At 68.4% G+C, this 112,230-nt stretch carries 103 protein-coding genes, 2 tRNA genes, 1 pseudogene and 2 riboswitches (2 of these 108 cut by a window edge); of the genes and pseudogenes, 48 read left to right on the forward strand and 58 right to left on the reverse strand.

Annotated features, from left to right (window positions below):
* Positions 1-152 carry the end of a universal stress protein gene (locus DER72_RS01580; RefSeq protein WP_110068252.1) on the forward strand. Its footprint begins 292 nt before the window's first position, so 152 of the gene's 444 nt are visible here — the last part of the coding sequence; the start codon falls outside the window, past its left edge; its stop codon occupies positions 150-152.
* 171 nt (positions 153-323) lie between these two features.
* Positions 324-2,264 carry an exoribonuclease II gene (locus DER72_RS01585; protein ID WP_110068365.1) on the forward strand — a complete coding sequence of 647 codons (1,941 nt, stop codon included), beginning with the start codon at positions 324-326 and terminating at the stop codon, positions 2,262-2,264.
* Positions 2,265-2,409: 145 nt separating this feature from the next.
* Here DER72_RS01585 and sucD read toward each other — a convergent pair whose 3' ends face one another.
* The 9 genes from sucD to sdhC form a co-directional block, all read right to left on the reverse strand.
* On the reverse strand, positions 2,410-3,282 hold the full coding sequence (gene sucD / locus DER72_RS01590) for a succinate--CoA ligase subunit alpha (RefSeq protein ID WP_110068253.1): 873 nt from the start codon (positions 3,280-3,282) through the stop codon (positions 2,410-2,412).
* Positions 3,282-4,448: an ADP-forming succinate--CoA ligase subunit beta gene (gene sucC / locus DER72_RS01595; protein WP_110068254.1), complete on the reverse strand. Its 1,167-nt coding sequence runs from the start codon at positions 4,446-4,448 to the stop codon at positions 3,282-3,284. Before sucC ends, sucD begins: the two co-directional genes overlap by 1 nt.
* Positions 4,449-4,586: 138 nt before the next feature.
* A complete protein-coding gene (gene lpdA / locus DER72_RS01600) occupies positions 4,587-6,026 on the reverse strand; it encodes a dihydrolipoyl dehydrogenase (protein ID WP_110068255.1) in 1,440 nt (479 codons plus the stop codon).
* A 64-nt stretch (positions 6,027-6,090) separates the two neighbouring features.
* Positions 6,091-7,617 carry a 2-oxoglutarate dehydrogenase complex dihydrolipoyllysine-residue succinyltransferase gene (odhB, locus tag DER72_RS01605; RefSeq protein ID WP_110068256.1) on the reverse strand — a complete coding sequence of 509 codons (1,527 nt, stop codon included), beginning with the start codon at positions 7,615-7,617 and terminating at the stop codon, positions 6,091-6,093.
* A gap of 40 nt (positions 7,618-7,657) precedes the next feature.
* Positions 7,658-10,492: a 2-oxoglutarate dehydrogenase E1 component gene (locus tag DER72_RS01610; RefSeq protein WP_110068257.1), complete on the reverse strand. Its 2,835-nt coding sequence runs from the start codon at positions 10,490-10,492 to the stop codon at positions 7,658-7,660.
* A 255-nt stretch (positions 10,493-10,747) separates the two neighbouring features.
* Positions 10,748-11,452: a succinate dehydrogenase iron-sulfur subunit gene (locus tag DER72_RS01615; RefSeq protein ID WP_110068258.1), complete on the reverse strand. Its 705-nt coding sequence runs from the start codon at positions 11,450-11,452 to the stop codon at positions 10,748-10,750.
* An 11-nt stretch (positions 11,453-11,463) separates the two neighbouring features.
* Positions 11,464-13,236, reverse strand: a complete 1,773-nt coding sequence (gene sdhA / locus DER72_RS01620; protein ID WP_110068259.1) for a succinate dehydrogenase flavoprotein subunit — start codon at positions 13,234-13,236, stop codon at positions 11,464-11,466.
* A gap of 3 nt (positions 13,237-13,239) precedes the next feature.
* Positions 13,240-13,587, reverse strand: coding sequence for a succinate dehydrogenase, hydrophobic membrane anchor protein (sdhD, locus tag DER72_RS01625; protein ID WP_110068260.1), 348 nt, complete (start codon positions 13,585-13,587; stop codon positions 13,240-13,242).
* A complete protein-coding gene (gene sdhC / locus DER72_RS01630; protein ID WP_110068261.1) occupies positions 13,581-13,958 on the reverse strand; it encodes a succinate dehydrogenase, cytochrome b556 subunit in 378 nt (125 codons plus the stop codon). The genes sdhD and sdhC overlap by 7 nt, the downstream gene beginning before the upstream one ends.
* Positions 13,959-14,410: 452 nt before the next feature.
* On the opposite strand from sdhC, the gene gltA reads away from it, so the two are divergent.
* On the forward strand, positions 14,411-15,694 hold the full coding sequence (gene gltA, locus DER72_RS01635) for a citrate synthase (RefSeq protein ID WP_110068262.1): 1,284 nt from the start codon (positions 14,411-14,413) through the stop codon (positions 15,692-15,694).
* Between the two features lie 110 nt (positions 15,695-15,804).
* Positions 15,805-16,695: an NAD(P)-dependent oxidoreductase gene (locus DER72_RS01640; RefSeq protein ID WP_110068263.1), complete on the forward strand. Its 891-nt coding sequence runs from the start codon at positions 15,805-15,807 to the stop codon at positions 16,693-16,695.
* 449 nt (positions 16,696-17,144) lie between these two features.
* Here DER72_RS01640 and DER72_RS01645 read toward each other — a convergent pair.
* The 3 genes from DER72_RS01645 to gltX all read right to left on the reverse strand — a co-directional run bounded on the left by DER72_RS01645 (position 17,145) and on the right by gltX (position 18,998).
* Positions 17,145-17,220 (reverse strand) — tRNA-Glu (locus DER72_RS01645).
* A 20-nt stretch (positions 17,221-17,240) separates the two neighbouring features.
* Positions 17,241-17,316 (reverse strand) — tRNA-Ala (locus DER72_RS01650).
* 203 nt (positions 17,317-17,519) lie between these two features.
* On the reverse strand, positions 17,520-18,998 hold the full coding sequence (gltX, locus tag DER72_RS01655; RefSeq protein WP_110068264.1) for a glutamate--tRNA ligase: 1,479 nt from the start codon (positions 18,996-18,998) through the stop codon (positions 17,520-17,522).
* A 211-nt stretch (positions 18,999-19,209) separates the two neighbouring features.
* Between gltX and DER72_RS01660 the strand changes: the two genes are divergently transcribed.
* Positions 19,210-19,800: a helix-turn-helix domain-containing protein gene (locus tag DER72_RS01660; protein WP_162899889.1), complete on the forward strand. Its 591-nt coding sequence runs from the start codon at positions 19,210-19,212 to the stop codon at positions 19,798-19,800.
* A 19-nt stretch (positions 19,801-19,819) separates the two neighbouring features.
* Here the strand turns inward: DER72_RS01660 and DER72_RS01665 are convergent, their stop codons facing one another.
* Both DER72_RS01665 and DER72_RS01670 read right to left on the reverse strand, forming a co-directional pair.
* Positions 19,820-20,422: a hypothetical protein gene (locus DER72_RS01665; RefSeq protein ID WP_110068266.1), complete on the reverse strand. Its 603-nt coding sequence runs from the start codon at positions 20,420-20,422 to the stop codon at positions 19,820-19,822.
* Positions 20,423-20,493: 71 nt separating this feature from the next.
* Positions 20,494-20,808 (reverse strand): TraR/DksA C4-type zinc finger protein, encoded by a 315-nt coding sequence (locus DER72_RS01670; RefSeq protein WP_110068267.1) that lies wholly within the window; start codon positions 20,806-20,808, stop codon positions 20,494-20,496.
* A 136-nt stretch (positions 20,809-20,944) separates the two neighbouring features.
* Here DER72_RS01670 and DER72_RS01675 point away from each other — a divergent pair, with 136 nt between their 5' ends.
* The 4 genes from DER72_RS01675 to dusA all read left to right on the forward strand — a co-directional run bounded on the left by DER72_RS01675 (position 20,945) and on the right by dusA (position 23,765).
* Positions 20,945-21,772 (forward strand): sulfite exporter TauE/SafE family protein, encoded by an 828-nt coding sequence (locus DER72_RS01675; RefSeq protein ID WP_169957795.1) that lies wholly within the window; start codon positions 20,945-20,947, stop codon positions 21,770-21,772.
* A 277-nt stretch (positions 21,773-22,049) separates the two neighbouring features.
* On the forward strand, positions 22,050-22,307 hold the full coding sequence (locus DER72_RS01680; RefSeq protein ID WP_110068268.1) for a type II toxin-antitoxin system HicA family toxin: 258 nt from the start codon (positions 22,050-22,052) through the stop codon (positions 22,305-22,307).
* Positions 22,304-22,660, forward strand: a complete 357-nt coding sequence (locus DER72_RS01685) for a type II toxin-antitoxin system HicB family antitoxin (protein ID WP_110068269.1) — start codon at positions 22,304-22,306, stop codon at positions 22,658-22,660. The genes DER72_RS01680 and DER72_RS01685 overlap by 4 nt, the downstream gene beginning before the upstream one ends.
* Positions 22,661-22,757: 97 nt before the next feature.
* Positions 22,758-23,765: a tRNA dihydrouridine(20/20a) synthase DusA gene (gene dusA / locus DER72_RS01690; RefSeq protein ID WP_110068270.1), complete on the forward strand. Its 1,008-nt coding sequence runs from the start codon at positions 22,758-22,760 to the stop codon at positions 23,763-23,765.
* 91 nt (positions 23,766-23,856) lie between these two features.
* On the opposite strand, the gene DER72_RS16235 is transcribed toward dusA, so the two are convergent.
* Genes DER72_RS16235 through DER72_RS01700 form a run of 4 tightly spaced genes read right to left on the reverse strand, consistent with a single transcriptional unit; the run spans position 23,857 to position 26,516 of the window.
* Complete coding sequence (locus DER72_RS16235; RefSeq protein WP_219983216.1) at positions 23,857-23,991, reverse strand: DUF5304 domain-containing protein; 135 nt, start codon at positions 23,989-23,991, stop codon at positions 23,857-23,859.
* Positions 23,984-24,118 carry a DUF5304 domain-containing protein gene (locus DER72_RS16325; protein WP_258306140.1) on the reverse strand — a complete coding sequence of 45 codons (135 nt, stop codon included), beginning with the start codon at positions 24,116-24,118 and terminating at the stop codon, positions 23,984-23,986. The genes DER72_RS16235 and DER72_RS16325 overlap by 8 nt, the downstream gene beginning before the upstream one ends.
* On the reverse strand, positions 24,111-25,448 hold the full coding sequence (locus tag DER72_RS01695) for an aminotransferase class III-fold pyridoxal phosphate-dependent enzyme (RefSeq protein WP_219983218.1): 1,338 nt from the start codon (positions 25,446-25,448) through the stop codon (positions 24,111-24,113). Before DER72_RS01695 ends, DER72_RS16325 begins: the two co-directional genes overlap by 8 nt.
* A gap of 36 nt (positions 25,449-25,484) precedes the next feature.
* Positions 25,485-26,516: a succinylglutamate desuccinylase/aspartoacylase family protein gene (locus DER72_RS01700; RefSeq protein ID WP_110068272.1), complete on the reverse strand. Its 1,032-nt coding sequence runs from the start codon at positions 26,514-26,516 to the stop codon at positions 25,485-25,487.
* A 161-nt stretch (positions 26,517-26,677) separates the two neighbouring features.
* Between DER72_RS01700 and DER72_RS01705 the strand changes: the two genes are divergently transcribed.
* Positions 26,678-27,295: a TetR family transcriptional regulator gene (locus tag DER72_RS01705; protein ID WP_110068273.1), complete on the forward strand. Its 618-nt coding sequence runs from the start codon at positions 26,678-26,680 to the stop codon at positions 27,293-27,295.
* Between the two features lie 31 nt (positions 27,296-27,326).
* On the opposite strand, the gene DER72_RS01710 is transcribed toward DER72_RS01705, so the two are convergent.
* The 5 genes and pseudogenes from DER72_RS01710 to DER72_RS16645 form a co-directional block, all read right to left on the reverse strand.
* On the reverse strand, positions 27,327-28,082 hold the full coding sequence (locus tag DER72_RS01710) for an enoyl-CoA hydratase-related protein (RefSeq protein WP_110068274.1): 756 nt from the start codon (positions 28,080-28,082) through the stop codon (positions 27,327-27,329).
* A gap of 73 nt (positions 28,083-28,155) precedes the next feature.
* Positions 28,156-29,568: an efflux transporter outer membrane subunit gene (locus tag DER72_RS01715; RefSeq protein ID WP_110068275.1), complete on the reverse strand. Its 1,413-nt coding sequence runs from the start codon at positions 29,566-29,568 to the stop codon at positions 28,156-28,158.
* Entirely contained in the window at positions 29,561-32,704 is a 3,144-nt protein-coding gene (locus DER72_RS01720) for an efflux RND transporter permease subunit (RefSeq protein WP_110068276.1), read from the reverse strand. The genes DER72_RS01715 and DER72_RS01720 overlap by 8 nt, the downstream gene beginning before the upstream one ends.
* Positions 32,704-33,939, reverse strand: coding sequence for an efflux RND transporter periplasmic adaptor subunit (locus DER72_RS01725; RefSeq protein WP_110068277.1), 1,236 nt, complete (start codon positions 33,937-33,939; stop codon positions 32,704-32,706). The genes DER72_RS01720 and DER72_RS01725 overlap by 1 nt, the downstream gene beginning before the upstream one ends.
* A gap of 297 nt (positions 33,940-34,236) precedes the next feature.
* Positions 34,237-36,152, reverse strand: a pseudogene (locus tag DER72_RS16645) (sigma 54-interacting transcriptional regulator).
* 276 nt (positions 36,153-36,428) lie between these two features.
* Here DER72_RS16645 and DER72_RS01740 point away from each other — a divergent pair.
* The 4 genes from DER72_RS01740 to cynS are packed head-to-tail and all read left to right on the forward strand — an operon-like array spanning position 36,429 to position 40,148.
* A complete protein-coding gene (locus DER72_RS01740) occupies positions 36,429-37,871 on the forward strand; it encodes a CmpA/NrtA family ABC transporter substrate-binding protein (protein ID WP_110068278.1) in 1,443 nt (480 codons plus the stop codon).
* A gap of 3 nt (positions 37,872-37,874) precedes the next feature.
* A complete protein-coding gene (ntrB, locus tag DER72_RS01745; RefSeq protein WP_110068279.1) occupies positions 37,875-38,735 on the forward strand; it encodes a nitrate ABC transporter permease in 861 nt (286 codons plus the stop codon).
* A gap of 32 nt (positions 38,736-38,767) precedes the next feature.
* Positions 38,768-39,715 (forward strand): ABC transporter ATP-binding protein, encoded by a 948-nt coding sequence (locus DER72_RS01750; protein WP_110068280.1) that lies wholly within the window; start codon positions 38,768-38,770, stop codon positions 39,713-39,715.
* A complete protein-coding gene (gene cynS / locus DER72_RS01755) occupies positions 39,708-40,148 on the forward strand; it encodes a cyanase (protein WP_110068281.1) in 441 nt (146 codons plus the stop codon). The genes DER72_RS01750 and cynS overlap by 8 nt, the downstream gene beginning before the upstream one ends.
* A 221-nt stretch (positions 40,149-40,369) precedes the next feature.
* Here cynS and DER72_RS01760 read toward each other — a convergent pair whose 3' ends face one another.
* Both DER72_RS01760 and DER72_RS01765 read right to left on the reverse strand, forming a co-directional pair.
* Positions 40,370-41,305, reverse strand: a complete 936-nt coding sequence (locus DER72_RS01760) for a lipid A deacylase LpxR family protein (RefSeq protein WP_181395581.1) — start codon at positions 41,303-41,305, stop codon at positions 40,370-40,372.
* Between the two features lie 161 nt (positions 41,306-41,466).
* Positions 41,467-42,300, reverse strand: coding sequence for a fructosamine kinase family protein (locus DER72_RS01765; protein ID WP_110068283.1), 834 nt, complete (start codon positions 42,298-42,300; stop codon positions 41,467-41,469).
* 58 nt (positions 42,301-42,358) lie between these two features.
* On the opposite strand from DER72_RS01765, the gene DER72_RS01770 reads away from it, so the two are divergent.
* The gene (locus DER72_RS01770) at positions 42,359-42,673 is read left to right on the forward strand and encodes a YqfO family protein (protein ID WP_110068284.1); all 315 of its coding nucleotides are present in this window, start codon (positions 42,359-42,361) and stop codon (positions 42,671-42,673) included.
* Positions 42,674-42,722: 49 nt separating this feature from the next.
* Here the strand turns inward: DER72_RS01770 and DER72_RS01775 are convergent, their stop codons facing one another.
* On the reverse strand, positions 42,723-43,250 hold the full coding sequence (locus tag DER72_RS01775) for an NUDIX hydrolase (RefSeq protein WP_110068285.1): 528 nt from the start codon (positions 43,248-43,250) through the stop codon (positions 42,723-42,725).
* A 78-nt stretch (positions 43,251-43,328) separates the two neighbouring features.
* Between DER72_RS01775 and DER72_RS01780 the strand changes: the two genes are divergently transcribed.
* From DER72_RS01780 to DER72_RS01795, 4 genes are read left to right on the forward strand one after another with little or no spacing between them, the layout of a single operon-like run.
* Positions 43,329-43,964, forward strand: a complete 636-nt coding sequence (locus DER72_RS01780; protein WP_110068286.1) for a CoA pyrophosphatase — start codon at positions 43,329-43,331, stop codon at positions 43,962-43,964.
* Positions 43,965-43,996: 32 nt separating this feature from the next.
* Entirely contained in the window at positions 43,997-44,662 is a 666-nt protein-coding gene (locus DER72_RS01785) for a 2OG-Fe(II) oxygenase (RefSeq protein ID WP_110068287.1), read from the forward strand.
* Positions 44,662-46,245 (forward strand): ATP-binding protein, encoded by a 1,584-nt coding sequence (locus DER72_RS01790; RefSeq protein WP_110068288.1) that lies wholly within the window; start codon positions 44,662-44,664, stop codon positions 46,243-46,245. The genes DER72_RS01785 and DER72_RS01790 overlap by 1 nt, the downstream gene beginning before the upstream one ends.
* Positions 46,242-46,892: a response regulator transcription factor gene (locus DER72_RS01795; RefSeq protein ID WP_110068289.1), complete on the forward strand. Its 651-nt coding sequence runs from the start codon at positions 46,242-46,244 to the stop codon at positions 46,890-46,892. Before DER72_RS01790 ends, DER72_RS01795 begins: the two co-directional genes overlap by 4 nt.
* 167 nt (positions 46,893-47,059) lie before the next feature.
* Here DER72_RS01795 and DER72_RS01800 read toward each other — a convergent pair whose 3' ends face one another.
* From DER72_RS01800 to DER72_RS01825, 6 genes are all read right to left on the reverse strand, one after another.
* Positions 47,060-48,115 carry a L,D-transpeptidase family protein gene (locus tag DER72_RS01800; RefSeq protein ID WP_258306144.1) on the reverse strand — a complete coding sequence of 352 codons (1,056 nt, stop codon included), beginning with the start codon at positions 48,113-48,115 and terminating at the stop codon, positions 47,060-47,062.
* Between the two features lie 162 nt (positions 48,116-48,277).
* Entirely contained in the window at positions 48,278-49,360 is a 1,083-nt protein-coding gene (locus DER72_RS01805) for a phospholipase D-like domain-containing protein (protein WP_110068291.1), read from the reverse strand.
* Positions 49,357-50,151, reverse strand: a complete 795-nt coding sequence (gene lgt, locus DER72_RS01810) for a prolipoprotein diacylglyceryl transferase (RefSeq protein ID WP_110068292.1) — start codon at positions 50,149-50,151, stop codon at positions 49,357-49,359. The genes DER72_RS01805 and lgt overlap by 4 nt, the downstream gene beginning before the upstream one ends.
* Positions 50,152-50,166: 15 nt before the next feature.
* Positions 50,167-51,030, reverse strand: a complete 864-nt coding sequence (locus DER72_RS01815) for a F510_1955 family glycosylhydrolase (protein WP_110068293.1) — start codon at positions 51,028-51,030, stop codon at positions 50,167-50,169.
* An 83-nt stretch (positions 51,031-51,113) separates the two neighbouring features.
* A complete protein-coding gene (locus DER72_RS01820) occupies positions 51,114-52,754 on the reverse strand; it encodes a multicopper oxidase family protein (RefSeq protein ID WP_110068294.1) in 1,641 nt (546 codons plus the stop codon).
* Between the two features lie 72 nt (positions 52,755-52,826).
* Entirely contained in the window at positions 52,827-53,180 is a 354-nt protein-coding gene (locus tag DER72_RS01825; RefSeq protein WP_110068295.1) for a hypothetical protein, read from the reverse strand.
* 180 nt (positions 53,181-53,360) lie between these two features.
* Between DER72_RS01825 and DER72_RS01830 the strand changes: the two genes are divergently transcribed.
* The 7 genes from DER72_RS01830 (at position 53,361) to DER72_RS01855 (ending at position 58,421) form a co-directional block, all read left to right on the forward strand.
* Positions 53,361-53,792: a hypothetical protein gene (locus DER72_RS01830; RefSeq protein ID WP_146209027.1), complete on the forward strand. Its 432-nt coding sequence runs from the start codon at positions 53,361-53,363 to the stop codon at positions 53,790-53,792.
* A gap of 123 nt (positions 53,793-53,915) precedes the next feature.
* Complete coding sequence (locus DER72_RS01835; RefSeq protein WP_110068297.1) at positions 53,916-54,554, forward strand: Spy/CpxP family protein refolding chaperone; 639 nt, start codon at positions 53,916-53,918, stop codon at positions 54,552-54,554.
* Positions 54,555-54,635: 81 nt separating this feature from the next.
* The gene (locus DER72_RS01840) at positions 54,636-57,140 is read left to right on the forward strand and encodes a heavy metal translocating P-type ATPase (protein WP_110068298.1); all 2,505 of its coding nucleotides are present in this window, start codon (positions 54,636-54,638) and stop codon (positions 57,138-57,140) included.
* Complete coding sequence (locus DER72_RS01845) at positions 57,137-57,316, forward strand: hypothetical protein (protein ID WP_110068299.1); 180 nt, start codon at positions 57,137-57,139, stop codon at positions 57,314-57,316. The genes DER72_RS01840 and DER72_RS01845 overlap by 4 nt, the downstream gene beginning before the upstream one ends.
* A gap of 107 nt (positions 57,317-57,423) precedes the next feature.
* Positions 57,424-57,741, forward strand: a complete 318-nt coding sequence (locus DER72_RS01850; protein WP_110068300.1) for a hypothetical protein — start codon at positions 57,424-57,426, stop codon at positions 57,739-57,741.
* Between the two features lie 81 nt (positions 57,742-57,822).
* Positions 57,823-57,984 (forward strand): hypothetical protein, encoded by a 162-nt coding sequence (locus tag DER72_RS16110; RefSeq protein ID WP_181395584.1) that lies wholly within the window; start codon positions 57,823-57,825, stop codon positions 57,982-57,984.
* Positions 57,981-58,421, forward strand: a complete 441-nt coding sequence (locus DER72_RS01855; RefSeq protein WP_110068301.1) for a DUF411 domain-containing protein — start codon at positions 57,981-57,983, stop codon at positions 58,419-58,421. Before DER72_RS16110 ends, DER72_RS01855 begins: the two co-directional genes overlap by 4 nt.
* Before the next feature lie 82 nt (positions 58,422-58,503).
* Here the strand turns inward: DER72_RS01855 and DER72_RS01860 are convergent, their stop codons facing one another.
* The 5 genes from DER72_RS01860 to DER72_RS01880 all read right to left on the reverse strand — a co-directional run bounded on the left by DER72_RS01860 (position 58,504) and on the right by DER72_RS01880 (position 63,103).
* Complete coding sequence (locus DER72_RS01860) at positions 58,504-59,970, reverse strand: triacylglycerol lipase (RefSeq protein WP_110068302.1); 1,467 nt, start codon at positions 59,968-59,970, stop codon at positions 58,504-58,506.
* A 216-nt stretch (positions 59,971-60,186) separates the two neighbouring features.
* Positions 60,187-60,627 carry a YtoQ family protein gene (locus tag DER72_RS01865; protein ID WP_110068303.1) on the reverse strand — a complete coding sequence of 147 codons (441 nt, stop codon included), beginning with the start codon at positions 60,625-60,627 and terminating at the stop codon, positions 60,187-60,189.
* Between the two features lie 93 nt (positions 60,628-60,720).
* Positions 60,721-61,566 carry an MOSC domain-containing protein gene (locus tag DER72_RS01870; RefSeq protein ID WP_110068304.1) on the reverse strand — a complete coding sequence of 282 codons (846 nt, stop codon included), beginning with the start codon at positions 61,564-61,566 and terminating at the stop codon, positions 60,721-60,723.
* Positions 61,567-61,617: 51 nt separating this feature from the next.
* Positions 61,618-61,962: a hypothetical protein gene (locus DER72_RS01875; RefSeq protein WP_110068305.1), complete on the reverse strand. Its 345-nt coding sequence runs from the start codon at positions 61,960-61,962 to the stop codon at positions 61,618-61,620.
* A gap of 61 nt (positions 61,963-62,023) precedes the next feature.
* Entirely contained in the window at positions 62,024-63,103 is a 1,080-nt protein-coding gene (locus DER72_RS01880) for an NAD(P)-dependent alcohol dehydrogenase (RefSeq protein ID WP_110068306.1), read from the reverse strand.
* A gap of 270 nt (positions 63,104-63,373) precedes the next feature.
* Between DER72_RS01880 and DER72_RS01885 the strand changes: the two genes are divergently transcribed.
* Positions 63,374-63,799 (forward strand): VOC family protein, encoded by a 426-nt coding sequence (locus DER72_RS01885; RefSeq protein ID WP_110068307.1) that lies wholly within the window; start codon positions 63,374-63,376, stop codon positions 63,797-63,799.
* An 85-nt stretch (positions 63,800-63,884) separates the two neighbouring features.
* Here DER72_RS01885 and DER72_RS01890 read toward each other — a convergent pair whose 3' ends face one another.
* From DER72_RS01890 to DER72_RS01915, 6 genes are all read right to left on the reverse strand, one after another.
* On the reverse strand, positions 63,885-64,658 hold the full coding sequence (locus DER72_RS01890) for an enoyl-CoA hydratase-related protein (RefSeq protein WP_110068308.1): 774 nt from the start codon (positions 64,656-64,658) through the stop codon (positions 63,885-63,887).
* Positions 64,659-64,747: 89 nt separating this feature from the next.
* On the reverse strand, positions 64,748-65,596 hold the full coding sequence (locus DER72_RS01895) for a 3-hydroxybutyryl-CoA dehydrogenase (RefSeq protein ID WP_110068309.1): 849 nt from the start codon (positions 65,594-65,596) through the stop codon (positions 64,748-64,750).
* 36 nt (positions 65,597-65,632) lie between these two features.
* Complete coding sequence (locus DER72_RS01900; protein WP_110068310.1) at positions 65,633-67,264, reverse strand: acyl-CoA synthetase; 1,632 nt, start codon at positions 67,262-67,264, stop codon at positions 65,633-65,635.
* Positions 67,265-67,344: 80 nt separating this feature from the next.
* Positions 67,345-69,138, reverse strand: a complete 1,794-nt coding sequence (locus DER72_RS01905) for an acyl-CoA dehydrogenase (protein WP_110068311.1) — start codon at positions 69,136-69,138, stop codon at positions 67,345-67,347.
* A gap of 97 nt (positions 69,139-69,235) precedes the next feature.
* Positions 69,236-70,657, reverse strand: coding sequence for an MFS transporter (locus DER72_RS01910; RefSeq protein WP_110068312.1), 1,422 nt, complete (start codon positions 70,655-70,657; stop codon positions 69,236-69,238).
* Between the two features lie 243 nt (positions 70,658-70,900).
* Positions 70,901-71,536: a class I SAM-dependent methyltransferase gene (locus tag DER72_RS01915; RefSeq protein WP_110068313.1), complete on the reverse strand. Its 636-nt coding sequence runs from the start codon at positions 71,534-71,536 to the stop codon at positions 70,901-70,903.
* Between the two features lie 60 nt (positions 71,537-71,596).
* On the opposite strand from DER72_RS01915, the gene DER72_RS01920 reads away from it, so the two are divergent.
* The 6 genes from DER72_RS01920 (at position 71,597) to DER72_RS01945 (ending at position 78,423) form a co-directional block, all read left to right on the forward strand.
* Positions 71,597-72,004, forward strand: coding sequence for a VOC family protein (locus tag DER72_RS01920; protein ID WP_110068314.1), 408 nt, complete (start codon positions 71,597-71,599; stop codon positions 72,002-72,004).
* An 82-nt stretch (positions 72,005-72,086) separates the two neighbouring features.
* Positions 72,087-72,491: a DUF4870 domain-containing protein gene (locus tag DER72_RS01925; protein ID WP_110068315.1), complete on the forward strand. Its 405-nt coding sequence runs from the start codon at positions 72,087-72,089 to the stop codon at positions 72,489-72,491.
* Between the two features lie 11 nt (positions 72,492-72,502).
* Entirely contained in the window at positions 72,503-73,432 is a 930-nt protein-coding gene (locus DER72_RS01930) for a lysophospholipid acyltransferase family protein (RefSeq protein WP_110068316.1), read from the forward strand.
* A 29-nt stretch (positions 73,433-73,461) separates the two neighbouring features.
* Positions 73,462-73,597: riboswitch (TPP riboswitch) on the forward strand.
* Between the two features lie 88 nt (positions 73,598-73,685).
* A complete protein-coding gene (gene tenA / locus DER72_RS01935) occupies positions 73,686-74,354 on the forward strand; it encodes a thiaminase II (protein ID WP_110068317.1) in 669 nt (222 codons plus the stop codon).
* Positions 74,355-74,439: 85 nt separating this feature from the next.
* Positions 74,440-74,549, forward strand: a riboswitch (TPP riboswitch).
* An 81-nt stretch (positions 74,550-74,630) separates the two neighbouring features.
* Positions 74,631-76,520 carry a phosphomethylpyrimidine synthase ThiC gene (gene thiC / locus DER72_RS01940; RefSeq protein ID WP_110068318.1) on the forward strand — a complete coding sequence of 630 codons (1,890 nt, stop codon included), beginning with the start codon at positions 74,631-74,633 and terminating at the stop codon, positions 76,518-76,520.
* A gap of 127 nt (positions 76,521-76,647) precedes the next feature.
* The gene (locus tag DER72_RS01945; RefSeq protein ID WP_110068319.1) at positions 76,648-78,423 is read left to right on the forward strand and encodes a sugar phosphorylase; all 1,776 of its coding nucleotides are present in this window, start codon (positions 76,648-76,650) and stop codon (positions 78,421-78,423) included.
* A 75-nt stretch (positions 78,424-78,498) separates the two neighbouring features.
* Here the strand turns inward: DER72_RS01945 and DER72_RS01950 are convergent, their stop codons facing one another.
* From DER72_RS01950 to DER72_RS01960, 3 genes are all read right to left on the reverse strand, one after another.
* Positions 78,499-79,719, reverse strand: a complete 1,221-nt coding sequence (locus tag DER72_RS01950; protein WP_110068320.1) for a glycosyl transferase — start codon at positions 79,717-79,719, stop codon at positions 78,499-78,501.
* Positions 79,716-80,651 carry a mannosyl-3-phosphoglycerate phosphatase gene (locus tag DER72_RS01955; RefSeq protein WP_110068321.1) on the reverse strand — a complete coding sequence of 312 codons (936 nt, stop codon included), beginning with the start codon at positions 80,649-80,651 and terminating at the stop codon, positions 79,716-79,718. The genes DER72_RS01950 and DER72_RS01955 overlap by 4 nt, the downstream gene beginning before the upstream one ends.
* A gap of 181 nt (positions 80,652-80,832) precedes the next feature.
* Positions 80,833-81,330: a porin family protein gene (locus DER72_RS01960; RefSeq protein ID WP_110068322.1), complete on the reverse strand. Its 498-nt coding sequence runs from the start codon at positions 81,328-81,330 to the stop codon at positions 80,833-80,835.
* A gap of 177 nt (positions 81,331-81,507) precedes the next feature.
* On the opposite strand from DER72_RS01960, the gene DER72_RS01965 reads away from it, so the two are divergent.
* Positions 81,508-82,377, forward strand: coding sequence for a diacylglycerol kinase family protein (locus tag DER72_RS01965; protein ID WP_181395582.1), 870 nt, complete (start codon positions 81,508-81,510; stop codon positions 82,375-82,377).
* A 15-nt stretch (positions 82,378-82,392) separates the two neighbouring features.
* Here DER72_RS01965 and DER72_RS01970 read toward each other — a convergent pair whose 3' ends face one another.
* Positions 82,393-83,325, reverse strand: a complete 933-nt coding sequence (locus tag DER72_RS01970; RefSeq protein ID WP_110068324.1) for an EamA family transporter — start codon at positions 83,323-83,325, stop codon at positions 82,393-82,395.
* Positions 83,326-83,466: 141 nt separating this feature from the next.
* Between DER72_RS01970 and DER72_RS01975 the strand changes: the two genes are divergently transcribed.
* The 3 genes from DER72_RS01975 to DER72_RS01985 all read left to right on the forward strand — a co-directional run bounded on the left by DER72_RS01975 (position 83,467) and on the right by DER72_RS01985 (position 88,085).
* The gene (locus tag DER72_RS01975; protein ID WP_110068325.1) at positions 83,467-84,651 is read left to right on the forward strand and encodes an acetate/propionate family kinase; all 1,185 of its coding nucleotides are present in this window, start codon (positions 83,467-83,469) and stop codon (positions 84,649-84,651) included.
* On the forward strand, positions 84,648-86,822 hold the full coding sequence (pta, locus tag DER72_RS01980) for a phosphate acetyltransferase (protein WP_110068326.1): 2,175 nt from the start codon (positions 84,648-84,650) through the stop codon (positions 86,820-86,822). Before DER72_RS01975 ends, pta begins: the two co-directional genes overlap by 4 nt.
* A 108-nt stretch (positions 86,823-86,930) precedes the next feature.
* Entirely contained in the window at positions 86,931-88,085 is a 1,155-nt protein-coding gene (locus tag DER72_RS01985; RefSeq protein WP_110068327.1) for an aminotransferase class V-fold PLP-dependent enzyme, read from the forward strand.
* A gap of 144 nt (positions 88,086-88,229) precedes the next feature.
* Here the strand turns inward: DER72_RS01985 and DER72_RS01990 are convergent, their stop codons facing one another.
* From DER72_RS01990 to DER72_RS02000, 3 genes are all read right to left on the reverse strand, one after another.
* Positions 88,230-88,913: a CBS domain-containing protein gene (locus DER72_RS01990; protein ID WP_110068328.1), complete on the reverse strand. Its 684-nt coding sequence runs from the start codon at positions 88,911-88,913 to the stop codon at positions 88,230-88,232.
* 112 nt (positions 88,914-89,025) lie between these two features.
* Positions 89,026-90,591, reverse strand: coding sequence for a hypothetical protein (locus tag DER72_RS01995; protein ID WP_110068329.1), 1,566 nt, complete (start codon positions 90,589-90,591; stop codon positions 89,026-89,028).
* A complete protein-coding gene (locus tag DER72_RS02000) occupies positions 90,588-92,930 on the reverse strand; it encodes a mechanosensitive ion channel domain-containing protein (RefSeq protein WP_110068330.1) in 2,343 nt (780 codons plus the stop codon). Before DER72_RS02000 ends, DER72_RS01995 begins: the two co-directional genes overlap by 4 nt.
* 84 nt (positions 92,931-93,014) lie before the next feature.
* Between DER72_RS02000 and DER72_RS02005 the strand changes: the two genes are divergently transcribed.
* Positions 93,015-94,022 (forward strand): amidoligase family protein, encoded by a 1,008-nt coding sequence (locus DER72_RS02005; protein WP_110068331.1) that lies wholly within the window; start codon positions 93,015-93,017, stop codon positions 94,020-94,022.
* A complete protein-coding gene (locus DER72_RS02010) occupies positions 94,019-94,711 on the forward strand; it encodes a gamma-glutamyl-gamma-aminobutyrate hydrolase family protein (protein ID WP_110068367.1) in 693 nt (230 codons plus the stop codon). The genes DER72_RS02005 and DER72_RS02010 overlap by 4 nt, the downstream gene beginning before the upstream one ends.
* Before the next feature lie 64 nt (positions 94,712-94,775).
* Here the strand turns inward: DER72_RS02010 and tpx are convergent, their stop codons facing one another.
* Both tpx and DER72_RS02020 read right to left on the reverse strand, forming a co-directional pair.
* Entirely contained in the window at positions 94,776-95,276 is a 501-nt protein-coding gene (gene tpx / locus DER72_RS02015; RefSeq protein WP_110068332.1) for a thiol peroxidase, read from the reverse strand.
* 70 nt (positions 95,277-95,346) lie between these two features.
* Complete coding sequence (locus tag DER72_RS02020; RefSeq protein WP_110068333.1) at positions 95,347-95,922, reverse strand: DUF1415 domain-containing protein; 576 nt, start codon at positions 95,920-95,922, stop codon at positions 95,347-95,349.
* An 85-nt stretch (positions 95,923-96,007) separates the two neighbouring features.
* Here DER72_RS02020 and DER72_RS02025 point away from each other — a divergent pair, with 85 nt between their 5' ends.
* Positions 96,008-96,904: an aldo/keto reductase gene (locus DER72_RS02025; RefSeq protein WP_110068334.1), complete on the forward strand. Its 897-nt coding sequence runs from the start codon at positions 96,008-96,010 to the stop codon at positions 96,902-96,904.
* Positions 96,905-96,908: 4 nt separating this feature from the next.
* On the opposite strand, the gene nfi is transcribed toward DER72_RS02025, so the two are convergent.
* A complete protein-coding gene (gene nfi, locus DER72_RS02030; protein ID WP_110068335.1) occupies positions 96,909-97,601 on the reverse strand; it encodes a deoxyribonuclease V in 693 nt (230 codons plus the stop codon).
* A gap of 227 nt (positions 97,602-97,828) precedes the next feature.
* Here nfi and DER72_RS02035 point away from each other — a divergent pair, with 227 nt between their 5' ends.
* Positions 97,829-99,124, forward strand: a complete 1,296-nt coding sequence (locus DER72_RS02035; RefSeq protein ID WP_110068336.1) for an exonuclease SbcCD subunit D C-terminal domain-containing protein — start codon at positions 97,829-97,831, stop codon at positions 99,122-99,124.
* On the forward strand, positions 99,121-102,441 hold the full coding sequence (locus tag DER72_RS02040) for an AAA family ATPase (protein ID WP_110068337.1): 3,321 nt from the start codon (positions 99,121-99,123) through the stop codon (positions 102,439-102,441). The genes DER72_RS02035 and DER72_RS02040 overlap by 4 nt, the downstream gene beginning before the upstream one ends.
* A 35-nt stretch (positions 102,442-102,476) precedes the next feature.
* On the opposite strand, the gene DER72_RS02045 is transcribed toward DER72_RS02040, so the two are convergent.
* From DER72_RS02045 to DER72_RS02055, 3 genes are all read right to left on the reverse strand, one after another.
* Positions 102,477-103,421, reverse strand: a complete 945-nt coding sequence (locus DER72_RS02045) for a pirin family protein (RefSeq protein WP_110068338.1) — start codon at positions 103,419-103,421, stop codon at positions 102,477-102,479.
* Positions 103,422-103,500: 79 nt separating this feature from the next.
* Positions 103,501-104,448 carry a glutathione S-transferase family protein gene (locus DER72_RS02050; protein ID WP_110068339.1) on the reverse strand — a complete coding sequence of 316 codons (948 nt, stop codon included), beginning with the start codon at positions 104,446-104,448 and terminating at the stop codon, positions 103,501-103,503.
* A gap of 72 nt (positions 104,449-104,520) precedes the next feature.
* Positions 104,521-104,964: a DoxX family protein gene (locus DER72_RS02055; RefSeq protein WP_110068340.1), complete on the reverse strand. Its 444-nt coding sequence runs from the start codon at positions 104,962-104,964 to the stop codon at positions 104,521-104,523.
* 164 nt (positions 104,965-105,128) lie between these two features.
* On the opposite strand from DER72_RS02055, the gene DER72_RS02060 reads away from it, so the two are divergent.
* The 4 genes from DER72_RS02060 (at position 105,129) to DER72_RS02075 (ending at position 108,815) form a co-directional block, all read left to right on the forward strand.
* A complete protein-coding gene (locus tag DER72_RS02060; RefSeq protein ID WP_110068341.1) occupies positions 105,129-106,037 on the forward strand; it encodes a LysR family transcriptional regulator in 909 nt (302 codons plus the stop codon).
* Between the two features lie 152 nt (positions 106,038-106,189).
* A complete protein-coding gene (locus DER72_RS02065; RefSeq protein ID WP_110068342.1) occupies positions 106,190-106,930 on the forward strand; it encodes a dienelactone hydrolase family protein in 741 nt (246 codons plus the stop codon).
* Between the two features lie 27 nt (positions 106,931-106,957).
* Positions 106,958-107,716, forward strand: a complete 759-nt coding sequence (locus DER72_RS02070) for a class I SAM-dependent methyltransferase (protein ID WP_110068343.1) — start codon at positions 106,958-106,960, stop codon at positions 107,714-107,716.
* A gap of 202 nt (positions 107,717-107,918) precedes the next feature.
* On the forward strand, positions 107,919-108,815 hold the full coding sequence (locus tag DER72_RS02075) for a hypothetical protein (RefSeq protein WP_110068344.1): 897 nt from the start codon (positions 107,919-107,921) through the stop codon (positions 108,813-108,815).
* Between the two features lie 104 nt (positions 108,816-108,919).
* Here the strand turns inward: DER72_RS02075 and DER72_RS02080 are convergent, their stop codons facing one another.
* A complete protein-coding gene (locus DER72_RS02080; RefSeq protein WP_110068345.1) occupies positions 108,920-109,507 on the reverse strand; it encodes a recombinase family protein in 588 nt (195 codons plus the stop codon).
* 312 nt (positions 109,508-109,819) lie between these two features.
* On the opposite strand from DER72_RS02080, the gene DER72_RS02085 reads away from it, so the two are divergent.
* Positions 109,820-110,710 carry a PhzF family phenazine biosynthesis protein gene (locus DER72_RS02085; RefSeq protein ID WP_110068346.1) on the forward strand — a complete coding sequence of 297 codons (891 nt, stop codon included), beginning with the start codon at positions 109,820-109,822 and terminating at the stop codon, positions 110,708-110,710.
* A gap of 215 nt (positions 110,711-110,925) precedes the next feature.
* Positions 110,926-111,519 (forward strand): LysE family translocator, encoded by a 594-nt coding sequence (locus tag DER72_RS02090; protein ID WP_110068347.1) that lies wholly within the window; start codon positions 110,926-110,928, stop codon positions 111,517-111,519.
* Here DER72_RS02090 and DER72_RS02095 read toward each other — a convergent pair.
* Positions 111,478-112,230: the 3' portion of an AraC family transcriptional regulator gene (locus tag DER72_RS02095; RefSeq protein ID WP_309064148.1), read on the reverse strand. 66 nt of this gene lie beyond the right edge of the window; the window shows 753 of its 819 coding nt (coding positions 67-819); the start codon falls outside the window, past its right edge; it ends in the stop codon at positions 111,478-111,480. The genes DER72_RS02090 and DER72_RS02095 overlap by 42 nt on opposite strands.

Consider the following 112,230-nt stretch of genomic DNA (forward strand, 5'->3'; position numbering starts at 1 on the left):
CCCGTACCATCCTCAGCGAAGCGCGCCGTCGCGGCGTCGACGCCATCGTCATGGGCAGCCGCGGCCTGAGCAACCTGCAAGGCTTCGTGGTCGGCAGCGTCTCCCACAAGGTGGCCCATACCGCCGACTGCACCGTCATCACCGTGCGCTGAGCCCGCGGCCAACCGCAACGACGACGGCGCCTGAGGGCGCCGTCTGCGTTCCCGCCGGGAGGCGGGCGCCGGCTCAAGTGACTGATTCCCCTCGCCCGGGCTGTCCCGCGTTTGGCGCGCGCCCCGGGAGTCCGTATAGTGGCCCCCTACCCCCGCCACACGTTCGTGATCATGCTGCAGAACAACGCCCTGCTTGCCCAGCTCAAGCAACAGATTCGCTCCAGCACCCCCCGGGTCGAGGGAGTGATCAAGGCCACCCAGAAGGGCTTCGGCTTCCTCGAGACCGACGAGGGCGAGTCCTACTTCGTGCCGCCCCCCGCCATGAAGCTGGTCCTCCACGGCGATCGGGTCGGCGCCGTGCTGCATGAGGAAGGCGACAAGAAGCGCGTCGAACCCGACACCCTGATCGAACAGGGACTCGACCGCTTCATCGCCCGGGTCCAGAAGGCCGAGGGCCGCCTGGCCGTGGTGCCCGACCACCCCTCCATCAACAACGCCCTCAAGGCGCGCATCAAGCGCAGCCTGGACGAAGCCACCATCGGCGACGCCGACTGGGTCGTCGCCCGTCTGGTCCGTCACCCCCTCAAGGCCGACGACCGCGGCTTCTTTGCGCAGATCGACGAACTGGTCGCCAAGGCCGACGACCCCGCCGTGCCCTGGCGCGTCACCCTGGCCCGCCACGCGTTGGAGCAGGAGTGCCCGGACGCCGGCGACGACTGGCCGCTGCGCGACGAGGGCCTCGAGCGCGAGGACCTCACCGCCGAGCCCTTCTTCACCATCGACGGCGAGAAGACCCGGGACATGGACGACGCCCTGCGCATCGTGCCCCGCGAGGAGGGCGGCTGGGCGCTGACCGTGGCCATCGCCGACCCCACTGCCTATGTGGAAGAGGGTCACGCGGCGGACCTGGAGGCGCGCACCCGCGCCTTCACCGTCTACCTGCCGGGCCAGAACGTCACCATGCTCCCCGAGCAGTTGGCCGACGATCTCTGCTCGCTGTGGGAGGGCAAGGAGCGCCCGGTACTGGCCTGCACCCTGAACGTGGAGGCCGACGGCAGCCTGGGCGACTATCGCTTCTTCGCCGCCACCGCCACCTCGCGAGCCAAGCTGGTCTATGACCGCGTCTCCGACTGGCTGGAGGGCCAGGGGGACTGGGCCCCGGCAGACGAGATCGCCGAGCAGCTCAAGGCCCTGCGCGACCTCACCGAGGCCCGCAGCGCCTGGCGCGCCGCCCATGCCCTGGTGTTCAAGGATCGTCCCGACTACGTCTTCGACCTGGACGAGGCCGGCAACGTGCTGGACGTGCGCACCGAGGAGCGCCGCATCGCCAACCGCATGATCGAGGAGTCGATGATCGCGGCCAACGCCTGCTGCGCGCACCTGCTGGCCGAGCACGTGGGCCACGGCATCTTCAACGTCCACCGCGCCTTCGAGGACGACAAGGCCGAGGCGGCCCGCGACTTCCTGGCCAGCCAGGAGATCGAGGTGGCGCTCGAGGCCCTCACCGAACTGCCCCGCTACCGGGAGCTCAAGCGCGAACTGGAGGGCCGCGACGACGCCTGGCTCGACGCGCGCCTGCGCCGCTTCCAGGGCTTCACCAGCATGTCGGCGAAGCCCGGCCCGCACTTCGGCCTGGGGCTTGCCGCCTACGCCACCTGGACCTCACCGATCCGCAAGTATGGCGACATGGTCAACCACCGCCTGATCAAGCGGGTGCTCAAGGGCGAGCAGGCCCCGGCCGAGGCGAGCCTCGCGCTCACCGAGCAGCTCACCGAGCGCCGCCGGCTCAACCGCATGGCGGAGCGCGACGTCAAGGACTGGCTCTATGTGCGCTACCTGACCCCGGCCGCCGAGGCCCAGGAGAGCTTCGACGCCGAGATCATCGCCATCAACCGCGGCGGCATGCGCGTGCGTCTCACCGCCAATGGCGCCACCGCCTTCGTGCCGGCACCGATGATCCACAGCGATCGCGACAAGGTGGCCATCGACGACAAGGAGGGGCGTATCCAGGTGGAGAGCGAGGAGCGCTTCAAGCTGGGCGACCACATCCGCGTGGCCCTGCTGGAGGCCCGCGAGGAGACCCGCTCGCTGGTGGCGCGTCCCGCCGACTGAGACCCAGGCCCTCGCGGCCCAGCAGCAGTGAACAGCACGGCGGCCAACTGGCCGCCGTGTGGCTGTCCGGACCCGGTAGCGCACATCTTCCCACACAAAAGGGCGCCCGAAGGCGCCCTTTTGATCTTCCCGAGGAAAGCGTGGCTTACCAGCCGGTCACTTCCTTCAGGGCATCGCCGATCTGCGCCAGGGAGCGCACGGTCTTGACGCCGGCGTCCTCGAGAGCGGCGAACTTCTCGTCCGCGGTGCCCTTGCCGCCGGAGATGATCGCACCGGCGTGGCCCATGCGCTTGCCCGGAGGGGCGGTCACACCGGCGATGTAGGAAACCACCGGCTTGGTGACGTTGGCCTTGATGTAGGCCGCCGCCTCTTCCTCGGCGGTGCCGCCGATCTCGCCGATCATCACGATCGCCTCGGTGGCCGGATCCTTCTCGAACATCTCGAGGATGTCGATGAAGTTGGAGCCCGGGATCGGGTCGCCACCGATGCCCACGCAGGTGGACTGGCCGAAGCCGTAGTCGGTGGTCTGCTTGACGGCTTCATAGGTCAGGGTGCCGGAGCGCGACACGATACCGACCTTGCCCGGCTTGTGGATGTGACCCGGCATGATGCCGATCTTGGACTCGCCGGGAGTGATCACGCCCGGGCAGTTCGGGCCGATCAGGCGCACGCCCAACTCGTCGCACTTCACCTTGACGTCGAGCATGTCGAGGGTGGGGATGCCCTCAGTGATGCAGACGATCAGCTTGATGCCGGCGTTGGCGGCCTCGAGGATGGAGTCCTTGCAGAACGGGGCCGGCACGTAGATCACGCTGGCCTCGGCGCCGGTCTTCTCCACGGCTTCCTTGACGGTGTTGAACACCGGCAGGCCCAGGTGCTCCTGGCCACCCTTGCCCGGGGTCACGCCGCCGACCATCTGGGTACCGTAGGCAATCGCCTGCTCGGAGTGGAAGGTCCCCTGGCCGCCGGTGAAGCCCTGGCAGATGACCTTGGTGTTCTTGTCGATCAGGATACTCATTACTTGCCCTCCGCTGCCTTGACGACCTGCTCTGCCGCATCGGTCAGGCTGGTAGCAGCGATGATGTTCAGACCACTGGAGGCCAGCTTCTCGGCGCCCAGCTCGGCGTTGGTGCCTTCCAGGCGCACCACGACCGGCACGTTGACGCCGACCTGCTCGACGGCACCGATGATGCCCTCGGCGATCATGTCGCAGCGCACGATACCGCCGAAGATGTTGACCAGCACGGCCTTCACATTATCGTCGGAGAGGATCAGCTTGAACGCTTCGGCCACGCGCTCCTTGGTGGCACCGCCGCCCACGTCCAGGAAGTTGGCCGGGGAGCCGCCGTGCAGGTTGACGATGTCCATGGTGCCCATGGCCAGGCCGGCGCCGTTCACCATGCAGCCGATGTTGCCATCCAGCGCCACATAGTTGAGTTCCCATGCGGCCGCCTCGGCCTCGCGAGCGTCCTCCTGAGAGGGGTCGCGCATCGCCTGCAGGTCCGGATGACGGTAGAGGGCGTTGCTGTCCAGATTGAGCTTGGCGTCGAGGCAGTGGAGGTTGCCTTCGTCAGTGATCACCAGGGGGTTGATCTCCAGCAGCGCCAGATCCTTGTCGTGGAACAGCTTGGAGAGGCCCAGGAAGATCTTGGTGAACTGCTTCACCTGGTCCCCCTTGAGGCCCAGGGCGAAGGCCAGCTCGCGCGCCTGGTAGGGCTGAGCGCCCACCAGCGGATCGATCTCGGCCTTGAGGATCTTCTCGGGGGTCTCCTCGGCGACCTTCTCGATCTCGACGCCGCCCTCGGTGGAGGCCATGAAGACCACGCGACGGGTGGCACGATCGACCACGGCGCCCAGGTAGAGCTCCTCGGCGATGTCGGTGCAGTTCTCGACCAGGATCTTGGCCACCGGCTGACCGTTGGCGTCGGTCTGGTAGGTCACCAGGTTCTTGCCCAGCCACTGCTCGGCGAAGGCCTTGGCCTCCTCCGGGCTCTTGATCAGCTTGACGCCGCCCGCCTTGCCGCGGCCACCGGCGTGGACCTGGGCCTTGACGACCCACATGTCGCCGCCGATCTTCTTGCAGGCTTCTGCGGCTTCTTCGGGGGTGTCGACGGCGAAGCCCTTGGACACCGGCAGACCGTAGTCGGCAAACAGCTGTTTGCCCTGATACTCGTGAAGGTTCATCGATTCATGCCATTGGTTGCATGTGACTCGAACGGTGGCCCGGCCTCGCCTCGGGCGGACGTCCCGGACCACCACCGTCCCTACCGATACATGGTCGGAAGGGGCGCGCCGCCCGGTGGGCGGCGCTCGTTGTGCGGTTTACTTGCGCTTCTTGCGGTTGGCCATGTGGATGGCGTGGCCATCCACCGCCAGGGCGGCCTCGTGCACGGCTTCCGACATGGTCGGGTGCGCGTAGCAGGTCAGTGCCAGGTCCTCGGCGCTGGAGCCGAACTCCAGGGCGATGACGCCCTGGGCGATCATCTCGCCGGCGTGCTGGCCGACGATGTGCATACCCAGCACCCGGTCGGTCTCGGCGTCGGCGACGATCTTGGCCTGACCCTCGGTGGCGTTGTTGGCCATGGCGCGGCCACTGGCGGCAAACGGGAAGCTGCCGACCTTGACCTCGATGCCCTTGGCCTTGGCCTCCTGCTCGGTCAGGCCGACCCAGGCCACCTCGGGGAAGGTGTAGATGACGTTGGGAATGGCGTCGTAGTTCATCTCGGCCTTGTGGCCGGCGATGATGTCCGCGACCATCACACCCTCTTCGGAGGCCTTGTGGGCCAGCATCGGGCCGCGCACGCAGTCGCCGATGGCGTAGACGCCCGGCACGCTGGTGCGGCACTGGTCGTCCACGTGGATGAAGCCGCGCTCGTCCAGGTCGATGCCCAGGCCGTCGGCGATCACGCCCTTGGTGTAGGGCTTGCGGCCCACGCAGACGATCAGCTTGTCGAAGGTCATCTCCTGGTCGCCGTCCCCGTCGGTGTACTTGACGATGACTTCCTGGCCCTTGACCTCGGAGCCGGTGACCCGGGCGCCCAGCTTGATGTCCAGGCCCTGCTTCTTGAGCAGCTTCTGGGTCTCCTTGGCGATGGCGGCGTCCACCATCGGCAGGAAGCTGTCCATGGCCTCGAGCACGGTGACCTCGGAGCCCAGGCGGTTCCACACGCTGCCCAGCTCCAGGCCGATGACGCCGGCGCCGATCACGCCGAGGCGCTTGGGCGCCTCGGTGAACTCGAGCGCGCCGGTGGAATCGACGATGATGTCGTCGGTGAGCGGGGTCGGCGGGATCTCCACCGGCACGGAGCCCGCGGCGATGATGATGTTCTCCGCCTCATAGGTGGTCGCCTTGCCATCGAGGCCGGTGACCTCGACCTTCTTCGCGCCCACCACCTTGCCGGTGCCCTCGATGCCGGTCACGCCGTTGGCCTTGAACAGGCCCGCGATGCCACCGGTGAGGTTCTTCACGATGGTGTCCTTGCGGGCGATCATCTTCTTGACGTCCATCTGGACGTCACCGGTCTGGATCCCCATGCCGGCGAAGTCGTGCTTGGCCTCGATGAACTTGTGGGAGGCCTCGAGCAGCGCCTTGGAGGGGATGCAGCCCACGTTGAGACAGGTACCACCGAACACCACCTTGCCTTCCTTGCCGATCCACTTCTCGACGCAGGCGGTCTTCAGGCCCATCTGGGCAGCGCGGATGGCGGCCACGTAGCCGCCGGGGCCCGCACCGATCACGATCACATCAAACTTGTCAGCCATGTTGGCTCCCCTTGCGTGTCTTGGGATGGAGTGCCGCCGGGGATCACCCGGCGCCACATTCCGCTCAGATGTCCAGCAGCAGGCGCGCCGGATCTTCCAGCAGCTCCTTGATGGTGACCAGGAACTGCACCGCGTCCTTGCCGTCGATCATGCGGTGATCGTAGGAGAGCGCCAGGTACATCATCGGGCGGATCTCCACCTTGCCGTTCACCGCCATGGGCCGCTCCTGGATCTTGTGCATGCCCAGGATGGCGGTCTGCGGCGGGTTGAGGATCGGCGTGGACATCAGCGAGCCGAAGGTACCGCCGTTGGTGATGGTGAAGGTCCCGCCCTGCATCTCGTCGATGCCCAGCTTGCCGTCACGAGCACGCTTGCCGAAGTCGCCGATGCCCTTCTCGACGTCGGCGATCTTCATGCTGTCGGTGTCACGCAGCACCGGCACCACCAGCCCGCGGTCGGTGGAGACCGCCACGCCGATGTCCTGGTAGCCGTGGTAGACGATATCGGTACCGTCGATGGAGGCGTTGACGTCCGGGAAGCGCTTGAGCGCCTCGGAGGCCGCCTTGACGAAGAAGCCCATGAAGCCGAGCTTGACGTCGTGGGTCTTGGCAAAGCTGTCCTTGTACTGGGCACGCAGCGCCATCACCGCACTCATGTCCACCTCGTTGTAGGTGGTGAGCATGGCGGCGGTCTGCTGGGCCTGGACCAGGCGCTTGGCGATGGTCTGGCGCAGACGGCTCATCGGCACGCGCTTCTCGGGGCGCTCGCCCTCGAAGGCGGGGGCCGCGGCGGCGGCAGGCTTGGGCGCGGCCGGCTTGGCGGCCTTCTTCGCGGTGCCCTCCTTCACGGCCTTCTGCACGTCCTCCTTGAGGATCCGGCCACCCTTGCCGGTGCCCTGGATCGCGCTGACGTCGAGGTCGTGCTCGGCGACGAGCTTGCGAGCGGCGGGGGCGAGGATCTTGTCGCCCACCTTCTCGTCGCTGGCGCCGTCATCGGCGGAGGCCGCCGGGGTCTCGTCGGCGGCGGTCGCGGCACCGCCGGCGCCCTCGGTGAAGATCGCCAGCACGGCCTCGGACTCGACCTGGCTGCCCTCCTCGGCCTTGATCTCGGTGAGTGCGCCGTCGCCCGGCGCCACCACCTCGAGCACCACCTTGTCGGTCTCGATCTCGGCCAGCACCTCGTCGCGCTTGACGCTCTCGCCGACCTGCTTGTTCCAGCGGGCGACGGTGCCTTCCTGGATGGACTCGGGGAAGGTCGGCGCCTTCACCTGGTGCTGCTTGCCACCGCTGGCGGCAGGCGCGTCGGCCTTGGCGTCGCTCTTCGGCTCGGCCTTGGCCGCTGCCGGCTTGGCCTTGCCCTCGCCGATGCGGCCCAGCACCTGCTCGGACTCGACGGTGTCGCCCTCCTCGGCGAGCACCTCGGTGAGGGTGCCGGCCTCGGGAGCCAGCACCTCGAGCACCACCTTGTCGGTCTCGATCTCGACGATCAGCTCGTCGCGCTCGACGCTGTCACCGGCCTTCTTGTGCCAGGCAGCCACGCTGCCTTCGGCAACGGATTCCGGAAAGGTTGGGGCCTTGATATCGGTAGCCATGTCGTTTCCCTTGTCTGTTCTCTCGTCCCGGTGGCGTGCCTTACAGATTGAAGGCGTCTTCCACCAGCTGGCGCTGCTGTTCGATATGGACGGACATGTAGCCCGCGGCGGGTGCGGCAGAGGCCGGGCGCCCGGCGAACTTGAGCGCGCCGCCCAGGTTGCTCTTGAGCATGTCGGCCACGGCCCGCATGTGGTGCTGGCTCGAGTACCAGGCGCCCTGGTTGAGCGGCTCCTCCTGACACCACACCACGTCCCTGACGTTGACGTAGGCCTTGAGCGCCTCGAACAGCTCCTCCTTGGGGAAGGGGTAGAGCTGCTCGACCCGCACGATGGCGACATCCTGGCGGTCATTCTCCTCGCGCCAGGTGGCCAGGTCGTAGTAGACCTTGCCGGCGCACAGGATGATGCGCTCGACCTGCTTGGGATCGCGCTCGCCCTGGTCGGGCAGCACCATCTGGAACTGGCCGGTGGCCAGCTCGTCGAGGCTGGAGATCGCCTCCTTGTGGCGCAGCAGGCTCTTGGGCGACATCACCACCAGCGGCTTGCGCAGCGGGCGGATTACCTGGCGGCGCAGCAGGTGGAAGATCTGCGCCGGGGTGGTGGGCACGCAGACCTGCATGTTGTACTCGGCGCACAGCTGCAGGAAGCGCTCGAGGCGGGCCGAGGAGTGCTCGGGACCCTGCCCCTCGTAGCCATGGGGCAGCAGCATGGTCAGGCCGCACAGCCGTCCCCACTTGGTCTCGCCGGAGGAGATGAACTGGTCCACCACCACCTGGGCACCGTTGAAGAAGTCGCCGAACTGCGCTTCCCAGATCACCAGGTCGTTGGGCGCCGTGGTGGCATAGCCATACTCGAACGCCAGCACCGCCTCCTCGGAGAGGAAGGAGTCGTGGATGGTGAAGGCCGGCTGGCCATCCGCCATGTGCTGGAGCGGCACGTAGCTGGTGCCATCCTTCTGGTTGTGCACCACCGCGTGGCGGTGGGAGAAGGTGCCGCGGCCCACGTCCTGGCCGGTGATGCGCACCGGATGCCCCTCGTCGAGCAGGGTGGCGTAGGCCAGGGTCTCGGCGAAACCCCAGTTCAGCGCCATGCCGCCGGCCTGCATCTTGCGGCGGTCCTCGTAGATCTTGGCGACCTGACGCTGCACCTCGACCCCGTCCGGAATCTCGCACATGCGGGCGGCCAGGCGCTGCAGCCGCTTCATCTCCACGGCGGTGTCGGCATAGCCGGTCCACTCGTGGCCGAGGTAGGGCTTCCAGTCGACGAACAGCGAGGTGTTGGGCTCCTGCACCAGGGCGTTGGCCACGTGGTTGCCGGCCAGCAGGTCCTCGCGGTAGGTCTCGATCATCGCCTTGGCGTCCTCCTCGGAGAGCACGCCTTCTGCCACCAGGCGCTTGGCGTAGATCTCACGGGAAGAGGGATGGTCCTTGATCTTCTTGTACATCAGCGGCTGGGTGCCACTCGGCTCGTCGGCCTCGTTGTGACCGCGGCGACGATAGCAGACGAGGTCGATCACCACGTCCTTCTTGAACTGCTGACGGAAGTCGAGCGCCACCTGGGTGGCGTGCAGCACCGCGTCGGGGTCGTCGCCGTTGACGTGGAAGATCGGCGCCTGGACCATCTTGGCGATGTCGGTGCAGTACTCGGTGGAGCGGGTGTCCAGCGGGTTCGAGGTGGTGAAGCCGACCTGGTTGTTGATCACGATATGGATCGTGCCGCCGGTCTTGTAGGCGCGGGTCTGGGACATCTGGAATGTCTCCATGACCACGCCCTGACCGGCGAAGGCCGCATCGCCGTGGACGTTGATCGGCAGCACCTTGCTGCCGTCGCTGTCGTCGCGGCGGTCCTGGCGGGCGCGCACCGAGCCCTCGACCACCGGAGAGACGATCTCCAGGTGGGAGGGGTTGAAGGCCAGCGCCAGGTGTACCTCGCCGCCCGGGCTCATCACGTTGGAGCTGAAGCCCTGGTGGTACTTGACGTCGCCGGAGCCGCGCTCGATGACCTTCTTGCCGTCGAACTCGTCGATCAGGTCGCCGGGGTTCTTGCCGAGGATGTTGACCAGCAGGTTGAGACGGCCGCGGTGGGCCATGCCGATCACCATCTCCTTGATGCCGTAGCCGCCGCCGCGCTGGATCAGCTCGTCCATCATCGGAATGAAGGACTCGCCGCCCTCCAGACCGAAGCGCTTGGTGCCGGGGTACTTGGAGGCCAGGTAGTTCTCCAGGCCCTCGGCCGCGGTCAGCCGCTCGAGCACATGCTGACGCACCTCGTTGCTGAACTTGGGCGCGCTGCGCACCGACTCGAAGCGCTGCTGCAGCCAGCGCTTCTCCTCGGTGTCGACGATGTGCATGATCTCGCAGCCGATGGAGCGGCAGTAGGTCTGCTCCAGCGCCTCGACGATATCCTTGAGCGGCGCGCGATCCAGGCCCAGGAAGAAGGAGCCGGTCTGGAACTCGGTGTCCATGTCGCTCTTGGAGAGCTGATGGAAGGAGAGGTCGAGGTCGGGCACCGGTGTCGGGCTGCGCAGGCCGAGCGGATCAATATTGGCCTTCTGGTGACCGCGGAAGCGGTAGGCGTTGATCAGCTGGAGAACCTTGACCTGCTTGCGGCTCTCTTCGCCGTCGGCGGCGGCAGGAGCCAGGGCGGTGCGGCGGGCACGACCCAGCTGGTAGAACTGGTCGCGGACCGGGGCGAGGGGGACATCCTGGGGGGCACTGCCTTCGGGGGCCGGCAACTGGTCGAAGTAGTTGCGCCACTCTTCCGGGACAGCGGCGGGATCGTCGAGGTACTGTTCGTAGAGCGCTTCCACATAGTGGGCATTGCCGCCACTGACGTGGGAAGAGCGCCACATCAACTCCATTATGCCTTGTTGCATCTCTCGGTCACCCTGCACTGATGGGGTGGTATCGGCGTCCCCGCACGCTGGGCGCGGCGACATCGGTGGTGCCCTGCCGGCGGGGCCATTCTCGTTCCGGCGCCGCCGACACGCGGTCGACAGCCTTGAATTCCATGCTCAGGAGCCGGTGCCCAAGGCACCGGCTCCTGATGCTGCTGAACCGACCGGCTCCGGCTGCGACACCTGGTCGCAGCGGGAGACGGGGGCCCATGATAGCAAGCTAGGCGCCACGATTTAAGTGGCGTTGGCCAGCAGCATCTCGCGGATCTTGCCGATCGCGCGAGTGGGGTTGAGCCCCTTCGGGCAGACCGCGACGCAGTTCATGATGCCGCGGCAGCGGAACACGGAGAAGGGATCCTCAAGCTCTGCCAGACGCTCGCGGGTCGCCTCGTCGCGGGAGTCGGCGAGGAAGCGGTAGGACTGCAGCAGGCCGGCCGGACCCACGAACTTGTCCGGGTTCCACCAGAACGACGGGCAGGAGGTGGAGCAGCAGGCGCACAGGATGCACTCGTACAGCCCGTCCAGCTTGTCGCGGTCTTCCGGCGACTGCAGACGCTCGATGGCCGGCGCCGGGGTGTTGTTCTGCAGGTACGGCTGGATGCGCTCGTACTGCTTGTAGAACAGCCCCATGTCGACCACCAGGTCGCGGATGACCGGCAGGCCCGGCAGCGGGCGCAGGACCAGCTTGCCGTTCTTCACCACCTCGGAGAGCGGGGTGATGCAGGCCAGGCCGTTCTTGCCGTTCATGTTCATGCCGTCGGAGCCACACACGCCCTCGCGGCAGCTGCGGCGATAGGCCAGGCCGTTGTCCTGCTCCTTCATCAGGTGCAGGACGTCCAGCACCATGACATCACGGCCCTGGGTGTCGACCTGGAACTCCTGCATGTAGGGCGCGGAGTCGGTTTCCGGGTTGTAGCGGTAGATGGATACCTGAAGCATCGTGACTCCCCTCAGTAGGTGCGGACTTTCGGCTCGAACGTATCGACGGTCTTCGGCGTGAAGTTGACGTCACGCTTGCCGAGCTTCTTCTCTGCCGGGAAGTAGAGCGAGTGCTTCAGCCAGTTGACGTCGTCGCGATCCGGATAGTCGTAGCGGGAATGGGCGCCACGGCTCTCCTTGCGCTCGAGAGCGGCGATGGCGGTCGCTTCGGCGACTTCCATCAGGTTGTCCAGCTCCAGGGCCTCGACGCGCGCGGTGTTGAAGGCGTTGGACTTGTCCGGCAGGTAGGCATTGGCGATGCGCTCGCGCAGTGCGGCCAGCTGCTTGACGCCCTCGACCATGTTCTTCTCCTCGCGGAACACGCCGAAGGAGTTCTGCATGATGTTCTGCAGCTCGCGCTTGAGCTCCGGGACGGTCTCGCCGCCAGTGGACTCGTTCCAGCGGTTCATGCGCTTCATGGCCGACTCGATGTCGGACTCGGAGGCGTCGAGGTAGTCGATACCCTCGTTGAGCGCCCCCTCGATGAACATGCCGGCCGCGCGGCCGAAGACCACCAGGTCCAGCAGCGAGTTGCCGCCCAGGCGGTTGGCGCCGTGCACCGACACACAGGCCGCCTCGCCGCAGGCGAACAGACCGTTGATGATCTGGTCGTTGCCGTCGGCGTCCTGCATGATCGCCTGGCCGTGGATGTTGGTCGGCACGCCGCCCATCATGTAGTGGCAGGTCGGCACCACCGGGATCGGCTCCTTGGCCGGGTCCACGTGGGCGAAGGTCTTGGAGAGTTCGACGATGCCGGGCAGACGCTTGCCGAGCACTTCCTCGCCCAGGTGGTCGAGCTTCAGGAAGACGTGGTCGCCGTGCTCGCCGCAGCCGCGGCCCTCGAGGATCTCCATCACCATGGAGCGGGCGACCACGTCGCGGCCGGCCAGGTCCTTGGCGTTGGGGGCGTAACGCTCCATGAAGCGCTCGCCATCCTTGTTGACCAGGTAGCCACCCTCACCGCGGCAGCCTTCGGTCACCAGGGTACCCGCACCGTAGATGCCGGTCGGGTGGAACTGCCACATCTCCATGTCCTGCATCGGGAAGCCGGCGCGCAGCGCCATGCCGATGCCGTCGCCGGTGTTGATCAGGGCGTTGGTGGTGGAGGCGTAGATGCGACCGGCGCCGCCGGTGGCCAGCACGGTGGCCTTGGACTTGACGTGGACCACTTCACCGGTCTCGATATCCATGGCGATGCAGCCTACCACGTCGCCGTTGGCGTTCTTGACCAGGTCAACCGCGTACCACTCGTTGAGGAAGGTGGTATTGTTTTTCAGGTTGTTCTGATAAAGGGTGTGCAGCAGGGCGTGGCCGGTACGGTCGGCCGCGGCACAGGTACGCGCTGCCTGGCCGCCGGCACCAAAGTCCTTGGACTGACCACCGAACGGACGCTGATAGATGCGGCCGTTGTCGAAACGGGAAAACGGCAGGCCCATGTGCTCGAGCTCGAAGACCGCCTTGGGGCCCTCGGAACACATGTACTCGGCGGCGTCCTGGTCGGCGATGTAGTCGCCGCCCTTGACGGTGTCATACATGTGCCAGCGCCAGTCGTCGTTGGGGTCAGCAGACGCGATGGCGCAGGTGATGCCGCCTTGGGCGGAAACGGTATGGGAGCGGGTCGGGAAAACCTTGGACAGCACGGCGGTCTTCTTGCCGGACTTGGCAAGCTCCAGGGCGGCACGCAGGCCGGCACCGCCACCGCCGATGATAATGGCGTCGAAGGAAAGGCTACGCAGGTTGGACATGTATCAGGCTCCCCACAGAATCTGAATGCCCCAGACCAGGAACACGAAGATGGCCAGGATGATGACGGTCTGGGCGCCGACGCGAAGGCCGGTCGGCTTGAGGTAGTCGGTTGTCACGGTCCACAGCCCGATCCAGGCGTGGGCGGCCAGCGACACGAAGGCCAGCAGCGAAAAGATGCGCATCCAAGTCTGGGCGAACAGGCCGCTCCAGGTGGCATAGTCGAGACCCGGATTGAACAGCAGGTAGAGAACGATGAAGACAGTGTAGAGCGCCAGGATGACCGCCGACACGCGCTGAACCAGCCAGTCGGAGAGGCCACTGCGGCCGAAATTCGTGATGTTGGTTACCATACCCAGACTCCCGCCAGAATGATCAGGACCGCACTCACCACCACGGTGATCTGCGCCTTCTTGACGCCACCCTCGAGGGTCACGCCGATATCTGCGTCCATCAGCAGGTGCTTGATGCCGGCCACGAAGTGGAAGGCCAGCGCCGAGAGCAGGCCCCAGGCGATCAGCTTGGCCAGGAAGTTGTTGGCCAGCGCATCACTCACCGCGGCGAAGCCGGCCGGGGAGGAGAGCGACTTGCTCAGGGCCCAGAAGGCGAAGATCAGGCCAACAAACAGGATCACGCCGGTGATGCGATGGGTGATGGAGGTCAGGGCGGGGAGGGGGAACTGTATCGTGGACAGATCCAGGTTTACGGGTCGTTTACTATTCACGGCTCTCTACACACTCTCTATGGCCCACTTGAGGACGGAACGGGCAAGGTCCAAGCGGGCGGTGGTTTCGGGAAGGAGCGGCACTCACCGTTGAAGGCAAGACCGCCTGTTCCTGCCAGTCGCGCGGGGTGGATTATAGGGACATGGCCGGGCCATGACAAACGCAGCGGCGGCCAACTAGACCATGGTGCAAAGGGTGTCGACAGCCATTAGACGCCTGCTCCGGCACACCCGACCCCGGCGCCCGGGCAGGCGTGGTGCAAAGCACCAATTATCATACAATAGTTATATGTTCCTTGGCGGCTCGTACAGTGGCGAGGTCACCATGGGCTAATTGACAATCGCTGGAACGCTTCTATAGTGGGCGAACCTTTTCGCCGGCATCCCCCGCGAAGATACTCACAGAAAGAACGACTTATCGCCCTAATCACGAACTCGAGAGGAGGCCTTGCATGGCTGACAGGAAAGCGACGCTGACGGTAGACGGCCTGGAGAAGACCATCGAACTGCCTGTCTATTCGGGCACCCTGGGCCCCGACGTGATCGATGTACGCGGGCTCGGCGCCGAAGGCCTGTTCACCTACGACCCCGGCTTCATGGCCACCTCCTCCTGCCAGTCCGCCATCACCTATATCGATGGCGGCAAGGGCGTTCTGCTGCATCGCGGCTACCCGATCGAGCAGCTGGCCAAGGAGTCCAACTTCGTCGAGATGTGCTACCTGCTGCTGTTTGGCGAGCTGCCCGACGATGCGCAGTACGCCGACTTCGAGTCGCGGGTGCGCAACCACACCATGGTCCACGACCAGATCACCAACTTCTTCAAGGGTTTCCGCCGCGACGCCCACCCGATGTCGATCTTGTGTGGCGTGGTGGGCGGCCTGGCGGCCTTCTACCACGACCATATGGACATCACCGTGGAGGAGGACCGCATCATCAGTGCAGTGCGCCTGATCGCCAAGATGCCGACCATCGCCGCGATGTCCTACAAGTACAACGTGGGCCAGCCCTTCAACTACCCGCGCAACGACCTGAGCTATGCAGAGAACTTCCTCTACATGATGTTCAGCACCCCGTGCGAGGAGTACAAGGTCAACCCGGTCTACGCCAGGGCCATGGACCGCATCTTCATGCTGCATGCGGACCACGAGCAGAACGCCTCCACCTCCACGGTGCGTCTGGCCGGCTCCACCGGCGCCAACCCCTTCGCCTGCATCAGCGCCGGCATCGCCGCCCTGTGGGGCCCTGCCCACGGCGGCGCCAACGAGGCGGTGCTGAAGATGCTCGACGAGATCGGCGACGACTCCGAAGAGAACATCCAACGCTTCATCGACAAGGCCAAGGACAAGGATGACCCCTTCAAGCTGATGGGCTTCGGCCACCGCGTCTATCGCAACTTCGACCCGCGCGCCAAGGTCATGAAGGAGACCTGCGACGAGGTGCTGGCGGAGCTCGGCATCGACGATCCCCAACTGAAGATTGCCAAGCGCCTGGAGCAGATCGCCCTGGAGGACGAGTACTTCGTCGAGCGCCAGCTCTATCCCAACGTCGACTTCTACTCCGGCATCATCCTCAAGGCCATGGGCATTCCGACCAACATGTTCACCGTGATCTTCGCGGTGTCCCGCACCATCGGCTGGATCTCCCACTGGCACGAGATGCTGAGCGACAGCTACAAGATCGGCCGTCCGCGTCAGCTCTACACCGGCCACACCCAGCGCGACTATCCTGCCAAGTAAGCCATCGGCAGGTGCGGCCACACCCGCATGCGCTACCCTACAGAAAGCCGCCCTCGGGCGGCTTTCTGCGTCGCGCCCCCCAACCTTTCCAACCAGAGTGAGCAGTCAGGATGAGCAAGAGCATCTCTAAAGTCGCCTTCATCGGCCTGGGCGTGATGGGCTATCCCATGGCCGGCCACCTGGCCCGCGCCGGGCTCGAGGTCCGCGTCTACAATCGCACCGAGGCCCGCGCCGCCGCCTGGGTCGCCGAACATGGCGGCAGCCACCACCCCACCCCCCAGGAGGCCGCGAGCGGCGCCGACCTGGTGCTGGTCTGCGTGGGCAACGACGATGACGTGCGCCAGGTCACCACGGGCGAGCAGGGCGCGCTCTCCGGCATGGCAGAGGGCAGCCTGCTGGTGGACCACACCACCGCCTCGGCGGAGCTTGCCCTGGAGCTGGATGCCGCCTGCCGAGAGCGCGGCATCGGCTTCGTCGACGCCCCGGTCTCCGGCGGCCAGCAGGGTGCCCAGAACGGCGCTCTGACCATCATGTGCGGCGGCGAGGAGGACGACTTCGCACGCGCCGAAGCCGTGCTCGCCCACTATGGCCGTGCGGTGACCCTGATGGGTGCCGCCGGCAGCGGCCAGCTCACCAAGATGGTCAACCAGATCTGTATCGCCGGCCTGGTCCAGGGGCTGGCCGAGGGGCTGCACTTCGCCGAGCAGGCCGGCCTCGACCAGCAGCGGGTGGTGGATGTCATCTCCAAGGGGGCGGCCGGCTCCTGGCAGATGGAGAACCGCCACGCCACCATGATCGCCGACGAGTACGACCACGGCTTCGCGGTGGACTGGATGCGCAAGGATCTCGGCATCTGCCTGGCGCAGGCCCGCCAGCTGCAGGCGCGACTGCCGGTCACCGCTCTGGTCGACCAGTTCTATGCCGATGTCCAGGTGATGGGCGGCGGCCGCTGGGACACCTCCTCGCTGCTGCGCCGACTGCGCGCCGTGGGCCAGCGCTGAGCCTCAGGGCGGCGCCCCGGCGCCGCCCTTCCCCCCTCCCCCGCCAGTATTAGTCTCCCCCTCTTTTCAGGTTGACAAAAGCCATACTGCACAGCGCCAGAGGCTTACTCGCCGTTGTCCACACATTCTGTGGATAAACCTGTTCACAACCGCAAGAAAAGGCCGTCAGATCGCCATGAACTGGGGGCTGAGCTCAGATTGATCAATTTTTGATCTTGTATAAACCATTGATTTTGAAAGGCTTTATGAAAAAGCCTGTAGACACGGGCGATTGCAGACCTGCTGTGCACAGGCGTACCGACGGAACCCCGCCTGGTGGACAAGTCAAGCAGAAATCGCCCCGCAAGAGGGGCCCCAAGAGGGAGATAACGTGAGAGGCATCAACGCTGGCGACCGCCACCGGGCGATGAAAAAAGGGCACTCAGAGAGAGTGCCCTTTTCAGGAAGAGTGGCGTCCCATAGGGGGTTCGAACCCCTGTTCCCGCCGTGAAAGGGCGGTGTCCTAGGCCACTAGACGAATGGGACGCAGGTGTCGTTCGAGGGGTTGGTGGAGCCTAGCGGGATCGAACCGCTGACCTCAACACTGCCAGTGTTGCGCTCTCCCAGCTGAGCTAAGGCCCCGTGCCCTGAAGACGAGTCGTATAGTACTGATTAACCTCGCCTTCGTCAACAAGGAAAACGGCTTTTTCCTGCTGCGCTCGATATCCAGGCCGCCGGCGGTGCTCGCTCTCCTCATGTAGCAGGCTACACTCCGGGAGCTGCGCTCCGGCGGTGACCAGCCTATCATCGCTCGCGACGGAAATAGGCGCGCTTTCCCCTACTTATTACAGATCTCGGAACTCCTTCTCGAAGCGCTTGGCCTGCTTCTTGGAGACGCCGCCGAGCACCTCGATGGCGTGGCGCAGGCGCGCCCGGGTCATATCGGAGCCGAGGATCGCCATGGCGTCCATCACCGAGGTGCTGGAGGGAGAGCCGGTCACGGCGATGAAGACCGGCGCCAGGAACTCCTTCATCTTGAGGTCGAAGTGGGCGGCCAGCGCCTTGACCTCAGCCAGCAGCGCCTCCTTGTGCCAGGCGGGCAGCGTCTCCAGGCGCCACACCAGGAACTGCAGCAGCTTGAGCAGGTCCTCGCGCCCCAGCTTGACGCCATCGAAGCTCTCCTCGCTGATCCGCGGCAGCCCCGAGAAGAAGTGGCCCGCCAGGGGCACCACCTCGGAGAGGGTCTCCACCCGCGGGCGCACCTGCGGCAGGATCTCCTTCACATAGCGCTCGTTGAAGGCCCACTCCATCAGCGCCCTGAGGAAGGCGTCGTCGTCGAGCTCCTCGCGGATATAGAGGCCATTGAGCCAGGTCAGCTTCTCGAGGTCGAAGACCGGGCCGCCCAGCGAGACCCGCTGGATATCGAAATGGGCCATCATCTCGTCGAGGCTGAACTTCTCGCGCTCGTCGGGCATCGACCACCCCATCCGGCCCAGGTAGTTGATCACCGCCTGGGGCAGGTAGCCCATGCGCCGGTAGTAGTTGATCGAGGTCGGGTTCTTGCGCTTGGAGAGCTTCGACTTGTCGGGATTGCGCAGCAGCGGCATATGGCAGAGCTCGGGCATCTCCCAGCCGAAGTACTCGTAGAGCAGCTGGTGCTTGGGCGCCGAGTTGATCCACTCCTCACCGCGCAGCACATGGGTAATCCCCATCAGGTGGTCATCGACCACGTTGGCCAGGTGATAGGTGGGCATGCCGTCGGACTTGAGCAGGATCTGGGCATCCACCTGGGCCCAGTCCACCTCGATGGTGCCGCGCAGCATGTCCTGGATCACGCAGGTGCCGCTGGCAGGCACCGCCATGCGCACCACGTAGGGCCAGCCCTCCTTCTCGCGGCGCGCCTGCTCCTCGGCGGGCAGGGCGAGGTCCGCGGGCTTGAGCGCCAGGTGCATGCCGGCAGCCTTGCGCGCCTCGCGCAGCTCATCGAGCTCCTCGCTGGTGCGGTAGCACTTGAAGGCGTGCCCCGCCTCGATCAGCTGGCGGGCGTACTCGGCGTAGATGTCGCCGCGCTCGCTCTGGCGATAGGGCCCATGGGGGCCACCCACGTCGGGGCCCTCGTCCCACTCCAGGCCCAGCCAGCGCAGGGAGTCGAGGATCATCTGCTCGGACTCGGCCGTCGAGCGCACCCGGTCGGTGTCCTCGATGCGCAGGATGAACTGGCCGCCGTGCTGGCGGGCGAAGCAGAGGTTGAACAGGGCGATGTAGGCGGTGCCGACGTGGGGATCGCCGGTCGGTGACGGCGCGATACGCGTGCGTACGGTCATGTCGTTGCGGTGTCCCGATGCTGGTGGAAGAATGGCCGCATTATACGCACCTGCCGCCCGCTCGGCAGCCGTCACCGGGAATCATCCGCGTGGAGCGCGGTCAATCAACGTTGATGCGCGTTATTGCACAGCCGCACAGGATCCCGGATGATCGTCGCCGGCTTTTCCTAACGTTCCGATAACACAAGACATGCAACGACAGGATGAAGAGATGGATTCACTAGGCCCGCGCATCAAGGAGCTCCGTCTGGAGGCCAACCTCAACAAGGCGGCCCTGGCTCGACGGGTAGGCGTTTCGGACGTGACCATCTCCTACTGGGAGTCGGGCGCCATCCGCCAGATCGGCCACGAGCGGCTGGTGGCGCTGTCCCAGGCCCTGGGCTGCCCCCTGTCGCGGCTGCTGGAGGGCGAGAACGGCGGCCGGGCCGCCCCTCTCTACTTGCGCAGCCAGCCCCCCGCCCCCTGGCAGGACCCCGCCGCCGGACGCATCGAGCTGCCCTTCGAGCTGGTGCCCGCCCAGCAGTGGGAGGGAGAGTGCTTCCTGCTGACCCCGGCCCCTGGCGAGCATTTCGACTTCCTGAGCGAAGGTGACCTGGTCGCCGTGGCCCCCACCGACATCTTCCATCAGACCGGGCTCTACCTGGTCGAGCGAGAGGGGCGTCACTGCATTCGTCGCGTCAGCCAGGACGATGACGGCAAGCTGCTGTTCAGCGCCGAGGAGAGCGACCGGGTCGAAGGCTATACCCCCGATACCCGGCTGCTGGGCAAGCTGGTGGCCCGCTGGCAGACCGCCTCACTCTGAGGCGGCCCTCTTCCTCCCCCTACTCGACGCCCAGCACCTCGACCCGATCATCGGTGCGACGGGGCTCGCTGCCCACCAGGAAACGCCGGGAGGCACTGGCCACCTGCCCCAGGCCGTGTCGTGAGGTACTCACCAGCGGACCGCTCAGGTGCTCGCCCTGCTGGCCGATCTTCCGCCGCACCTCCAGCGGCTGCACGCTGGCCTCGGGCAGGTTCACGGTAATGGTGTAGCCGCCGTCCGGCAGGCCACTGCCCGGGCCGAAGGGACCGGCATGGAAGCGCCCCTCCTGCAGGGTGGTGCGCTGCTGCCAGCGCACGCCGCTCAGTTCCCGCTCCACCACGATCTGCAGCCTCGCCCCCTCGGGCAGATTGCTCTCCCCCTCGACCATCAGCCGCCGGTCGGTGCGCAGGCTGGCCGCGAACTCGATGACGACCGGCTCGTCGAAGGGTGCCACCTCGGGTTCCGGTTCGGGCGCCGGCGCCTCGACGACCACCTCCGCTTCCGGCTCCTCTGCCGGCGCCTCGGGCGCCGCGTCACCATTATCGGCGCCGCCGCAGCCCGCCAGCAGCACCAGCAGCACCAGCAGCAGCCCCAGGCTGCATCCTCGATACCACAGCTTCATGCATGACCTCCCAAGCGATGACTCCCAGGCCAAGGCTATCATCGGCTCGGGCTGCCCGTCCCGTGAACCACTCAACGTGGCTCGGCGCAGTCTCGGCAGAGGGTAGCGAACGGCAGGGCCTCGAGACGCTCGCCCGCGATCGGCTCCTCACACACCTCGCAGAGCTCCCCTTCGCCGCCGTCGATGCGCGCCAGGGCATGCATCACCTGACGCAGCTCATCCTCGGCCTCCCGCTCCAGGGCATCGACCACCTCGTCGTTCTGCAACTCGATGGCCTGCTCCTCCATGTCCTTGTCCAGCGGGCCTGCACGCTGCTCCTTGTGGTCACGATAGCGATCGACCAGCTCGTCACGCAGGGTCTCGAGTCGCTGCTTGCGCTCCATCATGCTCCTGCCTCCCGTCGCCAGGCGTACCGGAGTGGCACCGCCTGTCCTTCTTCATAGCACATGCCGACCGTCCCACGACCCGGCAATTGCCTGTCGGCACGGGTTTTCCACTAGAATGCCCTCTTCACGACAACCCATGACGATCGAGGAGACGCCCGTGGATCCCCTGTGGTGGCTGGCCTATCTGGCCCTGGGAAGCTTCGTTGGCCTGATGGCCGGCATGCTCGGCATCGGTGGCGGCGGCATCATGGTGCCGATCCTGACCTTCCTGTTCGTGCTCCAGGGCGTCCCCCATGAGCACCTCGCCCACCTGGCCCTGGGCACCGCCATGGCCGCCATCGTGCCGTCCGCCTCGGCCAGCCTCTGGTCGCACCATCGGCATGGCGCGGTGAACTGGCATGTCGTTCGCCTCATCACCCCCGCGATCCTCGCCGGCACCTTCCTGGCCACCTTCATCGCGGCCCTGATACCGACCCGCGGCCTGGCGGTGTTCTTCGCCTGCTTCATGGTACTGATGTCGCTGCAGATGTTCGCCAACCTCAAGCCCAGGCCATCGCGCACCCTGCCGGGCGCCGTCGGCCTCTCCGGAGCGGGGTTCGGCATCGGCGGCATCTCCGCGCTGGTGGCCATCGGCGGCGGCTCGCTCACCGTGCCCTTCCTCACCTGGTGCAACGTCCGGCTGCCCCAGGCGATCGGTACCTCCGCCGCGGTGGGCCTGCCTATCGCCCTGGCCGGGGCGCTGGGCTACCTGATCAACGGCTGGGGCACCGCCGGCCTGCCGGATGCCGCCTGGGGCTATGTCTACCTGCCCGCCCTGCTGCTCATGGCGCCCTTCAGCATCCTCACCGCCCCCCTCGGCGCGAGGCTCGCCCACCGCCTGCCGGTGGCGCTCCTCAAGCGGGTATTCGCGGTCATGCTGATGCTCCTGGCGCTGCAGATGCTCTACACGGTGTTCACCGCCTGAAGCGCAGCTCAGCTAGACGGGCTGCAGCAGCACCGCCATGGGCAACCCGCGCCGGGGGCTGGTAGAATGCTGGCCTCTCCGAACAACCCCGTGATGCCCGCTGCCCCGGCTCGACCGCACCTTCTCCGTCGTGCCGATAATGGATTGGAACTCACGCCAGCAATGACGGGCATTCCAGCGGTTCGGTAGCAAATTCGCAGCAAGGCGAAGCGGTTTCGCCCTCCTCTCCTCCTCCGGAACCTTGTCGAGTGATATCACTCAAAGCTATCATCCCAGCATGAAAACCAAGCACCGGAAGACCCTGGCGGCCATCTACCGCCACCCCACGGCCAGCGGGATCGTGTTCGCCGATATCGAGTCGCTGATCGTTGCCCTGGGCGGCGAGGTGCGCGAAGGCGACGGGTCGCGTGTTGCCTTCGAGCTGGGCGGCGGCGGCCGGCTCTACCTGCACCGGCCGCACCCTGGCAAGGAGGCCAAGAAGTATCAGGTCGAGGAGGTGCGGGCCTGGTTGGAAGAGAGAGGAATCAGACCATGACCAACGTGATCAAGTACCAGGGCTATGCCGCCCATATCGAGTTCGACGCCGAGGACGAGGTGTTTGTCGGCCATGTGCTGGGAATCGCCGACCGGATCAGCTTCCACGGCGAGAGCGTCGCCGAGCTGACCGACGCCTTCCACGTGGCTATCGATCACTACCTGGAGGACTGCCGGGCCACCGGCCGCGAGCCGCTGAAGCCCGCCTCTGGCCGGGTACTGCTGCGCATCCCGCCCGAGGTGCACGCCGCGGCCAACGTCGCCGCGCAGGCATCCGGCAAGAGCCTGAACCAGTGGGCCGCCGATGCCATCGCTCGCGCCGCCGCCGAGAGCGGTCTACAGCCCTGGCACTGACCGGCAGCCCAGGCCAAGGCCGACGCGTTGCAACACGTGACACCGAGGGCCGAATCGTGACGACAATCCCCAAGAGGAGGGAGGCTAGAAGCCTGTTATGGTAGGAAAAACCCCGGCGGACGGGGCCCGCCGGTTCAGTGTGGCCCCCATGATGGATTGGACGACCCGCGATTACCGCGCCTTCGCCCGGACCCTGACCCGCCACGCCCTGCTCTATACCGAGATGGTCACCACCGGCGCCATCCTGCACGGCAGCCCGCGGGAGCGCTTCCTGGGCTTCGATGCGGTGGAGCATCCGCTGGCCCTGCAGCTGGGCGGCAGCGACCCGGGCGAGCTGGCCGAGTGCGCCGCCATCGCCGAGGCCTGGGGCTATGACGAGGTCAACCTCAACGTGGGCTGCCCCAGCGACCGGGTACAGAACAACCTGATCGGCGCCTGCCTGATGGGCCATCCCGAGAAGGTGGCCGCGGCGGTGCGCGCCATGCGCGAGGCGGTCTCGATCCCGGTCACGGTCAAGTGCCGCATCGGCATCGACGACCAGGACGAGGACGCGGATCTCGAGCGCTTCATCGCCACGGTGGCCGACGCCGGCTGCGACACCTTCATCGTGCACGCCCGCAAGGCCTGGCTGCAGGGCCTCTCGCCGAAGGAGAACCGCGATATCCCGCCGCTCAACTACCCCCGGGTGCACCGCCTCAAGGCGAGCCGACCCGAGCTGCATATCGGCATCAACGGCGGCATCAGGACCCTCGAGGAGTGTCGTGCGCAGCTCGAGCAGGTGGACAGCGTGATGGTGGGGCGCGAGGCCTACCAGAACCCCTGGCTGCTGGCCGGCGTGGACCAGGCGCTCTACGGCGAGCCCGGCCCGGCGGTCAGCCGACACGCGGCGGCACGGGCCTTTCGCCCCTACATCGCCCGGCGTCTCGAGGAGGGCGCCAAGCTCAACCACATCACCCGCCACCTGCTGGGCCTCTTCCAGGGCCAGCCCGGCGGGCGCCGCTTCCGCCGCCACCTCTCCGAGAACGGCCACCTCGACGGGGCCTGCCTGCGGGTCTTCGACGACGCCCTGAGCCTGGTGCCCGAGCGCGAGAGCGCCGCAGCCTGAGCGACAACGCCACGCCACAACGACGACCGGGGCCATCATGGCCCCGGTCGCTTTTTTCAGGATTCAACGGGTCTCGTCGGCGAAGCCCGTTTCACTCAAGCCGGTCCAGCACCCCCGCCACCGCATCGAAGAGACGCTCCAGCTCCTCTTCGGTGCTGCCGAAGGGGGGGCCGAGGGTTGGTAGAGAGGGTGTTGCCGCCTTGGGGGCGAGGCCCGTTTCACTCAAGCCGGTCCAGCACCCCCGCCACCGCATCGAAGAGACGCTCCAGCTCCTCTTCGGTGCTGCCGAAGGGGGGGCCGAGGGTTGGTAGAGAGGGTGTTGCCGCCTTGGGGGCGAAGCCCGTTTCACTCAAGCCGGTCCAGCACCCCCGCCACCGCATCGAAGAGTCGTTCCAGCTCCTCTTCGGTGCTGCCGAAGGGGGGGCCGAACTGCAGGGTGTCGCCGCCATAGCGCACGTAGAAGCCCGCTTCCCACAGCGCCATATGGGCGTCCCGGGGCCGGATGGTGGGGTCACCATTCCGCGGCGCCAGCTGGATGGCGCCGGCCAGACCGTAGTTGCGGATATCCACCACATGGGGCCGCCCCTTGAGCGCGTGCAGCCTCGCCTCGAAGGCCGGGGCGATGGCGCGCACCTGGGCGGGGAACGCCTCGCGCTCGAAGAGCGCCAGGGCCGCCAGGGCCGCGGCGCAGGCCACCGGGTGGGCGCTGTAGGTGTAGCCGTGGGGAAACTCGATGGCGTGACGGGGCCCGCCGGCGTGCATGAAGGTGTCGAAGATCTCGCGCGAGGCCACCACTGCGCCCATGGGCACGGCGCCGTTGGTGAGCTGCTTGGCGATGGTCATCATGTCCGGCACCACGCCGAACGCCTCGGCGCCGGTGCGCGCCCCGCTGCGCCCGAAGGCGGTGATCACCTCGTCGAAGATCAGCAGGATCTCGTGGGCATCGCAGATCGCCCGCAGCCGCTCCAGATAGCCCTTCGGCGGCACGATCACCCCCGCGGAGCCGGACATCGGCTCGACGATCACCGCGGCGATATTGGAGGCGTCATGCAGGGCGATGTGGTCGAGCAGCGCATCGGCCAGCTCGGCGCCGCTCTCGGCCTGGCCGCGGGTGAAGGCGAGCCCCGGCTGCAGGGTGTGGGGCAGGTGGCTGACCTCCATCAGCTGGCCGTAGTGCTTGCGGTTGCCGCCGATGCCGCCGAGGCTGGTGCCGCCCACATTGACCCCGTGGTAGCCCTTGGCGCGGCCGATCAGCCGGGTCTTCTCGGGCCGCCCCTTGAGCCGCCAGTAGGCCTTGGCCATCTTCACCGCGGTGTCGGCGGACTCGGAGCCCGAATCGGTGAAGAAGACGTGGTCGAGGCCGTCCGGGGTGAGGCTCGCCACCTTCTCGGCCAGGCGGAAGGCCAGCGGGTGGGCCACCTGGAAGCCCGGCGCATAGTCGAGGATGCCGAGCTGCTCCGCCACCGCCTGCTGGATCTCGGCGCGGTTGTGCCCCGCTCCGCAGGTCCACAGCCCCGAGAGCGAGTCGAATAGCCGCCGGCCCCGGTCATCGATGAAGTAGCGCCCCTCCGCCCCGGTGATCACCCGCGGGTGGGCATGGAAGTCGCGGTTGGCGCTGAACGGCATCCAGTAGTGGTGGTTGAGCTCGCCCGGCGCGCCGCCGGAAGCGCGCTGGGCGTCCATCTGCTGGGGGCTCGGATCAAACATGGTGGTGCCTCCTCAATAGAGCGGGTCAGGCGGCGGCGTGAGGCTGGAGTGGAAGTCCTCGATGGCGCTCTCGGCCTCTTCGATGGCATCGAAGCGGGCGATATGAAAGAGCGCCTCGCCCTCGTTGGCGAGCGGCAGTCGGCTCATGCCGATAACGATGCCGTCGGCCATGGAGCGCACCTCCCCTTCGGCGTTGCCGAAGGGGTCGGCGACCCGGCCCAGCAGCTCGCCCCTGGCCACCCGGTCGCCCAGGCGCACCTGGGGGCGCAGGATGCCGTCGATGGGCGCCCGGGCCCAGCTGGAGCCGTTGGCGACCTCCGCCGCCGGCGGCGCGCGACGGCGGTGCTCGCCGGTCAGCATGCCGAGCCGGCGCATCACCCGCAGCACGCCGCGCACCCCGGGGGTGATCGCCCACTCATCGAAGCGTAGCGCCTCGCCGGCCTCGTAGGTGAGTACCGGGATGCCGCGCGTCTGGGCATAGTGGCGCAGGCTGCCCTCGCGCAGCTCGGCGTTGAGGATCACCGGCGCGCCGAAGGCGTTGGCCATGCGCTCGGTCTCGCTGCCGCTCTCCAGCTGGGCGCGGATCTGGGGCAGGTTGGTGCGGTGGATCGCGCCGGTGTGCAGGTCGATGATATGGGTGGCGTGGTCGACGATCTGCTCCCGAAACAGCGCCGCCACCCGCCCGCCCAGGGAGCCCGACTCGCTGCCCGGGAAGCAGCGGTTGAGGTCGCGCCGGTCGGGCAGGTAGCGGCTGTGCTGCACGAAGCCGAAGACGTTGACGATGGGTGCGGCGACCAGGGTGCCGCGCAGGCCCTGGAGCTGCTTCGAGCGCAGCAGCCGGCGCACGATCTCCACGCTGTTGATCTCGTCGCCGTGGATGCCCCCGCACACCAGCAGCGTCGGCCCCGCCTGGCGGCCATGCACCACCTCCACCGGGATATAGAGCGGCGCATGGGTGTAGAGCCGGGCTACCGGCACATCGATCTGGGTGCGACTGCCGGGGGCAATCCGTATGCCGGCGAGGTCGAAGGGAGCGCGGGCCATGGCGAGTCATCCTGTGACGGGGCGAGATTCCCTTTATACCCGTGTCATCAGGGGGTTGGCGAGGGCGGCGACGGCCGCCCACCAACCATACATTGACGAATGTAAAAGTCGCGACAATCGGTTAGAATCACTTCCCCACCGCTTGATGGAGTCCGCCCCACATGGCGCGAAAGACCAAGGCCGAGGCCGCCGCGACCCGCGAGGCCCTGCTCGACGCCGCCGAGGAGGTCTTCCTCGAGAAGGGCGTGGCCCGCACCTCCCTGGAGCAGATCGCCCGCCATGCCGGCATGACCCGGGGAGCCGTCTATTGGCACTTCAAGAACAAGGCCGACCTCTTCCAGGCCATGCTCAACCGGGTACGCATGCCCTTCCAGGAGCTGGTGGCGGAGATCGGCGACCCGAGCCTAGCCGAACGCCCCCTGGAGGCGATCCGGCTGGCCATCCGGAAGGGCTTCGAGCGCCTCGAGCGGCCGCGCTACCGCCGTGTCCACGCCATCCTGATCCACCACTGCGAGGTGTTCGGCGATATCGACCCGCTGGCCATGCAGAACGAGATGGCCGAGGAGTCCTGCGGCGCCCTGCGTGACTACCTGCAGAGCGCCGCCAGACTCGGCCAACTGCGCGAGGATCTCGCGCCGGAGGTGGCCGCCAAGCTGCTGCAGTCGATGCTCGGCGGGCTGTTCCACGACTGGCTGCGCAATCACGAGCAGTTCTCCATCCTGGAACAGGGCAACCTGCTGGTGGAGACCCAGCTCGGGCTGTTCAGACGCCAGGCCTGATCCGGCCCGGCGCCCTGCCCTTCCGGTCAGGTCACGGATGGCGTCTTCTGGCGTAGAAGGCATCGATGGCCCCCTGGGCCTCGGGCGTGCGACAGCGCGCCAGCAGCATCTGCTCCTCGCGATCCAGCGCCGCCTTGACCGCCTCGGCCTGCCCCTCGCGCATCAGCGCCTTGGTGGCCAGCACGGCCTCGCCGGGCTTGGCCAGCAGCCTGGCGGCGCAGTCGAAGGCCTGCTCCAGCGCTCGGCCATCCGGCGCGGTATCGGTCAGAAGGCCGATCTCCCGGGCCTCGCCGGCCGAGAAGGCCTGCCCCAGCAGCAGCATCTGTGCCGCCGCCTTGTGGCCCGCCAGCTGCGGCAGCAGCCAGGTGGTGGCCCCCAGCGGGCTCAGCGCGAAGCGGGTGAAGGGCAGCTGGAAGCGGGTCGAGAGCCCCGCATAGGCGAAGTCGCAGTGCAGCAGCATCGAGACCCCAAGCCCCATGGCGATCCCCTCCGCCGCCGCGATGGCCGGCTTGGGAAAGGCGTGCAGGCGGCGCAGGAAGGTGATCGCCGTGACGCTGTCGGCCTCGGCCAGGGCCTTGTAGTTAGCCAGGTCGTTGCCCGCCGTGAAGCAGTTCTCGGTGCCGGTGAGGATCAGCACCCTGACGCTGTCGTCCGCCTCGGCCGCGGCAAGCCCCTCGATCAGCTGGGTGTAGCTGGCCTCGTCGAGGATGTTGCGCCGCTCCGGGCAGCTGATCTGCAGCACCAGAATGCCGTCGTTGCGCCGTGTCGCGGTGATTCGGGTCGCCATGAGATGTCTCCCTTGAGTTGGTGGGGGCCGGCCGGTTCCGGGCCGGCCCTCGTTCCCTGAGCCTTGCGGCGCCTCAGCCCTCGACCTGCCAGCCGCCGCCCAACGCCTTGAACAGCGTGGCGGTGGCGGTCAGGCGATCACGCATCGCCTCGGAGAGCGCGAGCTCCGCGGCCAGCAGGGCGCGCTGGGCATCGAGCAGCTCGATGAAGCCCACGAAGCCCTCCCGGTAGCGCACCTCGGCCAGCTCCAGCGTGCGCTCGAAGGCGGTCACCTGGCGGCGGATCGCCTCAACGCGCTCGCCGCTCGCCTCGTAGGTAACCAGGGCGTTGCGCACCTCGTTGAAGGCCTGGGCCACGGTGGCGCGGTACTGCACCTCGGCCTGCTCGGCCAGCGCCTCGGCGGTCTCGATGCGCGAGGCGCTGCGCCCGAAGTCGAACAGCGGCCCCATCACCGTGGCAGAGAGCCCCCAGGTGCCGGCCGCCGAGGTGAACAGGTCCCCGGCATCCCCGGCGGCGCTGCCCAGCAGCCCGCCCAGGTTGAAGCGCGGCAGGCGGCTCGCCTCGGCCACGCCGATACCGGCGTTGGCGGCGATCAGCCCCGCCTCCGCCGAGCGAATATCGGGGCGCCGTGCCAGCAGCTCCGAGGGCAGCACCGCCGGCACGCCATCGGGCAGGGCGATCGCCTCCAGGTCGGTATCGCCATAGTCCAGCTCGGCCATCAGCTCGGCGGGCGTCATCCCCACCAGCAGCCCCAGCGCCCCCTCCAGCACCCTGACCCGCTCACGCTGGGAGGGCAGCTGGGCCAGGGTCGACTCCAGCTCCGACTGGGCCTGACGCAGGGCCAGCTCGTCGCTCTCGCCCACGTCGAAGCGCAGCTGCTCCAGGCGGAAGGTCTCTTCGCGAGACGCCGCCGTGGCCTCGGTGATGCGCAGCTGACGCTGGGCGCTACGCAGGTCGAAATAGGTGGCCACCACGTCGGCGATCACGTTGAGGCGCACCGCGTCGTGGGCGAACAGGCTCTGCTCGAGGAGCGCCTCGGAGGCCTCCCGCTCCCGGGCCAGCCGGCCCCAGAGGTCAAGCTCGTAGTCGAGCACGCCCGCCAGGGAAAAGAGGTTGTCGGTGCTGCTCTGCCCCAGCGGCGAAGCCGCCCCTGGCGTGCGTTCCCGGGCCGCCTCGGCCTGGGCACTCACCGAGGGCAGTTGCTCGGCGCGGGCCAACCCCAGCCGTGCGCGGGCCTCCTGGATCCGCGCCAGCTGCAGACGCAGCTCCAGGTTGTCATCCACCGCCCGGGCCACCAGGGCATCCAGGTGCGGGTCCTCGAACTGGCGCCACCACTGCTGCCAGTCGGCGCGCGCCTCGGCGGAGAGCAGCACGTGCTCGGGCCACTGCTCGGGCAGGTCCAGCGCGGGGGCCCGGTAGTCGGGCCCCACGGCACAGCCGGCCAGCAGGGCGGTGGAGAGCAGCAGGACAGGCAGTGCCTTACGCATGGGGAGTCTCCTTCTCCAGGCGGCCGACCTTGCGCTCGCGGCGCCAGGTCACCAGGTCCTCCAGCAGCTTGTAGGCCAGCGGCACGAAGATCAGCGCCAGCGAGCTCGCCATCAGCATGCCGCCCACCACCACGGTACCGATCTCCTGCCGGCTGTTGGCGCCGGCGCCGGTGGCAAAGACCAGCGGCAGGGTGCCGATGATAAAGGTCAGCGCCGTCATCAGGATGGCCCGGAAGCGCTGCTGGGCCGCGGCCAGGGCCGCCTCGGCGGAACTCTTGCCCTCGCGCCGGTTCTGGGCGGCGAACTCCACGATCAGGATGGCATTCTTGGCCGCCAGGCCGATCAGCACCAGCAGGCCTACCTGGAAGTAGATGTCGTTGGGGAAGCCCCGCAGCATGGCGGCGAGCGACGCCCCCAGCACCCCGAAGGGCACCGCCGTGGCCACCGCCAGGGGCAGCGACCAGCGCTCGTACTGGGCGGCCAGGATCAGGAACACCATCAGCAGGCCCAGGCCGAAGGCCAGGCCGCCGGCGCCGGCCGCGGCGTCGAGCTGGTAGGCCTCACCGATCCAGCCCAGGGAGGCATCGCCACCCTGCAGCACCTCGGCGGCCACCGCCTCCATGGCCTCCTTGGCCTGCCCGGTGGTATAGCCAGGCGCCGCGTCGGCCAGGAACTTGGCGGCCGAGTAGACATTGTAGCGGTTGAGGATATCCGCCCCGGCCTCCCGGGTCAGGGTCACCAGGGAGCTCAGCGGGATCATCTCGCCGCTCTGGGAGCGCACGAAGACCTTGTTGAGATCCTCGGGCTGGCTGCGGAACTCGCCTTCGGACTGCAGATTCACCTGCCAGTTGCGCCCCGCCAGGGTGAAGTCGTTCACGTACATGGAGCCGAAGGTGCTCTGCATGGTGGCGAAGACCTCGTTGACGGGCACCCCCATGGCGCGGGCCTTCTCGCGGTCCAGCTCCGCCCGGTAGCGCGGAATGGAGGTATCCAGGGTGGTCCGGGCGTTGGTCAGCTCCGGACGCGCATTGGCCGCGGCCGCCAGCCGGCCGGCCAGCTCGGCGATCTCCTCGGTGGTGGCATCGCCGCGCACCTGCACATAGCCCTCTACCCCGCCGGTCAGCGACAGCCCCATGATGGGCGGCGGCGTGAAGGCGATCACGAAGGCCTCGGGAATGCCGCCTCCCATGCCCATGATCCGGCCAGTCAGCGACTGGGCATCCTGGCCGGGGCCTTCGCGCTCGCTCCAGTCGGCCAGGTTGACGAAGCCCACGCCGACGTTGGTGCGCAGGGCGCCGGCGATGATGTCGAAGCCGGCGCCGGAGGTGAACTCGTCGATCTCGTCCATCTCCAGCAGCATCGCCGAGACCTGGTCACGCACCGCCGCGGTGCGCGGCAGCGCCGACACCTGGGGCAGCTGGTAGACCACCAGCGCCACGCCCTGGTCCTCCTGGGGCACCAGCCCCGGCGGCAGGCGTGACATGGTGAAGAGCGTGGCGGCGATGACGCCGACGAACAGCAGCACGCCGATCACCGCATGGCGCAGCAGCTTGCCCACCAGCCAGCTGAAGCCGGCGGTCAGCCGGTCGAAGCCGGCGTTGAACCACTGGAAGGGCTTGGCCACGGTGTGGGACTGCTTGTCGAGCAGCATGGCGCACATCGCCGGGGTCAGGGTCAGGGCCACCACCCCGGAGACCACCACGGAGACGGCGATGGTCACTGCAAACTGACGGTAGAGCTCGCCGGTCAGGCCACCCAGGAAGGTCACCGGGGCAAATACCGCCACCAGCACCAGGGTGGAAGAGACCACGGCGCCGGCCACTTGCTTCATGGTCTCGATGGCCGCCTCGCGGGCCTTCATGCCCTGCTCCCGGATCAGCCGGTCGACGTTCTCCAGCACGATGATGGCGTTATCCACCACGATACCGATGGCCAGCACCAGACCGAAGAGCGTCAGCAGGTTGACCGAGAAGCCGAAGGCGAGCATGCCGGCGAAGGTGCCGATCAGCGAGACCGGAATGGCCGCCACCGGGATCAGGGTGGCACGCCAGTGCTGGAGGAAGAGGAAGGTCACCACCACCACCAGCGCCACCGCCACCAGCAGGGTGATAAACACTTCGCGGATGGAGATCTCCACAAACTCGGTGGTGTCGTAGGGCACCGTGTAGGCGAGATCATCCGGAAAACGCGTTGCGAGATCATCCAGCGCCTCGTGCACCGCCTGGGCAGTCTCCAGGGCGTTGGCGCCCGGCTGCAGGTAGATGCCCATGGGCACAGCGTTCTGGCCGTTGTAGGTGGCCGAGAAGGCATAGTTCTGGGAGCCCAGTTCGGCGCGGGCCACATCCCCCAGGCGCAGGGTGCTGCCATCCTGCTCGGCGCGCAGGATGATCGCCTCGAACTCCTCGGGATCCGCGAGCTGGCCGCGGGTGGTCACCGTAAAGGTGAAGGCTTGCCCTGGAGGGGATGGCTCGGCGCCGAGGCTGCCGGCGGCGAACTGGGCATTCTGCTCGTTGATCGCCGCGGCCACGTCGCTGGGTGTCAGGTCATACTGGGCCAGCTTATCCGGGAACAGCCAGATGCGCATGGAGTAGTCCTGGGCGCCAAACAGCGAGGCATCACCCACTCCGGGGATCCGGACCAGCTCGTCGAGTACGTTGAGCAGCGCATAGTTGGACATGAAGAGCACATCGCGGCTGCCCTCCGGCGAGAAGAGCACCGGCACCATCAGGATGTTGTTGGAGCGCGCCTCGACGCGCACCCCCTGGTCGCGTACCTGCTGGGGCAGGCGCGGGGTGGCGGCCTGCACCCGGTTGTTGACGTTGATGGCGGCCTGATCCGGGTCGGTACCCATCTCGAAGGAGACGATGATCTGCAGGCTACCGGCATCGGTGGAGGTCGACTCCATGTAGAGCATGTTGTCGACACCGTTGATCTCCTGCTCCAGCGGTGCGGCCACCGCCTCGGCGATCACCGTGGAGCTGGCGCCGGGATACGCGGCCTCGACCACCACCTGGGGCGGCACCACGTCGGGGTACTGCTCCACCGGCAGGGCCCGCAGCGCCGCCAGGCCGACCAGCATGATGATGATGGAGATGACCGAGGCAAAGATCGGCCGATCGATGAAGAACCTGAGCATCACGCCTCCTCGTCGTCGACGTCGGCGGCGTCGAGCGACACCTCGGCGGCCGTCTCGTCTTCCACGACGTCCTCGGCGGAATCCGCCACGCTGACCTGCACCGGCATGCCATCCTGCAGCATCACCAGGCCGCTGACGATGATGCGATCACCCGCTTCGAGGCCGCTCAGCACCACCTGGCGATTGTCGACGATGGGCCCCAGCGCCACATCGCGGGCATGCGCCCGGTCCTCGGCGACCACGAAGATACGCGGGCCGCCGGGGCCCTGGCCCACCGCCTCCTGGGGTACCAGGAAGACGTCGTCGAGCTCCTGCACCAGCACGCGCACGCGCACGAACTGCCCTGGCACCACCAGCCCCTCCGGATTGGGGAAGACGGCGCGCGCCGAAACGCTGCCGGTGCGCGGGTCGATGGTGCTGTCGGTGAAGTCGATCTGGCCGCGCTCCTCGTATTCGCTGCCGTCGGGCAGGGTCAGCCACGCCTCCCGGGGCGCCTCCGCCTGGGCGTCACTCATGGCCCGCCGCGCGGCGCGCTGCAGGGCCGCATCGCGCTCGGGCAGCGAGAAGCGCACATGGATCGGGTCCTGCTGGGTCACCGTGGTCAGCAGGGTACCGCGCTCGATCAGGCTGCCCTCGGGGAAGCTCTCGAGGCCGGTCAGGCCATCCAGGGGCGCCTCTACCTGGGTGTAGCTGAGGTTGAGCTCGGCGTTGGCGACGCCGGCCTCAGCCAGGGCGTAGCGCGCCTCGGCCAGCTCCCGGGCCGAGAGGGCGCTGTCGCGCTCGCGCTCGCTCACCGCGTTCTGGTTGAACAGGGTGGAGATCCGCTGCCACTCGCGGTTGGCCTGGTTGAGCTCAGCGCGGGCGTTGGCCCGCTCCGCCTCGGCGCGCTTGAGGGCGATCTCGTAGGGCTCGCGATCGATGCGGAACAGCGCATCCCCCTCGCTGACCATCTGGCCCTCGGTGTAGAGGCGCTCCTCGAGGATGCCGTCGACCCGGGCACGCACCTGCACCTCCCGGGAACCCCGTGCGCGGGCCGCATACTCCTCGATCACCTCCACGCTGCGCGGCTCCACGCCCACCACGACGACCGGGGGCGGTGGGCGGTCACCGCCGCCGCCGCCGGGCGCTCCGGCCTGATCGTTGTCCTGCCCGCAGGCGGACAGCCCGACGGCCATCAGGCCGGCCAGGGCCAGGATTCTCAGGGGCCTGTGCCCCTTCTGGGGTGCCAATCGCATGGAAGTCTCCACTCTGGGTGATCTCGTCAGGGGCCCGCCAGCAGGGGGAAAACGCCGGCGCGCGGGTCGAAAACAGGCAGGGATTATAGCTACATCCTTGTATGTATACTAGCGACTTTCCCCTGGCCGCTGCTCCCTTCCGGCCAGAAAATAACCGCCCGGGGCCGACTGGCGCGCGATCCGCTGTCCGCTGATGGTGGTGCGCGGCGCCGACTCCCCGCTGCTGCGCCGGGACAGCGTGGTGAAGATGGCCGAGGCCCAGCCGGGCCTGGTCAGGCTCAGGGGTTAACACGACCGTCATGGCGCCCTGAAGTCCCGGGGCGCGATCCCCCACGCCTTGAGACGCGAGCGCAGGGTGGTCGGCTTGATCCCCAGCCGCTCGGCGGCCCCGCCCTCCCCCGACACCTTGCCACCGCTGGCACGCAGCGCCGCCAGGGCGTTCTCGCGCTGCCGGCGTGACAGCTCGTGCTCGGTCAAGAGTCCCGGCTCGGTGGGCTCCCGGGGCGGCGGAAAGGGCTCGCCGGGCGATGCCACCCCCTCGTCGCCGGCCGCCGGGATCAGGTCATCGAAGGCCAGCTGGCGCCCCTGGGCCACGATCACCTGGCGTTCGATCACGTTCTCCAGCTCGCGGATATTGCCAGGCCACGGGTAGCGCTTGAGCACCTCGAGCTGGGCCGGCGGTATCCTCACCCCCGGCCGGTTGAACTTCTGGCAGGCGCGCAGCAGGAAGTGTCGCGCCAGCAGGGGCACGTCCTCGATGCGCTGGCGCAGCGGCACCGAGGCGATCGGGAAGACATTGAGGCGGAAGTAGAGGTCCTCGCGAAACTCGCCCGCCTCGACCATCTCGCGCAGGTCGCGGTTGGTGGCGGCGATCACCCGCACGTCCACCTGGCGCGTACGGTTGTCGCCCACCCGCTCGAACTGCTGCTCCTGCAGCACCCGCAGTAGCTTGCCCTGCAGCTCGAGGGGGATCTCGCCCACCTCGTCGAGGAACAGGGTACCGCCATCGGCCAGCTCGAAGCGCCCCGGCCGGTCGTTGACCGCCCCGGTGAAGGCCCCCTTCACGTGGCCGAAGAACTCGCTCTCGAAGAGGTCGCGGGGAATGGCGGCGCAGTTGACCCGGATCAGCGGCCGCCCCCCCGGACACCCCCGGCGTGGATGGCCCGGGCGATCAGCTCCTTGCCGGTGCCCGACTCGCCGCTGATCAGCACGTTGGCATCGGTCGGCGCCACCAGCGCGATCTGGCGCACGAGGTGGGCCACGGCCTGGCTCTCGCCGACGATCTCGCGGTGGTTGATCTCGGCCGTGATCTCTTCCTGAAGGTACTGGTTCTCAAGCTCCAGGCGCTGCTTCAATGACTCCACCTCGGCCAGGGCGTCGCGCAGCTGCTGCTCGGCGCGCTTGCGCTCGGAGATGTCGCGGAAGAGCACCACGGCCCCCACCAGACGCCCCATCTCGAAGATCGGCGTGCTGGTGTACTCCACCGGCACCGCCTCGCCGTTCTTGTGCCAGAACACCTCGTCATCGACCCGATGCACCTGACCGTCGCTGAAGGAGGCGTGGATCGGGCACTGCTGCACCGGAAAGTGGCTGCCGTCGGCGTGGGTGTGGTGGAACAGCAGGTGAGCGTCGTGGCCCACCATATCCTCGCTGCTCCAGCCCAGGATTCGCTCGGCGGCCGGATTGGCGAAGGTGGTGCGCCCCTCGGCGTCGAGGCCGTAGATGCCCTCCCCCGCGGCGCCGAGGATCAGCTGGTTCTGGCGTTCTATGCGCTCGAACACCTGCTCGACCCGCTCCCAGCCCACCTGCCCGCGCCGATGCTGTCGCCTCAGGTCGGCCCGGGCGCGGCGCTGCTCGGCCTTCTGGCGATCGACCAGGGTCAATAACAGCCGCCCCCCCGCCAGCGCCTGGGCCTGCACCTCCACATGGCGCGGCTGGCGCTTGAGATCGAGGACCACCAGGTCGTCGGACCAGGCGGGGGAGCGGTTCAGGGCCTCGTCGGTGAAGCTGACCCACAGCGGCAGCGAGGCCCCCAGGCGATGGCTGAAGGGGTGGGCGCCGAGCGCCTCGGTGTCGCCACCCAGCAGCTGGCAGGCCGCGGCATTGGCGCCGAGCAGGCGGTCGGCCACGGGGTCGATGAGCAGCAGCGCCTGGGGCGCCCGGGCGAAGGCCTCCTGGACGAGGGAGGGCGGGGAGAGATCGGGCTGGGACATGGCGACGGCCTCGCAGCGATGGGTATCCCTGCCATACAAGGCCCGCGCCAATGACGAGAAATCGCCAATCTTTCAACGAGATCTCGTCACCGTCAGGAAGCGCCCTCCCCAGTCAGCCATTTATTTCCAAGTGTTTGAAAATTCGACGGGTATCTCAGGTATCTCGCGAGATGGCACGGGCCTCGCCGTATTCAGGGTGAACGGCCAGCGGGCAGCATTTCTGCACCAGGCTGGCGCATGACAGGCCTTCCCCTGCACTAGCGAAGCGAGACGACCATGAACAACGACCACAACAGTCTGGGTAACCCCTTCGATCACCGGCAATCCCTGGTCCATGGACGCGACTGTGGCTGCAAGACCTGCGCGGATGCGCACTCCCCTGCTTCTTCCTCTCCCTCGACGCCTCCCTCGGCCAGTCGCCGCGCCGACGAGGCCCCCGCTGCCACCGGGGCGCCGCGCGACAGCGAGGAGATGATGGACCGGGTGGTGGAGAGCGCCCTGGTGCGCGGCATCTTCGGCCACAGCGACATGCACCGCCGCCAGTTCATGAAGCTGGTGGGGGGCGGCACCGTGGCCGCGGCCCTGGCCACCCTGTTCCCGATGGACGCCATCAAGGCGGCCGTCAAGGAGGACCTCGGCCCGCTGGAGAAGACCCGCCTGGACGTGGGCTTCATCCCCATCACCTGCGCCACGCCGATCATCATGGCCCACCCCATGGGCTTCTACGAGCGCTACGGCCTCGACGTCAACGTGATCAAGACCGCCGGCTGGGCGCTGATCCGCGACAACTCGCTCAACGACAACTACGACGCCGCCCACATGCTCTCGCCCATGCCGCTGGCCATGAGCCTGGGGGCGGGCTCCAGCCGTCGCGCCTTCATCACCCCGGCCATCGAGAACATCAACGGCCAGGCGATCGTGCTGCACAACGACCACCAGGACAAGCGCGACCCGGCGCAGTGGAAGGGCTTCACCTTCGGCGTGCCCTTCGAATACTCGATGCACAACTTCCTGCTGCGCTACTACGTCGCCGAACACGGCCTCGACCCCGACCAGGACATCCAGATCCGCGTCATTCCGCCACCCGAGATGGTCGCCAACCTGCGCGCCGGCAACATCGACGGTTTCCTCTCGCCGGACCCCTTCAACCAGCGGGCGGTGTTCGAGCGCATCGGTTTCATCCACCTCCTGACCAAGGAGATCTGGGACGGCCACCCCTGCTGCGCCTTCGCCACCAGCGCCACCTTCGCCCGGGAGAACCCCAACACCTACGGCGCCCTGCTGCGGGCCATCATCGATGCCACCCAGTACTCCTCCGACCCCGCCAACCGCTCGGAGATCGCCGAGGCCATCGCTCCCACCAACTACCTCAACCAGCCGGTCACGGTGATCGAGCAGGTGCTCACCGGGCGCTTCGCCGACGGCCTGGGCAACGTGCAGAACGTGCCCGACCGCATCGATTTCGACCCCTTCCCCTGGCACTCCATGGCGGTGTGGATCCTCACCCAGATGAAGCGCTGGGGCTACATCGATGGCGACGTGGACTACCAGCGGGTCGCCCGGGACGTCTTCCTGGCCACCGAGGCCGGCGAGGTGATGCGCGAACTGGGCTACGACGCCCCGGAGGAGACCTCGCGCAACTACCAGATCATGGGCAAGACCTTCGACTACACCGACCCAGAAGCCTATCTGCAGAGCTTCGACATCCGCAGGAGCTGAACCATGGACCGCACGACCACCGAGTGGAAGTTCAGTCTCAATTTTCGCGCCGGCCTGCTCGCCGCGGTGATCCTGGCGCTGCTTCTCGGCCTCTGGGAGGGGCTCAACCGCGCCCCGATCCTCGGCGGCGCCGGCGCCGAACTCAGCGAATACGAGCTGTTGATGGGTGGCGCCGACGAGACCGCCCGGGTACCGCCCCCCTCGCAGATCATCGAGCGCGGCTGGCAGGAGCTGTCGAACCCCTTCTACGATGCGGGCCCTAACGACAAGGGCATCGGTATCCAGCTCGGCTACTCGCTGTTCCGGGTGCTCACCGGCTACTTCGCCGCGGCCCTGGTGGCGATTCCCATCGGCTTTCTGATCGGCATGTCGCCGCTCGCCTACAAGGCGCTCAACCCCTTCATCCAGGTGCTGCGACCCATCTCGCCGCTGGCCTGGATGCCGCTGGCGCTGTTCATCATCCGCGATGCCCAGGCCTCGGCGATCTTCGTGATCTTCATCTGCTCGATCTGGCCGATGCTGCTCAACACCGCCTTCGGCGTGGCCGGCGTGAGGCAGGACTGGGTCAACGTGGCCCGCACCCACGAGCTGTCGCCGATGAAGACCGCCTTCCAGGTGATCCTGCCCGCCGCGGCCCCGACCATCCTCACCGGCATGCGCATCTCCATCGGCATCGCCTGGCTGGTCATCGTCGCCGCCGAGATGCTCGTGGGCGGCACCGGCATCGGCTACTACGTGTGGAACGAGTGGAACAACCTCGACCTGACCAGCGTGATCTTCTCGATCCTGCTTATCGGCGTGGTCGGCATGCTGCTCGACCTGGCCCTCGGCGCCGTCGCCAGGCTGGTCGCCTACCAGGAATGACCGACCCCACGCATCCCCCACAGGAGAGAACCATGAGTCATGCCTTTGTGGAAGTTCAGCAAGCCGCCAAGCGCTTTCCCGGCGCCAAGGGGGGCGAGGGCCTGACGGTCTTCGAGAACGTCAGCTTCAGCCTCGAGAAGGGCGAGTTCGTCTGCATTATCGGCCACTCCGGCTGCGGCAAGTCCACCATCATGAACGCCCTGGCCGGGCTGGATCAGTTCAGCGATGGCGCCATGGTGATGGAGGGCAAGGAGATCAACGGCCCGGGCCTCGAGCGCGGCGTGGTGTTCCAGAACTACAGCCTGCTGCCGTGGCTGACCGCCCTGGAGAACGTGCGTTTCGGGGTTCGCGCCCGCTGGAAGGCGTGGGACGAGGCCCAGGTCACCGAGCACAGCCTGCGCTATCTCGCGATGGTGGGACTGAAGGGCGTCGAGGATCGCAAGCCAGCCCAGCTCTCCGGGGGCATGCGCCAGCGGGTCAGCATTGCCCGGGCCTTCGCCACCAAGCCGGAGCTGCTGCTGCTCGACGAGCCCTTCGGGGCGCTCGACGCGCTGACCCGCGGCGTCATTCAGGACGAGCTGGTCAAGATCTGGAGCCAGGACCGCCAGACGGTGTTCATGATCACCCACGACGTGGACGAGGCGATCCTGCTGGCCGACCGCATCTTCCTGATGACCAACGGCCCCCAGGCGCGCATCGCCGAGGCGGTGGAAATCGACCTCCCGCGGCCGCGCTCCCGGGCCGAGATCGTCAAGCACCCGCACTTCTACACCATCCGCAACTACCTGGTCGATTTCCTGGTGAACCGCTCGGGCGAGCTGCGCACCGCCGACCTCGACCGCCGCGGGCTACACTACCCGCGCCCGGTCAACCCGGTCGCCGAATCGGCGACCGAGTCCCACAGCGCGGATGCGCCGGCATCCGCTTCCCCCAACGAGAAACTGGTCAAGTTCACTCCCAAGGAGACTCACCATGGATAAGCTCGAGATGCGCCACACCCTGCTCGCCGCCAAGGCCCGCAAGAAACTCAGCTGGGAGGAGATCGGCCAGGCCATCGGCATGTCGCCGGTGTGGACCGCCTCGGCCTGCTACGGCATGAACAGCGCCAAGGCCGAAGTGGCCCACAAGCTCTGCGAGGTGCTGGATGTCGACGGTAACGTCGCCGAGGCCCTGGTCGCCTTTCCCACCAAGACCTGGGACGAGGCGATCCCCCAGGATCCGCTGATCTACCGTCTCTACGAGGTCGTCGGCGTCTACGGCGAGACCCTCAAGGACGTGGTCCAGGAGCGGTTCGGCGACGGCATCATGAGCGCCATCGACTTCACCATGGAGGTGGACAAGGTCAAGGACCCGAAGGGCGACCGGGTGGTGCTGACACTGAACGGCAAATTTCTCCCCTACCGCTCCTGGTAACGGGAACTGGCTGCGCTCGGCCATACGGTGTTGAAAGCCGGCTCGTGCGCGAGTCCGATCAAAATGCTCATTTACTCCGTGTAAACTCCGCGTTTTGACTCGTGACATCCCTGTCACTCGCGCTGCGAGCAGCAGGGCAGTCCAAATCGGCTATCCTACCGATTTGCCGCCGGCTTTCGCCTTGTCTGGCCTTCGCTCGCTCAGTTCCGCGAGGGCGTGGCTTACAGGTGATAAGAGAAAATCAATGCGCCATGCGGTGCGAAACTGTCCTGGCCGTGGAACTCCTCGCTGCGGGCGATATAGGCCGCGCCCAACTGCCACTCATCCCAGGTCAAGGCCAGCCCGAGCACGGCGTCGCCCACCCAATCCTTGGCATCCACGGAGTGGCTGTCCTTGGAGGTGTTGCCGTCGAGCAGCAGGTTGTGCGCCACGTAACGCCCCTCCAGCCCCGCATAGACATACCAGCCGAAGCCGCTGCCGTGGGACGCCTGACGGTAGCCGCCCAGTCCCGGCCCCAGGGTCGGCATGCCGTGGCCGCGCTCCAGCCCCCGGCCGAAGCGCAGCGCATAGCCGCCGCCGGCATGGGTGGTGAGATTGCCGAGCCCCGCCGCGAGGGTAGGCCCGTGCTGCCACTCCAGCCCCTGGGAGGGAAGATCGAACCACCACTGACTGCGGTAACCGGCGTTGAGCACGAACTCATCGCCGATCTGATGCCGCCAGCCGCGTGGAGTTTCGCTGTTGGTTACCCGATGGACTTCGCGCTGGAGGCTTTCGGCACGGGTGGACTGCCCCACCATGCCAGTGTCGACCTGCACGGTACTGGCGCGCATGCGTCCATCGCCGCGGCGAGTCTCGTGCAGCGCCAGCGTCGCCAGCGCCAACCCGGCGTAGGGGCGATCGTCGGCGACCAGATCGCGCCGCCAGATCGCCTCGGGGGTATACATGCGATGGCTGAGCTGCCAGGTGAGGGTATCGGCCTCGCCCAGCACCGCCGAGGGCAACCAGCGGACGAGCCCCTGCGACCAGTGGGTCTCGTCCAGCGCCTGGGTCCAGGAGGCCTCCAGGCCGGCGGTGTACTGATCATCGTCGCCGCTGACCATGCCATCGTTGTCGAACTGCAGCGACACCGCGTTCTGCGCCATGGCGCTGGCGGACAAGGCCAGCCCCCCGATTACCGCAACGATTCTCCAAGCCCTTCTATAGTGTGGCATTTTCCTTCCCTGAACATGAGCGGAACGGCATCGACAAACATACTTGATTGTATGTCATATATCATGATGCCACCATGCACGGGGCTGAGAAAAGCCATGCTACCGAGTCAGCCGCGCTCCACTCGTGCCAGCGCCCCTTCGACCCCGGAGAGATAGCTCCTGCCGAACAGCAGCAGATGATTGAGCAGGGGATAGAGCTGGAACAGCGCCTCCCGTCTCGGCCAGTCGCCGGGGCGAGGACCATTCCAATAGGCCTCGAAGAATGCCTCGCCAGGCGAGCCGAACAGCGTCAGCATCGCCAGGTCGACCTCCGGATAGTGGCGGTAAATGGCGGGATCGATGATCGCCGGACCGCGCGGCGTGTAGAGCACGTTGCCCGACCATAGATCGCCATGCACCAGGCTTGCCGGCGCATCCGCGAGCCATGTCTCCAGATCGTACGCCGCGCGTTCGATGCGCCGATGGCGCGTGTCGTCCAGTAAGCCCCGCTCCCGGCAGCGCAGGGCCAGCGGCAGCAGGCGACGCTCACGCTGGAAGGCACGGCCATCGTCCAGCGGGGCATTGGGCTGGGGCGTACGCCCGCAGGCGTTGTCCCGCGGCCAACCATGCCCCCCTTCGACATGGGCATGCAGCTCGCGCAGCCCCTCGCCCAGCGCGACCTCGTCCCGTCGCCCGCCGGCATCCAGCGCTTCCATCGCCAGCCAGCCGTCCTTCACGCCCAGCACCTCCGGTACCACCAGTCGGGTGGCTTGCGCACGCAGCGCACGCAAGCCATCCGCCTCGCCGGCAAGCCGTTGCGGATCGTCGCGCTTGAGCACCACCTCGCCCTGCTCGGTCTCCAGCCGGTAGACCGCCGCCATATCGCCGCCGGAAAGCCGCCACGGCTCGCCTCGCGGCGTCAGCCCCAACGTTTCGAGCAGCGCTCCAATATCGGCCTGCATCGCTCCCCTCTATACTCCAGACACACCGTTTCCAGTATGGCAAAGAAGGAGAAGGGGCATGTACAAGTTGGCGTTTTTCGTTCCCGTGGAGGATGCCGAAGCGGTGAAGGAGGCGGTGTTCGAGACCGGCGCCGGACGCATCGGCGACTACGAGGCCTGCTGCTTCCAGACTCGCGGCACCGGCCAGTTCCGCCCCCTGGACGGCGCCGATCCGCACATCGGCGAGGTCGGCGAGCTGGAACGCGTCGAGGAGCTCAAGGTCGAGCTGGTGTGCGAGGATAGGCTGATCCACGCCGCCGTGGCGGCGCTCAAGCTCGCCCACCCCTACGAGGAGCCGGCCTACGACGTCTGGAAGCTGGAGACCTTCGACTGACGCTCAGCTAGAACCAGCGTCAGGCAGAGCCAAAGTAGCGCTCGCGATCCTAGGGGGTGATGTCGCTGACGTGCAGCGGAAACCGCTGATCGCGGCGGTCGGCGTAGAAGTGGCGCAGGGTGCGTTCGATGGTGGGAAAGGCGAGCTCCTCCCAGGGGATCTCGTGCTCCTCGAACAGCGCCACCTCCAGGCTCTCGGGGCCGGGGCCGAAGCCGCCGGTGAGATCGGCCCGGAAGATCATGTAGACCTGGTTGATGTGGGGCAGATTGATCAGGGTGTAGAGCCCGTGGATATCGACCTCGGCGCAGGCCTCCTCGCGGGTCTCCCGGGCGGCCGCCTCCACGGTGGTCTCGGCGTTCTCCATGTAGCCCGCCGGCAGGGTCCAGTACCCCTTGCGCGGGGCGATGGCGCGGCGGCAGAGCAGGACCCGGGTGCCGCTCACCGGCAGGGTGCCGGCCACGATGCGCGGGTTCTGGTAGTGGACGGTGCCGCACTCGTCGCACAGGTGGCGGGGGCGGTCATCCCCCTCGGGAATCGCGAAGCGCACGGTGTGGCCGCAGTGGCTGCAGAAGTTCATGGGGCTCCCGGGCAGGCTGGCGGGCTTGACGCCGCGGAAGGCGGCCGGGTAGAAGGAATCAAACCCGATGGAAACCCCATGTTAGAGAATCTTCGCGAACGCCTGCAAGCGCACCGCCCCCGGCGGTCCCTGCTGCAGCTGCCGGAGGCGGCGGTGCTGATGCCCATCGTCGACCGCCCCGAGCCGACCCTGCTGCTCACCCGCCGCGCCGCCCACCTCAACACCCACAGTGGCCAGGTGGCCTTCCCCGGCGGCAAGCGCGAGGCGGGCGACCCTGACCTGCTGACCACCGCCCTTCGGGAGTCCCATGAGGAGATCGCTCTGCCCCCCTACCGGGTGGAGCTGCTCGGCCGGCTGTCGGACGTGGTCTCGCTGCACGGCCTGCGCGTCACTCCCTACGTGGGGCTCATTCCACCGGACCTGCCCCTGATCCCCGATCCCACGGAGCTCGACGCCATCTTCGAGGTGCCCCTCGCCCACTTCCTGGAGGACCGTCGCCACCATACCGACGTCATCCCCGTGGACGGCCGGCCCCTCTATGTGCCCAACTACCACGTAGACGGCCAGGTGATCTGGGGGCTCTCGGCGATGATGCTGGTGGAGCTGCTGGCCGAGGGGTTCGGCTGCCCGGTGAGTCTGGACAGGAAGCCCCCCGGCCGGCTCTGCTACTTTCCCGACCGCCTGCTGCGCATCCAGCAGCAGGCGAGCCGCTGACCCGTTCGACCCAGGAGACCACGACACTGAGCCTGCCCCTCCCCTCCGCCCTGCCCCCCGCGCTGGCCCCCGAGGCCCTGCCCCGCCTGATCGATGCCTTGGTGGAACAGGGCTGGTACCTGGGCGAGGGGGTGCTGGACGCCGACCTGTGCGCGGAGCTTCACGCCGAACTCACCGCCCTGGCCGAACGCGACGCCCTGGAGGCCGCCGGCATCGGCCGCGGCCAGGAGCTTCAGCTGCGTCGCGATATCCGCGGCGACGCCATCCACTGGCTCGACCGCGAGAGCCTCGCCCAGCGCCGCTATCTGGAGGCCATGGGCGAGGTGCAGCAGGCACTGAACCGGGCACTGTTCCTGGGGCTCTTCGAGTACGAGGCCCACTTCGCCCACTACCCGCCCGGCGCCTTCTACCGCCGGCACCTGGACAGCTTCCGCGGCCGCGCCAACCGGGTGGTCTCCACCGTGGGCTACCTCAACCCCGACTGGCCCGAGGACGGCGGCGGCGAGATGGTGCTCTACGCCCCCGACGAGCCCGAGCGCGAGGTGGCCCGGGTGCGGCCCAGCGCCGGCACCTTCGCCTGCTTCCTCGCCGAGAGCGTGCCCCACGAGGTGCTGCCGACCCGCCTGCCGCGGGCCAGCATCGCCGGCTGGTTCCGGCGCAACGCCTCCCTGGGCGGCCGGGTGGACCCGGCGCGCTGATGACGGGGCAAAACGAAAGGACCGAAGGGCTGGCGGCGCGCTGCGCCGAGCTGGAGGCAGAGAACCGGCGGCTCAGGGACCAGCTGCAGCCGCTCCAGGACGAGCGCGACCACTACCAGTGGCTGGCCGAGAGCACCACCGACCTGATCAGCCGGCACGCCCGGGACGGCACCTTCCTCTACGCCTCCCGCGCCGCCCGGGACCTGCTCGGCTATGAGCCCGAGGAGCTGATCGGCGTCTCCGCCTACGACCTCTTCCACCCGGCGGACCTGGCCGACCTGCTCAACAAGTCGCCGCGGGTCTACTACCACAAGGGGTTCTACCAGCAGACCTACCGCTTCCGCGCCAAGGACGGCCGCTACGTCTGGTTCGAGACCACCAGCCGCACCCGCCGCGACCCCGCCACCGGCGAGCTGCTCGACATCCTCAGCGTCTCCCGCGACGTGGGCCGGCGCCTGCGCGCCGAGGCCAACCGCGAACGCCTCGCCCGGGTCGTGGAATCCACCACCGACCACGTGCTGTTCATGGATGAGCACGAGCGGCTCTTCTACGCCAACGAGGCCGCCCGGCGCCTGCTGCGCCTGCCTCGGGAGGGCGGCGAGGCCCGCCTGGCGGACGCCTACGGCGAAGAGTCGCTGGCCGAACTGCGCGATATCGTGCTCCCCGCGGTGGCCCGCTATGGCTCCTGGAGCGGCGAGCTGGCCATGCGCGGCCCCGACGGGCCGGTGCCGGTGCTCAGCGTGGTGATGGCCCATCGGGGCCTGGGCAGCGAGCCGGGCCACGTGTCGCTGCTCAACCGCGATATCGGGCTGCGCAAGGCCGCCGAGACCCAGGCCCGCCGCCACCAGGAGCAGATCGCCCACGCCAACCGCCTGGCCACCACCGGCGAGCTCGCCTCCAACATCGCCCACGAGCTCAACCAGCCCCTGGGGGCCATCGCCAACTACGCCAGCGGCGCCCTGCTCAAGCTCGACGCCGACCCCGACCTGCCGGCCGAGGCGCTGCGCCTGCCGCTCTCCCGGATCAGCGACCAGGTGACCCGCCTGGCCGAGCGCCTGCGGCATATCCGCGCCTTCGTGCGCAAGGGGCAGACCCGGCCGCGGCCGGCTGTCCTGCTGGAGGTGGTGGACGCCGCCTGCCGGCTCTGCGAGTGGCAGTTCCAGCAGGCCGGCATCGCGCTGGAGCACCACCTGCCCGAGACCCTGCCGCGGGTCATCGTCGACCCGGTGGCCCTGGAGCAGGTGCTGGTCAACCTGCTGCTCAACGCCCTGGAGGCGAGCCGCGACCACCCCGGCGCCGAACGGGTCAGTCTGCGCGCCCGCCAGAGCGGTCGCCGTGAGGTCACCCTCACGGTCAGCGACCAGGGGCCCGGAGTGCCGGCCAGCGACGCCGAGCGCATCTTCGCGCCCTTCCACTCCGGGCGACCGGAGGGGCTCGGCATGGGGCTCGCCATCAGCCACTCGCTGATGGAGGCGATGGGGGGCGACCTGCGCCTCCTGCCCGCCAACGGTTCCGGCGGCGCCACCTTTGCCGCTACACTGCTGGCCGAACCCGCTCCCCTGGCTGCCGCGAGACACCCGTGACCGACACACCCGACGCCTGCATCGCCGTCGTCGATGACGACCAGGACCTGCGCGAGTCGCTGGCCTGGCTGCTCGACTCCGTGGGCCTGGCCAGCCGCGCCTTCGCCGACGGCGAGGCCTTCCTGGCCGCCGACCCTGACACCTTCGACGTCGTACTGCTGGATGTGCGCATGCCGGGCCTCTCCGGCCTGCAGGTCCAGCAGCGCCTGAACGAGCGCGGCGACGCGCTCCCGGTGATCTTCATGACCGGCCACGGCGACGTCCCCATGGCGGTGGCGGCCCTCAAGGCCGGTGCCCTGGACTTCATCGAGAAGCCCTTCAACCACCAGCAGCTGATCGATACCGTGCAGCAGGCGCGGCAGGCCCACCAGCGGCAGCGCCGGGAGCGGGAGCGCCACGACGATCTGCAGGCGAGCTACGCGGCGCTGCGCCCCAAGGAGCGGCAGATCCTGGTGCACGTGGCGGAAGGGATGACCAGCCGCGAGGTCGCCGAGCACCTGGGGATCAGCGCCAAGACCGTGGAGGTCTATCGGCTGCGCGCCATGAAGGCGCTGGGGGCGTCGAGCCTCGCCGAGCTGGTGCGGCTCTGCGTGGCGCTGGAGCTGGTGGAGGCGCTGCCTGACCGGGGTCAAGTCGACGCCGATTGATGCCCGCCGAGGCGTCCCGGCGCCTTGTCGCGGCCGCCGGCCACTGCCTGAGCGGCACCGCCGGCCGCTTCAGCCTGGCGAACGCCCCTGGCACGACCACGGCGACCACGGCCGCCACTGACGAGAACGGGCGCCCGAGGGCGCCCGTTCCGTGAGCCTGGCTCGCGTCAGTCGTCGCTGAGCGCCAGCTCCTCGAAGAGGCCGTTCAGCGCCGGCGCCTCGTCGGGCTCGGGCTCGGGGGGCGCCTGCAACGCCACCACCTGGCCGCTGGGCGCTTCGAGCAGGCCACGCAGCTGCTCGAAGTCGAAGGCAGCGCCGTTGGCATTGCCCGCGTTGAGGCGGGAGATGGTGTCGATCAGCGCCGACATGCCGTGCTCCTGGGACGCCAGGGGCTCGAAGACCTGCACCAGGGCCTGGCCGTCCCGCCAGCCCACCTTGATCGGCTGGTCGATGATGTTGACCTGGGTGCCCACCGGCACGTTGTGGAATACCGACTCGATATCCTCGGGGAACATGCGGATGCAGCCGCGGCTGGCGCGCATGCCGATGCCGTCGGGATCGTTGGTGCCGTGGATCAGGTAGCCGGGGATATCGAGCAGCACGGCATGGCGCCCCAGGGGGTTGTCGGGGCCGGGCGGCACCACGGCCGGGGCCGGCTCGCCGCGGGCGGCGGCTTCCTCGCGCATGGAGCGCGGCGGATACCAGGCCGGGTCCTGCAGCCGCATGGTGGTCTTGGTGATGCCCAGCGGGGTGTCATAGCCCTCGCGGCCGATGCCGATCGGATAACTCTCGACCCGCGGGATCTCGCCGTTGCGCACCTCGGGGAAGTAGTAGAGGCGCAGCTCGGCGACGTTGATCACCACCCCGGTGCGCTCGGCATCGGGCAGGATGAACTTGCCGGGAATGGTCACCTCGGTGCCCTCGCCGGGAATCCAGATGCTGACGTCCGGATTGGCGCGCACGATCTCCTCGTAGCCAACGTTATGGCGGCGCGCGATGTCGATCAGGGTGTCCTCGTGGTCGTCCACGGTCACGGTGTAGACCTCGCCGATCACGTTGCCCTCCTCGGGCAGCGGGTAGTGGCCACGGGGCCACTCGCGCTCCTCGTCGGCCTGAACGGCGCCGGTAAACGCCAGCAGACCGGCGAGAAGCCCGCTCTTGGCAAGGGCCAGCCACCTCAGGCCCTCCCTCGAGCTATCCGGCTTACAACTTGTCATTGCCATCTATATCACCTCGTCAAGGCAGCCTCGGCCGCAAGGCCTCGGGATCATTATCGTGTCCGTAGTGTAACGGGGAGCACCCCGTCCCGGAGCAGCAAGAGTGTTGAGATTTGTCACCGGGCTCCCTGACGCCCGGCATCTGGCGCGACGTCTCGGCACGTTGGCTCACAGCACCGGCGCCAGCAGGTACGAGGCACGAGCGGCGACCCGGTGCCAGAGCGGGTGGTGATCGATCTCATCGGCACGCATCCTTCTCGACTGGACAAAGTCACGCTCGAACATGGCTTCGACCTCGGCGGCGAAGCCGGGATCCATCACCAGCGCGGTGACCTCGAAGTTGAGACGGAAGGAGCGATTGTCGAGATTCACGGTGCCCACCGCCGCGCCGATATCGTCCACCAGGAAGGCCTTGCCATGCAGGAAGCCCCCCTCGTAGCGGTAGACCTTGACCCCCGCCTCGAGCAGCGAATCGAGGAAGGCGTAGGCGGCAAAGTAGGTCAGCGGGTTGTCCGGCCGCTCGGGAATCAGGATCCTCACGTCCACGCCGCTCAGGGCGGCCACCACGATCTTGCGATGGTTGCGGAAGTTGAGCTGGAAGCGGTTGCCCGTGCCGCGGGTGGAGTGGAAGCGGTGCACCTGGACCCCGGCCTCCTGCATCGCCCTGAGATAGCTCCCCGGCAGCGCATAGCTGCCGATCTCGTCATAGAGGAAGAAGACCTCCACCCCCTGCCGCGCCTTCTCGATCAGCCGCGCCTGCAGCGCCCTGCCCACCTCGTCGGCGCGCACGATGTAGAACTGCACCAGCAGATAGCGCTCGGCGAACTCGATGCCGGCGAACAGGCTCTCGAAGGTCGCCTCGCCGTCGATCAGAAGCTCCACCCGGTTGCCGCCGAGAAACGGCAGCTTGGCCAGCTGCTCGACGCCTACCAGGTGCTTGTCGCTGTGGGCGGCGGAGACGCCGTGGGCGCGCAGCTCCGCCAGCTTGTCGGCCAGCGCCTGGCCCAGCGCCGAGTCCTCGTCGCGCCGCGCCGAGACATAGCCCTGGAACCGCGCGCGGCCGAACACCCAGTAGGTGGGCACCGCCACATAGGGCACGGTGTTGAGGGAGACGATCCAGGCGATGGCCCCCTGGGAGGTCCGGCTCGACATCATCGCATCCAGCGATGAGGCCAGGCCCACCAGATGAGCGATGCCCATCACCAGCAGAATCCGGCGCCAGGGGCGGCGTCGCCTTGCCTGAAGCGTCATCGGGAAGCGGCTTCCACCGCCGGCTGTCGCCGCGACCAGCCGATCAGCGCCGCGCCTGCCACCATCATCGGCAGGGTCAGCGCCATGCCCATGGTCACCCAGCCGAAGGCGATGAAACCGATATGCGGATCGGGCAGGCGCACGAACTCAACGGCAAAGCGGAAGACGCCGTAGAGCAGCAGGAAGAGCCCGGAGATCAGCCCGGTGCGGCGCGGCTCTCGGGAGAGCCACCAGAGCACCGCGAACAGCACCACCCCCTCCAGGGCGAACTCGTAGAGCGCCGTGGGGTGGCGCGGCTCAGGCCCCATATGCGGGAAGGGCATCGCCCAGGGCAGCTCACTGACCCGGCCCGGCAGCTCGTGATTGATGAAGTTGCCGATCCGCCCCGCCCCCAGTCCGATCGGCACCAGCGGGGCGATGAAGTCGGTCAGCGACAGGAAGCCGAGCCGCTTCCTGCGCGCGAACAGCCAGGCCGCCACCAGCACCCCGATCAGGCCGCCGTGGAAGCTCATGCCCCCCTCCCAGAGTCGCAGCAGCCACAGCGGGTCGGCGAGCCACTGCTCGCTGCCGTAGAAGAGCGCATAGCCCAGGCGGCCGCCGAGCACCACGCCAACGGCGCTGTAGAAGATCAGGTCGCCGATGTCGTCATGGGTCAGGCCCAGGCGATGCGCGCGAAGACGCCCCAGCCACCAGGCGGCGACGAAGCCGACCACGTACATCAGGCCGTACCAGTGAATCGCGAACGGCCCGAGGCTGATGGCCACCGGGTCAATCTGTGGATATTGCAGCATGGGGTACCTCCCGGTTCACTCGAGACGCGACCAGTCGCGCCCACCGTTCTCGCTGATCAGCAGCTGATTCAGGTCATCGGCCGCCACCAGTCGCTGGGGATTGTCGGGATCCACCGCCAGGTGCATCAGATAGCGCTCTCCCCAGCCACGCTTCACCATCTCCCAGTCACGGCTGGCTTCCTCGGCTCGCAGCAGGCCGACGTCCAGCATGAAGGCGTAGAGCGTCCCCTGGCTGGCCACGACCAGGCTGACGGGGCGGCGCTCGGCATGGATCTGGCGCCAGCGCTCACCGCCGTCCGGGCTCATCAGGAGCCCGGTCTGAGTGGCAGCATAGAGCTGCTCGGAATCACGACTCGAGGCAGCCAGGGCAATCAGCCCGGCCGGCGCCTTTGTGAGAATCCGCCAGCTGGTACCGCCATCCTGGCTGACCTGGAGCTGGCCGGCATAGGCCCCGTAGAGCACGTTGGGGCTGGCCGCGCTGACGGTCAGCTGATGGAAGTCCACCGGGCCATCGACGCCCGCCGCAAGCCGTGACCAGCTGCGACCTCCATCACCGGAGATCACCACCCCGAGGTTGCCGCCAGCCGCCGGATGGCCGCTGGCGAAGAAGGTCTCGGCCTCCTCGGGATGAGGCGCGAAGCCCATGAAATCATGGGTCTCCTCCGAGACCCTCCGGGCCTTGCCATCTCGCTCCACGGCATAGAAGCCATGGTGGGTCGCCAGCCACAATCGTTCACTGTCGGATCGATCGAAGGCCAGGCCGTGAATGTGGGTCTGCTGACGCAGCTGCTCGAGACTGATGCTGCTCGGCTCTCGGGAACAGCCCACCAGCAGGGTCAGCAGCACGGCCATCAAGAGTGGCCATCGATAATGGGTCATGATGTCACTTCCTTATCATTCGGCAGGTGTCGCCGGCGCCATACGAAGCCGCCGCATGGTGCCGAAGCACGGTACGTGCAGTATCAGCTCACGCGGATCGTCGCCATCATGCCCAGCTCCTCGTGCTCGATGATGTGGCAGTGGAACAGCCAGTCACCGGGCTCGCGGAACACCATGCGGAGTGTCAGGCGCTGGTAGGGCGCCAGGTTGACGGTGTCCTTCCAGGCCAGCCAGGGGGCTTCGCGCCTCTCGCCGTCGGCATCGCGGGTGGCGATCACCTGGAAGTGGGTGCCGTGCACATGGAAGGGATGGTCCATGTGGGAGTTGTTGAAGACCTCCCACTCCTCCACCTCGCCGACCCTGCCCTCGAAGAGGGTCTCGTCCATGGCGAAGGCGCGCCCGTTGATCAGGAAGTCCACCTCCGGGCGAGCATCGCCGCCCTGGCCGGCTCCGTGGGCCGCATGGCCGGCGCCCGGTCCATGGGTACCATGGTGGCTGTCGCTGCCGCCGCCGTGCGCGGCATGGGGGTCAGCATGTCCTGCCCCATGGCCGGCATGGGGGGCACCGTGGCCAGCGCCGTGGTCGTCATGGCCCGGCATCACCTCGGTGAGCTCCACCTGGCGACGCACGTCCGGCTCGCCCAGGGGCTCGACGCGCCCCAGCCGCTCCGGCAGCGCCACCGGAGGCTGCACGCCGGCATTCAGGGTATGGAGCGTCAGCAGCGGCGCGACCCGATTCAGGTGGGAGGGCCGTTCGCCCATCCAGCCCCGCTCGTAGGGATGGCTGGCCAGCTGGAACCGCCCCTCGGCCTGCTCGCTCACCCGCACCAGCAGGTCGGCGCGCTCGCCCGGGGTGAGCAGCAGCTCGTCGAGGGGCTGCGGGCGCTCGATCAGCCCGCCGTCGGTACCGATCAGGGTGAGTTCGTGCTGGTCCAGGCGCAGACGCAGGTAGCGCCCGGCGCAGGCATTGATCAGCCGCAGGCGCAGGGTGGTGCCCGGCGCCACGTCCAGGCGCGGCTCGCGCTGGCCGTTGACCAGCAGCAGCTCCCCCTCGCGGCCGTTCATCCAGTCCTCGGCGGTATGCGGCGCCACCTCACCGTTCGCCATCAGGCGCAGGTCGCTGACCACCAGCAGGTGCTCCTCCACCTCCAGGGGCAGCAGATCCTGGGGCGGGCGCACCAGCAGCGCCCCCGCCAGGCCGTGGGCCACCTGACGGGCGGTGCCCTCGTGGGGATGGGGATGGAACCAGTGCAGGCCCGCGCTGCCGGCGGGGAAGGTATAGCGGTACTGGCGGGACTCGCCCGGCGCCACCGCGTCCCAGGGGGCACCATCCTGGGCCTGGGGCACCGGCACGCCGTGCCAGTGCAGGGTGGTCTCCTGCTCCAGCTCGTTGATCAGGGTGATGTCCAGCTCATCCCCCTCGCGCACCTCGATCAGCGGCGCCACCTTGCCGTTGTAGAGCCACAGTCGGGCCTCGAGCTCATCGCCGAGCGGCACCGCATGGGGGGCCGGGGTCAGCGCGCTGCGAAAGCGGCCGGCCGTCTCGCTCAGGTTGGCGATGCGCGGCAGCGGCTGGAGGGGCTCTCCGCCCAGCGGCGTCGGGGCGAGCCCGACGGGCGGCGTCGAATGGGGAAGCTGGCGAGAGAGGGCATAGCCCATGGTGCCGGCCGTGGACAGCACCAGGGCGCCCAGCGCCGAGTAGCCCAGAAATTCGCGACGTTTCATCAAGTGATCCTCGTGACATGAACACTCTCACCGCGGTTCGATCACCCGCGGCGCCATCAGGGGAAGAGAGGTTCAGGCGCGAGGAGGCCGCTCGAAGGGAGCGGGAGGCCCCGCAGGATGGCCCAGGCCGGGCCCGGACAGGGGATGCGGGGATGCTACCGCCTCGATGGTCAGCCGGGCCATGCTGGCACCGCACTGGGCACAGGGGATGCAGCAGGGAGAGGCCAGGGAGGCATCCGGCTCGCTGGGGTCGGCGATTGCCGAGAGGTCCCAGGCCGCCGCCCCCTGCATGGCCGAATGCTCCATGAGCTGACTCTCCAGGCAGGCGGCATCCCCATGGTGCCCGCCCGCGGCAACGGGCGGCGCCATGACCAGCACCAGGGCCATCAGCAGGCTGAGAAGCCAGTGGGAGGAGAGTCGACGCATGTAGGGATAAACGGCCTTGTGAGCCAATGGAGGCGCGAGTATTTCACGGCCTCGAGGCCCCCGCAACCTGGGCCCTGCCCACAGGTTTACCATCGGAGATTCTTTGACGTGAATCAATGGACAGCTGGCGCTGCTGGACTAGGGTAAGGGCTACACGACACCGACAAGCGAGACACCGTCATGCAGCCTCAGGCGCCCGGGCAGAGCGCAGCACCCCGCCAGGGAGGACTCCCCCTCTGGCTCGGTGCCGTGCTCATCCTGGCGCTGCTGCTGGTCGCCCTGATGGCCAGGGCCCAGACGGCGGAGCCTGCCCATCAGGGCGACCCACCGGTGCCGGGCCTCGAGCTCGCCTTCGGCGAGGCCGCGTCGGAGGCCTGGCTCAGCACAGCGCCCGACTTGCCCCACTGCCACCATGACCACGCCTGGCGCCCCGCCTCGGGCGTGCTGCCCCGCAGCGAGTCGCCGGATGCCACTCCCGACCCGTCGGCCCTGATCGCCTCCGTCGCCGGGCCATCCGTGCACCTCACCTCGGCACTTGGCCACCCCCTTCCTGGGCCCGCCTCTCCCCACACCGTTCCCCTCTACCTGCTGACACAGCGCTTCCGGTCCTGAGTCCTGGCTGGTTTCCCAGACACCCAGTCGTAGTCGCACGGCATTGACCTCTGTGCCGCACATAGCCGGAATACTGTGAGCATTGGCCCTCGACGGGACCAATCAGCAGCAAGGAGAACGATCATGAAACTTCGCAAGCAGACTCTCGCCCTCGGACTCGCCCTGGCACTCGGTGCCGGTAGTGCCGGCGCCGCCCTCGCCCAGGGCATGCCGGACTCTCGACCCGGTCAGGGAAGCGGCATGATGGGAGGAATGATGGGCGGTGGCGGCCAGGGCGGTATGGGCCCCGGCATGATGGGGGGCATGATGGGCGGCGGCGGCCAGGGCGGCATGGGCCCCGGCATGATGGGGGGCATGATGGGCGGCGGCGGCCAGGGCGGCATGGGCCCCGGCATGATGGGCGGCATGATGCCCTGCCCGATGATGGGCGAGGGCATGGGCATGATGTCGATGCTCGACGCCGAGCAGCGCAGCCAGATGCGCGAACTGATGCAGGATCACCGCCCGGCCCAGTTCGAGCGCAAGGGCCGTCTGATGAACCTGCGCGACGACCTGATGGCCGAGATGCACGGCGAGAGTCCGGATCCGGAAGCCGTGCAGGAACTCCACGGCCGCCTGGCCGAGCTGCACGGCGAGATGATGGCCGAGATGGTGCGCATGCGTAACGCCATGCACGACCTCATGACCGATGAGCAGCGCGAGCGGCTCCGCCAGGCGGCGCCCGCCGACGTGGATCCCGAGGACCACGATGCCCATCACTGATCGGCGGAGTCACTGAGTACGCAACATCAAGGACGGCCAACCCTGGCCGTCCATGTCGGCGACAGCTGCAGGAGGCACGTGATGAGTGACACCAGGTCCAGAACGATCACCCTGACGGTACCCGGCATGGGCAGCGACCACTGCGCCGGCATCGTGCGCAAGACCCTCGAGCGCCTCGATGGCGTGAGCGAGATCCAGACCAATATCGCCAACCATCATGTCAGCGTGACGGTCGAGGAAGGCGGACCCGACGGCAACACCCTGAAGGGAGCCGTCGAGGGTGCCGGCTATGACGTGGCCGCCGTCAGCGGTGGTGGCCAGCAGCAGATTCGCCTGACGGTGCCCGGCATGGGCTCGGACCACTGCGCCGGCATCGTGCGCAAGACGCTCGAACGCCTCGATGGCGTGGGCGAGATCCAGACCAATATCGCCAGCCACCGCGTCAGTGTGACCATCGAGGCCGGTGGCCCCGATGGTGAGGCGCTGAAGCGCGCCGTCGAGGGGGCCGGCTATGACGTGGCCGCCGTGCAGACCGAGGAGCAGGAGGCGGGCGACGGCGACGCCGAGATCGAGGAGGCCTACCTCGCCCAGGCGCGCAAGCGGCTGATCATCGCCGGGATACCTACCACCCTGATCATGCTGCTGATGATACCGCACATGTTCTGGCAGCCGATTCCAGGGTACCTGGCCATCGTCGCCCTGCTCGCCTTTCCCGTGGTCTTCCTCTACGGCGGTGCCGCCACGCACCGCTCGAGCTGGCGTTCGCTGAAAAACGGCACCTTCAACATGGACGTGCTGATCTCCATGGGCAGCCTGCCCCCCTATCTGATCGGCCTGGTCGGCTTCATCACCCCCATGACCTCGTTCATCGAGATGGGCGCCACCATCATGACCTTCCACCTGCTGGGGCGCTATCTGGAAGCGCTGGCCAAGGGGCGCGCCTCCCAGGCCATCCGCCGGCTGCTGACCCTGGGCGCCAAGACGGCGCGCGTGGAGCGCAACGGCGAGGAGGTCGAGGTGCCGGTCAAGGAGCTGGCGCCCGGCGACATCATGGTGGTGCGCCCCGGCGACAAGGTGCCCACCGACGGCGAGGTGGTCGAGGGCGAGAGCCACCTCGACGAGTCCATCGCCACCGGCGAATCGATCCCGGTCTACAAGAGCCCCGGCGACAGCGTGATCGGCGCCACCATCAACAAGGAGGGGCGCCTGCGGGTCAAGGCGACCCGGGTCGGCGGCGACACCTTCCTCGCCCAGGTGGTGCGCCTGATCGACCAGGCCCAGGGCTCCCGGGTGCCGATCCAGGAGTTCGCCGACCGCATGACCGGTCGCTTCGTGCCGGCGGTGATCCTGATCGCCCTGGCCAGCCTGGTGGTGTGGCTGCTCATTCCGGACGCCCTGCGCCCGATCCTCGACTGGGGCGCGACCTTCCTGCCCTGGGTCAACCCCGAGGCCGCCACCCCGGTGCTGGCGATCCTGGCCGCCGTGGCGGTGCTGGTCATCGCCTGCCCCTGCGCGCTGGGCCTGGCAACGCCCACGGCGCTGATGGTGGGCTCCGGCATCGGTGCCGAGCGCGGCATCCTGATCCGCTCCGGCGAGGCGATCCAGACCTTCAAGGACGTCAAGGTGATGGTGCTGGACAAGACCGGCACCATCACCCGCGGCGAACCGACGCTGACCGAGGTGGTGGCCGCCGAGGGCGTCGAGGAGACGCGCCTGCTGACCCTGGCGGCGAGCGTGGAGAACGCTTCGGAGCACCCCATCGCCCGGGCCATTGTCGACGGTGCCAAGGAACGCGATGTGACGCCCGGCGAGGTCAGCGAGTTCCGCTCCACCGGTGCCCGCGGCGTCTCGGGCCGGGTGGGCGACGCGAGCGTGCTGATCGGCAATCGCCGGCTGCTCGAGGAGGAAGGCGTGGCCGGCCTCGAGGCCCTGGATGACGCCATGGGCAAGCTCGAAGCGAAGGGGCGCACCGTGGTGATCGTGGCCGCCGACGGCCAGGCCCTGGGCCTGGTGGCCGTGGCCGATACCCTCAAGGAGGAGTCGGTCGAGGCCATCCGCGGCATGCATGCGCTGGGCCTGCACGTGGTGATGATCACCGGCGACAACGAGCGTGCCGCCCGGGCCGTGGCCGAGGAGGTCGGCATCGATGAGGTCCAGGCCGGGGTGCTGCCGGAGGGCAAGGTCGACGCCATTCGCGCCCTGCAGGCGAAGCACGGCAACCACGTGGCCATGGTGGGGGACGGCATCAACGACGCCGCGGCGCTGAAGCAGGCCAACGTGGGCATCGCCATCGGCGCCGGGGCGGACGTGGCCATCGAGGCCGCCGACGTGACCCTGGTGCGCGGCGAGCTGACCGGGGTGGTGGAGGCCATGCACCTCTCGCGCGCCACCTTCGGCAAGATCGTTCAAAACCTGATCTGGGCCAGTGCCTACAACGTGGCCGCCATTCCCATCGCCGCCGTGGGCCTGCTGCACCCGATGATCGGCGTGATCGCCATGACCGCCAGCTCGCTCTCGGTGATCGGCAACTCGCTGCTGCTCAAGCGGGGCTTCACCCGCGCCAACCCGCAAGGAGATACCCGATGAACCGCCTGCACCACGCAATGATGACCGCCTGCCTGGTGCTGATGGGGGTGGCCATGCTGATCGTGCTGTGGCGCGGCAACCCCTTCGGCACCGGCACCTGGCTGCTGCTGCCGATGGGGCTCTGCCTGGGGCTGCACCTGTTCGTGCACCGCCACAGCCACCGAAACGATGAATGACCCGCGTCCTCGTTCCCGCTTCGCGATTCGCCCGGGAAGTTGCCTTGGATCAATGCAGCTCGAGCCACCAAGAGGCAAGCTGAAGGCCTGACTCAAGGGAGTTCCTCATGCACCGGCTCATTCGGACATCAGCAACACAGCGCACAGGAGGCCGCCTGCTGGCCCTCCTGCTCGCGCTGCTGTTGGCGATGGTCACGCTGTCGAGCCATGGCGCCATGGAGAGCCACCAGGCCGACTGCGGCCTCGTCGCGCAGGTACAGCTGCTCGACGCTGATACCCCGGACGAGCACCGCTGCGCCAGCTGCGCCGCGCTGCCGCCCTCCATCGACCTGGCCACGGCTGCCCCTCACTTCCCGGCCCTCGCCCCGGCGCTGGCCGTGATCGCCCACCGCCCCCTGCCCCCGCGGCGTCCTCCCAGAACCTGACCGAACACCGGCGGAATCCTCCGCCAGAAAGGCCGCGCGCCTTCCCGATCCATTCGGACCCGTTCGTCAGGAGATACTCCCATGCTCAACACCTGTCTTGCCCTGATGGGCAACCTGCCCTGGCTGGCCTGGGTCATGCCCATCGCCATGCTCACCCTGCTCGGCCTCGGCATCGCCGCCCTCGCCAAGTACCTGTTCACGTCCCCCCGCACATCCCGTGATCTTCCGGAGGTCCGCTCATGAACCGCTTCGGCTCTACTCTGATGCTCTCTGCTGCCCTACTGCTCGGCGCCGGCACCGCCCAGGCTGCCCTGCCCGACAAGGCGACCATGTTCAAGAACCCGGAATGCGGCTGCTGCGACGAGTACGCCCGCCAGCTCGAGGCCCGCGGGGTCGAGGTGAAGATCGTCGACGATATCGAGGTAGGCAAGATCAAGCAGCGCGTCGGCCTGCCCTTCGGCCTCGGCTCCTGCCACACCCTCCAGATGGGCGGCTACGCCATCGAGGGGCACGTGCCGTTCGAAGCGGTGGAGAAGCTCTTCGAGGAGCGCCCCGACACCCGCGGCATCGGCCTGGCCGGGATGCCCATCGGCACCCCCGGCATGCCCGGGCCCAAGCAGGCCGACTGGGACGTCTACCAGTTCCGCGACGGCGAGGCCTCGCCCTTCATGACCCTCTGAGCCAGCGGGCCATGCCGGCCCCTCGACGCCGCCCCGGCCAGCGCCGGGGCGGCGGCGTCTAGAGGGCCAGGCCGTTGGCGGCTCACTCCCAGGGCTCGATGCCCAGGTAGAGCCGCCCCTTGAACCCCTTGCGGCTGGTCAGCGGCACGTAGTGCCCCCGTCCATCCTCCTTGACCGGCCGCCCGCGCCCCTCGCCCCAGTCCTCGTCGCCGAGGATATAGCGCAGCCGCCAGCCCCCGGCAGCGGCGGTGGCCAGGATCACCACCTTCTCGCGGAAGAGGTTCTCCTCCGGCACCCGGCGGCTGACGAACCAGCGTCCCCCCACCTTGAACTCGGTGCTGCGCACGGCGATGTCGGCCGTGAGCATGATGGTGCGCCCCTGGGTGACGGTGATCCTCGTGCTGTCCAGGTAGACGGAGAAGAGCACCGGGTGACGGGCATGGTCATGGCCGGCCCGCTCGGGATGGAACATCTCGTCATAGCGACGGAAGATCGCCGAGTCATGCTCCACCCGCCGCTCCGAGAGCGCCACCGGCGGAAAGAGCCTCGGCATCACCGTGCACTCGAAGTGGTAGCTGCCCTCGATGTCGTTCCCCTCGTCACGGGCCTGCTGCAGCGAAGGCGGCAGCGGCAGGTGGTCGACCACCAGATGCCCCACCATGCGGGCATCGCCGAACAGGAAGCGCGTCAGGTTGAGGTAGCCGGCCTCGGAGTTGACCATGCCGAAGGGGCCGCTGTGGGCCAGGTAGAGGTGCACCCGAGGGGCGTCCTCGACCCAGGCGCAGTCGATCTTCACCAGGCCGTCGCTGCGCGCGCCCACCACGTGGCGGGTGGCGTTGTAGTCGCGGTGGTTGGTGCCCACCAGGCAGAAGAAGCGCTCCGGCGGGAAGTGTCCCCCCAGGCGGTTGACCCGGCCCCCGCGCGGGGAGAGCTTGAGGTAGCCGGCGATGCTCTTGCGGTTGAAGTTGCTGATGTCCCAGAGGCCCAGGAAGCGCGGCACGTTGAACCCGGCCATCTCGATGCCATCGTGGGGGGTGCCGTAGGTGAAGACCTTGTCGACGCAGGCGCGCGCCTCGGCGCTGCCCGCCTCGGGGTTCTGCAGCAGGCAGCGGCAGACCAGCCCGCCCATGGAGTGGGCCACCAGGTAGACCTTGAAGGCTTCCCGCGCCTCCTCATCGTCGCCGCAGATCCGCTCGCGCAGCCAGAGGATCCGCTCGGAGAGCGCCCGGGCCGCCTCGGGGATCGAGGGGCGCTGCCCCTCACCGCCCTCCCCCTCGTAGTAGCGGTGGATCAGCAGGGTCCGGCGGGGCAGCCGGTCCTCGCGCTCCGCCCCCTCGGCGTAGACGTCCCGGTAGCCGTGATCCTTCATCAGGCGGATCACCGGCGACTCGAAGATCAGGGAGTCGAACGCCCCGCTGGGCCCCTGGCGTACCCGGGTCGCCCCCAGGTTGAAACCCATGTAGGGCGTGTTGATGGTCGCCTCGATCTCGCTGTCGCGCATGGCGAAACCGCGCACGTAGATGATCGGGTGGTAGCGCTCCCTGGTCATGCTGACGCTCCTCTGCCGGCAGGACCCGCGCTGGGTGGGCCCAGTCGCCGCGGGAGTCGCCGGGCAAGCAGTAGGCGGACCCCATGCGCATCCCGCCCTGCCTGGAGCCCTCGATGGCTTCCCTGATCGGCGTAGTCCAGGAATGGCGATCGTTGGCCGGCACCTGCCGCGAGGAGAGTCCCGGCTGGACCAGTACCGACTGGAGCCTCGGGGGGGTCAGGCCTTGAGCACGTAGCGCAGGATCTCCACTACCTGGTCGGTGGTGGTGCACCAGGCCTGGGCCGCGGCGTCGACCTCCTTGAGGGGGTGGACGATCTCTGCGGCGTGGAGCGTCACGTAGGGCTTGCCCAGGGCGGCGCAGTAGCCGGCATCGAAGGCGGCGTTCCACTGCTTGTACTGGTCGCCGAAGCGCACCACCACCAGGTCGCTCTGCTCGATCAGGGTGCGGGTGCGGATGGCGTTGACCTTGGAGGACTGGTGGTCGCGCCAGAACTGGCTGGGCGTCTCGCCCAGGTGGTCGCCGGCGGCATCGCTGGCGGCGTGGTCGGTCACCGGGGCGGTGAAGACCACATCCAGCCCGGCGGCCTCGGCGCCGCGCTGGATCTCCTCGCGCCAGTCGGTGTGGATCTCGCCGGACAGATAGACATGAAAGCTCATGGCAGGCTCCTGGTGGGGGATGGACGAATCGGACCCGCCATCATAGCCCAGGGCGATTTTAATGAAAAATCGTTCCAGGAATGCAGGGGCCGGTCAGGCGGGGCTCGCCGCCACTCCATCACCCACGCTGAGCGTCTCGCCCTCCCCCGCCAGCAAGATGGCGTTCTGGCCGAAGTAGCCGCCGGGGGCGAGGCGTGGGTTCATCTCCACCAGGGTACGCAGCGGCTCGCCGGGCACGGGGATCTCGCCGCTATGCTGATCCACGGTGGTGATCTTGCAGCGCTGGCAGGGCTTGCGCAGCCCCAGCCGCCAGCGGCCGTCGGTGGGGCCGAGCACTTGCCAGCCGTCCTCGGCGAAGGGCTCGGCACCCTCGATCACGATATTGGGGCGAAAGCGGCTCATGGGCACCGGCGACAGTCCCTTGGCGACAAGCCGACGGTTGAGCTCGGCGAGCGACGCCGTGGAGGCCACCAGCAGCGGATAGCCGTCGGCGAAGGCGGTGTGGGCCTGCTCGCCGGGCGTCAGGTAGTGGGGTTCCACCGGGCGACGGTGGTCGGGGGCGAAGCGCACCAGGCGCAGGCGGCTGCCGCGCAGATCCCCCAGCACCGCGGCCAGCCAGTCGCGGGCCTCAGCCCCTTCGTCCAGGGCGTCGCAGCGATCCTCCCAGACGTAGGCCGAGAGACGCTTCTGCTGGCGGGCGGCAAGCGCCACGCGCAGCGGCGCGACCCCGGGGTGGGCAAGCACCAGGGCATCGGGCTCCAGGGTGACGCGGATGGACGCCATGGCCGGCAGCTGGCGCTGGGTAACGAAGCGGTCGACATCGTCGACCACCATCCAGCGGCGATCCCAGGCCAGGCCCTCGGCGGTCAGGCGTGCGTCATCGAGGGCGATGCCGCCCAGCGACTTGACCGGATAGATGGCAAGCTGGGTGATCCTCACGGGCGGCTCCTCGGTGGGGTCTGCCCGACGCCTGGCCCGGGCGGGAAAGCGTTACAGACGCTGGGTCTCGATCACATGGCCGATGATCGGATAGCCGGCCTTGCGGGCAGCCTTCTCGGCCTCGAGCTGCGCCTCGATCTTGGAGATGCTGGAGGAGACATGCTCGAAGACGGTGTCCAGCTCGAGGGGCTTGGTACGCACCGCCAGCTTGACGCGGTGGCCGGTCTTCGGCGAACCGGCCGGCTTGCTACGCGGCGCCTTGGCCGCTTCGTCGGCCTCCTTGGGCCATTCGGGGGGTGACGTCACCGCCTTGCGCCGTGTTTCCTGCGCGTTGTCCATGAAGGCGTTGATCTCGCGACGCATCTGTCGCTCAAACTCACTCAGTTCCGTTTCCATCGTGTCTCCGTCTACCTCGATGATGGCGGGAGTGTACCAGAACTCCCGCCATCGCAAGGACTCAGGAGACCTCAAGGGCAATCTTCAGCACCCCGTCGCGCTGGTGGGAGAAGAGGTCATAGGCGTCGACGATCTTCTCCAGCGGGTAGCGGTGGGTGACCATGGGGCCGAGGTCCAGGCGGCCGCTGTCGATGATCTGCATCAGCCGGCGCATGCGCTCCTTGCCGCCGGGGCAGAGCGAGGTGACGATACGGTGGTCACCGAGGCCGGCGCAGAAGGCGTCCAGCGGAATGGTCAGGCTCTCGGAGTAGACCCCCAGGCTCGACAGAGTGCCGCCGGGCTTGATCACCCGCAGCGCCTGCTCGAAGGTCTGCTGCAGCCCCAGCGCCTCGATGGAGGCATCCACGCCGCGCCCGCCGGTGAGCTTGAGGATCTCGGCGACCACGTCCACCTGGCGGAAGTTGAGGGTCACGTCAGCGCCCATCTTCCTGGCCATCTCGAGGCGCTCGTCGACGCCGTCCACGGCGATGATCAGCCCCGCGCCGCGCAGCCGGGCACCGGCGGTGGCGCACAGGCCGATGGGGCCCTGGGCGAACACCGCGACGCTGTCGCCGATCTTGATATTGGCCGACTCGGCGCCGGCGAAGCCGGTGGACATGATGTCCGGGCACATCAGCACCTGGTCGTCGGTGAGGCCGTCGGGCACCGGCGAGAGGTTGGCCTGGGCGTCGGGCACCCGCAGGTACTCGGCCTGGGCGCCGTCGATGGTGTTGCCGAAGCGCCAGCCGCCCATGGGCTTGTAGCCGTGGGCGTGGTGGCCACCATCCTGGGCGCTGCAGCCGTCCTGGCAGGCGTAGGAGGTGAAGCTCGGGCAGATAGCCCCGGCGATCACCCGCTGGCCCTCGTGGTAGCCCTGAACGTTCGCGCCGAGCTTCTCGATCACCCCGACCGGCTCGTGGCCCACGATCAGCCCCTTCTCCACCGGGTACTCACCCTTGAGGATATGCACGTCGGTACCGCAGATGGTGGTGGTGGTGACCCGGATCAGGGCGTCATTGGGGCCGATGTCGGGGATCGGGCGGTCGTCGATCTCGATACGGCCGGGCTCGACGAAGACGGCGGCTTTCATCATGGTGGGCATGGTCAAGGCTCCAGGTTCAGACAAGGGTGCCCTACAGCTATAGCAGGGGTTTGCCGCCTCTGCCCTTGATCGACATCAAGATCATGCTGCATTACCGCGATACCCGAGATCGCTCCCCATCTTCCCATCGCCCCGCGGCCACCGTAATCTGATTGTTTTCCCGCAAACGATTTCGCCATCCAAGGAACCGGCATGTCACCCGCCGACACCCCGCTCGACAACAACCACTCTCGACACTGACCATCCACGAGAGAACCCCAGGAGAACCCCATGAGCCTTTCCCCTTTCCATCTGGCAATTCCCGTCCACGACCTGCCCGCGGCCCGCACCTTCTACGGCGAGGTGTTCGGCCTGGCGGAGGGCCGCTCCAGCGAGCAGTGGGTCGACTTCGACTTCTTCGGCCACCAGCTGGTGATCCACGAGCACCCGAAGATGCCCTACCAGGAGCAGTCCAACACCAACGCGGTGGACGGCCACGACGTGCCGGTGCCCCACTTCGGGGTGGTGCTGGGCTGGGAGGAGTGGGAAACCCTGGCCGAACGGCTGCGCGCCCGGGGCACCGCGTTCGTGATCGAGCCTTACGTGCGCTTCAAGGGCCAGGTGGGCGAGCAGGCCACCATGTTCCTGCTCGATCCCTGCGGCAACGCCCTGGAGTTCAAGGCGTTCAAGGACATGAGCCAGCTGTTCGCCAAATAGCACCAGCGGCGCAAGACCGGCCAGACGCAGCGCGGCCGTGGCATCTCTGCCACGGCCGCTTGCGATGTGAAAAGACGCCGCGGAATCAGAAGTTCGGCTTGCGCTTCTCGACGAAGGCGCTCATGCCCTCTGTCTGCTCGTCGCCGGCGAAGCAGAAGGCGAACAGCGCGGTCTCCAGCGCCAGAGCGCTGTCGAGGTCCTGGTCCATGCCGTCGTGGATCGCCTGCTTGGCGGCGCGCACCGACTGCGGGCCGTTGCCGCTCAGCTGCTTGGTGAGCTCCTCCACGTAGGCCTCGAGTTCCGCCTGGGGCATCACCCGGTTGACCAGACCGATGCGCAGCGCCTCGTTGGCGTCGATCTTGCGCCCGGTGGTGCAGAGGTCCAGGGCCATGGCCGGGCCCACGCGGCGCGGCAGGCGCTGGGTACCGCCGAAGCCGGGGATCACACCCAGCAGCACCTCGGGCTGGCCGAAGATGGCGTTGTCGCTGGCCACCGCCCAGTCACAGGCCAGGGCCAGCTCACAGCCGCCGCCCAGGCAGAAGCCGTTGACCAGCGCCACGGTGGGCACCGGTAGGGTCTCCAGCCGCTTGAAGGTGGCCAGTGCCTGGCGGGCGAAGGCGCGGGCCTCCTCCGGGGTCTTGGTGCGCATCTCGGCGATGTCGGCACCGGCCACGAAGGACTTCTCGCCGGCGCCGGTGATCAGCACCGCGCGCAGGTCGTCGCGGGCCTCCAGCTCGGCCAGGACGCGCTCGAGCTCGTTCAGCACGGCGCTGTTCAGGGCGTTGAGCGCCTTGGGGCGATTGATGGTCAGGCGCACGATGCCGGCATTGTCGGCGACGTCGATCAGGTTCTCGCTCATGGTGAGGCTCCTTGGCTTGTTGTTCGAAAGCAGGACCGCCCAACCCTAGCTAACGCTTGGTTGGGCGGCAATCCCCTCTTTTGTCGAGCTCAGCTGTAAAGGTGAAAGCCCCGGCCGGTCTTACGGCCCAGGTAGCCTGCGGCCACCATGCGCTTGAGCAGCGGGCAGGGGCGATACTTCGGGTCGCCGAAGCCCTCCTGCAGCACCTCCATGATGGAGAGGCAGACGTCCAGGCCGATCAGGTCGGCCAGGGCCAGCGGGCCCATGGGGTGGGCGGCGCCCAGCTTCATGGATTCGTCGATGTCCGCGGCGCTGGCCACGCCCTCCTGGAGCAGGAAGGCCGCCTCGTTGATCATCGGCACCAGCAGGCGGTTGACCGCGAAACCGGGGGAGTCGGCGATGGCCACGGCGGTCTTGCCGAGCGATGCGGTCAGCGCCTCGATGCGCGCCACGGTGGCATCAGAGGTCTGCTCGGCGCGGATCACCTCGACGAGCTTGAGCACCGGCACCGGGTTGAAGAAGTGCATCCCCACCACCCGCTCCGGGCGCTCGCACACCGCGGCGAGCCGGGTCAGCGACAGCGACGAGGTGTTGGAGGCCAGGATCGCGTCGTGGGTCAGGCGGCTCAGGTCGCGGAACAGCTTCTCCTTGAGGGCCGGCTGCTCGGGGGCGGCCTCGATGATCACCTCGCAGTCGCGCAGGGCGTCCAGGGCGGTGGAGGTGGCCAGGCGCGCCAGGGCGGCGTCCTTGTCGGCCTCGGAGAGCTTCTCCTTGGCCACCAGCTTGCCCAGGCCCTTGTCGATGGCACCCCGGGCCCGCTCCAGCTGCTCGTCGGCCACGTCGTAGAGCTGCACGGCAAAGCCGCTCTGCACCAGCACCTGGGCGATGCCCTGGCCCATGGTGCCGGCGCCGACGACGCCGATCGCTTGCTCACTCATTGCACTCTCTCCTTGGTTGTTGTCGGGCTGGCTCGATCACTGCTTGCGGGCTTCGTCGCGCAGCACGAACTTCTGGATCTTGCCGGTGGAGGTCTTGGGCAGCTCGGTGAAGATCACCGTCTTCGGCGCCTTGAAGTGGGCCAGGCGCGCACGGCAGTGGTCGATGATCTCCTGCTCGGTCACCTCGCCATAGCCCACCTTGAGCTTGACGAAGGCGCAGGGGGTCTCGCCCCACTTCTCGTCGGGCTTGGCCACCACCGCGGCCTCCTCCACCGCCGGGTGCGAGTAGATGGCATCCTCCACCTCGATGGTGGAGATGTTCTCGCCGCCGGAGATGATGATGTCCTTGGAGCGGTCCTTGATCTCGATGTAGCCGTCGGCATGCCACACGGCGAGGTCGCCGGTATGGTACCAGCCGCCCTCGAGTGCCTGCTCGGTGGCCGCCGCGTTCTTGAGGTAGCCCTTCATCACGTTGTTGCCGCGCATCAGGATCTCGCCGATGGTCGCACCATCCTTGGGCACCGGCTCCAGGGTGTTAGGGTCGGCCACGCAGAGCGCCTCGAGCATGGGGTAGCGCACCCCCTGGCGGGACTTCAGCTTCGCCCGCTCCTCGGCGGGCAGCTCGTCCCACGCCTCGCGCCAGGCGCAGGAGGTGACCGGGCCGTAGACCTCGGTGAGGCCATAGACGTGGGTCACGTCGATGCCGAGGCGCTCGACGCCGGCGATCACCGAGGCGGGGGGCGCGGCGCCGGCGGTGGTGACCTTCACCGGATGGTCGAAGTCGCGCTTCTGGTCGTCCGGCAGGTTGACCAGGCCGTTGAGCACGATGGGCGCGCCGCTGAAGTGGGTGACCCCCTCGTCGGCGATCAGGTCCATGACCCGCTTCGGCTCGACCTTGCGCAGGCAGACGTTGGTGCCGGCGGCGGCGGCGATGGTCCAGGGGAAGCACCAGCCGTTGCAGTGGAACATCGGCAGGGTCCACAGATAGACCGGGTGGTGGGGCATCGCCCACACTAGGATGTTGCTGGTGGCGTTCAGGTAGGCGCCGCGGTGGTGGTAGACCACCCCCTTGGGCTTGCCGGTGGTGCCGGAGGTGTAGTTGAGGGAGATCGCCTGCCACTCGTCCTCGGGCAGCTGGTAGGCGAAGTCGGGGTCGCCCTCGGCCAGCAGCGCCTCGTACTCCACCTCGCCGATGGCGCGCCCCTCGGGGACGAACTCGGGATCGGCTACGTCGATGATCAGCGGCTTGTGCTCGAGTTTCGCCACCGCCGCCTCGATGACGTCGGCAAACTCCGGGTCGACCAGGATCGCCTTCGCCTCGCCGTGCTCGAGCATGTAGGCGATCGCCTCGGCATCCAGGCGGATGTTCAGGGTGTTGAGCACGAAGCCGGCCAGGGGCACGCCGAAATGGGCCTCGAACATGGCCGGCACGTTGGGCAGCATGGCGGCCACCGTCTCGCCGGGCTTGACGCCGCGCTTCGACAGCGCCGAGGCGAGCCGCCGGCAGCGCTCCCAGGTGGTCGCCCAGTCGCGGCGGATCTCGCCGTAGACCACCGCCGGATAGTCCGGGTAGACCGAAGCGGTGCGCTCGATGAAGGTCAGCGGCGAGAGCGCCACGTGGTTGGCTGGGGTCTTCTCGAGGCCCTGTTCGAAGATGCTCTGGCTCATGCTTGGCTCCATGGAATGTCGTGATGCGTTGTCATGAACGGCCGCCGCCGGCACGGGGCCGGCGGCGGATCGATGCGGGATCAGTGGGCGGCGGCGTCGAAGGCGGCGAGGCTCGCCATGCCGGCCTCGATCACCGCGCGCTGGGCGCGGCCCACCGGCAGCCACTGGCGGATGGCGTAGTCGGCGCTCTGCTGCTTGGCCCGGTAGAAGGGTTCATCGCGGCCGGCGGCCACGGCCGCGCTGGCCTTGAGTGCCGCCTGGCCCATCTGCCAGGCGCAGAGCACGTGGCCGGCCAGGTTCAGGAAGGGGGTGGCGTAGGCCTGGACGGCATCGGCGCCCTGTTCCGGGTCGGCGCCCGCCTCGAGCACCGCGGCCATGGCGGCGCGCAGGTCGGCGGCACCGCCGGCCAGGCTCTCGCCCAGGGCGGCTTGCTCGTCGCTGGCCTTGAGGGCGTCGGCGGTGGCCTCCACCTGGTCGATCAGGCCCTCGAGGGCCGCACCGCGGTCGCGCTGCAGCTTGCGCCCGGCCAGGTCCAGCGCCTGGATGCCATTGGTGCCCTCGTAGATGGGGGCAATGCGGGCGTCGCGCAGCAGCTGGGCGGCGCCGGTCTCCTCGATGAAGCCCATGCCGCCGTGCACCTGCACGCCGAGGGAGGCGATCTCCACCGCCTGGTCGGTGGAGAAGCTCTTGACCACCGGGATCAGCACCTCGACCCGGGCCTGGGCGGCGGCGCGCTCGGCGTCATCCTCGGCGTGGCGGGCCAGGTCGAGCTGGGCGGCGCAGTAGAGGGCCAGCGAGCGCAGGGCATCGGTGCGCGCCCGCATGGAGAGCAGCATGCGGCGCACGTCGAGGTGGTCGCTGATGGTGCAGTCGTCACGCCCGGAGCGCGGGCTGCGGCCCTGGGTGCGATCCAGGGCGTAGGCGAAGGCGTGCTGGCAGGCGCGCTCGGCCACGCCGATGCCCTGGATCCCCACCTTGTGGCGCGCCTCGTTCATCATGGTGAACATGTGGTTGAGGCCGCGGCCTTCCTCGCCCACCAGGTAGCCGATGGCGCCCTCCCCCTCGCCGAAGCTCAGGGTGCAGGTGGGGGAGCCGTGGATACCCAGCTTGTGCTCGATGGAGGCGCAGATGACGTCGTTGCGCTCGCCGAGCGAGCCGTCCGCATTGACCAGGAACTTCGGCACCAGGAACAGCGAGATGCCCTTGTTGCCCTCCGGGGCATCGGGCTTGCGGGCCAGCACCAGGTGGATGATGTTCTCGGCGGCGTCGTGCTCGCCCCAGGTGATGAAGATCTTCTGGCCGAACAGCCGGTAGCTGCCGTCTTCCTGGGGCACGGCGCGGGTGCGCACCTTGGAGAGATCCGAGCCGGCCTGGGGCTCGGTGAGGTTCATGGTGCCGGTCCAGGTGCCCTCGACGAGCCTGGGCAGGTAGCGCTCCTTCAGCTCGTCGCTGCCGTGGTGGGCCAGGGCCTCGATGGCGCCGGCGGTGAGCATGGGGCAGAGCCCGAGGGCCATGTTGGCGCCGTGCAGCATCTCCTGGACCGAGCTTGCCACCACCTCGGGCAGCCCCTGGCCGCCCAGCGCCTCGGCCACGCCGATGCCGTTCCAGCCGCCCTCGGCGTAGGCCTGGTAGGCCTCGGCAAAGCCGTCGGGCAGGGTCACCCCGCCGTCGTCGCGGCGGGTGCAGCCCTGGCGGTCGCCGCTGGCGTTGAGCGGCGCCCATACCTCGCCGGCAAGCCTGGCGGCCTCCTCCAGCACCGCCTCCACCAGGTCGGGGCTGGCCTCCTCGAAGCCGGGCAGCGAGAGCGAGCCATGCTCGAGCAGCTCCTCCAGGACGAAGCGGATGTCGCGAACGGGGGCGGCAAAGGGGATCATCGAAGCACCTCGGGGAAAAATGATAACGGCGATAGTAGATTCCCTACTTTTCACCGACCATTATCCCAAGGTCTTACCCCGCCTCGCCCTCCGCGCCTCAGCTACGGGAGGGCAGCGGCTCGAGGCCGGGCAGCTCCTCCTGGGTGGGCTCGCTCTCCGGCCCGGCCTCGGCCTCGTCGAAGTAGGCCACATGGGACTCGTCGGCCGGCGGCGGGCCGACCAGGGGCTCGGCCACGTTCACCTCGGGCACGGCCGCGGAGAGGTCCTCCATGTGCTCGTGCTCGATGGCGCCCTGCACCAGTTCCTCGGTGACCACCAGCTCGGCCCCTGCGGCGGACATCGGCGTGGTCGCATGGAAGGGCGCCACCGGCACCGGCGCCGGGCGTACGCTGCGCCGCCAGCCGAAGAAGGCCACCAGGAACAGGCCCAGGGCGCCGAAGCTCCAGAACAGCCCGGCATCGCCCAGGGCGGCCATCACCGGCGAGATCAGCGGCGGGCTGATCGCCGAGCCGATGGCGTTGATCAGCAGCAGACCCTGGCTCATGCGCACCAGGGCACCGGCGGGCGCCCGGTCGGCGGCGTGGCCCACCGCCACCGGATAGAGCGAGAAGACCCCGCCGCCGAGCAGGAACAGCAGCCCCGCCAGCAGCCAGGTGGACATCGGCAGCCACAGGATCGCCGCCGAGATCAGCGCACAGAAGCCACCGATGGCGATCAGCACGATCTGGCGATCATGGCGATCCGACCAGCGCCCCACCGGGTACTGCAGCAGCATGGCGCCCAGGATCACGACGGCCATCATCTGGCCGATCCGATCCACCGAGAGGCCGATGCGCTGCAGGTAGAGGGGCAGCAGCGCATAGACCGCGGCCACCGCGATCCCCGAGCCGAAGCTGCCCATCACCCCGGTGGGCGTGAGGGTGATCAGGCGGTGGGGCGGCAGCGGCTCGGCCTTCTCGATCAGCGGCGATACCCGCGGGATCATCGCCATGGGCAGCACCGAGAGCGAGGCCAGCATGGCGATCACCATGAAGGAGGCCGCCCCGCCCATGGCCTCGGTGACGCCCAGCAGCAGCTGGCCGAGCACCCCGGCGGCGTAGAGGGAGATCATGTAGAGCGCCAGCAGGCGCCCGCGCACCCTCTGGTCGCCGGCGGTGAGCAGCCAGCTCTCGATCACCAGGTAGACCCCCACCGTGGCCCAGCCGCCGATCAGGCGCAGCGCGAACCAGGCCCAGGGGTGATCCACCAGGCCCTGCAGCAGCACCGTGACCGCCACCAGCGAGGCGAAGCTGCCATAGGCGCGAATATGGCCGATGCGCAGCAGCAGGCGGTCGTTGAGCATGGCCCCCAGCGCCAGGCCGATGAAGTAGGCCGAGGAGACCCAGCCGATCACCACCGCCGACTCGCCGGCGGCGTCCAGGCGCAGGGTGATCACGGTGGCCAGAAAGCCGTTGCCGACGCTGAGGATGAAGAGCCCGAGCAGAGGGGCCAGGGCCAGGGCCAACAGTTGCCGCGACATTGCATGCCTCACAGCGAAAGGGAAGACGGAAAGAGTGGCAGAAAACGGGACATCTCGCCTGTCCGGCGGGCCGGAAGCGGCGCCTGAAGCGCCGGCCGGGTATCGAAGCGCGCGAATCATACGCCCGATTGGCGGCGAGTCAATCGCTTTTCCGACTGGACATCAGGAAAGCGGAATTTTCTTCTGCCAGCTCCCCCCAGTTTGGCAATATCATCCGCCACACCCCCTCCCCCACCTCACGCCTCAGGGCTTCTGCAGCAACACCACGTCGGCGGCGGGAAATTCCACGCTCATGCCGAGCTCATCGGCAAGCCACCGAAAGGTCGTCTCGCTGAAGAAGGCCACGTGGGTCGGGTCGAGGATGTAGTGCCAGCGGGCGAACGCCTCGCGATCGGTGGCCCGCTTGGTCATCAGCCCCAGCCAGCCGCCGGGACGCAGGCGTTGTGCCAGGCGCGCAAGCTCCTCCCCCGGTGCGAAGAGGTGCTCGACCACCTCGGTGGCGGTAATAAAGTCGTAGGTCTGTTCGAACACCCGGGGGTCGGGGGCGTAGAAAGGGTCGTAGACCGCCATGGGATGACCCGCCTCCTCGAACATCACCGAGAGGGTCGGCCCGGGGCCGGCGCCGAAGTCGAGCCCCCGGGCGCCGGGGGCGAGGCGCTCGCGCAGCGGGTCGGCGAGGCGCGACAGGAAGCGCCGGTAGCCGGGGTCCTCCGGGGAATTCTCGTGCTGGTCGTAGACCGCCCGTTCCTCCTCGGGGCCTAGCCGGAAGGCCGGCGGCACGAACACCAGCGCGCAGCGCCGGCACTGGTGGTACTCGCGCCGCGCATCGCGATGGTAGAAGGCCGCGTCGCCAGATGCGCATAGCGGGCAGGTCGGCATCGTCGTATCCTCTGTGCCAGAACGTTCTTGCCACTCCAGGACAAGACCAAGGAGATGTGAATGCTGTCAGGTCTGGATCATCTGGTCATCACCGTGACCGACATTTCCCGCGCCGTGGACTTCTACTCCCGGGTGCTGGGGCTGGAGGTGCGCTATCGCGACCGCGAGCGCGTCGACCTGATCCTCGGCGACCTGGCCCTGCGCCTGCACTGGACCGCCACCGATATCGAGCCCAGGGCAGCGACCCCCACCCCCGGCAGCATCGATATCTGCCTGCGCAGCCTGCTGCCTCTGGACGAGGTGGCCCGCCACCTGGAGGCGCTGGAGGTGGAGGTGGAGCTCGGCCCGGTCGAGCGCCAGGGCGCCACCGGCCTGCTGGAGTCGGTCTACCTGCGCGACCCGGACGGCAACCTGATCGAGATCAGCCGCCCGCTGCGCCAGGCGGCCACCGAGGCCGCCGAGGGCTGAGCTCCCCGGCCGGCGCTGGCAATGCGTCTGCCGGTCGGTATCATGACGCCCCGAGATTCGATTCCACGGCCAGGGACGCCCCATGAGCGACAATTTCCAAAGTGACAGGCCCCGACAAGACCAAGTCCAGAACGACAATGTGATCATCGAACGGCGCGAGCCCCCCGACACCACCATGCCCATGGTGGTCTATGCCCTCTACCTGGTCAGCTTCGTGGTGGGCTTCACCTCGGTGATCGGCGTGGTGATCGCCTACGTCTACCGCGGCAAGGGACCGGGGTGGCTCGACGAGCACTACCGCTACCAGATCCGCACCTTCTGGATCGGCCTGCTCTACGCCACCATCGCCTCCATTCTGGTGCTGGTGGCCATCGGCATCCCGCTGCTGATCGCCCTGGCGGTGTGGCTGATCGTACGCTGTGTGAAGGGCTTCCGCGGCCTGCAGGAGAAGCGCGCGCCGGACAACGTGGACACCTGGCTGTTCTAGGCGACGCACCCATGGCCGACTCCCGCTCCCAGTCCAGTCCCCGTCAGGCCCGCGCCATCGCCGGGCTGTGGAAGAGCCTGGCCGGCCGCAGGCTGGCCACCCTGTGGTGCCTGTCGCGCCTCGCAGGCCCCCTGGTGCACAGCTTCAGCCGCCGCGAGCGCGAGGTCACCGAGATCAACCTGGGCGAGGTCTACCCGGCGCGCAGCACCGCCGAGCGCCGCCGCCTGGCCCGGGAAAGCCTGACCCACTCCACCGCCACCATGCTGGAGCTCGGCTTCGCCTGGATGGGCGACCCCGAGAGGGTCGAGGCCTCGATCCAGGCCGTGCACGGCCGCGAGCTGCTCGACGAGGCCCGCGCCGAGGGCCGCGGGGTGATCGTGCTGGCGCCGCACTTCGGCAACTGGGAGGTGCTCAACTTCTGGCTCTCCAGCCACTTCCCCTTCACCGCCATGTACGAGCCGCCGAAGATCGCCGAGCTAGACGCCGTGACCCGCGCCGGGCGCGAGCGCATGGGGGCGAGCCTGGTGCCCACCAACCCCAGGGGCGTCGCCGCCCTGCTCAAGGCGCTCAAGCGCTCCGAGGCGATCGGCATCCTGCCGGACCAGGAGCCCGACTGGGGCAGCGGCGTCTTCGCCCCCTTCTTCGGCCGTCCCGCCTACACCGCCACCCTGCTGCCCAAGCTGGTGGCGCGCACCGAGGCCCGGGTGGTGACCGGGGTCGCCCGGCGCATCCCCGGCCAGGGCTTCGAGCTCCACTTCCTCCCCGCCGACGCGCGGGTCACCTCCCCGGACGAGGCCGAATCCGCCACCGGCGTCAACGCCTGCGTGGAGGCCGCCATCGCCCTGGACCCGGCCCAGTACCAGTGGGAGTACAAGCGCTACCGCAAGGTGATCGAGGAGCAGGAAGGCGTGCCGAACCACCAGGCGTTCCGGCTCTACTAGCATCTTTTACCCACCCTGCTAGACTGGCCGTTCGCTTGACGGGGTGCCGGTGAAACCGGCTGAGATCGCCATACGACAGTGCGCCACACCGGCGCGGTCGTCACGGTGGGGCCCGTTGAACCTGATCCGGTTAGTACCGGCGTAGGAATCAAGCGGCGGCCTCCCCCAGCTACCCCCGTGTAGCGCGTCACCCCCAGGCCCCACGCCCTCCCTCGCCCGCACTCCGGATCGCCACCCGACAATCGGAGGCAAGATGGGCTACCGCTTCAGCGACCTCACCGCCGCCTGCCAGGACGACTGGCGCGCCTATATCGAACACGACTTCGTGCGCGGTCTCGCCGAGGGCACCCTCGAGGAGGGCGCCTTTCGCCACTACCTGAAGCAGGACTACCTGTTCCTGATCCACTTCGCCCGGGCCTACGCCCTGGCCGCCTACAAGAGCCGCACCCTCGACGACCTGCGTCAGGCCCATGAGGGGCTCAAGGCGATCGTCGACCTGGAGCTGGGGCTGCACGTGGGCTACTGCCGCGAGTGGGGCATCTCCGAGGAGTCGCTGGCCGAGCTGCCCGAGGCCCGCGCCACCATGGCCTATACCCGCTACGTGCTGGATACCGGCAACCGCGGCGACCTGCTCGACCTGCACGTGGCCCTGGCCCCCTGCCTGGTGGGCTACGGCGAAATCGCCGACTGGATCAACGCCCGCGCCGACACGATCCGCGGCGATGCCAACCCCTATGACGCCTGGATCGCCATGTACGAGAGCGAGGCGTTCCAGGCCGCCCGCCGCGCCGAGGAGGCCTGGCTCGACGCCCGCCTCGCCGACGTCACCCCGGCGCGCTTCGCCGAGCTCACTCAGGTGTTCCGCGACGCCACCCGGCTCGAGATCGACTTCTGGCAGATGGGGCTGGACCGCGCCGACTGAGGCACTGGCCCCATCATCATGCGCCCGCTGGCTCTGGTCAGGCCGACGGGCAGCGTCACACTGGTGGCCGAAAGGTCGCCCGACCACTCGCTTGACGGGGTGCCGTTACCGACGGCTGAGATCATGCGCCCAAGCATGGATCCCGTTGAACCTGAACTGGCTAGGACCAGCGTAGGGATCAAGCGACACGCCGCCCGGTATACAGCACACGGCGGCCCCTGTCCCTCCCACCTGTCCTCCCTGACAACACCACAATCCCCTGGGGAGACCGACATCATGAGCAAGACCGCCCACTTCCTCGCCGAGACCGCCCGCGTCGACGAGGCCGCCATCCAGCCCCTGCCCGGCTCGCGCAAGATCTATGTGGAGGGGTCACGCCCCGATATCCGCGTGCCCTTCCGCGAGATCTCGCTCTCGCCCACCAGGACCTCCGGTGCCGATGAGGAGAACCCGCCGCTGCTGGTCTACGACACCTCCGGCCCCTACACCGACCCGGCGGCCGAGATCGACCTGCGCCGCGGCCTGCCCGAGCTGCGCCGCGCCTGGATCGAGGAGCGAGGCGACACCGAGTTCCTCGACGGCCCCACCAGCGAATACGGCAAGCGCCGCGCCAACGACCCGACGCTCGCCCAGCTGCGCTTCGACCTGACCCGCACCCCACGCCGCGCGAAGGAAGGGAAGAACGTTACCCAGCTGCACTACGCCCGCCAGGGCATCATTACCCCGGAGATGGAGTTCATCGCCATCCGCGAGAACCAGCGCCGCCAGGCCTTGGGCACCGCCGAGGTCGAGCGCATCCTCGGCCACCAGCACCCGGGCCAGAGCTTCGGCGCCCGCCTGCCGGAGGAGATCACCCCGGAGTTCGTACGCGCCGAAGTGGCCGCCGGCCGCGCCATCATCCCCTGCAACATCAACCACCCGGAGTCGGAGCCGATGATCATCGGCCGCAACTTCCTGGTGAAGATCAACGGCAACCTGGGCAATTCGGCGGTCACCTCCTCCATCGAGGAGGAGGTCGACAAGATGACCTGGGGCATCCGCTGGGGTGCGGACACCATCATGGACCTCTCCACCGGCCAGAACATCCACGAGACCCGCGAGTGGATCATCCGCAACTCGCCGGTGCCGATCGGTACGGTGCCGATCTACCAGGCGCTGGAGAAGGTCAACGGCGTGGCCGAGAACCTCACCTGGGAGGTGTTCCGCGACACTCTGATCGAGCAGGCCGAGCAGGGCGTGGACTACTTCACCATCCACGCCGGCGTGCTGCTGCGCTACGTGCCGCTCACCGCCAAGCGCGTCACCGGCATCGTCTCCCGCGGTGGCTCGATCATGGCCAAGTGGTGTCTCTACCATCACCAGGAGAGCTTCCTCTACGAGCACTTCGAGGAGATCTGCGAGATCTGCAAGAAGTATGATGTGGCCTTCTCGCTGGGTGACGGCCTGCGCCCCGGCTCGGTGGCCGACGCCAACGACGAGGCGCAGATGGCCGAGCTCAAGACCCTGGGCGAACTGACCAGGATCGCCTGGAAGCACGACGTCCAGGTGATGATCGAAGGCCCCGGCCACGTGCCCATGCATCTCGTGAAAGAGAACATGGACAAGCAGCTCGAGTACTGCGACGAGGCGCCCTTCTATACCCTGGGCCCGCTGGTCACCGATATTGCGCCGGGCTACGACCACATCACCTCCGGTATCGGTGCTGCGATGATCGGCTGGTACGGCTGCGCCATGCTCTGCTACGTCACGCCCAAGGAGCACCTCGGCCTGCCCAACAAGGACGACGTCAAGACCGGCATCATCACCTACAAGATCGCCGCCCATGCCGCCGACTTGGCCAAGGGCCATCCCGCTGCGCAACGGCGTGACAACGCCCTCTCCAAGGCGCGCTTCGAGTTCCGCTGGGAGGACCAGTTCAACCTCGGCCTGGACCCGGACACCGCCCGGGAGTACCACGACGAGACCCTGCCCAAGGACTCCGCCAAGGTGGCCCACTTCTGCTCCATGTGCGGCCCCAAGTTCTGCTCCATGAAGATCAGCCAGGAGGTGCGAGACTATGCTCGGGATAACGGCCTCGATGGCGATCAGGAGGCGGTGATGAAGGGCATGGAGGAACAGGCGGAGAAGTTCCGGGAGACCGGCGGCCGGCTCTACCAGGAGGTGTGATGCCTCCACCGCCCACCTGAACGGATCTCGCCGGCCCCCGGGCCGGCGAGCTGCGTCAGCGGATGCCGCCAGGCTGGCACGCTCCCTGCATGGATCGGGTAATGCCCGATCCGACAGGTGTCCGACCATGCCCGACCGTCCGACCTTCACCCCCTCCCTGGCCACGCCGCTGGACGCCGCGGCCTTTCAGCGCCGCGCCCGTGAGCACCTGGCGATGCTCTACGGCCCCCGCGCCGATGAGGTGCTGCGCCGGCTCACGGCGCTGCTGGCCCATCAGGCGCCGCCGGCCCCCTCCCAGGATAAGACCCGCGTGCCGCTGTGGAGCGAGCGCGACCAGTGGCTGATCAGCTACGGCGACAGCCTGCTCGACGGCGAGCGCCCGCCCCTCGCGGTGCTGGGGGACTTCCTCGATACCCGGCTGCCCGACACCTTCAGCGGCTTGCATGTGCTGCCCTTCTTCCCCTGGAGCAGCGACGACGGCTTCTCGGTGATCCACTATCGGGAGGTGGACCCGGCGCTGGGCGACTGGCCCCAGGTGCGAGCCCTGGCCGAGCGGCGCGACCTGGCGGTGGACCTGGTGCTCAACCACGTCTCCCGGGAGTCGCTGTGGTTCGTCGACTACCTGACCGGCAGCCAGCCGGGCCGCGACTACTTCATCGAGATGGACCCGGAGACCGACCTCTCGGCGGTGGTACGCCCGCGCAGCTCGCCGCTGCTGGTGCCGGTACCCACCCGCCGCGGCACCCGCCACCTCTGGGCGACCTTCTCCGAGGACCAGATCGACCTGAACTTCGCCAACCCGGACGTGCTGCTGGAGTTCATCGGCATCCTGCTCTTCTACCTCGGCCAGGGCGCCCGCATCGTCCGCCTCGACGCCATCGCCTACCTGTGGAAGCGGGTGGGCACCCCCTGCATCCACCTGCCCGAGACCCACGAGGTGGTGCGCCTGCTGCGCGCCGTGGTGGATCACGTGGCGCCGGGCACCCTGCTGCTCACCGAGACCAACGTGCCCCACCACGAGAACCTCAGCTACTTCGGTTTAGAACGCCTACCCGCTCCACCCGACGAGGCGCATCTGGTCTACCAGTTCCCGCTGCCGCCGCTGCTGCTGCACACCCTCACCGGCGGCGACGCCACCCTGCTGGCCAGCTGGCTCGACAGCCTGCCCGAGCTGCCGCCCGGCTGCAGCTACCTCAACTTCACCGCCAGCCACGACGGCATCGGCGTGCGCCCCCTGGAGGGCTGGCTGCCCCCCCACGAGATCGAAGCGCTGCTGGAGTTGATGCATCGCTTCGGCGGCTTCGTCAGCATGCGCAAGCACCCCGACGGCGAGGACGCGCCCTACGAGATCAACATCACCTGGTTCGATGCCATGCAGGGCACCCGGCGCGGCCGGGACCCCTGGCAGATCGAGCGGTTCCTGTGCAGCCAGCACCTGATGCTGGCCCTGCAGGGCATCCCGGCGCTCTACCTGCACTGCCTGACCGGCACCCTCAACGACCTGGAAGGCGTGGAGCGCAGCGGCCGGCTGCGCTCCATCAACCGCCGCCGCTGGCAGCTGGACGAGCTCGACGAGCTGCTCGACAGCCGCCACAGCCCCACCCGGGTGATTTTCCTGGCGCTGAAGCGACGCCTGGCCATCCGCCGCCGCGAGCCCTGCTTTCACCCCGACGCCCCCCAGCGGGTGCTGCCCGCACCGCCGGCGCTGCTGGTGGTGGAACGCGGCCCGCTGGCCGACGGCAGACGCCTGCTGGCGATCCATAACGTCAGCGATCGGCGCCAGCCACTGGCGGTGGCGGCGCTGGCCGCGGGGGAGTGGTTCGATCTGCTGGAGAATCGGCCCTGGACGCCGGTGGAGAGCCTCGCCCCCTACCGCACCCTGTGGCTGGTCCAGACGCCCTGAGTGATCGCAAGATCGGCTCGAGGCTATTACGGCGACAGGCCTCTCGCTATCGTGTGCCGCCATGGACCAACCCGACTACACCTCGCCACGATTGTCGGCCTCCACGGCCTCGTGGAGGCGGCTCAGGAGGTCGGGAATCGCCGAGCGCACCCGGTTCCAGCTGGGAATGAAGGGGCGCTCGCCGGGAGTGTCGAGGAAGACGTTGCCCGCCTCCAGCAGGTTGGCGGCGAACAGCTCCACGGCGCGCTCCTCGGCGTGGCGGTCCAGGGCGAGGCCGTTCATCACCGCGTCGTGGTGGTAGGCCTCGATCAGGTCCAGGGCGAGGCGGTAGTAGGTGGCCTTGAGGGTGCGGAACCCCTCGGCGCTGAAGGTCACCCCCTGGGTGGCCAGCTTGCGGTAGAGCGCCTTGGCGATGTCCAGGCTCATGCGGTTGAGCCCCGCCGAGGCGTCCGCCTCCGAGACCGGCTGGTGCTTGTGGTCGTAGGCGTCGGCCAGGTCCACCTGGCAGAGCCGCTTGGTCGAGTGGTTGCGGTGCACCTCCGAGAGCACGCCGATCTCAAGGCCCCAGTCGGCGGGGATGCGGATGCCGTCGAGCACCTCGGCGCGCATGGCGAACTCACCGGAGAGCGGATAGCGGTAGCTGTCCAGGTACTGGAGGTAGGGCAGCGGCCCGTGCATCTGCTTGAGCGCCCGCAGCAGCGGCGTGACCATCAGCCGCGACACCCGCCCGTTGAGCTTGCCGTCGGCGATGCGCGGGTAGTAGCCCTTGCAGAACTCGTAGTTGAAGTGGGGGTGGGCCACCGGGTAGAAGAGCCGTGCCAGTAGGCCCCGGTCGTAGGTGAGGATATCGCAATCGTGGAGCCCGACCACCGCACCGCGGGCCGAGGCCTGCACGTAGCCCGCGCAGAACCAGACGTTGCGCCCCTTGCCGGGCTCCTGGGGCGAGAGGCCGTGCTCCTCCAGCTCGGCATCCAGGGCGCGCAGGCGTGGGCCATCGTTCCAGAGGATGCGATGGCGCTGGGGCAGGCGGGCGAAGAACTTGCGGGCGTGCAGGAACTGCTCGCGGTCGGCCCGGTCGAGCCCGATCACCACCTCGGCCAGGTAGGGCACCTCGGCCAGCGCCTCAACGATGCGCGACAGCGCCGGCCCCTCTAGCTCCGAGAAGAGCGACGGCAGGATCAGGCTCATGGGCCGACGACGGCCGAACTCGCAGAGCTCCGCCTCCAGCGCCGCCACCGGCCGCCGGGTCAGGTTGTGGAAGTCGGTGATGATGCCGTTCTGATGGAAGTCACTCATACCGCTGCCTCCTCGGCCGCCTCGACGGTCTCACGCAGTGCCGCCGGAATCACCCGGCGGTCGGCTCGCCCCCACCAGTAGGCCACCCCCTCGGCCCAGCCGGCAGGTCCCGTCGCCTCGCTGCGGTAGAGCGATGGCTGGTCCGGCAATACCTCCAGGCCATGGCAGCCGCGGATCACCACCGCCTGGTCCACCGCCTCCAGCATGGGGATGTCGTTGGGGCCGTCGCCCAGGGCCAGGGTCAGCGGCCGCCGGCCGCGCAGCGCCTCGAAGCGGGAGATCAGCCAGCTCACCGCGTTGCCCTTGTGGGTCTCGCCGGTGGCGTGCCAGAAGCGCCCGCCCCGCACCAGCTGCAGGCCGTCGCCGGCAAGCCCCTCGCGGAAGCCCTCGAGGCGCGCCTCGTCCCCCTCCCAGATCAGCGGCTCGCTGCCCTCGCGCATCCGCGCCAGGCGGGCCTCGGGCTCGGGCAGGCCGGTGAAGGCGACGAGCTCGTCGAGGGCCATCTCGCTCATGGTGGTGAAGCGGACCCCGAGACGTTCGCGCCACACCGCCAGGCGCTTGCGGACGAAGCCGATGTCCACCCCCAGGGTGCGGATGCCGAGCCCATCGGGGCCGAGGCGGTCGACGCGCGCATGGCACCAGGCCGGCGGCAGCCCCACCACGGCGCCGTTCTCGGCGACGAAGGGGGTATCGGTCAGCCCCAGCTCCCGGCGCAGCGGCACGATCTCGCTGCGGGTCTTGCTGGTCACCGGAATCACCGGCACGCCCAACTGCCTGAGCCGCGCAAGCCAGGGCCTGGCGGGTTGCCAGTCGTAGCTGTGGTGGTCGAGCAGCGAGCCGTCCAGGTCGGTAAACAGCAGCCGCGGCGTCAGGGCGGCATCGAGGCCGGCGGCCGGCGCCTTTCCAGAAAAGGTTCCAGATGAATCGGTCATGGCAGCTCCCAGGCAAGAGGGTCACTCAGTTCCTTGCACAGGACATGCCAGGTCGCATAAACGATGGGGATGGCAGCCCCAGCGCTCCTATCTCGCCCCCCTGTGGCGCAGGACCATGCACCAAAAAAGAGCGCCCCGAGGCGATAAGCCTCGGGGCGCCGGGAACCGCCGTCGTCGCGGATCAGAAGCGGTAGCGAAGACCCACGCTTGCCGCATCGAAGTTGTAGCGGGACTTGTCCAGGTAGCGCATGTAGTCCGCGCCCACCGACAGGTTGGGGGCCACGTCGAACTCGGCGCCGGCCCCGTAGGAGAAGCCGCTCTCGCGGTCGATGTTGAAATCCACCTCGGTGAAGCCGGCCAGGCCGTAGAGACGGAACTCCGGCGCCACCGGCAGGATACCCTTGGCGTAGGCGCCGATCAGGTAGTCCAGCTCGGCCCCGCCGTCGGAGCCGCCACCGCCCAGATGGCCCTCCACGGCGAAGTAGTCGTTGATCTGGGCGCCGCCACGCAAGCGCAGGCCGACGCTGTCGCGATCGGGCCCACGGTCGCGGTCGAGCTCCCAGAACATGGCGTCGCCACCGATGTAGGCCTGGGGATAGAAGGTCTGCTGGGCCTGGGCACCGGTGATGCCGGCGGCGAACAGGGCGGTCGTGATGGCAGCAAGCGTCAGGGTCTTCATGGCATCCTCCTGGTTAGTGAACACCGTTCTGCAACACCCCGAAGTGTGGTCCCGATTCGACCAAGGATCAAGGGACAAATGTGCAACCTTGCGCTATGTGCCGTCGCCGCCCGGCGACATGCCACCACCCTCTCCCGCCCGGCTATACTGGTGCCTCCACGCCACCGAGGACCCCGCATGCGTCACTGGCTGATCGTCAACACCCGAGCCGGCAGCGGCGCCCGCGGCGCCGACTTCTGGCGGCCCCGCCTGGCACGCGCCGGCATCGCGGCGCCGGAAGTGCGCGATATCGCCGACCAGGGGTGGGAGGCGGAGCTCGCGCCCGGCGACACCGTGCTGGTGGCCGGCGGAGACGGCTCGGTGAACCGGGTGGCCAGGGTCTGCCTGGCACGGGACGCCATCCTCGGCGTGCTCCCCTCCGGCACTGCCAACGACTTCGCCCGCAACCTGGCGCTGCCCGAGGACCCCGACGCCCTCTGTGCGCTGGTGGCCCGCGGGCCGACGGCGCGGCTGGATGTCGGCTGGCTCAATGACCGGCTGTTCCTCAACGTGGTGCATGTGGGCCTCGGTACCCTGCCGGCCACCCAGGCATCGCCGCGCCTGAAGCGCTGGCTGGGGCGCTTCAGCTACGCCGCCGTGCTGCCCCAGCTGCGTCACCTCGGCCTGCTGCGTGGCTTCCTCGCGCGCCTGGAGGCCGACGACGCGCCCCTCGAGGAGCGCTGGCTGTCGCTGGCCATCGCCTCGGGGGCCTTTTTCGGCGGCGGCTTCAGGGTGCCCGGCGCCTCGCCCCGGGATGGCCGCCTGACCCTGGTGGCGGTGCGCCCGCGCCCCTGGTGGCAACTGCTGATGACCTTCGTGATCACCCGCCTGCGCGGCCATACACCGGAGGACAACGACAGCGTGCTGGTGCGCCAACCAACGACGTGCCGCATCGCCATGCCCCATGGGCACCGGGTGACCGCCGACGGCGAGTCCCTGGGCCACTTCCGCGAGATGACGCTGCGCGTCGAGCCCGCGGCGCTGCGGGTGATCGCCGGCCTCGGCTGAGCCTCTTCGCCTCCTTCAGGCCCGCCGGGAGAGCCCCAGCGCCACGACGCCAGCCACCACGATGCCGCCGCCGAGGAGCTGCACCGGAGTCAGCGCCTGACCCAGCACCAGGTAGCCGAGCACCAGAGCGGCCACCGGCTCCATGTTCATGGCCGGGGCGTTGCGCGCCATGTCGAGCCTGGGCACCGTGATGAAGAGCACCGAGAAGGCCAGCGCATAGCAGAGCGTCAGCAGCGCGAGCCCCGTCCAGCCGGCCAGCGACTGGGGCGGCGCCATGCCGCCCGGCACGAGCCCCAGGCCCCCGGCGATGACCATGGCCGCCAGCACGGTGAGCATGGTCAGCAGGCTGCGCAGGGTGCTGCCGACGCCGGCCAGGCGGTGTTCGGTGATCCACAGGGCGCAGGAGAAGGCGGTGGCGGCGGCCAGGCCGAAGGCCACCCCGGCGAACCAGTCCGGTCCCATGGCCCCGGGGTCGGCGAGCCAGGTCGGCACGTCCAGCACCACCACCAGGCCGATGAGGATCACACCCATGACCAGCGTCGCCCGCGCCGTCGGCCGCGGCCCCCCCAGCGCCCAGGAGAGCAGCGCCAGCTGGATCGGCAGGGTGTTCATCAAAAGCAGCGCCACCACCACCGGAATGCGCGCCACCGCCGAATAGAGGCAGAGGCTCTGCACCGCCACCAGCAGGCCCACCGCCAGCTGCCAGCGTCCGGAGCCTGCGGGCAGTCGCCACGACTTGCGCTGGAACACCACCAGCGCCGCCAGTGCCAGGGCGGCCACGCCGGAGCGCAGCACGATGGCCAGCAGCAGGCCGGCACCGGCATCGAAGGCGACCCGGGCGGCCACGTGGTTGGCGGCAAACAGGGTGGCGAGGCCGCACATCAGGGCCAGGGCGAGGGGCCGCGGGAAAGGAGCGGGGGCCACCGAAGCGCCAGAGGGGGTCGACATGTCACGGCTTCCATGCAGAGTGTAGGGGACAAGGGCAGCACATCATGATGGGCGTCAAGCCGAGAGGCGACCACCGGCGGCGGCCTCATGTTAGACTAAAGTCCAAACCTTCTCTCACCCTCCATCCCACAAGAGGCGTCGATGAACGAGCCGGTGCTGGTGATCAACTGCGGGTCCTCCTCCATCAAGTATGCGCTGGTGCCGGCGGCTGCCGACCAGCCGCGCCTGACCGGCCTGGCCGAGCGGCTGGGCAGCGGCGATGCCCGCCTCAAGGGCGTCGACAGCCGCGGCGAGGCCTTCACCCGCGACCTGGGTGACGCCGGCCACGTCGAGGCTCTCGCCGCGATCCTCGAGGGACTGGAGGGGCGCCGGCCCGGCGCCGTGGGGCACCGCATCGTCCACGGCGGCGAGCAGTTCACCCGCGCCGCGCTGATCGACGATGAGGTGGTGGCCGCCATCGAGGCCACCAGCGCGCTCGCGCCGCTGCACAACCCGGCCAACCTCCAGGGGGTCGCCGCCACCCGCGCGCTGTTTGCCGAACTGCCCCAGGTGGCGGTCTTCGATACCGCCTTCCACCAGAGCCTGCCGCCCCGCGCCTACCGCTATGCCCTGCCCGAGGCGCTCTATCGCGAGCACGGCATCCGCCGCTACGGCTTCCACGGCACCAGCCATGCCTACGTGAGCGCGCGCGCCGATGCCCTCGCCGGCATCGAAGGCGGCTGGCTGACCGCCCACCTGGGCAACGGTTGCTCCACCGCCGCGGTGTGGCAGGGGCAGAGCCTCGACACCAGCATGGGCCTCACCCCGCTGGAGGGGCTCGTCATGGGCACCCGCAGCGGCGACGTCGACCCCGGGCTGCACGCCCACCTGGCCCGCGAGCTGGGCTGGTCCCTCGAGCGCATCAACGATGTCCTCAACCGAGGTAGCGGCCTGCTCGGGCTCTCCGGGCTCTCCAACGACATGCGCGAGCTGGAGGCCGCCGCCGAGGCGGGCCACGCCGGCGCGGCACTCGCCGTGGAGGTGTTCTGCTACCGCATCGCCAAGTCCCTGGCCGCCCTCTCCTGCGCCCTGCCCCGCCTGGACGGCATCGTCTTCACCGGCGGCATCGGCGAGAATTCGCCACGGGTGCGCGAGCAGGTGGTGGCGCTGCTGCCCCACTTCGGCCTCGCCCTGGACCCCGAGGCCAACCGCGAGACGATTCGCGGCCACGAGGGCCGCATCGACGCGCCGGCCCCGAACCGCCCCGCCCTGTGGGTGATCCCCACCGACGAGGAGGGCCGCATCGCCGACGAGACCCGCCAGCTGCTGGGAGAGACCGCCCGATGACGCCCCGCCCCGCCCGCCCCGCTCCCCAGGCCATCCTGCTGGTGCCCACCGGCGAGGGCGCCGGCCTCACCTCGGCCTGCCTGGGCCTGATCCAGGCGCTGGACACCATCGGCCTCAAGGCCGGCTTCCTCAAGCCGCTGCGCCAGGACGAGCTCAACGGCTCGGGGCCGGACCGCTCCTGCGCCCTGGTCAACAGTACCCTGGGGCTGCGCCCGCCGGCGCCGATCCCCCAGTCCGAGATGGAGCGCCTGCTGCGCCAGGACCGCCTCGACGTGCTGATGGAGCAGGTGGTGGAGCTCCAGGAGGCCGCCCTCGAGGCCTTCCCGGACGGCGCCCCGGAGCTGCTGGTAATGGAGGGGCTGGTGCCGACGCGCCACGCCAGCTACGCCGCCCAGGTCAATGCCCAGCTGGCCCACGCGCTGAACGCCCGGATCATCCTAGTGGGCAGCGGCGACCTGGCCGATCCCCAGGCGCTGGCCGAGCAGCTCGACATGCACGCCCGGGCCTTCGGCGGGGTCGGCTCGGCCCGCACCCTGGGCTGCATCCTGATGCGCATGCACAACATGCCCGGGGGCGAGGACGCCAGTGGATTGGCCCCCGGTACCGCCGCGCCGGCCCTGGAGGAGGCCCTGCTCGCCGAGCTGCGCCGTCACTCCCCCGCGCTCGCCACCGAACGCTTCCACCTGATCGGCATGGTGCCCTACGCCCCGGCGCTCTCCGCCCCGCGGGTGCTGGACGTGGCCCGCGCCCTGGGAGCCCGCTTCCTCAACGAGGGGGAACCCGAGCGGCGGGTGCTTTCCACCAGCCTCTGCGCGCGTAGCGCCTCCAACGCCCTGCACATCTTCAAGCCCGGCGGGCTGGTGGTGGCCTCCGGCGATCGCGACGACGTGGTGCTGGCCTCGGCCCTGGCCACCATGAACGGCGTGCCCCTGGCCGGCGTCCTGCTCACCAACGGCTTCATCCCCGGCGACAACATGATCGAGATGTGCCGCCCGGCGCTGAAGACCGGACTGCCGGTGATCAGCGTCGACACCGACAGCTTCACCACCGCCAAGAACCTCGGCCAGATGGGCAACGACATCCCCATCGACGACTTCGAGCGCGCCGAGCGGGTGGCCAACTTCGTGGCCGCCCATATCGATCTGCAGTGGCTCAAGGACCACCTGAGCCGCGGCTATACCCGCCGCCTCTCCCCCTCCGCCTTCCGCCACCAGCTGGTCAAGCTGGCCCAGCAGGCGGACCGGCGTATCATCCTGCCCGAGGGCAGCGAGCCGCGCACCGTGGAGGCCGCCGCCATCTGCCAGCGTCGCGGCATCGCCCGCTGTGTGCTGCTGGGCAAGCGCGAGGAGATCATGGAGGTGGCCCGCCAGCGCGGCATCGAGCTGCCCAAGGGGCTCGAGATCATCGACCCGGACAGCATCCGGGCGCGCTACGTGGCGCCCATGGTGGAGAGGCGCGCCGGCAAGGTGAACGCACTCACCGCCGAGGCCCAGCTCCAGGATAACGTGGTGCTCGGCACCATGATGCTGGCCCTGGACGAGGTGGATGGGCTGGTCTCCGGCGCCATCCACACCACCGCCAACACCGTGCGCCCGGCCTTCCAGCTGATCAAGACCGCCCCGGGCTACCGCCAGGTCTCCTCGATCTTCTTCATGCTGCTGCCCGAGCAGGTGGTGGTCTACGGCGACTGCGCGGTGAATCCCGACCCGGATGCCGAGACCCTGGCGGAGATCGCCATCCAGAGCGCCCGCTCCGCCCAGGCCTTCGGCATCGAGCCGCGGGTGGCAATGATCAGCTACTCCACCGGGGAGTCCGGCTCCGGCGCCGACGTGGAGAAGGTGCGTCAGGCCACCCGCCTGGCCCGGGAACGGGCACCCGAACTGCTGATCGACGGCCCGCTGCAGTACGACGCCGCCGCCATCGAGAGCGTCGGCCGCCAGAAGGCGCCGGACTCCCCGGTGGCCGGGCGCGCCACGGTGTTCGTCTTCCCCGACCTCAACACCGGCAACACCACCTACAAGGCGGTGCAGCGCAGCGCCCGGGTGGTCAGCGTCGGCCCCATGCTGCAGGGCCTCAATAAGCCGGTGAACGACCTCTCCCGCGGGGCGCTGGTCGATGACATCGTCTACACCATCGCCCTGACCGCCATCCAGGCCGCCCAGGGCGGCTGAGGCGGGCCCGGGGCGCGTCGCCACGGCTGGCCCCGGCCCGGCAATGGGAATATGCTTGAGGTACCCGCGGCCTTGCCGCGCAAGGCTGGAACCAACACGGAGAACGAGATGCCCGGCCTGCTTCCCGACGTCGACCCCGATGGTCTGCTCGAATACTCGGTGGTCTATACCGACCGCGCCCTGAACCACATGTCCTCCCGCTTCCAGGAGGTGATGCGCGATATCTCCGGCCAGCTCAAGCGGGTCTACCACGCCCACAGTGCGGTGATCGTGCCCGGCAGCGGCACCTTCGGCATGGAGGCGGTGGCGCGCCAGTTCGCCAAGGAGCGGCGCTGCCTGGTGATCCGCAACGGCTGGTTCAGCTACCGCTGGAGCCAGATCCTCGAGATGGGCCGCATCCCGGCCGATATCAACGTGCTCAAGGCGCGCCGCCTCGACGAGAGCAGCCCCGCCTCGCCCTTCGCCCCGGCGCCCATCGAGGAGGTGATCGAGGCGATCCGCGACCAGCAGCCGGACATCATCTTCATGCCCCACGTGGAGACCGCCGCGGGGATCATCCTGCCCGACGACTACATCCGCCAGGTGGCCGATGCCATCCATCAGGAGGGTGGCCTGCTGGTGCTCGACTGCATCGCCTCCGGCGCCATCTGGGTCGACATGCAGGACCTCGGCGTCGATGTGCTGGTCAGCGCCCCCCAGAAGGGCTGGAGCGCCTCGCCCTGCTGCGCCATGGTGATGCTCTCGCGCCAGGCCCGCGAGGTCATCGACGACACCACCAGCTCGAGCTTCGCCTGCGACCTCAAGAAGTGGCTCACCATCATGGAAACCTACGAGGGCGGCGGCCACGCCTACCACGCCACCCTGCCCACCGACGGGCTGGTGACGCTTCGCGACGTGATGGTCGAGATAGAGGCCTATGGCCTGGAGAAGGTGCGCGACGAGCAGCAGGCGCTGGGCGACGGCGTCCGCGAGCTGCTGGCAGAGTTCGGCTATCGGAGCGTGGCGGCCCCCGGCTTCGAGGCCCCCGGCGTGGTGGTCAGCTACACCGATGACGCCGGCCTGGTCGGCAAGTTTGCCGAGGCGGGCCTGCAGGTGGCCGGCGGCGTGCAGCTGATGTGCGACGAGGGCGAGGGCTTCCTGACCTTCCGCATCGGCCTGTTCGGCCTGGAGAAGCTCCACGACCGCGAGCGCAGCCTGGCCCACCTGCGCGGTGCCCTCGAGACCATCGCCCGGGCGCAACCGGTACCCCCCGGCGAGGCCTGATAGGGCCAGCCTGCAACGACAAAGCCCACCATAAGAAGAGGGGCGGCCAACTGGCCGCCCCTCTCGTGTTTGCGTAGCTCGTATTTGCGTAGTTCGTGCTTGTTTAGCTCGTGCTTGCGTTGCGCGCCGGAGCCGCGCCGAGCCTCAGAGGCTGCCGACGCCGCGCGGCACGAAGCCGAGGTTGTTGTCGACCTCCTTGACGCCCGCGGTATTCTCGGCGGCCACCTGCACGGCCATCTTCTCCTGCTGGTTCTCGACCAGGCCCCACAGCTGCACCTTGCCGTCGGAGACCATGACGTTGATCCGGTCGACCAGCACGCCGGTGTTGGCGTCGACCTCCTTGAGGATGGCCTCGCGGATCTCGCGGTCATCCGCGGTCACGCTGGCCTCGGTGGCCACCACGGAGAAGCCGCGCAGCAGGTTGGAGCGGCTGACGATGCCCACCAGCTTGCCCTCCTGAACCACCGGCACCCGCTTGATGTGATGCTTCTCGAGCAGCCGCGAGATCTTGTGCAGCGGCATGTCGCCTGCGATGGTGATCGGGTCCTTGGTCATGATCTCGTGGGCACGGCGACCGTGGGACTTCACGTAATCGGCGGCGTCGTGGCCGGCGAACAGCTTCAGCCACCAGGACTTGCGGCGCGCGGTGTCGTTCTCCACCCGGCGCATCAGGTCACCCTCGCTGACGATGCCGAGCACCTTGCCACCATCATCCACGACGGGGACCGCGCTGATGCCGTGCTCCAGCAGCAGGCTGGCGATCTCGCGCACCTCGCTGTCCGGCGACACGGTGACGACGTTCTGGGTCATGACATCTGCAGCTTGCATCGGGCGTTCTCCACGGATTTATGGGAATACACCCTGAAGATAGCAACTTGCCGGCGGCGACGCATTGACCGGGGCCGGGTTTGCTGGACGCCGTTTCAACCCTTGCCCCGGTTCAGTCTGCCTGGCCCGCCCCCTCGGCATGGACCCGCTCCACGTCGACGATCCGCGAACGGCTCATCACTACCTTCCAGCGCTGCAGGGTCGGCGGCCGGTCGCCCTGCACCTCGCGAATCACAAGGTTGATCAGATGGCGCTTCTCCACCTCCTCGCGCACCACCTGCCCCTCCTCCAGCCGGTAGACCCGGTGGCTGCCCTTGTCCATCAGCCGCGCCAGCGGCGAGAGGTCCAGGGTCAGGGTCTCGCGGGTGTGCTCGTAGCCGCTGAGGAAGCGCGTCGGTGACATCCGCGAGCGGGAGCGATAGTGCAGCACCACCTCCTCGCGCTGGGCCACGTTACGCTTGCGTACCCGCTGGATCTCCTCGTCCAGCTTGAGGAAACGCTGATAGTCGAACCACTCGAGCTGGTGGCCCACCGTCACGTTGCGGGTGGGGTCCAGGTACTGGCGCCGCCACTTGGGCCGTCCCCGGCGCAGGAGGCGCCACAGGGTGTTGCGCAGGTCGTCCTTGAACACCTCGCGCAGGGCATAGATCACCGCCATGGCCAGCACGAAGAGCGCTGTGATATCGGACAGGGCGTCACGCACCCGCAAGAGCCCCAGCGAGACGAACACCATCACCACCGCGGTGGCCAGCGCCTTGACCGCCTTCTGCTCCCCCCCGCCGAGCTCCTGGGTCTTCTGCTTGAGGGTCACCGGGTACTCGATCAGCCGGCGCAGCAGGCGCATCTTGTTGGACATCCGCGTCGGGTCCCGGGTCACCCGCTCGGAGTTGTACTCCTGGGCCTCGCGGTACGCCCCCTCGTCCCGGCAGATCGTGATCAGGCGCTCGCGGATCTGCCGGAAGCGCGGGCCGCGCGGCAGGCTGGCCACCAGCGCCAGCAGGCGCTGCTCGGTGAACCAGGAGAGATAGTTGTCGATGGTGACGTAGTAGCGGCTGAGGCTCTCCTCGGCGGGCTCCTGGCGACGCAGCCGCTTGAGGATCCCGGTGGCAAGCTCGGCGTGCTCCTCCAGCCGCGTCTCCAGGGAGGCCTCCTCCTTCTGCCCCTCGCGCTCCTTCGCCTGGCCGCCGGCGGGCTTGTGCGTGTCGTTGGCGGCCTGGGCGCTCGGCGTGCCGGGTGCGGGCCTCTCCCTGGCAGCCGGGGCGCTCTCCTTGCCGCTCGCCCCCTTCTCCTTGCCGACAGCACCCTTCTCCTTGCCGGCGGCGGCCTTCTCGGCCCGGCGCACCCGACGGGCGGCGTCCAGCAGCGGCTGGTTGGAGCCCTCGAGGGCCACCACGTACTGGTAGGCGTAGAGGCTCATCCCTAGGCGGTACTGCGCCGGGTCGAGGCGCCCCCGTTCAGCCAGCCGGCTGAGCACCAGCGGCAGCCGATAGCGGTCGCTGTAGTAGGTGCGCTTGACGTGGATCGCCGCGTGGTAGAAGGCCTCCTCGGCGAGCACCTGGGGACCGAGCCCCAGCTCCCCGGGCACGAACAGGTAGAGATCCAGCTGGTGGGAGGTCTCCTCCTGCAGCACCCGGGAGATGCGCAGGGAGAGCGCATCCGCGCGATCCACGCTGATCATTGGCCGGGATCCGGTGAGGCACCGCGGGGGTTGGTATCGCCCTCGGGGTCAGCCACCAGGGCCTCACCGGGCTCGCGCCCGGCGGCGTCGCGAAGGGCACCGGCGGACTCGGTGGCCCGGGCGATGCCCTCGTCGCTGCCGTCCAGGCGGCCGCCGCCGCGGCCCTGCATGCTGATGTTGAGGCGCGGCATAGCCAGGTCGAGGCCCTGTTCCTCCATGCGCTGCTTGAGCAACAGATTGAAGGCGCGGGCCACGTCCCACTGCATCTCGGGGGCGGTGCGAAAGCGCATGCGCAGCACCGGGCAGCCCTCCTCGAAGGCCTGGATGCCCTGCATCTCCAGCGGCGACCAGATGTAGTGGCGCATCATCGGATCCTGGCGCAGCGCCTGGGCGGTCTCCTGCATCAGGCTGATGGCATCGTCGATCTTCATCTCATGGGGGATGCGGATGCGCATCAGGGCGATGCCAAACTGGCGCGACATGTTGTGGATCGAGGAGATGCGGCTGAAGGTGACGATATGGAGCACCCCGTCCAGATCGCGCAGGCGCACGGTGCGCAGGGCCAGCCCCTCCACCGTGCCCATGTGGCCGTTGATCTCGACGAAATCGTCCACCGCCAGCGCGTCCTCGATGATGATGAAGATGCCGGTGATCAGGTCCTGCACCAGGGTCTGGGCGCCGAAGCCGATGGCCAGGCCGATCACACCGGCACCGGCCAGCAGCGGGGTGACGTTCACGCCGAGGTTGGCCAGGCCGGCGATGGCGGCAATGATCACGATGGTGGTGAAGATGATGTTGCGGATCATCGGGGTGATGGTCTGGACCCGGGCCTGGTTGACCCGCCGCCCGCGGGTGCGCGCCGGACTGGTCATGGCGCGCTGGATGGCGGTATCGGCGAAGATCCACGCCAGCCAGGCCAGCAGCACGGTGAAGGCCATGGCCAGCAACGCCTGGCCGATACGCGCACTGGCCACCCCCTGCTGGCCGATACCGATCAGCGACCCGCCCCACACCTGGGTGGAGAGCTCGGCGAAGGCCAGCCAGGTAGCGGCGTGGGCCAGCACATAGCCGAAGCGCTCCAGGCGCTGGCGATACTGGCTGATCCGGCGGCGCTGGTAGCGCTTGCTGCGCCGCTCCCCGTGGCGCCGCAGCAGCCCGGTGACCACCAGCGCCAGCACCAGCAGCGAGGCGGAGATGATCGAGCGGGCCAGCGCCGTGCCCACGTCGCCGCCGGTGACGATGATCGCCACCAGCGAGCCGCCCACCAGCAGCAGCGCGGGCACGTGCCACAGGTTGCCGACCACGGCCACCACGCTGGCACTGCCGCTGTGGTCGCGGCGCTCGCGCCAGGGGCGGTTTCTGATGATGTGCTGGATGGGGCGCTGGAAGCGCAGGATGAAGCGAATGCTGAGCAGCGCGGCCAGCATGTTGGCCAGCACCGAGAGCAGGCCGGCCAGCTCGTCGCCGATCAGGTCGGTCAGGCGTCCGGAGTTGAAGGCATCGCCCAGCGCGATCAGCGCGCCGATCACGAACAGCGGCCGCAGCGCGCGCTGCTGCAGGATCTGCACCGCCACGAAGCGATGCCCGCGGGTAAACACCGAGACGAAGGTCTCCACCACCACCGAGAGGGTACGACCACACAGGGCGATATAGGCCACCACCAGGGCCATGGTGCGACCGGAGCTCTCCGGGATCAGCTGCGCCATGCCCAGCACCAGGAAGAAGGCCAGCGCCCAGGGCAGCATGCGGCGCAGGAAATGCACGGTGAGCAGCCAGGCCCGCGGGTCCCGAGGCAGGTCCAGCGGCCAGCCGCGGCGGCGCGCCAGCAGGCGCCCCAGGGCGATCAGGATCACCAGCAGGCCGACCCAGATGCCCAACAGCACGGCGCCCTCCACCAGGAAACGCATCAGCTCGGCATTGCCGGTGCCGGTCACCAGGCCGCTGAGATCCTCCCAGCCCTGCTCCAGCTGCTCCTGCCACTGGTCGATGGGCGAGTGCCCCGCTTCGGCCTGGTCGCCCAGGTCGCTCAGGGTCTCGGCCAGGGCCCCGAGCAGCCCCTGACGCGGCGCCAGGGTCGCCTCCTCGACCGCCCCGCCGTGAACCACCTGCAGCTCGCGCAGCCCCTCCAGCAGCTGGCCGCGACGCTCGGCGTCCTCCAGGGTGGCGATCACCTGCTCGAGGGATTCCTGGAACGCCTGGGGGTCATGCTCGGCGGCGGCCTCCCCGCCGCCAACCAGCCCCGGCAGGCCGAGCTGCTGAGCCTGAACGGGCGGCGCCAGCAGGAGCAGCAGCAGCCAGGCCAGACAGGTGAAGAGGCTTCGGCGCAGTGGTAGGGACATCGTTTCTCCGTGTTCGGTCGGCGACGCTGGCCGCTGATATGTTAGGCTCCTCATGAGCCCATCGGTCACGCACAGGATGCCGCCATGACGCCCCTCCCGCCACCCGAGCCCCGCAATCCCGATGGCGAGACCCGCCGCGTCGGGGTCGAGATCGAGTTCGCCGGGCTGCCGCCCCGCGACACCGCCGAGCTGGTGCGCGAGCTGTTCGGCGGCGAACTGACGGTCGTGAGCCCCCACCGTCTCAAGGTTCAGGGAACCCGCTGGGGCGATTTCGTCATCGAGCTCGATACCCAGTATGCCCATCCCGACAGCGAGGTGCTCGACGCCCGGCCGAAGGACGACACCGAGTGGGAGCGCCAGCGCCACCAGATGCGCGTGGACTTCCACACCCGCACCCGGGAGCTGATCGGCGATGTGGTCACGGGCCTGGTGCCCACCGAGATCGTCTGCCCGCCAGTGCCCTGGGACGAGCTCGAGGAGCTCGATGCCCTCTTCGACGCCCTGCGCCAGCACGGCGCCAAGGGCACCGACGCAAGCCTCCTGTACGGCTTCGGCCTGCACCTCAACCCGGAGGTGGCGAGCCTCTCGGTAGAGAGCCTGCTGGACCACCTACGCGCCTACCTGCTCACCGCCGAGTGGCTGCGCGAGCAGATCGACGTGGACATCACTCGCGAGGTGCTGCCCCACGCCAACCCCTTCCCCAAGCCCTATGCGCTGAAGGTGCTCGACCCCCAGTATGCGCCGGATCTCGACACCCTGATCGGCGACTATCTCGAGGACAACCCGACCCGCAACCGCGAGCTCGACATGACCCCGCTGTTCGCCCACCTGCGGCCGGACTTTCCCCACGAGCTGTTCCACAACAAGCTGGTCAAGGCCCGCCCGACCTTCCACTACCGGCTGCCCGATGCGCGGCTCTCCGAGCCCGGCTGGGGCTCGGTGAAGGAGTGGAATCGCTGGCTCGAGGTGGAGAAGCTGGCCGCCGACAAGGCGCTGCTGGCCAAGCGCAGCGCCGGCTACGTGGCCAAGCACACCCGCTCGCTGCTGGCCAGGCTGTGGCTGCGCATGCGCGGCTGGGCGGGCACCTCGTGAGCGATCCCCGCCCCCTGATCGGCATCACCACCTCTGACGACAAGAGCCAGATTGCCTGGCTCTTCGACTGGTTCGCGGTGTGGCGCCACGGCGGTCGCCCGCGACGCCTGTCGCCCTCGCGGCCCATGCCTGAGCACCTCGACGGCCTGATCATCGGCGGCGGCGATGACATCCAGGCCCACCTCTACAACGCCGAGGTGCAGCTCGACGTGCGGGTCGACCCCCAGCGCGACGAGCTGGAGCTGGAGCTGCTCGAGCGCTTCATCCCCGAGGGCACCCCGGTGCTCGGCATCTGCCGCGGCGCCCAGCTGATCAACGTCTACCGTGGCGGCACCCTGGACCCGGACATCTACACCACCCACGAGGGCCTCAAGCGCCGGCGCACGGTGCTGCCGCGCAAGACGGTGGATATCGTCGGCGCCAGCAAGCTCCACCGCCTGCTGGGGGTGAGCTGGTGCCGCATCAACAGCCTGCACCATCAGGCGGTGCAGGAGACCGGCGAGGGGATCGAGATCGTCGCCCGCGACCGCGAGGGCCTGGTCCAGGGCATCGAATCCCGCGACCACGACTTCCTGATCGGCGTGCAGTGGCACCCGGAGTGGCTGATCTTCAACCGTCCCCAGCAGCGCCTGATCCGCGCCCTGGTCAACGCCGCCCGGCGCCAGCAGACGGCCCAGGCGGAGGCCTGAACGCGACGGCGGCCACCCGAGGGTGGCCGTCTGCATGGATCGGGCGATCCGGTTCCCTCACCCGCTAGCCGAGGGACGCGAGCGCCGCCTCGTAGTCCGGCTCGTCCTTGATCTCGTCGACCAGCTGGCTGTGGATCACGCGATCGTTCTCGTCGAGCACCACCACGCCCCTCGCGCAGAGGCCGGCCAGCGGTCCGCTGCTGATATCGACGCCCCAGTCGCGCCGGAATTCCGGATGGCGGAAGGTAGAAAGGGTCGCCACCTTCTCCAGCCCCTCGGCACCGCAGAAGCGCTGGGCGGCAAAGGGCAGGTCGGCGGACACCACCAGCACCACGGTGTTATCCAGCTGCGACGCCAGCTCGTTGAAGCGGCGGGTGGAGGTAGCGCAGGTCGGCGTATCGACGCTGGGAATAATATTGAGCACCTTGCGCTTACCGGCGTGGTCGGCAAGGGTCACATCCGCCAGCTCGGCATTGGTCAGGGTCAGCGCGGGCGCCGTATCGCCCACCGCGGGAAAGCTGCCCGCAACGTCCACCGGCTCACCGCCGAGTTTCACCTGGCTCATGGCACTACTCCTCTGTCGTCTGGGGAAGACTCGAGCCTAGCCTCTCCGGCCGCGAACGGCCAGCCACGACTCAACGCTTGCCGTCACGCAGCCTGGCCAGGGCCGAGGCTAGCGCCGCGGTGCCCAGCTCGCGCATCGCCGCCACGTTGCGCTCGGGGATCGCCTCGGGGGCCGGATAGTGCTCAAGCGCCCGCTCGAGGCCCGCTTCGCGCAGCAGGTGCAGCATCGGGAAGGGCGAGCGGTTGGTGAAGTTGGCAGCGTCCTCCTCCTCGGCCCCTTCGAAGCAGTAGTCGGGGTGGAAGCTCGCCAGCTGGTAGGTGCCCTCATACCCCTGGTCGTCCAGCAGCGCCTCGGCCACGGCCAGGAAGTCGAGGTAGTCGTCGAACGCCTCGAGCCCTGGAGTGAGCACCAGCAGCGTGGTCTCGATGGCGGGCGTCTCGTCGAGGCGCTCGCACTCGGCCACCAGGGTCAGCAGCGCGCGCTCCCAGTCGCCGGCCTCCACCGCCACGTAGCGGATGGTGTCGCGGGCCACCTCGCGGCCGGCGAAGGGGCAGACGTTGCGGGCGACCACGAAGGTCTCGACCCAGGCGCGGGTGGCGGCCAGGGCCTGTGACTGGTTCGGGGTGGGCTCGGTGGGTGCGGACATGGGGACTCTCGTGGCAGCAGGGAAGACGGTCTGGGGAAAGCGGTCTGCTATTGTGGCAGAAACCCGACCGCCGCGAGTAGCCACGATGTCCGCCATCTCGTCACCCACTGTCACCCTGCCCGCCACCGCCCATGAGCCTGCGGTCGAGCTTCCCGCCATCGGCCAGGGCACCTGGCACATGGGCGAGGGGCTCGCCCCGCGCAGCGACGAGGTGCGCGCCCTGCAGCTCGGCCTGGAGCGTGGCCTCACCCTGATCGACACCGCCGAGATGTATGCCGACGGCGGCGCCGAGGAGGTGGTGGGCGAGGCGCTGCTGGGCCAGCGCGACGAGGCCTTCCTGGTCTCCAAGGTCTACCCCTGGAACGCCGGACGCGACTCGGCCATCGCCGCCTGCGAGGCGAGCCTGAAACGCCTGGGGACCGACCACCTGGACCTCTATCTGCTGCACTGGCCGGGTAGCGTACCGCTGGAGGAGACCCTGGAGGCCTTCGAGCGGCTGCGCCAGGCGGGCAAGATCCGCCGCTTCGGCGTCTCCAACTTCGACGTGGACGAGATGGCCGCGCTACATGCCCTGCCCGGCGGCAAGGCGTGCGCGGTCAACCAGGTGCTCTACCACCTCGGCTCCCGGGGCATCGAACACGCCCTGCTGCCCTGGCAGCGCGCCCGCGGCATCCCCACCATGGCCTACTGCCCGCTGGCCCAGGCCGGCGAGCTGCGCCGGGAGCTGCTCACCCACCCCGAGGTGCTCGAGATCGCCTCGTCGCTCGGCATCACCCCCACCCAGCTGCTGCTGGCCTGGGCGATCCGGCCACGGGGCGAGGGCGCGCCCCGCGACGTGCTCGCCATCCCCAAGGCCACCCGCCTCGAGCACGTGGAGCAGAACGCCAGGGCCCTCGAGATCTCGCTGACCGAGGAAGCGCTCGCCCGCCTCGACGCCGCCTTCCCCGCGCCGGGACGCAAGACGCCGTTGGATATCGTGTAGAGAATCACCGGTTTCCTCGTCGAGAGGCCAGGCGATCGGCCATCCTGGTCGGCTCCGGCAGCTTGGTGCGCCCGAGGCAGTGGATCACCCAGTCGAGCGCCGTGGCAAGAGAGAGACGATGCCCCGGCGAGACGAAGAGCGGCTTCACGCCCACCCGCGAGCGCAGCACCGCACCGATCACCTCGTCGTCGGGGCCGTCGATCAGCGGCGTCCAGTCACCCCGCGCGGGCCCCGGCTCGCCGTGGCGCCCGCAGAGCCGCGACTTGGCCACGCCGATGGTGGGCAGGTCGAGCCACAGCCCCAGGTGGGAGGCCACCCCGAGCCGGCGCGGATGGGCGATGCCCTGGCCGTCCACCATGACGAGATCGGGCATCACGCCGAGCCGCTCGAAGGCCGCCAGCGCCGCCGGCACCTCGCGAAAGGAGAGCAGCCCGGGGATATAGGGCATCCGCGTGGGCTCGCGGTGCACCACCTCCTCGACCACATCGAATACCCCCGGCCCCCGCGGCGGCCAGGCCAGCACCACCACTGCCGCCCGGGTGATCGCCCCGCCCTGCTCGAAGCCGATATCCACCCCGGCGATGCACCGCACCTCGCCCAGGCGATCCTCGCGCGCTACCCGCCCGGCCAGGCGCCGCTGCAGGGCGATGGCCTCGCGGGGCGAGAGATTCCAGTCGTGGAGGGGAGTGAGTGGCATAAGGGCTCCTGTTTCACGGCGTAAGGAGCGCTGGGGACAAGCCGTAGAGGAGGTCCTACGCCAGGGATGGCGTCGGTAGCGCCCAGGGAGGGGTTCACAGCGCCTCCTCAGAGGCTTGTCGCCAGATCAGCTCCGGAGGGATGTCTCAGCGGGCTCCTGAACCGCCGCTTCCAGTGGCGTAGACTATCGCCTTTCGATGCCCGCCAGGGAAGGGAGCCCCGCCGATCATGTTGACGCTGATTCATACCGCCGACTGGCACCTTGGCCAGACGTTCCACGGCCAGGAGCGCCACGCCGAGCACCGCGCCTTTCTCGCCTGGCTGCTCGACACCCTGGCCGCGCGCCAGGCCGACGCCCTGCTGGTGGCCGGCGACATCTTCGACGTGGTCAACCCCTCGCTTGCCGCCCAGGAGCTGCTCTACGACTTCATCGTCTCCGCCCACGAGCGGCTGCCGCGGCTGGATATCGTACTGATCGCCGGCAACCACGACAGCGGCAACCGCATAGAGCTGCCCGCCCCGCTGATGCGCCGGCTGCGCACCCACGCCCTGGGGCGGGTGAGCTGGCTCGACGACGGCCGCCTCGATGCCGAGCGCCTGCTGGTGCCGCTCACCGACGCCGCCGGCGAGACCCTCGCCTGGTGCCTGGCGCTGCCCTTCCTGCGCCCCGCCGAAGTGACCGGCGCGGCGCTGGCAAGCCGCGACGACGACAGCGGGCCCGGCGACGCCGCCGACGCGAATGACTACGTGGCCGGTATCACCCGGGTGCATCGCCAACTGATCGCCGCCGCCGAGGCGCGCCGCGAACCGGGCCAGGCACTGGTGGCCATGAGCCACGCACACCTGCACGGTGCGGCGGTCTCCGAGGCCAGCGAGCGACCCATCGTGATCGGCGGCGAGGAATCGATCTCCGCCGCCCTCTTTCCCCCGGCCATCGCCTACGTGGCACTGGGCCACCTGCACCGCGCCCAGCAGGTGGGCGAGGCGCGCATCCGCTACAGCGGCAGCCCCCTGCCGCTGGACTTCAGCGAGGTGGCCTACCCCCACCAGGTGGTGGAGGTGACCCTGGACGGCGAGTCGCTGGCCGAGGCCACGGCGATCCCGGTACCGCGCCCCGTGGCCATGCATCGTATTGGCCCCGGCCCCATCGATAGCGTGCTGGCCGAGCTCGAGGCCCTGGAGGACGACCCGGCGCTGCCGAAGGAGCGCTGGCCCTGGCTGGAGGTGCGGGTCGCGCTCGAGGCCCCCCTCCCCGACCTGCGCGCCCGGGTGGAGACCGCACTCAAGGACAAGGCGGTGCGCCTGCTGCGCCTGGAGCGCCGCCTGCCCACCGTCGAGGGAGACGCCGCCGCGGCCCGGGTCGACCTGGAGAGCCTGGGCCCGCGCAGGCTCTTCGAGCGCACCTGGGAGGCGCGCTGGGGCGAGCCGCCGGGCGACGACGTGCTGGCCGACTTCGACCGCCTGCGCCAGGAGGTGCTGGACGCCGGCGACAGCGAGGCGAGTGGCCGGGAGGCGCAGCCATGAAGATCCTTGCCCTGCGCCTGGAGAACCTGGCCTCGCTGCCGGGGCCCCTCGAGCTCGACTTCACCGCCTCGCCGCTCAGCGACGCCGGCCTGTTCGCCATCACCGGCCCCACCGGCGCCGGCAAGAGCACCCTTCTCGACGCCCTGTGCCTGGCGCTTTACGGCAGCACCCCGCGGCTGCGCCAGGCGCCGGCCCGTGACAGCCAGATCGATGACACCCCGGACTCCCGCCTCACCACCAGCGATGCCCGCACCCTGCTGCGCCGCGGCACCGCCAGCGGCTACGCCGAGGTGGATTTCCTGGGCCGCGACGGACGCCGCTACCGCGCCCGCTGGGCGGTGCGCCGCGCCCGGGAGAAGGCCACCGGCCGCCTGCAGGCGGCGGAGCAATCGCTCACCGACCTCGACGACGAGCGCCTGCTGACCGCCCAGAAGCGCGAGTTCGAGCGCCTGCTGCCGGAGCGACTGGGGCTCACCTTCGACCAGTTCACCCGCGCCGTGCTGCTGGCCCAGAGCGAGTTCGCCGCCTTCCTCCAGGCCGACGACAACGCCCGAAGCGACCTGCTGGAGCGCCTCACCGGCACCGCCGAGTACTCCGAGATCTCCATGGCCGCCTACCGCCGCGCCAGCGAGGCGCGAAAGACGGTGGAGGCCCTGGAGGCGAAGCTTGCCGACGATCTGCCCGCCGAGCCCGAAGCCCGTGCAGAGTTCGAGCGTGCCGCCGAGGCCACCCAGCAAGCCCTCACTCACCTGCAGACCCAGGCAGAGTCGCTCCAGGCGACGCGCCGCTGGCACGAGGAGGACGACCGGCGCCACGCGGCCCATGCCGAGGGCCTGGCGCAACAGCAGGCCGCCGAGGCGACCTGGCAGGGGCTCGCCGAGGCCCGCCGCGACCGCGACTGGCGCCGGCTGATCGCCCCCCGGCGGCACGCCCTGGCCCGCCAGGCGGCCCTGCCCGCCGAGCTCGACGCCCTGGCGGCAACCCGGCGCGAGACCGACGCGGCACTGGCCACCGCCGAGGCCGAGCACAAGGCCGCCGGGCGCGCCCTGGCCGAGGCCGAGCAGGCCCTCACGCACGCCGGCGAGGCACGCCAGCGCGCCGAACCGGCCCTTCATGAGGCCCGGGCGCACCAGCACGCCCTCAGCCAGCGCCAGCGCGAGCTGGCCGAGTGCGAGACCCAGCTCACCCAAGCCCGGGCGCAGGCCGCCAAGCTGAGTGACGACCACCAGCGCGAGCAGGCCGCCCAGCAGAAGCGCCATGAGCAGCAGCGTCAGTGGCAGGCGGCCCTGGCCGAGCTGGTGGGTGAGCACTCACACCTGGCGGCCGCCCGCCAGGCCGGCCAGCAGGCCCACGATCGGGCCGCCGCTCGCACCCTCGCCCTGGAGGCGCTGGCCAGCCGCTGGCAGGAATACCAGCGTGCCGAAGAGGCGTGCCGCCACCAGGCTCACCAGCAAACGACCGACCGCGAGCGGCGCGAGCGCCTGCTGGCCGAGGGGCAGACGGCTCGCCAGGCCCTCGACCGGGCCCAGGGCCACCTGGAGAGCGTCACCGCCCTGATCGAGCGCAGCCGCGCCGTACGCAGCGAGAGCGTGGCCCGGCTGCGCGATGGCCTGCGGGAAGGCGAGCCCTGTCCCGTCTGCGGTGGGCAGGACCACCCCTGGCGCCATCAGCCACCGGCCACCCCCGAGGCGGCTCAGCTCGCCGCCCAGGAGGCCGAGGAGGGGCGCCAGCTCGAGGCCGCCCGGCAGGCCCGCGACGATGCCCAGGCCCGGCGCGACACCCTGCTGGGCGAGTACCGCGCCCTGGAGGCCGCCCTTGCCCAGGGCGAGCGGACGCTGGCAGGCGCCGAAGCGCGCCTGGCGGAGGCCCGCACGGGCCTGAGGGAGCACCCGCTCCACGACGAGCTCGACGCCGTGGAAGCGCCGGCCCGGGCGGCCTGGCTGCAGACCCGACGCCACGAGAGCGAGGCGAGCCGCCGGCAGGCCCAGCAGAACCTCGAAGCACTGGCCCGGGCCGAGGCCGAGCTCGCCCCCCTGGAGGAGTCGCTGCGCCAGGGTGAGCTGGCCCTCACTCGCCTGGAGGGCGATAAGGCCAGGGCCGACCGCGACCTGGCGGAACTGGAACGGCACCTCCCCGAGCTGCAGCGCCAGCATGACGACACCCAGCGTGCCCTGCGCGCCCTGCTCGGCGAGCACGCCTCGGCGGAGGCGTGGCAGCAGCGACTCAACGCCACCGAGGCCGAGGCCCGTCAGGCCCGGGACGGCGCGCTGGCCCGCCGCCACGCCGCCGAACAGGCGCAGCAGCGCCTGGCCCAGCGACAGGAGCACCTGGCGGAGCGGCTCAACGCCCTGCAGCAGGAGCGCGACGACCTCGCCCGCGAACTCGCCGACTGGCGGGCCCAGCACCCCGCGCTGGACGACGCTACCCTCGCGCGGTTGCTGGCCCAGGACGACGCCGAGGCCCGGGAGGAGGAGCGCAACATCGAGGCGGCCGACCAGGCTCGCCAGCAGGCCGGCGCCGCCCTGGCCGAGCGGCGCCGGGCGCTGCTCGCCCACCGCCGCGACGGGGGGCTGGGCGAGCCAGGGTCAGAAGAGGAAGAGACCGACGACGAGGCGCTGCTGAGCGAGCGCACCGCCGAGGCAATCGCCCAGCGCCGGGAGGCACTGGCGGCGCGCCAGGCCGAGCTCGCCCCGCGGCTGGCGGCCGCCCAGGGCGAGCGTGACGCCGCCGCCTTCGCGCTGGCCGACGACGACCGCCGCCGTGAGCGGCAGCGGGCCGGCCAAGGCGAGCTGGGAGCCGCCCGGGCCGAGTACCGCCGCTGGGGCCGGATCAGCGAGCTGATCGGCTCCGCCGACGGCAAGGTGTTCCGGCGCATCGCCCAGGCCTACAACCTGGAGCAGCTGCTGGAGCACGCCAACTCCCACCTGGCGGGGCTGACCCGCCGCTACCGCCTGGCGCGGGGCGGATCGCCCTTGGGCCTGCTGGTGGTGGATCAGGACATGGGCGACGAGACGCGCTCGGTGCACTCGCTTTCCGGCGGCGAGACCTTCCTGGTCTCCCTGGCGCTCGCCCTGGGGCTCGCCTCCATGGCCTCCGGCGAGCTCACCATCGAGTCGCTGTTTATCGACGAGGGGTTCGGCAGCCTGGACCCGCAGTCGCTGGCCCTGGCCATGGAGGCGCTGGACGGCCTGCAGGCGCTGGGCCGCCGGGTGGGAGTGATCTCCCACGTGCAGGAGATGCACGAGCGCATCCCGGTGCAGATAAGAGTGGAACCGCAGGGCAACGGCACCAGCCGCGCGCGCATCGTCAGCGCCTGAGAGGCTACCCGGGGGCTCGGTGGTCGCCCCGGGGCCTACTCCCTCCAGGGCAGCGGCGGCGGCATCAGCCGCTCCTCGTCGCTGAAGCCGGCAACGCGGCCGAAGCGCTCGCCGCCGGCTTCCCATTCGCGCTGAGCCTCGACGATCTCCGCCTTGCTGTGGCCGACGAAGTTCCACCAGATCAGCACCTCCTCGCCCAGCGGCTCGCCGCCGATCAGCAGCACTCGGGCGCCTGCCGGCAGGGCCAGGGTCATCGCATCGCGCCCGCGGCCCAGGTAGGCCAGCTCGTCCACGGCGAGCGCCTCCCCTTCCAGGCTCGGCGCGCCCTCCAGGGGCAGCAGGGCGTACTCGAACTCGGGCCGCAGCGGCAGGGTCAGCGTTGCCTCGCACTCGACGGCGAGGTCCACCCCCACCAGGGGCGAAAAGGTGAGCGTGGGCGCCTCGCGGCCGGCCAGCTCACCCACCAGCAGCGTCAGGGTGACGCCCTCCTCCTGCCAGGTCGGCAGCTCGGGGTAGTGGTCGAAGCGCGGCGCGGTATCGCGATGGGCGTGCGGCAGGGCGATCCACAGCTGGGCCGCATGGAGCTGCGGGTCCTCCGGCAGCGACTGCTCGGTGTGGCTGATGCCGCGCCCGGCGGTCATCAGGTTGACCTGGCCCGGGCGGATCACCTGCTCGCTGCCCAGGCTGTCGCGGTGCAGCACCTCGCCGGCGATCATCCAGGTGAAGGTCTGCAGGCCGATATGGGGGTGCGGCCCCACCTGCATGCCGCGGCTGTTGCCCTTGAAGACCGCAGGCCCGGCGTGATCCAGGAAGCACCAGGCCCCCACCAGGCGCCGCTGCCGCGAGGGCAGCACCCGGTGGATGGGAATGCCGCCCACCTCGGCCTTGCGTGCCGGCACATGCTGCACCTGGCGCCGGCCCTCCACCACCGGGCAGTCCAGCGATGACGACGCCGCGGCGTCCTTGATCTGGTTGCTCATGGGGTGCTCCTCGGGTTCGTGGCCTTCTGACCTCACCATAGCCCGCCGTGGGCTTGCCGTCCGCCGGGATTTCCCGGGCTCAGAGGGCGGCAGGGCCCACGGGCACGATCCCGGTCGGGTTCAGCGCCTTGATGGAGTAGTAGCCCGCCTTGATGTGCTCGAGGTTGACCGTCTCGGCGATGCCCTCCAGCGCCAGGAGGCGGTGCAGATAGGCGTGCAGGGCCGGCATGTCACTCAGGGTGTTGCGGTTGCACTTGAAGAGCCCGTGGTAGGCCGCATCGAAGCGCACCAGGGTCACGAAGAGGCGGATATCGCTTTCGGTCAGTGCCTCGCCGAACAGATAGGAGCGCCCGTCGCCGAGGCGCGCCTCCAGCGCATCGAGCCGGGCGAAGACCTTGCCGTAGGCCTCCTCATAGGCCGGCTGGCTGGAGGCGAAGCCGGCCTGGTAGACGCCGTTGTTCAGCTCGGTGTAGATGACGTTGTTGAGGGCGTCGATCTCCGCGGCCAGGTGGTCGGGATAGAGGTCCGGTCCCCGGTCGACCAGATGCGAGAAGGCGCCGTTGAGCATGCGCAGGATATCGGCCGACTCGTTGTTGACGAGGGTGTCGGTGTGGGTGTCCCACAGCACCGGCACCGTGGCGCGGCCGCTGACCTCGGGGTCGGCGCGGGTATAGAGCTCATGCAGGTAGCGGGCGCCGTGATGGGGGTCCTCGTCGGCGCCGGGAAAGCCACCGAACTGCCAGCCCTGGTCGGTGAGGCGCGGGTTGACCACGGTGACGCCGATCAGCGCCTCGAGCCCCTTGAGCCGGCGTGCCATCAGGACCCGGGAGGCCCAAGGGCAGATATAGGCGACATAGAGGTGATAGCGCCCGGGCTCGGCCTTGAAGCCGCCCCTGCCGGTGGGGCCGGGGGTGCCGTCCGGGGTGATCCAGTGGCGGAAGGTCGAGGTCTGGCGAATGAAGCGCCCCTCGTCGTCCTTCGCCTGAACCGGCTGCCAGTTCTCCTGCCAGATGCCGTTGACCAGCATGTTGCGTCCTCCAGGTGGTGAGGCACCCGCCGTCATGGGCGGGTGCCGGGTCGGGTCAGCCGCTTAGTCGGCTCAGAACCGCTTCGCGACCAGGCCATCCAGCGAGAACCGGCCGGCGCCCTGAAGGGTGAGCGCCACGGTGGCGGCGAGCAGGGCCAGGGCGAACTCGTAGCCGCCGTTGGCGATGAACAGACCGTGGCTGATATGCACGCTGAAGATCGCCACCAGCATGGTGAAGGCGGAGACCAGCGCCGCGGGGCGGGTCAGCAGGCCGAGCATCAGCGCCAGGCCGCCGAAGAATTCCGCACCGCCGGCCAGCAGCGCCATCAGCAGGCCGGGTGCCAGCCCGATGCTCTCCATCCACTGGGCGGTGCCCGCCAGGCCATGGCCGCCGAACCAGCCGAAGAGCTTCTGGGCGCCGTGGGCGGCCAGTATCAGGCCAACGGGGATGCGCAGGGCCAGGGCGCCGTAGCCGCCGGTGGTGTCGAACAGGGACTTCACGAGCTGGGTCTTCATGGGGTCTTCCTCATCAGGGTGTCTCGGGGAGCCGAGGCGGCGGGTGGCCTCGAGCGATGAGGCCACTCTACTCTCGCCAATAAGGCGGAATAAGCGCGAAGACATTGCATGACTATCAATAAAATGTTGATAATCACCACTCCCCCCTTCCGCAGGAGCCCGCCATGGACCGCCTCGACGCCATGCGCACCTTCGTCACCGTGGTGGCCGAGGGGAGCTTCACCCGAGCCGCCGAGCGCCTGGCGCTCTCCCCGCAGCTGGTCAGCAAGTATGTCTCGCAGCTGGAAGAGCACCTGGGGGTGCGCCTGCTCAACCGCACCACCCGCCGGCTGCACCTGACCGAGGCGGGGGCCGCCTATCGGCAGCGCGCCGAGCAGGTGCTGGCCGAGATCGACGACATGGAGAGCGAGCTTGGCGAGCTGCAGGGCCAGGCCCGCGGGCGGCTGCGCATCAGTGCCCCGGTCTCCTTCGCTATCCGCCACCTGGCGCCGCTGATCAACGACTTCCAGCGGGCCCACCCCGCCGTGGACATCGACCTGCAGCTCAACGACCGCAAGGTGGATATCGTCGAGGAGGGGTTCGATATCGCCCTGCGCATCGGGCGGCTGAAGAGCTCCTCGCTGATCGCCCGGCGTATCGCACCGGTGCGCCTGGTGCTGTGCGCCTCGCCCGGCTACCTGGCGGCCCAAGGCACGCCCGAGCACCCGAGGGAGCTCGCCGGGCACCGCTTCCTGCGCTACCGCTACATGGAGGAGAGTCAGGAACCGCTGCTGAAGTGGCTGCCACGCAGCGGCGGCGGAGGAAGAACGGGCAGCGAGCTGACCAGCAACAACGGCGACGTGCTGGTGGAGGCCGCCGTGGGGGGGGCCGGTATCGCCCTGCAGCCGACCTTCCTCTGCGGCGACGCCATCCGCCAGGGGCGGCTCGCGATCGTGCTGCCCGAGCATGAGCCCGAATCGCTCGGGCTCTATGCGGTGTACGCCCACCGCCAGCTGCTGGCCAGCAAGGTGCGCCACTTCGTGGACTTCCTGGAGGGGTACTTCGGCGACCCGCCCTACTGGGATCGCTTCTGAGGCGGGGCCACCCTCGCTCTTGCCATCACCCGCACGCCGCTGGTGCTCAGGGGCCAAATGCGAAGGGTGACCGGCGGGGCCAGGCTCTGGTTAGATGACACTCTTGTCAGAGACCCCCGCCGCCCTCCCCCACCGCCACTCGGAGCCCGCTCATGTCTCGCGCCCTCGATATCCCCGCCGCCGACGGCACCATCGACGCCCATCTCTTCACGCCCGCAGGCGCCGAAGGCCCCCTCCCGGCCGTGGTGCTGTTCACCGATATCGGCGGCCTGCGCCCCTGCTATCACGAGAAGGCCCAGCGCATCGCCGACAACGGCTATGCGGTGCTGATGCCCAACGTCTACTACCGCGATGCCCGCGGGGTCGTGGTGCCGGAGGGCAAGTCCTTCCGCGACCCGGACGTGCGCCCGACGCTGTTCGGCTATGCCGCTCACCTCACGCCCGAGGCGCAGTCCCGCGACTTCGCTGCCCTGCTCGGCTGCCTCGATGGCGAACCCGAATTCGCCGCGGGCAAGATCGGTGTGGTGGGCTACTGCATGACCGGCGCCTTCGCCCTGCGCATGGCGGCCGACTACCCCGACCGCGTTGCCGCCGCGGCCGGCTTCCACTCGGCCCGGCTGGCGGAGGCCGGCGACCCGGCGAGCCCCGTCAACGTGGTCAACCGCATCCAGGGGCGCGTCTATCTCGGCCACGCCGACCAGGACGAACTGCTGCCGGCCGAGCAGATCGCCCGCATGGACGAAGCCCTGGCTGCGGCCGGCGTGCACTTCATCACCGAGCTCTACCGGGGCGCCGCCCACGGCTTCACCGCCAAGGACGCCCCCTCCTATGACGCCGCCACCGACGCCCTGCACCACCGGCGGCTGGCCATGCTGCTGGAAGAGACCCTGTAGCGCCGACACCCGAAGAGCGAGCCCGCCATGGACGAACTGGAGCTACTGGCCGACCTGCACCGCCACAACGAACGCCAGGGGCCCGGCGGCCAGGCTGAAACCCGGCTCGCGCTCCAGCTCGCTGGGCTCTGCGGGCGGCGCGACCTCGCCATCGCCGATCTGGGCTGCGGCACCGGCGCCTCCACCCTGGTGCTCGCCGAGGCGCTCGATGCCCAGATCGTGGCGGCGGATTTCCTCGAGCCATTTCTCGACATCTTGAAGGCCCGCGCCCTCGAGGCTGGCCTGGCCGAGCGCATCACTCCCCGCCACGCCTCCATGGAGGCGCTCGACTTCGCGCCGGAATCGCTGGATGCCATCTGGTCTGAAGGGGCGATCTACAACATCGGCTTTGCCCGCGGCGTGCGCGAGTGGCGCCGCTTTCTCAAGCCCGGCGGGGTCCTGGCGGTCTCCGAACTCACCTGGCTCACCGAACAGCGACCGGCCGAGCTCGACGCCTTCTGGCGCGCCCAGTACCCCGAAGTGGACACCGCCTCGGCCAAGCTCGCCGTGCTGGAGCGCCACGGCTATTCACCGCTCGGCTACTTCGTGCTGCCGCCACACTGCTGGCGAGAGCACTACTACCGCCCGCTGCAGGAGCGCGTCCCGGCCTTCCTCGAGGACCATGGCAACAGCCCCGTCGCCCGAGCCATCGTCGAGGAGCAGCAGCAGGAGATCGAACTGTACGAACGCTATGGCGAGTATTTCGGCTATGGGTTCTATATCGCCAGGAAGGTTGCCGAGGGGTGACGAAGCCAGGGCAATAGACAGCCGCTTGCGGCCAGGAGCGGCCTTTCAGCCGGAACCACCAACTCAGCACGGCTGCTGTTAAGCAAACCTTGGTTTTCTTTACATGGTGATCCAAGCAGTAGGCTCTGCCAAGGACTTGCTCCTCCCACACAGACCCACAGTGGTAGCATGTCAGCAACGTGAACAGGCAGGGAGCTAGAAGATGAACGCCAAGGACGAAGAGCTGCGCCGACTGGAAGCATTGGTTTCTCAGTACGACCAACGCCAAGCGCTACGCGGCGAGCTAGTCTTCGGTGCCATCAATGACGATGGACGCCTCGATGTCGCCACGCCGTTCTTCGAAGACGCGGACTATGAAGCGCTCAAGGCTAGCGGCCTGCGTGACGCGCTGATCGGCCTGCTGGATGACATGATGGATGAGCGCTCGGCCCACGGCGCCGAGCAGGCCCATGACGGCATCCTGCGTCTGGGGAGCGGTAAGGTAGTGCTGGAGTGGCTGCCTGAAGGTGCTTCTCGCGATGCGGCCGATGCGCGCCGGGATGACTGGGACCTGATCCCATGGCTGATCGAGCGGTTGGGCCTTGTGCAGTACGAGGCTATCGAGTGGAAGAAGGCCCAAGCCGCTGAGAAGCACGAAGGTGATACGTCGCAATGGAAGCGCGAGATTTGGCTGAGCCCCGACAAGAACAGGGCCATCAAGACTGCTCTGGCTGAAGAAGGTCAGCGCCTCGGGTTTCAGGTGCTACCGGCTGGTAGCCGCGGAGAATGGCTCTATGACCTGGTGTGGCGTCGCTTGGATGCCAACCGAAACCTGGTCGGCATACCATTGGCGGTAGAGATCGAGATGTCCGACAACCGTCTCTGGGGCATCCGCTACGACTTCAACAAGCTCCTCCAGGCCCAGGCTGACCACAAGCTGATGGTCTTCCAGGTACAGACCCAGGAAGAGGTCGAGGCTGTCTTCGAGCGTCTGAAAGAGTCCATTGATGTCTACCCGCATGGGTCGCCCTGCCGATACCTCCTGTGCGGATGGAGCACTCAGCAGAATGCCTTCCACTTCGAGGAACGCAGTGCTCAGCCAGCACCAGTGCAAAATTAAACGCCCCTTTTCTTAACATAGAAAACTTTACGCATTTTCTTTACACGAAACCGCCCCTCCAGGACCTTCTGGATGTCATTTTCAGAAGGCGACCGCACGGAGTGTCAGGAGTCGGCTGCACGGTCAGCTGGAGTGTCGGGCTGGCTGGCCTTCAAGGCGGCATAGAGAGCCGTCTTGCTGACCTTGATCCGTGCGGCGGCCTCGCGGACGTTCAGCCCATTGGCGAGGTGGTCTTTTGCCCGCTTCAGCTTGTCGTCGGTGACGACGGGCTTGCGTCCACCTTTGCGCCCACGGGCGGCGGCAGCGGCCAGCCCCGCCTTGGTGCGATCACGGATCAGGTCACGCTCGAACTGCCCCAGGGCGCCGAACACGTGGAAGATCAACCGTCCACCCGGCGTGGTGGTATCGATGGCTTCGGTCAGCGACCGGAAGCCGACACCACGCGCCTCCAGGGTGCTGACCACCTCGATCAGATGCGGCAGCGAGCGTCCCAGCCGATCCAGTCGCCACACCACCAGCACATCACCGTCGCGTAGAAATTCCAGGGCAGCCGTCAGGCCGGGGCGTTCCGCCTTGGCCCCGGAGACGGTGTCATCGAAGATCCGCTCGCATCCTTCCTTGAGAAGCGCATCGGTCTGCAAGGCGGCGTCCTGCTCCGCCGTCGAGACCCGCGCATAGCCGATCAGTGCCATATGCCGCCATTTTGTCCGTTAATCCGTCCGCTTATCTTATTGTCCGACAACCCATCAAACAAGCCTATTCTCGGACAATGTCCGGCTTGGCCGTCTAATGATCGTTTGACGGACAAGAGTACATCATTCGCAGGAGCTCTGAGCAAGCGGGTTGTCGCTTTGGACAAATACGTTTCCCTATTGATAGATTTCTAATTCTAGTAGCTTGAGATCTGCGCATGAACATATCATAATTTAGCGACACCTAAATCTGCCCGACTGATGGGGCCAAGTTTCCAAGCGGATAGTCAATAACACGGGATCCGACAAACAATGAATAAACACTATTATTATCTTCTCGATGTTTTCACTGACCGAGCATTTTCTGGAAACCCGCTCGCGGTGTTTCCGCGTTCCGACGAGCTAGATTCCAACAAGATGCAGGCCATAGCCAACGAATTGAACCTATCCGAGACTGTCTTCGTTGGCGAGGCGATTGCTCCTGCGTGTTACCCTATCCGCATCTTTACGCCAACCATGGAACTGCCCTTCGCCGGTCATCCGGTGATAGGCACCGCCCACTTACTGGCGGAGCTGGACATGGCAAAGCGCGACCGCCCACTTACGCTGAAAGCTGATGTCGGATCCTTAATGGTGGACTACGATCATGACCTGGCCCGTTTCACCGCAGCGGTGCCGGTGGAGATCCAAGCCAGCACACTGAATCAAGCGACCGCGGAGGAACTGCTCGGTCTCAATGCCGGAGAGATTAGTAGCGAACCAGTACTGGCTTCCTGTGGACTCCCTTACCATCTAATCGAGCTCGACTCCCAGGAAGCCCTAGGCCGGGCCCGGCCCTCGCCCAAAGCTTGGTCGGAGTGGGTATCACCTAGCGGCTACGAACAGATTTATCTCTATGTACTCGAAAAATCTTCTGGCCAGGAACATTCGATACACAGTCGCATGTTCTCCACAGAAGGCGGTGTTCGTGAAGACCCTGCTACCGGGAGTGCCGCAGCAGCGTTGGTAGGATATCTCGCAGAAGCTATACCACGTCCTGATCTATATCAGTGGAGAATCCGTCAAGGAATAGAGGTGGGCCGCCCCAGCCTCATCTTCGCAGAAACAGAGCGAAACGATAATGCTTCATTGATCCGCATCGCTGGGCAAGCAGTGATCGTCGGTAACGGCACACTATATCCCAGATTGAGAAACTCTCACTGAGTCTCGAATTTTTGGATATAAGAGCATAAAGTTATTTGGTTTTTTGGAGGCGCTGAGCAATCAGCGTTCCTATAACGACATCAATACTGGCTTCCAGAAGGCCATAGCCATTGCCAGGAATAGACCGAGTCATAGGCGGCGCAACCTCAATTTTTTTCAATACCTGGTTCGACGCTCAGGGCAGACTCTGCATGTGACCTTAGCGGAGAGTATCAATGAGCCTTTCCCTGATTTTACCCATGTCTGCCTACGCCTTGGCTAGCTCCATATCCCCTGGGCCGGTTAATCTTGTTTGCTTAAGCAGTGGCACACGCTATCCGGTTCCCCAAGGCCTGATCTTTGTGACCGGCGCCACCTTGGGCTTTACTGCGCTGTTCATTGCCGTGGGATTGGGCCTTTACTCGCTTCTGACGGTAGTGCCTGTTGCCGAACAGTTGTTGCGATTGGGTGGCATAGCCTTCCTACTGTACCTGAGTGTAAAACTGGTCATGGACAGCGGCCAACTGCCAGAGAATGGCACAGAGAAGGCTCCCGGTTTCGGTACCGGGGCGCTAATGCAGTGGCTTAACCCCAAGGCCTGGCTGGCCTCGGCTTCCGGCATAGGCGCCTACACCAGCGCGAACGACCTGCAGCAAATCCTGCTATTCGCCATAATTTATCTCCCGATCTGCTGGCTGTCACTCGCCTGCTGGGTATATGCCGGTGCATTTATGCGCCGCTATGTTCATAAACCTATAATACTGGTCACTATAAATCGTATATTGGCCTTACTTCTCGCCATCAGTTGCATTTATCTGCTGATGGGATGAGGCGTTCCGATATTGGTTTGGCGTTGCGGCCATCAAACGCTTGAAAGTGCGCTGGAAGTGCGGTTGGTCAGCAAAACCTGCGTTCATGGCCGCCTCCACAATGGGGGTGCCGTTTTTCAGCTCACGGCGTCCGAGTTGAACACGCCGGTTCACCAAGTAGGCATGGGGTGTCAGACCAAAATACTGCCTGAACGCACGAATCAAGTGGCCGGCACTGTAACCGGAAATCTCGCAAAGCGTATCGAGCGAAACATCCTCCGCCGCATGATCATCCAGATAATTGGCCAACACCACCAATGCTTGCGGTGCCCTTTTATCCTGAATCTCAGGTAGTGTTGCCAACACTTGCATCAAGTCTGACAGAAACCCCACTGTCTCTGTCTGTTTTTCCAGAAGCTCACGCTGCGGGTCCAGAAGGCAGCCCGCCATGCGACAATAGCGTTCATACCATATTGGCTCAGAGATTGTTGCCGTATGGATGTCCTGCCACTTCCGTTCCGGAAGTAAACCCGCCTGAAACCACAAATCCGTCAGCCAGTCGATATCCACATACAGCATCAGGTACGCCCACGGCTGACTGTCGATGGGATTGCAGGCATGGACCCACTCCGGATTCATGAGCACAAGGTCGCCAGCACTCACCCGGCAATGATCATTCCGATACTGAAAGGTGCTTTCACCTCCAGTGATGGCTCCAATCGACCACTGGGT

The sequence above is a fragment of the Halomonas sp. A11-A genome, assembly GCF_003182195.1.
Classification (GTDB): domain Bacteria; phylum Pseudomonadota; class Gammaproteobacteria; order Pseudomonadales; family Halomonadaceae; genus Halomonas; species Halomonas alkalicola.

Coding starts and splice junctions, on each gene's coding strand:
- DER72_RS01585 (WP_110068365.1), top strand. CDS start 324: ATGCTGCAGAACAACGCCCTGCTTGCCCAGCTCAAGCAACAGATTCGC.
- sucD (WP_110068253.1), bottom strand. CDS start 3,282: ATGAGTATCCTGATCGACAAGAACACCAAGGTCATCTGCCAGGGCTTC.
- sucC (WP_110068254.1), bottom strand. CDS start 4,448: ATGAACCTTCACGAGTATCAGGGCAAACAGCTGTTTGCCGACTACGGT.
- lpdA (WP_110068255.1), bottom strand. CDS start 6,026: ATGGCTGACAAGTTTGATGTGATCGTGATCGGTGCGGGCCCCGGCGGC.
- odhB (WP_110068256.1), bottom strand. CDS start 7,617: ATGGCTACCGATATCAAGGCCCCAACCTTTCCGGAATCCGTTGCCGAA.
- DER72_RS01610 (WP_110068257.1), bottom strand. CDS start 10,492: ATGCAACAAGGCATAATGGAGTTGATGTGGCGCTCTTCCCACGTCAGT.
- DER72_RS01615 (WP_110068258.1), bottom strand. CDS start 11,452: ATGCTTCAGGTATCCATCTACCGCTACAACCCGGAAACCGACTCCGCG.
- sdhA (WP_110068259.1), bottom strand. CDS start 13,236: ATGTCCAACCTGCGTAGCCTTTCCTTCGACGCCATTATCATCGGCGGT.
- sdhD (WP_110068260.1), bottom strand. CDS start 13,587: ATGGTAACCAACATCACGAATTTCGGCCGCAGTGGCCTCTCCGACTGG.
- gltA (WP_110068262.1), top strand. CDS start 14,411: ATGGCTGACAGGAAAGCGACGCTGACGGTAGACGGCCTGGAGAAGACC.
- DER72_RS01640 (WP_110068263.1), top strand. CDS start 15,805: ATGAGCAAGAGCATCTCTAAAGTCGCCTTCATCGGCCTGGGCGTGATG.
- gltX (WP_110068264.1), bottom strand. CDS start 18,998: ATGACCGTACGCACGCGTATCGCGCCGTCACCGACCGGCGATCCCCAC.
- DER72_RS01660 (WP_162899889.1), top strand. CDS start 19,210: ATGGATTCACTAGGCCCGCGCATCAAGGAGCTCCGTCTGGAGGCCAAC.
- DER72_RS01665 (WP_110068266.1), bottom strand. CDS start 20,422: ATGAAGCTGTGGTATCGAGGATGCAGCCTGGGGCTGCTGCTGGTGCTG.
- DER72_RS01670 (WP_110068267.1), bottom strand. CDS start 20,808: ATGATGGAGCGCAAGCAGCGACTCGAGACCCTGCGTGACGAGCTGGTC.
- DER72_RS01675 (WP_169957795.1), top strand. CDS start 20,945: ATGACGATCGAGGAGACGCCCGTGGATCCCCTGTGGTGGCTGGCCTAT.
- DER72_RS01680 (WP_110068268.1), top strand. CDS start 22,050: ATGAAAACCAAGCACCGGAAGACCCTGGCGGCCATCTACCGCCACCCC.
- DER72_RS01685 (WP_110068269.1), top strand. CDS start 22,304: ATGACCAACGTGATCAAGTACCAGGGCTATGCCGCCCATATCGAGTTC.
- dusA (WP_110068270.1), top strand. CDS start 22,758: ATGGTAGGAAAAACCCCGGCGGACGGGGCCCGCCGGTTCAGTGTGGCC.
- DER72_RS01695 (WP_219983218.1), bottom strand. CDS start 25,448: ATGGACGCCCAGCGCGCTTCCGGCGGCGCGCCGGGCGAGCTCAACCAC.
- DER72_RS01700 (WP_110068272.1), bottom strand. CDS start 26,516: ATGGCCCGCGCTCCCTTCGACCTCGCCGGCATACGGATTGCCCCCGGC.
- DER72_RS01705 (WP_110068273.1), top strand. CDS start 26,678: ATGGCGCGAAAGACCAAGGCCGAGGCCGCCGCGACCCGCGAGGCCCTG.
- DER72_RS01710 (WP_110068274.1), bottom strand. CDS start 28,082: ATGGCGACCCGAATCACCGCGACACGGCGCAACGACGGCATTCTGGTG.
- DER72_RS01715 (WP_110068275.1), bottom strand. CDS start 29,568: ATGCGTAAGGCACTGCCTGTCCTGCTGCTCTCCACCGCCCTGCTGGCC.
- DER72_RS01720 (WP_110068276.1), bottom strand. CDS start 32,704: ATGCTCAGGTTCTTCATCGATCGGCCGATCTTTGCCTCGGTCATCTCC.
- DER72_RS01725 (WP_110068277.1), bottom strand. CDS start 33,939: ATGCGATTGGCACCCCAGAAGGGGCACAGGCCCCTGAGAATCCTGGCC.
- DER72_RS01740 (WP_110068278.1), top strand. CDS start 36,429: ATGAACAACGACCACAACAGTCTGGGTAACCCCTTCGATCACCGGCAA.
- ntrB (WP_110068279.1), top strand. CDS start 37,875: ATGGACCGCACGACCACCGAGTGGAAGTTCAGTCTCAATTTTCGCGCC.
- DER72_RS01750 (WP_110068280.1), top strand. CDS start 38,768: ATGAGTCATGCCTTTGTGGAAGTTCAGCAAGCCGCCAAGCGCTTTCCC.
- cynS (WP_110068281.1), top strand. CDS start 39,708: ATGGATAAGCTCGAGATGCGCCACACCCTGCTCGCCGCCAAGGCCCGC.
- DER72_RS01765 (WP_110068283.1), bottom strand. CDS start 42,300: ATGCAGGCCGATATTGGAGCGCTGCTCGAAACGTTGGGGCTGACGCCG.
- DER72_RS01770 (WP_110068284.1), top strand. CDS start 42,359: ATGTACAAGTTGGCGTTTTTCGTTCCCGTGGAGGATGCCGAAGCGGTG.
- DER72_RS01775 (WP_110068285.1), bottom strand. CDS start 43,250: ATGAACTTCTGCAGCCACTGCGGCCACACCGTGCGCTTCGCGATTCCC.
- DER72_RS01780 (WP_110068286.1), top strand. CDS start 43,329: ATGTTAGAGAATCTTCGCGAACGCCTGCAAGCGCACCGCCCCCGGCGG.
- DER72_RS01790 (WP_110068288.1), top strand. CDS start 44,662: ATGACGGGGCAAAACGAAAGGACCGAAGGGCTGGCGGCGCGCTGCGCC.
- DER72_RS01800 (WP_258306144.1), bottom strand. CDS start 48,115: ATGGCAATGACAAGTTGTAAGCCGGATAGCTCGAGGGAGGGCCTGAGG.
- DER72_RS01805 (WP_110068291.1), bottom strand. CDS start 49,360: ATGACGCTTCAGGCAAGGCGACGCCGCCCCTGGCGCCGGATTCTGCTG.
- lgt (WP_110068292.1), bottom strand. CDS start 50,151: ATGCTGCAATATCCACAGATTGACCCGGTGGCCATCAGCCTCGGGCCG.
- DER72_RS01815 (WP_110068293.1), bottom strand. CDS start 51,030: ATGACCCATTATCGATGGCCACTCTTGATGGCCGTGCTGCTGACCCTG.
- DER72_RS01820 (WP_110068294.1), bottom strand. CDS start 52,754: ATGAAACGTCGCGAATTTCTGGGCTACTCGGCGCTGGGCGCCCTGGTG.
- DER72_RS01825 (WP_110068295.1), bottom strand. CDS start 53,180: ATGCGTCGACTCTCCTCCCACTGGCTTCTCAGCCTGCTGATGGCCCTG.
- DER72_RS01830 (WP_146209027.1), top strand. CDS start 53,361: ATGCAGCCTCAGGCGCCCGGGCAGAGCGCAGCACCCCGCCAGGGAGGA.
- DER72_RS01835 (WP_110068297.1), top strand. CDS start 53,916: ATGAAACTTCGCAAGCAGACTCTCGCCCTCGGACTCGCCCTGGCACTC.
- DER72_RS01840 (WP_110068298.1), top strand. CDS start 54,636: ATGAGTGACACCAGGTCCAGAACGATCACCCTGACGGTACCCGGCATG.
- DER72_RS01845 (WP_110068299.1), top strand. CDS start 57,137: ATGAACCGCCTGCACCACGCAATGATGACCGCCTGCCTGGTGCTGATG.
- DER72_RS01850 (WP_110068300.1), top strand. CDS start 57,424: ATGCACCGGCTCATTCGGACATCAGCAACACAGCGCACAGGAGGCCGC.
- DER72_RS16110 (WP_181395584.1), top strand. CDS start 57,823: ATGCTCAACACCTGTCTTGCCCTGATGGGCAACCTGCCCTGGCTGGCC.
- DER72_RS01855 (WP_110068301.1), top strand. CDS start 57,981: ATGAACCGCTTCGGCTCTACTCTGATGCTCTCTGCTGCCCTACTGCTC.
- DER72_RS01860 (WP_110068302.1), bottom strand. CDS start 59,970: ATGACCAGGGAGCGCTACCACCCGATCATCTACGTGCGCGGTTTCGCC.
- DER72_RS01865 (WP_110068303.1), bottom strand. CDS start 60,627: ATGAGCTTTCATGTCTATCTGTCCGGCGAGATCCACACCGACTGGCGC.
- DER72_RS01875 (WP_110068305.1), bottom strand. CDS start 61,962: ATGGAAACGGAACTGAGTGAGTTTGAGCGACAGATGCGTCGCGAGATC.
- DER72_RS01880 (WP_110068306.1), bottom strand. CDS start 63,103: ATGCCCACCATGATGAAAGCCGCCGTCTTCGTCGAGCCCGGCCGTATC.
- DER72_RS01885 (WP_110068307.1), top strand. CDS start 63,374: ATGAGCCTTTCCCCTTTCCATCTGGCAATTCCCGTCCACGACCTGCCC.
- DER72_RS01890 (WP_110068308.1), bottom strand. CDS start 64,658: ATGAGCGAGAACCTGATCGACGTCGCCGACAATGCCGGCATCGTGCGC.
- DER72_RS01895 (WP_110068309.1), bottom strand. CDS start 65,596: ATGAGTGAGCAAGCGATCGGCGTCGTCGGCGCCGGCACCATGGGCCAG.
- DER72_RS01900 (WP_110068310.1), bottom strand. CDS start 67,264: ATGAGCCAGAGCATCTTCGAACAGGGCCTCGAGAAGACCCCAGCCAAC.
- DER72_RS01905 (WP_110068311.1), bottom strand. CDS start 69,138: ATGATCCCCTTTGCCGCCCCCGTTCGCGACATCCGCTTCGTCCTGGAG.
- DER72_RS01910 (WP_110068312.1), bottom strand. CDS start 70,657: ATGTCGCGGCAACTGTTGGCCCTGGCCCTGGCCCCTCTGCTCGGGCTC.
- DER72_RS01915 (WP_110068313.1), bottom strand. CDS start 71,536: ATGCCGACCTGCCCGCTATGCGCATCTGGCGACGCGGCCTTCTACCAT.
- DER72_RS01920 (WP_110068314.1), top strand. CDS start 71,597: ATGCTGTCAGGTCTGGATCATCTGGTCATCACCGTGACCGACATTTCC.
- DER72_RS01925 (WP_110068315.1), top strand. CDS start 72,087: ATGAGCGACAATTTCCAAAGTGACAGGCCCCGACAAGACCAAGTCCAG.
- DER72_RS01930 (WP_110068316.1), top strand. CDS start 72,503: ATGGCCGACTCCCGCTCCCAGTCCAGTCCCCGTCAGGCCCGCGCCATC.
- tenA (WP_110068317.1), top strand. CDS start 73,686: ATGGGCTACCGCTTCAGCGACCTCACCGCCGCCTGCCAGGACGACTGG.
- thiC (WP_110068318.1), top strand. CDS start 74,631: ATGAGCAAGACCGCCCACTTCCTCGCCGAGACCGCCCGCGTCGACGAG.
- DER72_RS01945 (WP_110068319.1), top strand. CDS start 76,648: ATGCCCGACCGTCCGACCTTCACCCCCTCCCTGGCCACGCCGCTGGAC.
- DER72_RS01950 (WP_110068320.1), bottom strand. CDS start 79,719: ATGAGTGACTTCCATCAGAACGGCATCATCACCGACTTCCACAACCTG.
- DER72_RS01955 (WP_110068321.1), bottom strand. CDS start 80,651: ATGACCGATTCATCTGGAACCTTTTCTGGAAAGGCGCCGGCCGCCGGC.
- DER72_RS01960 (WP_110068322.1), bottom strand. CDS start 81,330: ATGAAGACCCTGACGCTTGCTGCCATCACGACCGCCCTGTTCGCCGCC.
- DER72_RS01965 (WP_181395582.1), top strand. CDS start 81,508: ATGCGTCACTGGCTGATCGTCAACACCCGAGCCGGCAGCGGCGCCCGC.
- DER72_RS01970 (WP_110068324.1), bottom strand. CDS start 83,325: ATGTCGACCCCCTCTGGCGCTTCGGTGGCCCCCGCTCCTTTCCCGCGG.
- DER72_RS01975 (WP_110068325.1), top strand. CDS start 83,467: ATGAACGAGCCGGTGCTGGTGATCAACTGCGGGTCCTCCTCCATCAAG.
- pta (WP_110068326.1), top strand. CDS start 84,648: ATGACGCCCCGCCCCGCCCGCCCCGCTCCCCAGGCCATCCTGCTGGTG.
- DER72_RS01985 (WP_110068327.1), top strand. CDS start 86,931: ATGCCCGGCCTGCTTCCCGACGTCGACCCCGATGGTCTGCTCGAATAC.
- DER72_RS01990 (WP_110068328.1), bottom strand. CDS start 88,913: ATGCAAGCTGCAGATGTCATGACCCAGAACGTCGTCACCGTGTCGCCG.
- DER72_RS01995 (WP_110068329.1), bottom strand. CDS start 90,591: ATGATCAGCGTGGATCGCGCGGATGCGCTCTCCCTGCGCATCTCCCGG.
- DER72_RS02000 (WP_110068330.1), bottom strand. CDS start 92,930: ATGTCCCTACCACTGCGCCGAAGCCTCTTCACCTGTCTGGCCTGGCTG.
- DER72_RS02005 (WP_110068331.1), top strand. CDS start 93,015: ATGACGCCCCTCCCGCCACCCGAGCCCCGCAATCCCGATGGCGAGACC.
- tpx (WP_110068332.1), bottom strand. CDS start 95,276: ATGAGCCAGGTGAAACTCGGCGGTGAGCCGGTGGACGTTGCGGGCAGC.
- DER72_RS02020 (WP_110068333.1), bottom strand. CDS start 95,922: ATGTCCGCACCCACCGAGCCCACCCCGAACCAGTCACAGGCCCTGGCC.
- DER72_RS02025 (WP_110068334.1), top strand. CDS start 96,008: ATGTCCGCCATCTCGTCACCCACTGTCACCCTGCCCGCCACCGCCCAT.
- nfi (WP_110068335.1), bottom strand. CDS start 97,601: ATGCCACTCACTCCCCTCCACGACTGGAATCTCTCGCCCCGCGAGGCC.
- DER72_RS02035 (WP_110068336.1), top strand. CDS start 97,829: ATGTTGACGCTGATTCATACCGCCGACTGGCACCTTGGCCAGACGTTC.
- DER72_RS02040 (WP_110068337.1), top strand. CDS start 99,121: ATGAAGATCCTTGCCCTGCGCCTGGAGAACCTGGCCTCGCTGCCGGGG.
- DER72_RS02045 (WP_110068338.1), bottom strand. CDS start 103,421: ATGAGCAACCAGATCAAGGACGCCGCGGCGTCGTCATCGCTGGACTGC.
- DER72_RS02050 (WP_110068339.1), bottom strand. CDS start 104,448: ATGCTGGTCAACGGCATCTGGCAGGAGAACTGGCAGCCGGTTCAGGCG.
- DER72_RS02055 (WP_110068340.1), bottom strand. CDS start 104,964: ATGAAGACCCAGCTCGTGAAGTCCCTGTTCGACACCACCGGCGGCTAC.
- DER72_RS02060 (WP_110068341.1), top strand. CDS start 105,129: ATGGACCGCCTCGACGCCATGCGCACCTTCGTCACCGTGGTGGCCGAG.
- DER72_RS02065 (WP_110068342.1), top strand. CDS start 106,190: ATGTCTCGCGCCCTCGATATCCCCGCCGCCGACGGCACCATCGACGCC.
- DER72_RS02070 (WP_110068343.1), top strand. CDS start 106,958: ATGGACGAACTGGAGCTACTGGCCGACCTGCACCGCCACAACGAACGC.
- DER72_RS02075 (WP_110068344.1), top strand. CDS start 107,919: ATGAACGCCAAGGACGAAGAGCTGCGCCGACTGGAAGCATTGGTTTCT.
- DER72_RS02080 (WP_110068345.1), bottom strand. CDS start 109,507: ATGGCACTGATCGGCTATGCGCGGGTCTCGACGGCGGAGCAGGACGCC.
- DER72_RS02085 (WP_110068346.1), top strand. CDS start 109,820: ATGAATAAACACTATTATTATCTTCTCGATGTTTTCACTGACCGAGCA.
- DER72_RS02090 (WP_110068347.1), top strand. CDS start 110,926: ATGAGCCTTTCCCTGATTTTACCCATGTCTGCCTACGCCTTGGCTAGC.